We start from the raw sequence: 111,742 nt of genomic DNA, 5'->3' as shown, positions 1-111,742 counted from the left end.
CGAGTTGGGAGAAGTACGTGTCGTCGGGTTCGCGCACCGACTCGGGCGCGTTGAACACGAGCAGCGGGACGTGTAGCAGGGACTCGGTGACGTTGCCGATGTGGCCCAGCATGCCGTCGTCATCCGGGTAACAGAGGTTCTCGCCGTGGTCGGCGGTCACGACGACGGTCGTCTCGTGGTCGCTCACGCGCTGGAGTTCCTCCACGAACGGGACGAGCAGGCGGTCGACGTACTCGATTGAGGCGGCGTACACGTCGCGATAGTGCTGGACGTGGTCGTCGTAGCCGTCCGGGTCGTCGAGTAGCAAGTTGTTGAACGGGACCGTCCGGTGTTTGTCGGACCACCAGGCGTCGGAGACATCGTCGGCGCCGTAGAAGACGTTGTTCGCGTGCGGATTGTGCGTCTCCATCAGGTTCAGGAAGCCGAAGAACGGTTCCCGGCCGGCCGCCGCGAGGTCGGTCGCGTGGGACAGCTGCGTCCGCGCGCCGTAGTCCCAGAGCCGGGGGATCGGCACCCCCTCGAGGTAGTCGTTCGTCTTGAGCATCAGTCCGTTCGCGATGCTCTTGACCGTCTCGTCGTGGGCGAGCGCCTGCTTGACGAACTCCACGTACCGTCGGACTCCCTCGGCGTCGACGTCGTGGAGGAATGAGTCGATCTCCTCGCCCTCGGCGAACACGGAGTGGCGGGAGACGTTGGTGAAGTCGTCGAAGTACTCGTCGAAGCCGTACGGTCGCGCGACGAAGAGGTTGCTGCTGACGGCGAACCGGTAGTGGTCGGCGAAGGCGTCGAGGAACGTGTCTTCGAGAGGGATGTCGTCGTAGGTGGGGTCGTGGCTGTGGAGGCCGGAGACGTGCGGCAGTTCGCCCGTGACGATCGCGCCGTGACTGGAGGGGCTCCAGTTGCTCGCGGCGCGACAGTGTTCGAACGAGACGTCCGCCGCGTCGGCCAGCCGGGGAGCGAACTCGTCGAAGTAATCTTTCCGGACGGAGTCGAGGACCACGAAGACGACGTTCCGGGCCATGTCCGCCCTGAGTCTGTCGGAACAGTAATGCTTATCGGGTTCGCTCGTCGGTCGTCGCCGCTTCGACCTCGGCGTGCGTTCGCTGGGGGAACGGCAAAATACTTGAGCGGCGGCGGTCTCCGGGACGGTAGATGACGCTCGTCGTGCTGGGCGTGGACGCGCTCGACCCGGACCTCGTCGAGCCGGACGACCACCCGAACCTCGCCCTCGAGGCCCACCGCGCTATCGAGACGATCGCCAGTCACACTGGCGAGCCGAGCACGCACGAACTGTGGCCGACGATCATCACCGGTCTCACCCCCGCCGAGCACGGTCTCCAGCTCGAGGACGACGGCGTCGCCTGGGGTAACCCGGTGTTGAACGCCGGCAGCCGCGTCGCCGACTACGTGATCCCCGACGGACTCCAGTCGCGCATCGGCGCCTGGCTCCTGACGAACACGGACACCGACGCGTTCCGGACGCCGGCCACGTACTACGCGGACAACGACCTCACCACCGTCTTCGACGGACGGGCGTCCGACGCGATCGGCGTCCCGAACTACGTCCTCGACCCGGACAGCGAGGACCGCGAACACGTTCTCCGCCGGAGCCTCGGCGACCTCTTCGAACGCGACCCCGAGGCGACCGGCGGACACACCTCCTCGGACCCGGAGACGTTCTACGAGCAGTGCCTGGAGATGGCGATGATCCGTATCGCGCGGACGCGGCGGGCCTACCGCGGCGGCCGCTACGAACTCGTCTTTTCCTACACGAGCGGGCTCGACCTGATCGGACACGTGAGCTACGACCGCCCGGCCCTCCAGCGGGCCGCCTACGAGGAGATCGACGAGTTCGTCGGCGAACTCCGCGACGACCTCGGGCCGGACGACGAACTGCTCCTCGTCAGCGACCACGGGCTCCAGGACGGTGTCCACACCGACGAGGCGATGGTCGCGGCGACGGACGCCTCGCTCGTCGACTCGATCGAGGGCGTCACGGACGTCCGGGCGGCGATCGAAGCGGAACTCGACCGGCGCGACCACGCGGGAGCGCCGACCCACCGGAGCGAGACGGGCGACGGCGGCGACGGCGGCGAACGCGTGAAAGAACAGCTCGAGGATCTCGGGTACATGTAACCATGGAGGACGAATGACGAACGTCGCGGTGGTCGTGCTGGACACGCTCAGGAAGGACTCGTTCGACGAGCACTTCGACTGGCTGCCCGGGACGAGATACGAGAACGCGTGGTCGGTCGGCGGGTGGACCGTCCCGGTCCACGGCACGCTGTTCGGCGGGCGCTACCCGAGCGAACTGGGCGTCTACGCGAAGGCGACGGCGCTCGACTGCGAGAAGACGGTCCTCGCGGAGCACCTCTCCGAGGCGGGCTACACCACGCGCGGGTTCAGCGCGAACGCCAACATCGCGGACGTGTTCGACTTCACGCGCGGGTTCGACGAGTTCCGCCACAGCTGGCGGGGACGACGCCGCGACCCGGACATCGTCGACTGGGCGGAGTTCATCTCCGAGACGCGCGGCGAGGGACCGACGCGCTTCCTCAAGGCCGTCAAGCGCTGTTTCGCGTCAGACGTGAACACTGTCGAGTCGCTCGCGTTCGGGGTGAAGATGAAAGCCCGCGACCTGGGTATCACGTCCATCGCGGGGGCGGACGACGGCGCCAGCGAGGCGCTCGAGATGATCGAGTCGACCGACTTCGGCGACGACGAGTTCTTCTTCTGCAACCTGATGGAGGCCCACGGGCCCTACAACGCCCCCGAGGACTACCGGACGGTCGACGTCTCCGCGAACCCGAGTTTCGAGGAGACCGTGGGCGACGGCCCGGAAGCGGACACAGCGGACGTGCGGCAGGCGTACGACGACTGCGTGCGCTACCTCTCGGACGTCTACCGCGACATCTTCGCGGAACTCCGCGCGGAGTTCGACGTCGTCGTGACGCTGTCGGACCACGGCGAGATGTTCGGGGAGGACGACGTCTGGGGCCACAGTCACGGTCTCTACCCGGAGCTGACGCACGTCCCCCTCTCGGTCTGGGACGGCGGCGACGAGGTGACGGTCCGGGAGGAGACAGTCGGCCTGCTCGACGTCTACCGGACGGTCCTGGCCGCGGCGGGCGTCTCCGACGACGAGGCGCGCGGCCGTGACCTCCGGGCGAGTCGCGATTCGCGGTCCTACCTCAGCGAGCGCCACGGCCTCCGCAGCGAGCGTATCTCGCACCTCCAGAACCAGGGTTACTCGGACGAGGTCATCGAGCAGTACGACGCGACACTCCGCGGGGCGGTCGTCGAGGACGGCTCCTTCGGCTGCGAGACCCGGAACGGGTTCGGCACGTGGAACGGCGCGGACGAGGAGACGATCCGGGCGGCCATCGACGAGATCGTCGACACGCTCGACGTCCGGGACGTGGACCTGGGTGCGAACCAGGACGTGCCGGAGGACGTTCAGGACCGGCTCGCAGAACTCGGATACGTGTAGGAGGAGGCGGCCGACCGCGGATTGTGGCGGTCGTGAACGCCGCTCAAAGCGGCGGTCTGTTGGTGAGGCGGCGCGCGAACTGGCGAGCGTCGGTCACCTTGGCTTGCACGTCGACCGGCAGGCGTGTGAGCACTCGCTTCGCGAGCAGTTCCGCGACGCGCCCGTCGGACGGCAATCGGTCCTGCGTCTCCAGCCACTCCAGCTGACCGTAGACGATCTGACGGTACCCCCACTTGTCGAGGAAGTACTCGCGGGCGTCCATCAGCCGCTCGCGCTTGTTCCGGTTGGCCGTGTAGGAGCTGCTGCCGCCGGGGTAGTGCGGGAACTGCACCGCGGGACAGCAGCCGAAGCGCCAGTCCGTCCGGCGCTTGTGGCCGACGTAGAAGTCGAGGTGGGGTTTGCCCTGCTGGAGGTTCGGGTCCCAGGCGTACTCCTCGACGCACTCGCGGCGGAACGCGGCGACGTTCTGGAGGAAGTCGAACTCGAACAGCGGCTGGCCGGCGACGAGTTCGGCGTCCTTGCCGCGGATGTCGCGGATCAGGACGTCGTCTTTCTCGTAGAGGTCGTGGCAGGTGCCCCGGAGGCCCCCGTGCTCGAACAGGAGTCCGCAGATCCCGCCGAACGCCGGTCGAGCCTCGAGCTGGTGGACGAGGGTGTCCACGTTCTCCGGGATAGTGTGGTCGCTGTCGGCGATGACCAGGTAGTCCTCCTCCAGACTGTCGACGACGGTCCGCCGGCAGTTGCCGAGTCCGGAGTCGTACTCGACGTCGAGGACGACGAGGTCGAACTCGTAGTCGGTGTCGTACACCGCCTCGCGCTCCTCGGTGTGGCCGTTGTCGGCGACGTAGACGGTGTCGATCGGCACGTGTCCGGCCGATTCGAGGAGGTTCCGGAGCTTCTCTGTGCGCTCGTAGACGGGGACGCCGAGGGCGACTGACGAGTCGGCAATCATGGAGTGATGGTCACCAGTGATCGCCCCTCGCTTCCGGGGGTGGCGCAAAGAAGATTCGCTTTCGCTCTCGTCGGCGGGGGCGACCATCGGCCGCGCCGCCGCACCGGCTCGCTACTCCAGGATGTCGGCCGATTCGCTCTCGTACTCCCAGATCAGGTCGAAGTACCGCTTGAGGCCGGCGACGAAGGACGCGTTGTCGGTGATCGCGGCCTGACGCATGTGGTTGGGCACGTCCTCCTCCTCGACGAGCAGGATGGCCGACCCGGTGTCGTAGTCGAGGCTCGGGTCGGCGACGTTGCCGCGGAAGGGGAGCTTGCCGGTCGAGAACCGGATCTCGACCGAGGGGTACTCCGCGCGGATCCCCTCGACGATCTCGCGCTGGATCGCGGGCTCGTCGCGCGGTTCCGTCGAGAGGAACTCGGGGACGAGCATCAGGATCGAGATGTCGACGCCCCTGTCCAGCGCGTCGGCGAAGGCGGGCTCGACGGAGTCGAAGTACTCGAAGCTCTTGGTGACGACGTGGATCGAGTCGGTCGCCTCGTGGTAGAGCCGGCGGGTCTCGCGTTCGCTCGGTTCGCCGACGTCGACGACGTGGAACAGTTCCTCGGTTGGCGTGATGTCCTCGCTCGCCTGTTCGTAGCGAGGGCGGAACTCAGCGAGGAACTCCTCGCGGAACTCCCCGACGGTGCCGGCGAACTGTTCGAAGTCCTGCCGGCGGTTCTCGACGGCGCGGTCGAGGATCGCCTCGGGCGGTTTGGGCTGGTACTCCTTCGGGCGGCCCGGGATGATCTTGATGAACCCCCGGTCCGAGAGCGACTCGAGGACGCCGTAGATCCGCGCCTTGGGGATGTCGGTCGCTTCCGCGAGGTTGGGCGCCGTCGTTCGGCCGAGCGTCAGCAGTTTCCGCAGGGCCGTCGCCTCGTACTCTGTCAACCCCAGCGTGTCGAACCACCCGGTGTCCTCGCCACTCATGTCACCGTCACAATCGGCGCCCGCATTTAAAATGCCCCCGAAAGGTACTTATCCTATCACGCCTTGGTTACTCACAAGCTGAGTAACTATGGTCGAGCTCGACAACGCGGACGACGATCTCGGTGACGAGGAACGCGCGGACGACGAGCACGCAGCCGACGAGCACCTGGAGGAGGTCGCCGACGGCTGCGGCTGTACGGAGATCTGGGAGCACCTGAGCGAGCAGCGCGCCGACGACTGACGGACGCGTCCGCGGTCGAGGCTCTCGACCGATGTGGATCGAACGGTGACGAGACGGGTCACACGCGGCAGTGAGCGGGTCCAACAGGGAACCTTTTTCTCTCGGAGTGTCGAAACGGGGACGATGGGAGAGTACGACGACGTCTGCGTGCTGGTGCCCACGCTCAACGAGTCCGAGACGATCGGACCGGTCGTCGAGTCGTTCAGCGCGGAGGGGTTCGACGACATCCTCGTCATCGACGGCGGATCGACCGACGGCACCCCGTCGATCGCCGAGGAGAAGGGCGCACGGGTCGTCCAGCAGCGCGGTTCGAAAGGCAAGGGACAGGCCCTGCAGGAAGGGTTCGAACTGACAGACGCCCCGATCGTCCTCATGCTCGACGGCGACCAGACCTACCGGGCGGAGGACGCGAAGGCGATGCTCGAACCGATCTTCGACGGCCGGGCAGAGCACGTCATCGGCGACCGCTTCGCGGACATGGAGTCGGGCGCGATGACTCGCCTCAACCAGTTCGGTAACGGCGTCATCAACCGCGCCTTCGCGCTCATCCACGGGCGCGACTATCAGGACATCCTCAGCGGCTACCGTGCGCTCACTCGCGAGGCGATCGAGCGCATCTCGCTGACGGAGGACCACTTCGGCGTCGAGACCGAGATGGCCGTCGAGTGCGTGAAACACAACGTCAGGACGGAGGTCGTCCCGATCCGGTACCTGGCCCGTCCCGACGAGTCGGAGACCAACCTCCGCCCGTTCCGGGACGGCGCCGACATCATCCTCACGCTGTACAAGATGGCGAAGACGAACAACCCGCTGTTCTACTTCGGGAGCGTGGGCGCCGTCAGCACGATCGTCGGCGTCGTCCTCGGCGCGTACGTCGCCTACGAGTGGATCACGGTCCCGAAGACTTCTCACGAGGTGATAGCCGTCCTCGGCGCCTCCGCGATCCTCTTCGGCGTCCAGCTCCTGATGTTCGGCGTCCTCTCGGACATGATCGTCACGCTCAATCGCGAGCAGACACGGCAACTGGAGGACCTCGCGGAGCGACTGAGCGACGAGCCCCCGGCGGACGGCGTCGGGCCAGCAGCCGACGGCCCCGCCGCTGGCGAGGAGTCGGTCGGCGCGGCCGACGAGGCGGAGGCAGAGGCGGAGCGCGAGCCCTCGCCCACCAGCAGTCGGTCGGACTGACCGCTCGCGCGGGGAGACTCAGAAGGGGACGAGCGCCCGGAGCTGTGAGAGGAGGCTCGTCGAGGCCGCGCGCCGTTTGCGCTCGAAGACGGGGTGGAGCGCGTTGAGCAGGTCGTCCTCGGAGTCGAAGGACCGACGGTCGGTCTCGGCGAGCGCTTCGGCGAGCGGCATCTCGTTGCCGGCGGCGTCGTAGGGCACTGTCGCGTCCCCGAAGCGCTCTTCGAGTTCCTCGGTCGCGACGGGGAACTCGATTGCCGCGTCGGCCAGTCGCGCGTCGAGTGCCGCGATACCGAACTCGACGACGTCCGGTTCCTCGTCCACGTCGTTCGACGGTGGCCGAACTCCCATTGGCGGAGACAACGGCGCCGAGGTCCGAAAATCCTGTGGCTCGCGTAGTCCGCTGTCCGACAGCGGCCCGTCCGTTATCGCCGGCCCGGCGACGCGACCGTCCGGCACGACCGCCCGACACGACGGGCGTCCGGCCACCAACGCTAACTTACCGCGCTCCATTGTGGCGGTCATGTCGCAGTCGGTCCCAGAATCGCTCCTCCGGGCGGTCCTCGAACGCGCCCGAACGGTCGCCGAGGTCCTCCCCCTGCAGCAGCTCTTCCTGGTGGTCGCCGTCCTCCTGTCGCTGGCGGTCGCGCGCTCGCTGACGCCGACCGACCGACGGTGGGGTGACCGCTTGCGCCGCCGCTTCGTCCTCGGGGTCCCGTGGGGGACGCTCCTGACGATGTTCGGCGTCGTGCTCGTCTACTGGGTCGTCCAAGGCGGCTGGGAGCACCCCAACAACCCGCTGGTGATCCCGTTCCGCTCGTGGTCGTACTTCTACCCGCTGGGGACGCTCGTCGCTGGGTTCGCCCACAACGGCGTCGGCCACATCACGGGCAACCTGACGGGCACCCTCCTGTTCGCACCGGTCGTCGAGTACTACGTCGGCCACTACCCCAGAGAGCGCGGTTCCGAGTCGTTCGCGTCGCCGCTGACCAATCCGTTCGTCCGGGTCCTCGCGGTTCCGGCCGGGTCGCTCGTCGCCGGCGTGTTCACGGGGCTCTTCTCGCTGGGACCGGTCATCGGCTTCTCCGGCGTCGTCTACGCCTACATCGGCTTTGCCGTGGTCACGCGCCCGCTCCTCGCCGTACTGGTCCTCGTGAGCGAGCGCGTGGTCGACCTCCTCTACCGCGCCCTTCGGAACCCGCTCATCACGCGGGAGCCCGGACCGAGCTTCTACTCCCCGTGGTGGGCCGACATCGCTATCCAGGGCCACGCCATCGGTATCCTGTTCGGCGCCGTGCTCGGGATCGCCCTCCTCGCGCGTCGGAACGAGTATCCCGACCCGCTGTACCTGTGGTTCGCGGCCCTGATATTCGGGATCCGGCAGTCGCTGTGGGCGATCTACGCCCCCGTCGGCTCGAACACGTACGTCCTCTACCGGGCGGTCGGGGTCGGGCTGATGTTCCTGTTCGCCGCGCTCGTCGCGAACGGCGTCACCGCCAGTGACCGCCGGCTGGTTCCGTCGCTCGGCCGACCGACTCGCGGGACTGGGGTGCGCGTCCTCGTCGTGGTCCTGGTCGTGCTCAGCGCCGTCGCGGTCCCGTTCGGACTGACGACCGTGTCGGGCGACCTCCCCGACGACGCCCGGACAGTGGAGATCCGCGACTACACCGTCACGTACGTCGAGGGCGCGCCCGACCAGTACGTCTCGCTGGTCAACGACTACCTCTACGACGACGCCCGGCAGATCCGCTCCAGCGGCGTCGTCGTCTTCAGCGAGCGTCGTAGCCTCTGGATACAGGAGGTCTCGAAGGGTAACCTGGCCCACCGGGGGCGGGCCACCGTCCGCGTCGGCGGCCTCGGCTGGCGAGAATCCGTGTACGCGAACCGGGAGGGGTGGTCACTGGTCGGCAACGGGTCCGCGTACAAAGTGACCCTCCGTGCGGAAGGAGAACAGGAGCGACTCGCCTACGCGACGGAGCGGGTCCGCGCCGAACCGGTGATCGACGGCCGGAACGTGTCTATCGCGCCGGTCGAGGAGGGGTTCGAGGTGGTCGTGACGCGGAACGGGTCTGTGCTCGGCCGTGCACCGGTCCCGGTCAAGTCGAACGGGACGAGCGTCGCCGGGCTGACCCTCGAACGGTCGGGACAGGACCTGTTCGCGGTCCGGGACAGGACGCGGGTCCGCGTCGCGAACAAGGTCGTTCCGCGGGCACAGCGGGACTAGGGGCGGGGCCGTCGTCGTTCGTGCTACGTCTCCGCGCCGTCCCAGGCGATCCGGAAGACCTCGACGTCGATGGTCTGTCGTTCGGCGTCGTGGAAGTCGAACTGGTGGGGCAAGTCGAGTTCGGCGGCGAAGGCGTGGGTCACGGTCCCGCCGTTGTCGCCGGCGAACGACTCGACGAACTCCTCGCTGCCGGCGTTGTGGATGGAGTAGGAGACCTCGCTGATCGCGGCGGCGGTGGCGAGGAAGCCGCGGTCGGCGTGTTCGTTGCCGGACTGGGCGCCGAAGGGCGGGTTCATCACGACTGTCGTCGGCTCTTTGGGCGCGAGCGGAACCTGCGTGGCGTCGCCGCGGACCCACTCCACGTCGGCGGCCGCCGCGACGCGGCGCTCGTTGGCCCGCGCGGTCGCAAGCGGGTCCGGGTCGAGGTCGACACCGACGACCCGCTTCGGTCCGCGGAGCACCGCCCCCAGCGCGAGCATCCCGGTCCCGGTCCCGAGGTCGACGACCACGCGGTCCTCGATATCGCCCTGCAGGTCGGCCGTGTGGATCAGGTGCGCAGCGATATCGGGCGGCGTCCGGTACTGTTCCAGGTCCACTCGCGGGTTCTCGAACCCGGCCACGACGCCCAGTTGCTGTGCGAGACGCGTCTTCGTGCTCATGTCTTCCCCCGACGAATCGCCGCTCCGTCGGTCCGACGTGCCGTGCCACTCATCCCGTGACAATATCTACTGCGTATGCAAAAACGTTGTTGAATGATCGGTAGTAATCCCGACCGGCTCAGGCCAGCGGGAGTTCGATCCAGTCGTGGATGGTCTCGGCGTGGCCGACGTGTTCCGGGTCGTCCGGCGCTGTGCCCGTCTCCGTTCCCGGTTCCCTCGTACGCGACGTATCCGTCGGGACCCGCGTCGGAGGCCGCCGCCGAGCGCCGAGCACCGGCCGGCGGACGGTTCCCACTCTCGTTCGTGGACCGATGCATACGCGACACTCCGTGTCCAGTGGTGTACGGTTGTGCCACCTGTTATCGCGGCCGATGCCCCGTCCATCGGCGGTCGAACCGCGACGGATCCGGCTCACCAGGTGTCGTGGAAGGTGTCGAACTCGAGGGCCTCGAGCGGCTCTTCGCCGATCGCGATGTGGTACTCCTGCGGGGTGAGCATCGGCTGTTTGAACTGCGGGCCGTCGTCAGTCGTGATACGCGGACAGCCGGTGTTGACGTACGCGTCGAGCCCGAAGTTCGTCAGGCGGTCCGGGGTCACCTCGTCCATCGTGAGGAGGTAGGCGTTCTCGTTGTTCTGGACGATCTCCTGGGCTTTGTCCCAGCGACCCTGTCCGATCTTGGTGCAGAAGATGACGCCCCACTCCTCGGCGTCCATCGCGCGGTGGACCGCGCCGTAGCGCTGTTTCATGAACTTCTCAGTGTCCGCCACGGAGACGGCGTTGTTGACCGGGTCGGCGATGACGACGTTCTTGTCGGGGTGTTCCATCGCGAGCCCGAGCGGGTGGAACTTGCCGCCGCCGACGTACAGCATCTGGTCGGCGTCCACGTCCGCGCTGGCGTAGTTGCAACCCAGGACCTGCCCCTCGTGGGTCAGGCGGTCGTCGCCCTTGCGCGTGTGGACGGTGTAGCCGCGCTCTTCGAGCCACGAGCGCATCTCGTCGAACTTGTTCATGTGCTGGGCGGTCGTGACGAGGCCCACGTCGGGGTCCTCCTCGGCCGGCGCCAACTGCTCGTCGACCGCGCGCTCCATGATCGGGAAGACGTCGACGTTCGAGAAGAGAGGGACGTAGATGATCTTGTCCGACTCCTTCATCGGGCTGTGGCCGAAGTGAACGAACACGTCCGTCCGGCGCATCAGGTAGGTGTCGAGGTCACAGGCGCCGTAACACGGCTGGCCGGACAGCATGACGCTGACGTCGTCGGGGAGTTCCGATCGGAGGTCGTCGGCGACGCGCGGCCCGCGTCGCTTCAGCCCCTCGGGGAACTGCAGGCCGACGGTCTCGGCGTCCCGCTCTTCGACGGCGTCGACGATGCGGTCGAGTTCGTAGTCCCACTCGCGGTCGTGCCGGAGGGACATGCCGGTCTTCGTGAGGTCGCCTTCGGTCCTATCCTGCGATTCCTGGCTCATTAGGCTCTCGTATCGGCTCGCGGGGTAAAACCCCCGCGGTACGGACCGGTCCCGTCTCGGCGTCACACTGCAGTCGCTCGGCGACTGTCGAGACCGGCAGAACCGACGGCGCCCTCGGTCAGGGGTCTTCGACGACGACGCGCTCGTCGCCGCCCCGTGCGCGGGTCAGCGCGGAGACGATGCTGTCCTGGAATCGGAGGAAGCCGAACACCAGAAACGCGAGCAGCCCACCGACGACTAGTTCAGAGACCATATCTGGCCTTCGGGGGCACGCCGGAAAAGCCCTCGGGAGGCGTGTGCCCGGCCGCAGCGGGTGAGCGTTTACGGGATAGCCGGCGGTACGACCGAGCGATGCCCCTCCAGTTACCGATCCTCGACGCCGCAGGTGGGGATCCGGCTAGCCTCCTCGCGTTCGTCCTCGCGTTGCCGACGGCCATCGTCGCCGCCCGCCTCGCGGCCCGCACGCGGTTCTTCGAGGAGCGCGAGAGCGCGCCGGAGACGTGGCACGGCCGCCCGCCGAGCCAGGCCGACCGGGAGACGTACGGCGGGTTCAATCCCTTCTTCGTGCTCGTGGTCGCCTTCTTCGGGTCGACGCTCGTCTACCTCGCCATCATCGAAGTGTTGTTCCTCGGCTGACCGTCGCCGGGACTATCGTCCTCGCGGACGCAGACACGGACATGTCCGCTCGTTCGTGGGCCGACGCGACGGCCGCCTTCGTGCTGGCCGCGCTCGGCCTCTATCTGGCGCTCTTTCCCGCGTTCTCGGTCGCGTGGGCGCTGTTCACGGGCGCGGACCTGTTCGCGGGGCCGCCACAGACAGCCGCGCTAGTCGTCGCGGTCGGCGGGAGCTACCCGTTCGTCGCCGGCGACTGGTCGTCCCGCCGCCTCGCCGTGTTCGTCGTCGCCCTCTACGTCGTCAGCGGGGCGGCCGGGCTCGCCGGGCTCGCGCTCCTCCAGTCGGTCGAGATTCCGCTCCCGTCCACGGTCGTCGCTCGCTCGGCCGTCCTCGCGGTCGCCTATCCCGTCGCGGTCGCCGCGGCGTTCAGGGATCGAGTGCGACGGCGACTCGGCTTCCGCCCGCTCGACGCGACCGACTCGGAGTGGCGCTGAGGCCGCTGTTCCGGGCGCGAGAGCCCCCGGGTCGCATGGAGTCGGCACCTTGAAAACCGCGAGGCACCAAACGAGAGTAGAATGAGCATCGAGACCGACGCGACGCGGAGCGAGGCGAGCGAGGACGTGGACGCGCTGGCCCGCGAGCTCGGCGACACGATCGCCGAGATGCCCCTCTACGAGCGCTACCAGGCGGCCAAAGAGGAGGTCGAGGCCGACGAGGAGCTCCAGGAGGAGATCCGCGAGTTCGAGCAGATCCGCGAGGAGTTCATGCTCGCGCGCCAGACCGGCGAGGCCACTCGCGAGGATCTGCGCACCCTCCAGGACGCACAGGAGGACCTCCACGAGAAGCCGAAGATGTCCGAGTACCTCGAAGTGCAGAACGAACTCGAACTACGCCTGCAGGAACTCAACGAGATCATCTCGGAGCCGTTGACGGTGGACTTCGGCGGCAAAGCCGGCGGCTGCTGCGAGGACTGAATCTCGCCGTTTTCGGCCCGCCACTTCGTCTCGACGGCGTGAAAACGCAACTACTTAGCCGCTGGTACGAGCAGACAGTCGTATGACAGCAGCAGGCAGCGACTGGGGCGACTGGCTCCCGCGCGCGGTGGAGGACGCATCGCCGGACACGCTGGCCGTCTGGTACCTCGGCTGTAACGGGTTCATCCTGAAAGCGAGCGACGGGACGACCGTCTACATCGACCCGTACCTGGGCATCGGCGACCCGCCGCGGACGGTTCGGATGATCCCGGTGCCGTTCGACCCCGAGGACGTCGAGGAGGCCGACGCGGTGTTCGGCACGCACGAGCACATCGACCACGTCCACGGGCCGAGTCAGGCGCCGATCCTCGAAAACACCGGGGCCGACTACTACACGTCCGATTCGGGCCACGACGTGATCGCGGAGCAGGACTGGACGGGCGAGTGGGACGTGAGTGAGGACCAACTCGAAGAGATCGAGGAGGGCGACACGATCGAACTCGGCGAACTGACCGTCCACGTCGAACCCGCCAACGACCCTGACGCGATCCATCCGGTGTCGCTCGTGTTCGAGCACGAGGCGGGGACGTTCTTCCACGGCGGCGACGCGCGCCCGGGGGAGTTCGAGCAGGTCGGCGAGACGTACGACATCGACGTCGGTGTCCTCGCGTTCGGGGCCGTCGGGAACATCCCGGACAAGGAGACCGGCGAAGACGTCCGCACGCGGTGGTACAGCGACGAGAACATGATCGTCGAGGCGGCCAACGAGCTCCAGCTGGACACGCTCGTGCCGAGCCACTGGGACATGTGGAAGGGCATGACGACCGAGCCGACCGTCCTCCACAACCACGCGGCGAGCTTCGACTACCCGGAGACGCTGGAGGTCGTCGAGATCGGCGACCGGTTCGACCTCTAGCCCGGTCGACGGGCGCACACGGAGTCCCGAACTGGCGTTCCGGATCCGCCGAAAACCGCGTTCGTTCACTCCTCTCGCTTGAAATGACGAACTGCGGACAATAAGTATCATTAAGTTGGTCGCTAAACGAGAGAGAACACATGAGCGATTCACAGCAATACGAAAAGGTGTCCGTTTCTTCGGACGGGGTGACGGTGGACAAGCGGTTCGAGGAGGACGAGTTCCCGGTACCCGCGATCGCCTTCGAGATCCAGTCGGCGCGGTCCGAGACGGTGACCGTGACGATCGTCGACCGGGTGCCCGAGGACGTGGAGGTCGAGGACCTGGGGTTCCACCCCGAGTACGGGAGCGAGTACTGGACCATCGACGAGGACCAGATCACCTTCGAGCGCGAACTGGAGGCCGGTGCGGACTACACGACGGTGTACGGGATCCGGGCGACCGGGACCGACAACGTCGAACAGTTCCTCACCACGCCGACCATCGAGAACGTCGACCCGCCGCTCGACGACGACGGTCCGGTCGTCGACGAGCAGGGCAGCGACGTGGTCCGCGACGTGATCTCGGGCGACAGCGACGCCGTCCCGGGACTCGACGACGACGACAACGGCGAGGCGACCGACGAGGACGTGGAGACGCTCAACCTGAAAGACCCGAACGAACCCGCGGACGCGAGCAGTAGCTCCGGCGGTGGCGGGTCGTCCGGCGGCGGATCCGGCGGGAGCGTCGCGGTCGAGGACGCGGACGTGGACTCGCTGGTCGGCGCGCTCGCCTCGGAGATCCGCAACCAGAACGTCGACGCCGAGGACGTCAAGCTCCTCCGCAAGGCGTTCGACCTCGCCGACGACAACGGCGGCAGCGTCGACGCGCGCATCCAGCACCTCCAGACGGAGGTCTCGGACCTCCTCGCCTACACGGGCGCGCTGGAGGAGTTCCTCGACGAGAACGGCACCGGCGACGAGATGCTCGAGGAGTTCCGCGGGCAGGTGGAGTCCTTCGAGTCCGACCTCCAGGAGGTCCAGGAGATGGCCTCCGGCCACGAGGAGTCGCTGTCGAGCGTCGAGGAGACTGTCGACTCGGTCGAGTCCTCGATGGACGACCTCCAGTCGGACATGAGCGAGGTACTCGACGACGTCGAATCGGTCCAGAGCGACGTGGACAGCGTCGAGGGGACCGTCGAGGAGGTCGAGGGCGACCTCGACGACCTCGAAGAACAGGTCGGCGACATCGACGTGGAGGACGTGAAGTCGGACATCGAAGACATCTACGACGAGATCGAGGAGCTCAAGGAGTGGCGCGAGCAGCTCTCCTCGGTCATCGGCGGCAGCTAACGGGCGACGACCGCGAACCAGCGGCTCCGACAGCCGGAGATCGGACTCGTTTTACCGTCCGCTTTCGTGCCGAATACCAATGACGACCGTCAGCGTCGCGGTGCCGCGAAAGGGGCGGCCCCTGGAAGCGGTCCTCGACCGACTGGCCGACGAGACGGGGACGGCCGGGCTGTCCGACGACATCGCCTCGACGCTCAGATACGAGAAGGCAGTCACGAAGGGCGAGCAGTCGGCGACCGGCGACGTCTACGAGCGCCTCGCGACGTACAGCGACGAGACCGACCCGACCGCGCCGGAGTACACGCTCGTCAGGGACGACCGCGCCGAGATGCCTCGCCGGATCGTCTTCGACAGCGTGACCGTTCCGGTCGACGAGGACCTCGAACTGCGTCTGGTCGGCCGCGAGGAGCCGTTCCGGGCCCTGCGAAAACACGAGATGCCGCTCGGGTTCGACAGCGCCGACCTCTTCCTCGAAGAGGTCGTCGAGCTCAGGCCCGAACCGCTGGCCGAACTCGCCGAGGTCAACGACCGCGTCGACCCGCACGACACGGACGTTCGACTGGTCGCCGGCCTCGGCGATACGGTGTGGCACTCCCTGCTCGCGACCCGCGAGGTCGCCGGCGAGCAGGACGTCGACCTGACCAGGGAGTTCGTCGACGGCTACGAGGGTCAGTTCTGCATCTCGCCGCGCTACGAGCGGCTGGTCGAAGGCGTGCTCGGGACGGAGGCCATCGAGGGGATCGACTTCTGTTACCCGGCCGACGGGCAGGAGGAGGAGGCGGCCATCGCTGAGGCCGGGATCGGCGTCTACCTCACCGTCTCGGGCGGGACGGCGAGAGACCACGGGCTGACCGTCGGCGAACACCTGTTCCCGAGCGAAACCGTCCTCCTGAGAAGCGAACCGGAAGTCACGGAGGCCGTCGAGCGAGTGGCCGAACTACTCGTCAGTGCGGACACGGGGACGCGCCTCGCGGCGCAGTGAGCGGGGGCTCGCGGCGCTACTCGTCGTCGTCTTCTTCTCCGGTGGGTTCCGTCGCGATGACGTCGAGCGGGACGTCGCGCAGGGCGCCGCCCACGTCGCTCTTGGCGATGCGCTGGGCGTGTTCTTCGCTCTCCGCGTTGAACACGTCCATCTCGAGGACGAGGCCGACCAGCGCCGTGTCGGCGGCGATGTACGCGGAGTCGAACGGCTCGCCGCAGGCGGGACAGTTCGTCGCGCCGACGCCGACCTCGACGTAGTCCATGTCCTTCTGGTTGAGGCGCTTGCCGGCCTCGCTGATGGCCACCCCGATGGCGTCGTCGATGTTCTCCACGTCGTGAACCAACCAGGCGGCTTCCATCACTACGATGTAGTTCATACACGCTACTCCGCCTTTCTCCGTAATCCGGTTTTTGGTCCGCAGTTCCTCCCGTCGCTCGCTCGCACGGTCGCTCCGAACGCGGCTGGTCGACCCGTGCGACCGGTTCCGTCAGACCGGTTCCGTCAGACCGGTTCCGTTCGACGGATTCCGCGACCGGTGTTCGAGCCGCCCGCTCGGCGGCCTCTCGACAGGCGCGCACGTAACCCGAAAGGTGCTCATAAGTTATGGCGACTCCGTTGCTCACCAAGCGGCCCCTTACCGACTCGGACCCGAAGAACGGGGTCACGCTCGCGCCGAACCCGCGATGAGCGTAATCGCATGACCGCGGCGGTGTACTACGTCACGATCGTTCACTACACACCCCGGAGCCGTGGGGAAGGCTTATATACTGCGACTGCTGGAGAACAGAGCACACCACGATGCGTTCGACTCTCAACCGTGCAACCGTGTTCGCGCTGTATCAGCTGACCCTCTTCGCCGGCATCCTGCTGTTCCCGCTGGCGGTCGCGATGCGGAAAGTCGGGGTCACGATTCCGGTCCACCGCGCCGTCAGTCGCGTCAACGAGACGTACGAGGAGATGGACACGCGAACCGCCTGAACGGTCGCTTTTCGCCGCCTATCCGTCGTTCGCCTCGCTCCTCGAGCGGCGTCGTTCGCGGGACGCAATCGGTACGAGCAGCGATCGAAAAGGTGGTTTTATCAGCACAGGACTGATAGCCGTCTACCATGCGCGACCCATTCGCCGACTCGGAGTTTTCGCAAAATCTGCAGCGCCACGACGCCGGGATCCCGGACCCGACGGAGCCGGAGATCGGCTCGTTCCCGGACGAGTCCCCGCAGGGCGACCAGAACAAGGTCGTCGAGACCGGGACGACGACGATCGGGATCACCGCCGAGGACGGCGTCATCATCGCCACGGACATGCGCGCCTCGCTGGGCGGCCGTTTCGTCTCCAACAAGCACGTCCAGAAGGTCGAGCAGATCCACCCGACGGCAGCCCTGACCCTCGTCGGTTCCGTCGGCGGCGCCCAGTCGTTCATCCGCTCGCTCCGCGCCGAGGTCGACCTCCACGAGGCTCGCCGCGGCGAGGACATGAGCATGACCGCCCTCTCGACGCTGGCGGGCAACTTCGCCCGCGGCGGTCCGTTCTTCGCCATCAACCCGATCCTCGGCGGCATCGACGACGAAGGGTCGCACGTCTACTCCATCGACCCCGCTGGGGGCGTCATGGAAGACGACTACACCGTCACCGGCTCCGGGCTCACCGTCGCCTACGGGACCCTCGAGGACCGCTACGAGGACGGCATGGACCTCGACGAGGCCCGCAGCGCCGCCATCGCTGGCGTCCGCGCGGCCGCCGAGCGCGACACCGGCTCCGGCAACGGCGTCTGGGTCGCCGAGGTCACCGAGGAGGGCGTCGAGATCGAGGACTTCCCGAACTTCGACGGCGCCGAGTAACGCGCACCGCGACTCCGTTCTCTCGTCTTCTCTCACGGAGAGCGACGGCGACGGGCGAGCATCGCCTGTTCTCGCGGACGCGTGCCACTACGATTATTGGTGGTCACGCCGTGAAACGGGTATGGACCTCTTCGGAACCGCGGGTATCCGCGGCGACGCGCAGTCGAAGGTGACGCCGGAACTCGCACTGGCGGTCGGCCGCGCGGCGGGCGCGGACGGTGACTCGTTCGTCGTCGGCCGCGACGGGCGGACCACGGGCGAGGGCCTCGCCGCCGCGGTCGAGGCGGGGCTGTTGAGCGCCGGCGCGGACGTCACCAGGATCGGGCAGGTGCCGACACCGGCGCTGGCCTACGCCGCCCAGCAGCGCCGCGGTGTGATGCTGACGGCGAGTCACAACCCGCCGACGGACAACGGGATCAAACTCTTCGCGGACGGCCGGGAGTACGACGACGCGAGCGAAGCGCGGATCGAAGCACGCGTCGCGGACGACCCGGATCCGGTCGCCTGGGACGAGTGGGGGACGAGCGAGCGCGCCGACGTGCTCGGCGCGTATCGGGACGCGGTCGCGGGATTCGCCCGCGGTCACGGCGCGCCACTCGACGGACTCCCGGTCGCCGTCGACTGCGGAAACGGGGTGGCCGGCGTCGCGACGCCGCAGGTGCTCCGTGAACTGGGCGCGGACGTGACGGCGATCCACGCGAACGTCGACGGGCACTTCCCCGGCCGCGAGAGCAAGCCGACCGCCGAGAGCCTCCGGGACCTGCGATCGTACGTCGCGGACAGCGACGCCGTCCTCGGGCTCGGTCACGACGGCGACGGCGACCGGATCGTCGTCGTCGACGCCGACGGCGAGGTGGTCCACGAAGACACCGTCGTCGCCATCCTCGCGGAGCACTACACGGCGGAGAGTGAGGCCGGGGATCCGGTCGTCGTGACGACGCCCAACGCCTCGGCCCGCATCGACGAACGAGTCCGTGCGGCGGGCGGGCGCGTCGAGCGCGTCCGACTCGGAGCGCTTCACGAGGGTATCGCCGCGGCCCGCGAGGGCGGGAGCGAGGAGACCGAGGTCGTCTTCGCCGCGGAGCCGTGGAAGCATATCCACACCGCCTTCGGGGGCTGGATCGACGCGGTGGCGAGCGCGGCCGTCCTCGCCCGCCTCGTCGCCGGACCCGGGCTCGCCGTCCTGCGGGACCCGATCACGGAACGACCGTACCGGAAGGTGAGCGTCGACTGCCCCGACGACCGGAAAGCGGACGCGATGCAACTGGTCGAAGCACGCCTGCCGGGGGAGTTCCCCGACGCGACCGTCGACACGGAGTACGGCGTCAGGATCGAACGGCCGGACGGCTCGTGGACGCTCGTCAGGCCCAGCGGCACGGAGCCGTACGTCCGGGTCTACGCCGAGAGCGACGACGTGGACGACCTGGTGGACACGGTCACCGCCGTCGTTCGCGGGGCGGTCGAGGACGCCTGACCGACTGCGTCCGCTCGTTCTTCCCTCCTCCCGCTTCCGTCTCCGCCCTCGCGCTCACGTCTCCGCCCTCGCGCTCACGTCCCCCGGCTATTAGTCGCGTCCGGCCGTGCCACAGAGCATGAGTGAACTACTCGATCAGGCGCGCGAGGCCGTCGACGCCGCGTACGCCCCCTACTCGGACTACCAGGTGGGCGCGGCACTGCGGACCGCCGACGGGAGCGTCTACACGGGCTGTAACATCGAGAACGCCAACTACAGCAACAGTCTCCACGCGGAGGAGGTGGCTCTGGGGGCGGCGGTCAGGGACGGCCACCGCGAGTTCGACCGCATCGCCGTCTCCTCGGCCGCGGCGGACGGCGTGACGCCCTGCGGGATGTGTCGCCAGTCGCTCGCGGAGTTCTGCGAGGAGTCGTTCGTCGTCGTCCGCGAGGGCGCGGACGGGCCGGTCGAGTCCACGCTCGGCGAACTCCTGCCGGACACGATCACGCGGGAGATGGTCCAGGATGAGTGAGGACGGGCCCGCCGCGGACGACGCGGACGCCACCGGCGAAACGCCCGCGAGCGAAGACCCGAACGAGGACGCTGAGCAGTACCACCTCGAAGTCGGCCGGGGGGACGTCGCCGAGAGCGTCCTCCTCCCCGGAAACCCCGAACGCGTCGAGAAGGTCACCGACGGCTGGGACGCGTCGGAGGTGGTCGCCGAGCACCGCGAGTACCGCACGGCGACGGGCACCTACGACGAGACGCCCATCTCGGTCACTTCCACGGGGATCGGGTCGCCGTCGGCTGCTATCGCGGTCGAGGAACTCGCCCGCGTCGGCGCCGACACGCTCCTCCGGGTCGGCTCCTGCGGCGCCATCCGCGAGGAGGCCTCGGTCGGCGACCTGGTCATCACGACCGGCGCCGTCCGGCAGGAGGGGACGAGCAAGGAGTACGTCCGCGAGGACTACCCCGCGAGCGCGGACGACCGCGTGGTCGCCGCGCTGGTCACCGCCGCCGAGCGCCTCGGCTACGACTACCACGTCGGCGTCACCGCCAGCACCGACAGCTTCTACGCCGGACAGGGCCGTCCCGGGTTCGACGGGTTCGAGGCCGCCGGGAGCGACGAACTGGTCGAGGACCTCCGGGCGGCGAACGTCCTCAATTTCGAGATGGAAGCCGCGTCGATCCTGACGCTCGCGAACCTCTACGGCCTCCGCGCGGGGGCAGTCTGTACAGTGTACGCGAACCGCGTCACCGGCGAGTTCCGCACGGAAGGCGAGCGGAAGGCGGCGAAGGTCGCCAGCGAGGCCGTCTCCGTGCTCGCGGACATGGACGCCGCCGCCGACGAGGCCGGCGTCGACCGCTGGCATCCGGGGATCGGGCTCGGCGCGGAGTGAGACGCGATCGCGAACGAGTCACCGAAGCGTTCACTCGGCGTCGTCCTCTGCCGGTGGCGAATCGTGTCCGTCGGTTTCAGCCGTCTCGTCGGGCCCCGTCTCTCGCACTTCGACGTCGTCGATCCGGGCGCCGTCGACCGTCTCGACGGTGAACTGGTAGCCGTCGACGGCCACCTGGTCGCCCACCTCCGGGGCGCGTCCCAGTCTGTCGAGGATGTACCCGCCCACCGTGCCGACGTCGACGGAGTCGAACTCGACGTCGAGTTCGTCCTCGACCTCGGAGAGCACGACGGCCCCGTCGATACGGTACGTGCCGTCGGCTTCGCGGTCGATCGACGGCTCGCGCTCGTCGACGTCGAACTCGTCGCGGATGTCGCCGACGACCTGTTCGACGACGTCCTCGACGGTCGCGACGCCCTCGAAGGAGCCCCACTCGTCGATCACGCCGGCCATCTGGCTCTGTTCGGTCTGGAACTCCGTCAGGAGGTCGTCGACTCGGCCGGTCTCGGGGACCAGCGGCATCTCGCGCGCGAGGTCCCCCGCGGTGATCGAGGCGTCGTCGTCGGCCGTCTCGCTCGCTCGCAGGACGTCCTTCACGTCCAGGAACCCGACGACCTGGTCCTCGTCGTCCGCCTCGAGGACGGGATAGCGCGTGTGTCCCTCTTCGATGATCTGGGTCCGGAGCGCGGAGAGCGGCGTGTCGGCCGAGACGCTCACCACGTCCGGTCGCGGCACCATCACCTCCCGGACGGAGATGTCGTCCAGTTCGAAGACGCTCTCGATCATCTCGACCTCGCCGGCGTCGACGTGGCCCTCGGTGCCCGAGCGGGTGAGGACGGTCAGGATCTCCTCCTCGGAGAGCGTCTCCTCGGTCTCGGAGGCCGGTGGGATGCCGATCATCCGCGTGAAGTAGTTCGCCGTCCCGTTGAGGACGATCAGCCCCGGGACGAAGATGTAGTAGAAGAACTTCATCGGCGGCGAGACGAACAGCGCGATCTGTTCGGCCCGAGCGATGGCGATGGTCTTCGGTGCGAGTTCCCCGAAGACGACGTGCAGGAACGTGATGATCGAGAACCCGATCCCGATGGCGATGAGATGGATCGGGGCGTTGGGGAACACAGCGCCCAGCACCGGGTCAATCAGCGCCGCGATAGCCGGTTCGCCGATCCACCCGAGGCTCAGCGACGCGAGGGTGATCCCGAGTTGGGTCACCGCGAGGTAGTCGTCGAGGTTGTCGAGGGCGTTCCGGAGCAACTTCGCGCCGCTCCGCCCCTCCGCGACCATCTGGTCGACGGCGCTCGACCGGACCCGGACGTAGGCGAACTCCGAGGCGACGAAGAAGCCGTTCAGCGCGACCAGAAATAGCGCGGCGAACAACCGCCCGACCGAGAACAGGAGGTCTACCATCGTCTTCTCCGCGTCCGCGTTCTCTGGCGGCGTGTCTGATGCATGCCACTCCGTAGGAAGGGGGTGCCGTTAACGGTGGTGGCTTCGACGGCTAAATGCTGGTCGGCGTCCGATTACTTCGCGTGCTCGTTGATCAGTCGTTTCTGGTTCCAGTGTTGTGAAAGGGCGCTGAACGAACGCGATCAGAGTCGACAGCATGCGCTGAAAGCCCTCGGTCCGCTCGCGGCCGCTGGCCCGGATATATTCGTTCGCTCCGCTCACTCAGATAGTGCCGGACCAGCGACTGCCCTACGGTGCGAGCGCGCCTCGCCCTTTCAGTTCACCAGGAACTGCACAGCACCGCGCCTCATACCTCCCCAGCCGATTCACTCAGTCACTTCGTTCCTTCGCTCATCCCTCGCACGATGCTGTCGCGCCATAAACGGCGCGACAGCGCGCGCCACCGCAATTTGCTGAGTAGGTTACCTGTACAGAGCATCCGCGCGAGCGAAGCGAGCGCGGTTGACCGCATCGAGGCCGAAGGCCGAGATGCGGCCTGTGTCGTGAGCGGAGCGAACGACACATCGTCAGAGCTTGCTCTGACGGTGTTTTCACCCATGTTTTTGGTCGGTGGGTGCCCGTAGCGCGCTCGTAGAGCGCGTGAGGACATCCACCGGCGAAAAAGACGGCTCCTACATGTCGGGCCAGGCGTCGAGCGCGTTGCCGACGCCGGAGACGTCGGCGATCCAGCGGGCGGCGATGCCCTTCTTGAGCAGCTCGGCGGGCTTGCCGCCGAAAGTCGAGAGCGGGAAGAACTTCACGTCGTGGGCGACGGCCTTCTCGCCGACGGAGACGACGGTGCCCTTGTCGTCGTAGGTCCAGGTGGTGAGCGGCTGGCCCTTGACGCGGCGCGCGAGGTTCTTGCCGGCGACCTCGGCGGCCTGCCAGGCGGCCTGTGCGGTCGGCGGGGCGGGGTCGTCGCCGGGCTGGTCGACGATGGCGGCGTCGCCGATGGAGAAGACGCGGTCGTCGTCGGTCTCGAAGGTCTGGTCGGCGAAGATGCGGTTGCTGCGGTCGTCCTTGTCGACGTTGGCGTTCTCGATGGCCTCGCGGCCCGTGATGCCGCCGGTCCAGACGAGCACGTCGTAGTCCATCTCGATCTCGTCGCCGATGTAGACGGTCTCCTCGTCGACCTCGCCGATGAACTCGCTGGTGTGGATGTTCACGTCGGCCTGTTCGAGCCGCTTGCGGAGCGCGCCCTGGAGCTGCGGGTCGCTGTTCGGCAGGATACGGTCGAGCCCCTCGACGAGTTCGATGTCGAGGTTCGCGCCGTAGTCGTCGCGGTACTCGGCGATCTCGCCGGCGGTCTGGATGCCCGAGAGACCGGCGCCGCCGACGACGACCGTCGCTGGCTCGTCGCGTGTCGCGGCCGCCGCCGCCTCGGAGACGGCGTCGTGGATCGCGAGCGCGTCGTCGAGGCTCTTGAGCGTGTGCGCGTACTCCCGGAGGCCTTCGATGCCGAAGAAGGCGGTTCGCGAGCCGATCCCGACGAGGAGGTAGTCGTACTCGACGTCGGCACCGTCGGCGAGTTCGACGACGCGCTCGTCCGTGTCGACGTTCTCGACCGTCCCCTGGCGGAACGTCGTCGAGGGCTCTTTGATCTCGTCGACGGGGATCGTGACCTTCTCTCGGACGCTGGGGTCACGGATGCACCGGTGGGACTCGTGGAGCACGAGGTGGTAGTCGACGTCGGAGACCCAGGTGACGTTCGCCCGACCGTCGAGGTGGGATTCGAGGCTCTTGACCGCGCCCGCGCCCGCGTATCCGGACCCGAGCACGACGACGTTCTCGTTCATGCCGGGGACTCTGTAGGCGGGTGATACAAACCCTTTGAATCCGTGCCGAGTATCGGCCGCATCCGCCGCTGTCTATCACGAACGTACAGGATCGACGGGCGCTATCGAGTCACCGAGAGAGAACGTTCGACAGTGTAGAAGGGAGTCGAACGGGGTGTTCGGTCAGTGTTCGGGTTCGCCGGCGGGCGCGCGCATGTCGTCGATGGTGAGGATGAGCTTGTTGTTGGTGTCGTCTTTCCCCTCGAGCGTGCCGATGATCTGGAGCTTCGAGAGCGGCGTCGGACCCACCGTGATGGTGTCGCCCTCGTGGAAGTCGGCGATAGACCCCTGCAGCTGGATCTCGGCGCGACACTGCTCGGGGTGGTGGACGCTGGTGAGGTCGATCTCCTCGACGTTCGCATCGGGGATGTCGTCACCGTTGTGGGCCAGCGGTACGTCCGCGGCCTGGTCCATGTCCTGGATCTGGAGGGCGTCGTAAGCCGTCGCCGTCGGCTTGTACCCCCCTTTCGGGCCGGGGACGCCTTCGACGAGCTGGAGGGCTTTGAGACTCTGCATCTGGTTTCGGATCGTACCAGGGTTCCGGTCGACCTTGTCGGCGATGTCCTCCCCTTTCACGGCGCTCTCGGACTCCCGATAGAGATTGACGAGTTCCTGCAGGATGTTTTTCTGGCTGGGCGTCAACTCGATTGATGACATACCGAGGTATTCGTCGTTGAATTTATTAAAGCCGGCGGTGGACGGCCGTCGCCGGGGAAAATCCGCCGTCTCCGAGCTACGCGCGAGTAGTCTGTTATCACGTGACGGGACGACAAGTTCGACAGTCGACATTAAAAGGCGCCTATTTATGTATCCGCCGGACGGCATCGTCGCGTATGCAAGGACAACGAGTGCTGGTCACTGGCGGCGCGGGCTTCATCGGGTCGAACCTCGCGAACCACCTGGCGACAGACAACGACGTGGTCGCCCTGGACGATTGCTATCTCGGGACGCCCGACAACCTCGACGAGACGGTCGAGTTCGTGCAGGGAAGCGTCCTCGACGACGACCTCCCGACGGACGTGGACGTCGTCTTCCACATCGCCGCGCTCTCCTCGTACGCGATGCACGAGGAGGACCCGACTCGCGGCGCGCGCGTGAACGTCGAGGGGTTCGTCAACACGGTCGACCAGGCCCGACAGGACGGCTGTGACACCGTCGTCTACGCCTCCACGTCTTCGATCTACGGCGACCGCACGGAACCGTCGCCGGAGGACATGCCCGTGACGGTAAACACCGGCTACGAGGCGTCGAAACTCGCGCGCGAGAAGTACGCGGAGTACTTCGGCAACCACTACGACATGTCGATGGCCGGGATGCGCTTCTTCTCGGTGTACCAGGGGATGGAGGACGGCGCGGAGGAGCACAAGGGGGAGTACGCAAATCTCATCGCGCAGTTCGCCGACGATATCGCGAACGGCCGCAACCCGGAGATCTGGGGCGACGGCTCGCAGACTCGAGACTTCACGCACGTCGACGACATCGTGCGCGGCCTCGAACTCGCCGCCGACCACGAACTCACCGGCGTCTACAACCTCGGCACCGGCGAGCAGTACAGCTTCGACCACCTCGTCGAAGTGCTGAATGACCACCTCGGCACCGACGTCGAACCCGTCTACGCGGAGAACCCGATCCCCGAGGACGTGTACGTCCACGATACCATGGCCGACGCCACCAAGATGCGCGAGGCGACCGGCTGGGAACCCGAGATATCCTTCGACGAAGGGGTCGAACGCGTCTGCAGCCAGTACGAGTAGCCCAGACTGACAGTACATTTATCAGACATACATGTGAACGCCCGGCATGAAGGTCAGAGACAGGTTCGGTCGCGGTCAGCAGTCGTTACTCGGGGACTATCCGCGACAGGTCGTGTTCGGTGCGACCGCGACTGTCGCCCTGTTTTTCGCCGGGGTGTTCTTCGACGGACTGTCAGCGACTATCGGGCCGACGGGGCTCGCGGTCGTCGCGCTCGCCGGCGTTCTCACCGGGCTCTCGCTGGGCCGCGAGTGGTTCGAAGGCGCCGTGGCCGCCTTCCGCGCGGTCGTACTCGGTCTGGCGGTATCGGCGGTCGTGGTCACGGCTGGACTGTTGCTCCTGTGGTTCGTTCAAACGGGGGAGTACTCCCTGTTCAGGGCGCTGTTCTCCGGCGTGGCTCTGGTGGTCCTCGGTCCGCTGTTCGGCTTCGTCGGTGCGGTGGGGGGTGGGGTCGGGACCGTCGTCCGGCGGTTCGCCGTCCCCCCGGGGCAGAACCCGCCTACCTTCAAATTCTGACGAGTCGGCGGAGACCGACGCCGCCGGGCCGGTAGCCCCGACCGTTTTCCCGTTCGGTCTCCAACGCCGTCGCATGAACCGACCAGTGCGCGTGTTCGGCGTCCCGATGGACCTCGGCGCGGACAGACGCGGCGTCGACATGGGTCCCTCAGCGCTCCGGTACGCGGGCCTCACGGCCGAACTCGACTCGCTCGGACTCACCTGCGACGACGGCGGCGACGTCTCCGTGCCGAGTCCGGTGACGACCGACCCGACGGAGGGGCAGCCGTCCGAGGGGCGCGCGAAGTACCTCGGCGCGACCGAACGGGTGTGCCGCGAACTCGCCGACGACGTGGCCGCGGCCGTCGAGGACGGTCACTTCCCGCTCGTGCTCGGCGGCGACCACTCTATCGCCATCGGTACCGTCGGCGGCGTCGCGCGCGACCGCGACCTCGGCGTCGTCTGGTTCGACGCCCACGCCGACTTCAACACCCCCGCCACGACGCCCAGCGGCAACGTCCACGGGATGTCCGTCGCCGCCATACTCGGCAGCGGGTCGTTCGCCGGCGGCTGGGCCGAAGCACCCGCCGTCGACCCCGAAAACGTCGCTATCGTCGGCCTCAGAGACGTCGACGACGAAGAGGGTCGGGCACTCCGGGAGAGCGGCGTGACGACGTACACGATGACCGACGTCGACCAGCGCGGGCTCCCCGACGTGACGCGCGACGCGCTCGCGGTCGCGGCGGACGGGACGGACGGGATCCACGTCAGCCTCGACATGGACTTCCTCGACCCGGCCGAGGCGCCCGGCGTGGGGACGCCCGTCCGCGGCGGGGCCTCCTATCGCGAAGGCCACACCGCCATGGAGATCGTCTCACGCACCGCAGGCGAGGACCTCGCGTCGCTGGAGATCGTCGAAGTCAACCCGATCCTCGACGACCACAACCGGACCGCCGAACTGGGAGTCGAACTCGTCGCCAGCGCGCTCGGAAAACGGATTCTCTGACGCTGTCTCCCCGCTACGACCGGCCGACGCCCGTCAGGACCGTCGGACGAGCGCGGCGCCGACCAGCACCGCGACGGCGACGAGCACCGCACCGGGGCCGAATCCGGGTCCGAACCCTTCTGTCGGTCCGTCGCCGTCAGTGACGTTGGCAGCCGCCGTCCCGTTCGGACCGACGGTGCCGTTCACGGTCGGTGAGACGGCCGTCCCGTTCGGTGCGTCCGTCCCCGACTGGTCGGGCGTGGGCGTCTCCTCGCCGCGGAGCGTCGGCGGCGGGAGTTCGGTCGTCCCGACCGGTTCGGCCGTCGGCGAGGGGGTCGGCGTCGCGGTCGGTTCGTCGGTCGGCGTCGCCGTCGGGACCGGCGTCCCCTCTATCTCGTCGGCCGGCAGCAGGCTGACGCGCAGATACTCCGGGTCCATCGGCGGCGACGACCCGTCGCCGCTCAGGAGGACTCTCCCCGCCGTGTACACCGCCTCGTCGTCGACGCGGACCGGGCTGTCGTCGGCCGGGTAGTCGAACTGCCCGTCGCCGTCGTCGTCACGGTGCACCGCGAGGACGACCGTTCTGCTGTCGGTCAGCGGTCGGTCGAGGTCGACCGCAGTGGTGTGGACCCCCGACTGGAGGTACGCCGAGCGTCCGATCACATCCGCGTGGGTGACCTGCTCGTCCGGCGGGACCGCGTACGCCGCGACGAATCCGGGGTCGTCCAGCGCGACGCGCACGCCGTCTATCGTGGTCGCCTCCTCCGTGCTGGGGCTCTCGTACTCCTGGAACCAGACGGCCGTCTCGGGGGCGTTACCGGTCGTCAGGAGCGTGATCGACCCGTCGACCTCCGCGACGGAGAGCGTCAGTCGCGCGTCGTCCGGCGCTTCGGAGAGGTTCACCGTCGTGTCGAAGGTCCCGTCGTCGTCGACCTCTGTCACCGCCTGCGTCTCGTAGTCGCCGTCGTAGGCAGTGACGTCGAGCGTGAGCCGACTGCCGGGCGCGAGCGTCGTCTCGCCGCCGATCCGCTGGCCGGACGCCGCCTGGCGCCGGATGGCCTCTCCGGCGGGGTCGTAGTCGATCTCGCGGTCGAGGATCTCGTATTCGAGCGATCTGGTCACGTTGGAATCGGAGAGGTGCGTGCGGTCGAAGACGGACACGCTGGCCCGTGCAGTGGCGCTGTCCCACCCGCTACTCCCCGTCAGTGCCGCCCGTCGGAGGTCGGTCGCGAGATACAGGGTCTCGTTCGTCGAATCCGGGATGACGTGCATCGTCCCGTCACCGACGCTGGCGGGCACGTCGACGGACGGCGGACAGCCGTCGCCGCGGGTGATACCCAGGTCCAGCGCCCGCGTCGCATCGTCTCCCTCGATGGCGAGGAAGTTCTCACCGACGGATCCGCCGCCCTGTGCGGCCAGCAGGCCGTAGAGGCCGCTGGCGTTCAGCCTGTACACCATCGTGTCGCCGAGCGCGGCGGCCCGGTCGCCGCCCGAGATCCGCGGCGGGTCCGACACGACGCCCGACCGGAGACCCTCGTTGACGGCGCGCTCGGTACTGAGATTCTCGAAGCGGTCGCCGGGTGCACGGAGGAGCGTGAAGTCGTCGACCGACGGGTCGTCGATGGTCAACCGCTCTCGCTCCGTCCCGGACTTCTTCTCGACGGTCACGTCGTAGGCGCCGGTCGGCATCGGCGCCCCCGAGACCGAGGAACGGCCGTCGACGGAGACGCGGTCGCCGTCGCCCGCGGTGTACGCCAGGTCGTCGACCGCCGACTCGTTCCCGGCGAGGTAGGTGTTCACGTAGAGCGTCGCCGGCTTCCGACCGTCGTTGTTCGCGAACGTCAGGCTCACGTTGAACTCGCCGCCGACCGACTCGATCCGGACCGTCCCGGTCCGTCCCCGCAGGATGCCGGTCTCGATAGCCGCGATGTCGCCGCGCGCGACGTCCATGTGGGGCGCGTCGGGGTAACTCTCCCGCGAGTGTCCGCTCGCTGTCGCCGCCGCGCCGACCGACCCACTCCCCGCCGGTCCGGCGATCGAACACGCCGTCGCATCGCCGCTGGCGGCCGATCCCGCCGTCGGCGAGTCCGTTCCCCCGAGCGCGACCGCCGGCGCCCCCGTCGCACCGACGACCGCGACCGCGAGAACGACCAGTACACCGTACGTCGAAACTGCGCGTCTGTCTAACATCGTAATCGAGTGACGGTTCCCCGTCGTTGGGTGGTACTGTTCGGACCAGTGGCAAAGTTCTTGTGACGATTCGCCGTGGAGCGCACGGCTCGACGGTGAGAATCGAAAAAGGAGAAACTACGGGGAAACGGCCGTCAGTCGTCGTCTTCGGCGGCTTCGGCGGCCGCTTCCGCCTCGTCCGCGTCGATGTCGCCGACAGAGGCGGGGATCGCGTCGACGCTTGCGACCTGGTCGCCCGACTCCAGTTTCATCACGACCACCCCGCTACCACCTTTTTTCGCCTCCGGTGTCCTCGTTCGCTCCGCTCACGGGTCGCTCCGCTCCCCGTTCGTATCGAGGTCTCCCTTCGGTCGACCTCGCGCTCACTGCGGGCACCATCGGCCAAAAAATCTGGACCAAAAAAGCGTCAGAGCAAAGCTCTGACGTGGCCCCGTTCGCTCGACTCACGGGCCAACCGAGACGCGCTTGCGGCGCGCTCGCGGTGTTACTCTTCGTCCGCGTCGATATCGCCGACGGAGGCGGGGATCGCGTCGACGCTTGCGACCTGGTCGCCCGACTCCAGTTTCATCACGACGACGCCTTTCGTGTTCCGACCGACCTCGCTCACGTCGCCGGCGCGGATCCGCATGATCTGGCCGCGCTCGCTCATGATGAGGAGGTGGTCGTCCTCGGCGACGGCCTTGACGGTGCTGACGAGGCCGTTCCGCTCGTCGGTCTTGATGTCGATGAGCCCCTTCCCGTAGCGGGACTGGGCGCGGTACTCCGAGAGGGGCGTCCGCTTGCCGTACCCGTTGCGGGTGACGGTCAGCAGACACCGGTCGTCTTCCTCCTCGGCGGCGACCATCCCGGCGACGCGGTCGTCGCCCTGCAGGTCGATCCCGCGGACGCCGCGGGCGTTACGGCCCATCTCGCGGGCCTCGCTCTCGTCGAAGCGGATGGTCATCCCCTGTTCGGTGGCGATCACCAGGTCCTTCGTCCGGTCGGTGACTTCCACGTCGACGAGTTCGTCGCCGTCTTCGAGGTCGGCGGCGATGATGCCCGTCGAGAGGATGTTCTCGAAGTCCTCCGCGTTCGTGCGCTTGATGTACCCCTGTCGGGTGACCATCGCGATGGACTCCTCGGGCTCGAACTCGTCCGTGTTGACGACGGCGGTGATCTCCTCGTCGTCGTCGAAGTCGATGAGATTGACGGCGGATTTGCCCCGTGCCGTCCGGCTCATCTCCGGGATCTCGTAGGTTTTGAGCTTGTACACCTGCCCCTGGTTGGTGAAACAGAGCAGGTAGTCGTGGGTGTTGGCCCGGAACACCTTCGACACCTGGTCGCCCTCCTTCGGGTCGGCGCCGATGATGCCCTTGCCGCCCCGACCCTGCGGGTCGAAGCGGTCGACGGGCATCCGCTTGATGTAGTCGTCCTCGGTGATGACGACGGCGACGTCCTCCTCCGGGATGAGGTCCTCGTTGGTGATCTCGTCGCTCTGGACGAAGTCCGTCCGGCGCTCGTCGGCGTACTCGTCCCTGATCTCCTGGAGCTCCTCCTTGATGACCGCGAGGAGTTCGGACTCGTCGTCGAGGATGGTGTTCAGGCGCTCGATCTCGTCCTGGAGGTCCTCGTACTCGCTCTCGATCTCGGCGGCCTCCATCGAGGTGAGCGACCCGAGCTGCATCCGAACGATGTGGTCGGCCTGGTCGGCCGAGAAGTCGAAGGCCGACTGGTCGTCGAGGTGCTCGAACTCGGCGTCGAGTTCGTCGAGGTCGAGCTCGCCGCGCAGCGCGGCCTTGGCGGCGTCGCGGTCCTCGCTGTTACGGATGAGGTCGACGACCGCGTCGACGTGCTCGAGCGCCTTCAGGCGCCCTTCGAGGATGTGTGCGCGGTCCTCGGCCTCGGCGAGTTCGTACTCGGAGCGGCGACGGACGACCTCCTTGCGGTGGTCGAGGTACTCCGTGAGCGTCTCCTTGAGGGTGAGCACTCGCGGCTGACCGTCGACGAGCGCGAGGTTGATGACGCCGAAGGTGGACTCGAGGTGGTGTTTGGTGAGCTGATTCTCCACCAGGTCGATGTTGGCGCCGCGCTGAAGTTCGATGACGATGCGGACGCCGTTGCGGTCGGACTCGTCGCGCAGGTCCGAGACGCCCTCTATCGTCCCCTCGTTGACGTCCTCGGCGATGCGCTTGACCATCCGCGCCTTGTTCTCTTGGAAGGGGATCTCTGTGACGACGATCCGGCCCTCGTCGCGCTGGAGTTCGTACTTCGCGCGGACGGTGACGCGACCGCGACCGGTCGCGTACGCCGAGTAGACGGCCTCGCGGCCGACGATCGTCCCGCCGGTGGGGAAGTCGGGGCCCTTGATCGGGCCGGGAGTGCCGTTGCCGCGCTCGTCGCGGGTGTCGACGAGGTCGTCGACGTCGCAGTCGGGGTTGTCGATGACGTGGACGACGCCGTCGATCACCTCGCCGAGGTTGTGCGGCGGGATGTTCGTCGACATCCCGACGGCGATGCCCGAGGACCCGTTCACGAGGAGGTTCGGCACCTTCGCGGGCAGGACCTCCGGTTCAGTGAGCCGGTCGTCGTAGTTCGACTGGAAGTCGACGGTGTCCTTCTCGATGTCCGCCAGCATCTCCTCGGAGATCGAGGTCATGCGGGCCTCCGTGTACCGCATGGCCGCGGCCGGGTCGCCGTCCATCGACCCGAAGTTGCCCTGGCCGTCGACCAGGGGGTAGCGCATCGAGAAGTCCTGTGCCATCCGTACGAGCGTGTCGTAGATAGCGGAGTCGCCGTGCGGGTGGTAGTCACCCATCGTCTCGCCGACGACCGACGAGGACTTCCGGTGGGCCGTGTTGCTCGACAGGCCCATGTCGTGCATCGCGTAGAGGATGCGCCGGTGGACCGGCTTGAGGCCGTCGCGCACGTCGGGCAGGGCGCGACCCGCGATGACGCTCATCGCGTAGTCGATGTAGCTCTGCTCCATCTCGCTCTCGACGCGGACGCGGTCGACCTCAGCGGCCGGCGTCACGTCGTCGGGGTCGGGAACGTCTGAACTCATAGTGTCACCTCTCCGTCTCGAATCGAAGTCGCGTCGCGTTTCATATGTCCACCCAGTCGGCCTCGGGAGCGTGCTCCTTGATGAACTGCTTGCGCGGTTCGACGGCGTCGCCCATCAGGACCGAGAACATCTTGTCCGCCGCGGCGGCGTCCTCGATGGTCATCTGCTTCAGGCGACGCGACTCCGGGTTCATCGTCGTCTCCCAGAGCTGCTGGGGGTTCATCTCGCCGAGGCCCTTGAACCGCTGGACCTGGTCGGGGTTGCCGTCGCACTTCTCCTCGACGATCCGGTCGCGCTCGGCCTCGGTCATCGCGTCGTAGGTGTCGCCCTTGTACCGGACGCGGTACAGCGGCGGCTGGGCCGCGTAGACGTGACCGTGTTCGAGTAACGGCCGCATGTGTCGGTAGAAGAACGTCAGCTGGAGCGTCCGAATGTGAGCACCGTCGACGTCTGCGTCCGTCATCAGGATGATGCGGTGGTAGCGCAGGTCGTCGATGTCGAACTCGTCGCCGACGCCCGTCCCGATGGCGCGGATCATCGTCCGGATCTTGTTGTTCTCGAGGACCCGGTCGAGCCGGTGTTTCTCGACGTTGAGGAACTTCCCGTCGATGGGGAGGATCGCCTGGAACTCGGGGTTGCGGCCCTGCTTCGCGCTCCCGCCCGCGGAGTCGCCCTCGACGATGAACAGCTCCGCGTCTTCGGGGTCGCGCGTCTGGCAGTCCGTGAGCTTGCCGGGCAGCGCCGTCGATTCGAGCGCCGACTTCCGCCGGGTCAGCTCTTTCGCTTTCTTCGCCGCCTTCCGCGCCTTCGCGGCTTCGAGGGCCTTCTGGACGATGACCTCGGCGGTGTCGGGGTTCTCCTCGAAGTACGTCCCGAGCCCTTCGTGGACCGTCGACTCGACGATGCCGCGGACCTCGCTGTTGCCGAGTTTCGTCTTGGTCTGGCCCTCGAACTGTGGGTCGGGGTGCTTGACCGAGATGACGGCGGTGAGCCCCTCGCGGATGTCGTCGCCCTTGAGGGTGCCGTCGATCTCGCCGAGCAGACCGTGCTCCTCGGCGTAATCGTTGACGATGCGGGTCAGCGCCGTCTTGAACCCGGTCAGGTGGGTCCCGCCCTCCCGCGTGTTGATGTTGTTCGCGAAGGCGTGGATCGACCCCTGGAGTTCGTTCGTGGCCTGCAGCGCCACCTCGACGTGGATGTCCTGCTCCTCGGCCTCGAAGTAGACGACCTCCGAGTGGAGCGGTTCCTTCGTCTCGTTGAGGTACTCGACGAACTCGCGGATCCCGCCGTCGTAGCGGAACGTGTCGCCGGTCTCGTCGCGTTCGTCGGCGAGCGTGATCTCGACGCCGGAGTTGAGGAAGGCGAGCTCGCGGAGCCGGGATTCGAGCGTCGAGTAGTTGTACTCGTCGACCTCGAAGATCCCGGTGTCGGGCCAGAAGCGGATCGTGGTCCCGGTCTCCTCGTCCTCGTCCATGTCGCGGACGCGTTCGAGGCCCCCGTCCTGTGGCTGTCCCTTCTCGAAGGACTCGCGCCAGACGGCGCCGTCCCGCTTGACCTCGACCTCGAGCGACTCCGAGAGGGCGTTGACGACGGAGACGCCGACGCCGTGGAGGCCCCCGGAGACCTGGTAGGACTTGTTGTCGAACTTCCCTCCCGCGTGGAGGATGGTCATCACGACCTCGACGGCCGGCCGGTCGTACTTCTCGTGATTGTCGACCGGGATCCCGCGCCCGTCGTCGGAGACGGAGACGGACCCGTCGTCGTGGATGGTGACCGAGATGGTGTCGCAGTACCCGGCCAGTGCCTCGTCGATAGAGTTGTCAACGACTTCGTAGACGAGGTGGTGCAGTCCTCTGTCGTCCGTAGAACCGATATACATCGCCGGCCGTTTGCGCACGGCCTCGAGGCCCTCAAGGGCCTGTATCTGCTGTGCGCCGTACTCGTCAGGCTCCCGTGACATATAATCTGTCTACCGGTAGTACAGCGGCCCCCTTAAAGCTCTCGCACGCGCGCGAGCGCGAAACCGCCCACGGAGAGTGGCGCTCACCCGTCATATCGGGCGGCTCGGAGCCCGTCCCAGCTACGCGCCGCGGTCGTCACAGTCGACCGACACGCCGCGCGTCGGAGCCGGTGTCAAACCGCCGCCGGCGCGTTCGAGGCGGGGGTTTCACTTTCACTCCGCCGGCGAACGCCTTTTAACCTGCCCGCCAGTAGGGGGTTTCACGGATGACATCGCATCAGTCGCAACTCGGCGGGAGTGAGGGGATCGCCGAGGAGCTGGCGGAGAGCCAGCGGTCGATCTCCATCGCCGAGTTCTTCGAGAAGAACAAGCACATGCTCGGGTTCGACAGCGGAGCCCGGGGACTCGTGACCGCCGTCAAGGAGGCGGTCGACAACGCGCTGGACGCCTGCGAAGAGGCGGGCATCGCACCCGACGTCTACGTCGAGATACAGGAAGCGGGCGACTACTACCGGCTCATCGTCGAGGACAACGGGCCGGGGATCACCAAGGAGCAACTCCCCAAGGTGTTCGGGAAACTGCTCTACGGGTCACGCTTCCACAAGCGCGAGCAGAACCGCGGTCAGCAGGGGATCGGGATCTCCGCGGCGGTGCTGTACTCGCAGCTCACCTCCGGCAAGCCCGCGAAGGTCACCTCCCGGACGCAGGGGAGCGCCGACGCGGAGTACTTCGAGCTCATCATCGACACGGACACCAACGAGCCAGAGATCGACGTCGAGGAGACCACCTCGTGGGAGCGGCCCCACGGCACGCGCATCGAACTGGAGATGGAGGCGAACATGCGCGCTCGCAACCAGCTCCACGACTACATCAAACACACCGCCGTCGTCAACCCGCACGCTCGCATCGAACTGCGCGAGCCCAGCGAGCACATGAAGTACGAGCGGGTGACCGACCAGCTCCCCGAGGAGACCGAGGAGATCCGACCCCACCCTCACGGGGTCGAACTCGGGACGCTCATCAAGATGCTCGACGCCACGGACTCCTACTCGGTGTCGGGCTTCCTCCAGGGCGAGTTCACCCGCGTCGGCGGCAAAACCGCCGACTCCGTCATCGACAACTTCAGAGACCGCCACTACGGCCGCGAGATGGCCTGGACGCCGCCGAAGGCCCACGAGGACGCGGACGTGGCACGCGCGCTCGACGCCGCCGTCGCCAACAAGGGCGCCGACGCCACCGCCGAGTTCGCCGACCGCGTCTCCGACGCCCTCGACGGCTACGAGCGCGTCGCTCACCACGAACTCGCCGCGCTCGTCGACGACGTCGCCGACGACGTCGAGGAGAAACACGACACGACGTTCGGCTCGACGGTCCGCGAGAACGCCGTCGAGGCCGGCTGGAACGCCGTCGTCGGTGCCGGTAACGGTGTCGACGCGGCCGACGATCAGGAGTACGAGCGCCTCCGTGCGGACCTCTACGGGATGATCGACGAGGTGACGACGACGCAGAAAGACGACGCGACGATCCAGGGGCTCGCCGACAGGCTCGCGCCGAAGTTCGGCGACGCCGAGGACCACCGACACCGCTTCACTCGCGACGAGATCCGCGAGTTCGTCCGCCGAGCGGCGGACGCGACCGAGGAGTACGACGACGCGACCTTCGGCGAGACGGCTCGCGAGAACGTCGTCGAGATAATCTGGGAGGCGGCCGAACGCGTGCCGGACGAGCCGCCGAACGTGAACGAGATCGGTGACGACCGCGACGTCTCCAGTCAGCTGATGGAAGCGATGCGGGAGACGGACATCATCTCGCCGCCGACGGACTGTCTGGCGCCGATCAACGCCGAACTCATCGAGGAGGGGCTGCGAAAGGAGTACGACGCGGACTTCTTCGCCGCCTCGACCCGCGACGCGTCCGTCCACGGCGGCGACCCGTTCATCGTCGAGGCGGGCCTCGCCTACGGCGGCGACGTCGAGGCCGAGGGCAAAGCCGAGGTGATGCGCTTCGCCAACCGCGTCCCGCTCGTCTATCAGCGCGGCGCCTGTGCGACCACCGACGTGGTCAAGAACATCAACTGGCGCAACTACAACCTCGACCAGCCGGGCGGTTCGGGCATCCCCAACGGCCCGGTCGTCATCATGGTCCACATCGCCTCGACGAACGTGCCGTTCACGAGCGAGTCCAAGGACGCCGTCGCGAACGTCCCCGAACTCGAATCGGAGATCGAACTCGCGATGCGCGAGGCGGCCCGCGAGCTGAAGTCCTTCCTCAAGAAGCGACGCTCGATGCAACAGCGCCGGGAGAAACAGGACAAGCTGGCGACGATCCTGCCGGAGATGGCCGAGAAGCTCACGCAGGTCACCGGCAGCGACGAGCTGGACATCGACGACACGCTCGCGCGGATCATGAACAACGTCCTCGTCGAGCGCGAGCGCGACGGCGACACGGTCCGACTCACCATCGAGAACAACTCCGACCGCGCGGCGGACGTCGAGATCACGGACATCGTCGCCGGGAGCGAGCCGGTCCTGGCCAACGGCGACGCGAGCGTCGTCGAGATGGACGGCGAGTGGTTCGTCAAGTGGTCGACGTCGGTGTCGAGCGGCGACGAGACCACGCTGGAGTACGACGTCGGCGACGACGCGGAGTTCGAGATCTCAGTCGAGGGTCTCGAATCCGAGCGGCTCACTATCGACGCCTAACAATGAGCACTGACACAGACGCGGACGCGAGAGAACAGCTGATCGACCTGGCCGAGGAGTTCTACGAGCAGTTCGAGGACGGCGACGTGCCGACGATGCAGATCCCCACCCGGACGAAGTCCAACATCGAGTACGACGAGGACAAGAACGTCTGGGTGTACGGCGACCGCGAGAGCACGCGGACGGCCAAGACCATCTCGGGCGCGGAGAAGCTGCTGAAGGCGACCTACACCATCGACTTCCTCGCCGGTCAGCTCGACGACGACCGCTCGTCCACCCTGCGTGAGCTGTACTACCTGAGCGAGTCCTGGGACCTCGACGAGGCGCAGTTCAACAGCCAGGACGAGTCGAACAACCTCATCGAGGACCTCGAGATCGTCTCCGAGGTCAAGCGCGAGGACTTCCACATGCGCCCGGAGGAGTCCGGGGCGAAGATAATGGGCCCGCTGCTCCTCCGCGAGCAGACCAACCGCGGCGATCGGGAGATCCACTGTCAGGACGACGTCGGGCAGGGCGGCTACCAGATCCCGAACAACCCGGACACCATCGAGTTCCTCGACAACGACGCGGAGTTCGTCCTGTGCGTGGAGACCGGTGGTATGCGCGACCGACTGGTCGAGAACGGCTTCGACGACGAGTACGACGCGCTCGTCGTCCACCTCGGCGGCCAGCCCGCGCGGGCGACCCGCCGGATCACGAAGCGACTCCACGACGAACTCGACCTGCCGGTCGTGGTCTTCGCTGACGGTGACCCGTGGTCGTACCGCATCTACGGCTCCGTCGCCTACGGTTCCATCAAGAGCGCGCACCTCTCGGAGTACCTCGCGACGCCCGAGGCCCAGTACATCGGCATCCAGCCCGAGGACATCGTCGAGTACGACCTGCCGACCGACCCGCTCAGCGACTCCGACGTGAACGCGCTGGAGAGCGAACTGGAGGACCCGCGCTTCCAGACCGACTACTGGGAGGAACAGATCGAACTCCAGCTCGACATCGGGAAGAAGTCCGAACAGCAGAGCCTGGCGTCCTACGGGCTCGACTTCGTGACCGACACCTATCTCCCCGAACGGCTCGAAGAGATGGGCATCCTGTAATCGGTACTCGCCTTTTTGCTGCTGTTGCGGCCAGACGGCTCAGTTCTCAGTGCTCGTCCAGCACGACCGGGACGCTGCGCTTCGCTACGTCTTCGGCGAACGCACCGCTGTCTGCTTCGAGCGCTTCGAACGTGTTGTAGTGGATCGGGAGGACGAGGTCCGGGTCCATCGCCTCGGCGAGGTCGGCGGCCGAGTGGCGGTCCATCGTGTACGACTGCGAGATGGAGGGGACGAACAGCGACGCGTCGAGTTCCTCGTGCCCGTCGAGGGCGTCGGAGTCGCCCGTCCAGAAGACGCTCGTGTCGTCGACCGAGGCGACGAAGCCACAGCCGATCCCCCGCGGGTGGATCGGCGTGCCGTCCTCGTTCACGTTCTTCCCGTCGGGGTCGTTGTACGCCGGGACGGTCATGATCGGCACGTCGTCCACGACGAGTTCGTCCTCCATCCCGACCTCGACCACTTCGTAGGGGAGTTCGTCGACCGGCGTCAGGTCGCGGTCGGTGTCGGTCACGTCGATGCCTTCGAAGGCGACGACCGTGGCGTCGTCCTTGGCGACGCGCTCGACGCCGTCGCTGTCGTAGTGGTGGATGTGGGTCACGCAGACCACGTCGCCGTCTTGCGCGTCGTAGTCCTGCGCGGGCGGGTGGCCGACGCCGGGGGTATCGGGCTCCCACTCGCCGGTGAGCGTGCCGTAGCGACCGGGGTCGAAGTACACCACGGTGTCGTCGCCCTCGATGCGCAGGGTGGCGTAGCCGAGCCAGTCGACCGTCAGGCCGTCGTGTCGAACTGTCATACCCTGAACTCCCGCCCTCGCGGTGAAAGGGATTGGGTTTGCGGCGGATCCGTCCGTGACGGAGCGTCGGTCAGTTGTCGCAGTCGGGCCGAGTCACTGCCGCTCGGCCAGCCGCTCGACGCGCTCCAGCGAGTCGGCGTCGTCGGGGTCCTTGTCCTCGCGGACGCCGAGAAAGCGCGGGAACCGGAGGGCGTAGCCCGACGAGTAGGTAGGCGAGGGCTGGATCTCCTCGTAGCCCACCTCGAAGACGACGGCGGGTTCGACGTCCACGTCCGCGCCGTCCTCCGACAGGACGTGCGGTTCGAGCAGGTCCGAGAGGGCTTCGAGTTCCTCGTCCGTGATGCCGGTCGCGACCTTCCCGAGCGTCTCGAAGCCGTCGTCGGTACGGGCCGACAGCAGGAAGGTGCCGAGGAGCTCAGCCCGCCGCCCCTCGCCCCACTCGGCACCGGTCACCACGAGGTCGAGCGTCTCGACGTCGGGCTTTCGCTTCAACCAGTTCTTCCCGCGCCGGCCGGGGGTGTACGCCGACTCGGGGTTCTTCAGCATGATCCCCTCGTGGCCGGCGTCGAGCGCTTCGGCGTCGATATCGGCGATCTCGTCGGGGTCGTCGGACAGGTGGAGCGGCGAGAGCGCCGGGGCGCCCGCCTCGCCCAGCACCGCTTCGAGCCGGTCGTGGCGGTCGACCAGCGGGTCGTCGAGCAGGTCGTCGCCCGCGGCGTGCAGGCAGTCGAACGCGCGGAACTCGACGGTCACGTCCTCGCGGGCCTTCGCCACGTCGTGTTTCCGGCGGAACCGGCGCAACACCTCCTGGAAGGGGAGCGGCGACCCGTCGTCGGCGACGGCGACGACCTCGCCGTCGAGGATGGCGGGCGCGTCCAGCGCGTCCTCGACGAACTCGACGATCTCCGGGAGCGGGTCGGTCACGTCCTCCATGTTCCGGGAGAAGAGGCGGGTTCGGTCGTTCGGGCCGTCGCTCTCTCCCGCTCCGTCCCCCACGCCCCCGGCCGGGTCGTGGTGCACCTGGACCCGCGCGCCGTCGTACTTCCACTCGACGGCGGCCGTCTCCCAGTCGTCGAGCGCGTCGGTGACGGTCCCGGCCTGTGCGAGCATCGCGCCGACCGGTCGGCCGATCTCGAGTCCGAGGGACTCCAGGCCGGAACCGCCCTCTTCGCGGGCGACGACGGCGACTTCGCCGTAGTCGTTGGTCACCTGCAGGGCGCGTTCGACCGCCTCGACCGGCACGTCGAAGGCGTCGGCGATCGCGTCTCGGACGGCGCCCTCGCCCACGCCGATGCGCATCTCCGAGAGGACGAGTCTGGCGAGATACCGCGCTTCGTCGCCCTCCGAGCGGTTGAAGAGGGAAAACAGGATGTCCCGTTTCGTGTCAGTGCTTCCCGATCCCTCCACCGCGGCGAGGTCCCGGAGGTCGGCGTCAACCTCGGCGACGGTGAGGCCGTCGTCGTCGGACTGTCCGCCGCCCGCCCCGAACGCGGCGAGACCCTGCTGGCCGCCGAAGTCGTAGTTCGCGGCGACTTCGCCCACGTCGCCTACGTCGGCCACCCGCGCTTCCACGTCGTCGGCAGCGACGTTCCGGCCGGCCGCCTTCGCGATGGCCTCGTAACACAGCGACGGGCCGATGTCGAGTTTCGTCGAGTCGTGTGCGGGGAACACGCGGCCCTGGACGTACCGGGCGACGACGGGCAGGTCGTCGTTCGCCGCCGTCAGCAGGTCGGTCACGCGCTCGCGTATCTCGCCGTCGGCGCTCTCTGCTTCGATCGCCCGTGCGCGCTCGGCGAAGGCGGCCAACTCCATCGCCTCGTCGGTAGGTCGGCCACTGGTCTAAAAGGTGACGACCCCCGGGCGGGCCCGGGGACTGCCGTTCGCGACCGCACCGTCAGTCGCCGCGCTGGATCTGCGCGACGTCGTAGATCTGCGAGCGGTCGTCGGGGTACGTGCGGTCGACGGACCCGCCGGTGTAGCCGAACCGCTCGTCGCCGTCGGTGTCGAGGTGCGGCACCGCGTACAGATCCATCTCCTCGCCGTAGGTCGATTCGAGTCGTATCCTGACGTTCTCGTGCTCGCCGGCGACGAGGTACTCGCTGTGGCCGACGATCTCGCCGTCCGGACTCCGCGCGCGGATCGCGACGTACCCGCCCTCGGAGAGCGACGCGGAGTCGACGGTGACGGTGTCGGCGGTCATCGTCTGGTCGTCGAGGGTGACCTGGGCGACCGGCGACGACAGCAGGACGAACGCGCCGTAGGCGACCGCCAGCATGATCGCGGCGTGTTTGGCGCCGTCCTTGAGCGACCCCTCGCCGAGCTGGCCGCCGATGAACCCCGAGAGGACGGCCTGTAGTATCGCAGTGTGGAAGAAGACGAGCGTGTAGGCGGCTTTGTCCACCTGGCCGAAGCGGGCGAACTGGTCGACGTTGACGGCGAGGCTGTTCGTCCCGTCCGGCGTCGGGACGTTGTTCGGGAGGCTCGGCACCAGCACCTCCTGGACCGCGATGATGATCACGAGGAAGACGACGAAGGAGATGTAGATGACGACGAGGTAGGTGAACATCTGCTGGCGGCGTTTCCGACGGAGCTTGATCTCCGCCGAGGCCTGTTCCCCGGCGATCCGCAGTACCGGCGCGAGGTTTCCGCTGGCCCGGAGCGCGTTCGTCAGCAGCGTCACGACGCGGGTCGTCGCGGTCGTGCGGACGCGGAGACCGAACCGGCGGAGCGCGTCGTCGACGTTGGCCCCGTAGGTGAGGTCCCGGCAGATCCGGTCGACCTCGACCGAGAGGATCCCGAGGTCGCTCTCGCGGACCCGCTCGAACCCCTCGACGACGGACATCCCGGCGTCGTTCAGGCTCGCGAGGCGTTCCAGCAACTCGGGGAGCGCGGCCTCCATGCGGGCGATCCGCCGGCTGTACAGCTCCCAGACGATCGCGAACGTGCCGACGACGAACAGGAACGCCTGGATGAGCACGTCGTCCAGGATGCGGGGCTGCACGCCGCCGGTCGCGAACGCCGCGGGGGCCCGGAGCGCGATCCACAGCACCGCGACCGGGACCGTCACGTAGAGGATCGCGGTCGGTCGTTCGAGCAGCGTCCGCGTCGGCTGGCTGAGCACCGCGCGGACCCGTTCGAGCGAGTCGTACGCGGCCAGCTGGCGGCTGTCGGCCGCGGCGTAGCCGCCGTCGGTCACCGGACCGTCCGGGTCGGGCTCCGGGACGCCGCCGGCCCCCCGCATCGACTCGGCGAGCGCGCCGGTCTCGCTCCCGCTCGCGACCCCGAGCATGTCGAGTTTCCCGTCGAGATACAGCATGAACAGGACGTTGCCGAGCGGGATCATCAGATAGGCGAGCAGACGGAGGAAGCCGATCGTCTGCGTGGTCGTCAGCCCGAACACGAGGAGGATCGTCATCAGGAAGAGGGTGCCGGCGACGAGGATGGTGACGTACGCCTCCGCGATGGTCGCCAGCAGTTCGAGGATGTCCTCCTGTCGGTCGACGGCCTCGTCCTGGTAGCGGTCGTACTGCTCGCGCAGGAATCCCGGGAGGTTCTGCCCGCTCTGGAGGACGCTCGCGAAGTTCTCGCTGAAGGTCTTGAACTGCTCGCTCGGCGTCCGCTTCGAGGTGTTGCGGACGGCCGTGATGATGTCACGGCCGAACAGGTCCATCTCGCGGACGGCGACGGAGATCTCGTCGGCGCCGTGCCCGTACACGTCGCGGTTATGCGCCAGCGTCCGCAACACCTCCGGCGTCGCCATCCCGCCACGGGAGAGCGCGTAGACGAACGCGACCGTCCGTGGGAGGCCCTCGTTGATACCGCGCCGGCGCACCTCCGCGTGACTGCGCGGGCGCTCCCAGCGATACCAGTAGGTGAACCCCGCAGTGACGAGGCCCGTGACCGCGCCGCCGGCGGTCAGGACGGCGAACACCTGGTTCGGCGCGAGTTCGGGTTCGAGTTCCGGTCGGCCCAGCGCGCCCGCCATCGCATTCGGCAACTGGTTGATGAAGTCGCCGACCGCGGGGAGGATCAGGAGGATCCCGCCGAAGACGTAGACGCCGACGATAGCGCCCGCCGCCGCGGTCAGGGCCGTCACGAGGTAGGTCTCGGCGGCGTAGGCGCGGTAGGTCTGGTCCACGTACGCCTCCTGCAGTCGCCGCCGTCGGTCGGGCGCCCCGTCGGGGACATATCGGCCGAAGTACCGGCGAGCCGCGCGAGTCAACTGCGTGCGCAGGCCGTCGTGGAGCGGCGCGAGCGGGAGGAGCGCGACCAGTCCGAGGGCCACGAGGAGCGGCGCGAGACCGAGCACCGAACTCATTGGTCGGTGTCGACGGTCACCGCGGCGTCGTCGATCGTGTCGACGACCTCGGCGGGGTCGGCGTAGTACTTGTTGACCATCGCGGTGAACCGCCGGAAGTCGGTGATCCCCTCCTCCTGGAGGTAGGTGAGAAAGCGCCGTCGGTTGCGGAACTCGCGGACCAGTTCGGCGCGCGTCCAGCCCTGTTCCTCGCGGATCTCCTCCAGTAGCTCGCTGTTGTTCCGGGAGAACGTGTCCGCGGTGCCGTCCCAGGAGTAGGTGTTCGAGTAGTCGAGGTCGCCGGTCCGCTGGTCGATACCCTCGATCTCCGAGATCGCCTTCGCCCGTCGGACGCGCTCGCCGCCCGAGCGGGTCAACACCTGGACGCTGAGCACGTCGAGCGACTGCACCATCGGCCGCGGCACGTTGATCGGTTCGTTCTCCAGCCGGTTGATGACCGTCTGGACGGAGTCGGCGTGGAGCGTCGAGAAGGTGGTGTGGCCGGTGTTCATCGCCTGGAAGAGCGTGATCGCCTCCTCGCCGCGGACTTCGCCGACGACGATGTACTCCGGCCGGTGGCGGAGCGACGAGCGCAACAGGTCGTACATCGTGATGTCGCCGTCGTCCATGCGCTCGCGGGTGACCGAGGAGAGCCAGTTCTCGTGGTAGAGCGACAGCTCGCGTGTGTCCTCGATGGTGATCACCTTCGAGCGGGGCGGGATGAACATCGAGACGGCGTTCATGGAGGTGGTCTTCCCGGCCGCCGTCCCGCCGGCGAAAATGAGGCTCTTGTTGTGCTCGATGCAGAGCCAGAGGAAGGCGAGCATCCGGTCGTCGTACGTGCCGTAGTTCAGCAGGTCGACCGGCGTCAGCGGTTCGTCGGCGTACTTCCGGATCGTGAAGGCCGACCCTCGCGGGGTCACCTCGTCGCCCAGCGCCAGTTCGATGCGCGAGCCGTCGGGCAGCGTCGTCGAGACGACGGGGTCGCTGACGCTGACGTGTCGCCCGGACCGCTGGGCCAGCTGGATCACGAAGTCGTCGAGTTCGTCGCGGGCGAAGGCGACGTTCGTCTCCACGTCGGTGTAGTCCTCGTGGTAGACGAAGATCGGGAGGTCTGTCCCGTCACAGGAGATGTCCTCGACGCCGGGGTCGTGCATTATCGGGTCGAGTTTCCCGTAGCCCAGGAACGACCGGTGGAGGTAGTAGAAGAGGCGGTAGAACGTCTCCATCGCCACGTCGACGCCGTACTCCTCGAGACGCTGGCGCAGTTCCTCGCGCAGCGCGTCGGTCGGGTCGTCGCTCACGTCGTCGCGATACAGGAGCGGGTCGCGGATGTCGTCGAACACCCGGTGGAGCAGGTCGCGTTCGCCCTCGTCGAGGGACGGTTCGACGACGTGGTAGCGGTGTTCGTTCTCCTCGTCGTCGTAGCTGATCGAGACGTACGCGAAGGGGGCGTTGAGCCAGTAGCGCTCGACTTCGCGGCCGACCGGCGGCGGGTCGTCGGCGACGAGGCGGCCGTGACGCGCCGGGTCGTAGTTGGGGACGTTGATCCGGGTGCCGGTCAGCGCCGTCGCCGCACGCGAGAGCCACTGCTGGAACGCCGCGAGGCTCCACCCGTTCCCCGTCCCGTCGCTGACTTCGCGTGACATAGTGGGTCCGTGACCGCGTGTTACGCGAGGTATCCCGGCGAGTCACTTAAAGTCGAACCCCCAGTAATCACGGATGAAATTCGCGAGGCGTCGGGTCGCTGTGTCGGGTGCCCTGATGGCTCCGAACGCGTGCGATCAAACGGTGAACAGGTGTCCCTCCTCGGGCACGTCGAACAGGCCGATGCGGGCGCCGGCGTCGAGCCACGCGTGGCCGTAGGAGAAGGAGGCGAGCGCGTTCACAGGGTCGTCGTCGTCTCGGAAGTGGCGGCCGTCTTCGAGGTACGAGCGGGCCATCTCCTCGCACTCGCCGGCGGCCTCGGCCATGGGCGTCCCCTCGGGCGGCGCGACTTCGGCGGCGTCGAGCGCTTCGGCGAGCAGTCCCTCGTAGCGGTCGGTCTTCTCCTCGAGGTCGGCGGGCATGGTCGAACCGAACGCCGGTGTGGCCCTAAGCGTTCGGTCCGCGGTCGCGCCGGACGGGGCCGGCCCACCCCTAGTACGTTCCGTCTGTGTTCGGGATACTGGCGGGTTAGACACGGTGTCTGAGACGTATTGGGTCTGGCCGCCCAACTGCGGGCATGGACGACGAGGCCCGAAACGAGAGTCCGCTGGATCGGGACGACCAAGCGATCGGCGCCGAGATCGCGAGGGACACGGACGGGTTCAGTTCCGTGCTCCCGCAGTTCTACCGGAGCGAGGTCACCCAGGCCGCCGGCGCGCAGGACCGGATGGACCGCACGACGAACTGGGCGATAACGGTGCTTGCGGCGCTGGTGTCGGTGGTGTTCTCGACCCCGCGGATGCCCGCCTACCTGCTCCTGATCGGCGTCGTCGCGCTCTCGATATTTCTCACCTACGAGGTCCGGCGCTACCGGTTCTACGACGTGTATCGGTCCCGCGTCCGGATCGTACAGGAGAACTTCTTCGCGAACGCGCTGTCGCCGACCGGCCTCGAAGACACCGCCTGGCGCGAGAAACTGAGTAAGGACCTCCGGTCACCGACGTTCAAGGTCACGACGCTGGAGGCGCTCGCCCGGCGACTCCGTCGGACGTACGGCCTCCTGTTCCTCGTCGTCGGCATCGCGTGGGTCGCGAAGGTGACGCTGTTCACGCCCGAGTCGCAGTGGACGGAGACGGCCGCACTGCCCGGCGTCCCGGGACCGGTCGTGGCGGGTGCGCTCGCCGTCTTCTACCTCTGCATCCTCCTCGTGGCGAAGTGGCCGACCGACCGCCAGGCGAAAGGAGAGATCCACGGCGAGAAAATCGGCGAGTGGAAAAACGAGTGATCGGCAGTCGGTTCGTACTCCCGGACACGTCGCGGCAGTCGGCCCGAGCGGGCGTGTAACGGGCCGACGAGACAGCGCAATCTACATACGGGATACTCCATTACCGTGTAGCAATGAGTTCTGAGCCGGTCGACCATCGACGGCTGATCATCGCGGGTTCGGGTATCGCGGGGCTGACCGCCGCCATCTACGCGGCGCGGTCGAACCTCGACCCGCTCGTCCTCGAAGGGGACGAGCCGGGCGGACAGCTCACGCTGACCACCGACGTGGAGAACTATCCGGGCTTCCCGGACGGCGTCGGCGGGACCGAACTCGTGAACAACATGAAAGAGCAGGCAAAGCAGTTCGGCGCCGAGATCGAGCACGGTATCGTCGTCGACGTGGACGACGAGGCCACGCCCTTCGAGGTCGAACTCAACACCGGCGACACGTACACGACCGACGCGTTCATCGCCGCCAGCGGCGCGAGCGCGCGGACGCTCGGCGTCCCCGGCGAGGACGACCTGATGGGCTTCGGCGTCTCGACGTGTGCCACCTGTGACGGCGCGTTCTTCCGCGGCGAGGACATGCTCGTCGTCGGCGGCGGCGACGCCGCCTTCGAGGAGGCCGACTTCCTCACCCGCTTCGCCGACACGGTCTACCTCGCCCACCGCCGCGAGGAGTTCCGCGCGGAAGACTACTGGATTGACCGACTCCAGGAGAAAGTCGACGACGGCGACGTCGAGATCATGCGAAACACCGAGCTGCTGGAGGTCCACGGCTCGCAGGAGGGCGGCGTCGACCACGTCACGCTCGCGCAGAACGAGTCTGGCTACCCGTCGGACAACCTCGACGACGCCGAGACCGAGCAGTTCGACTTCGACGTGGGCGCCGTGTTCGTCGCCATCGGCCACACCCCGAACACGCAGTATCTCGAAGACACCGCCGTCGAACTCGACGGCGAGGGGTACGTGATGACGCAGGGCAGTCGGGGCGGCGGCGAGGGCGCCGACCAGACCGCGACCGGCGTCGAGGGGCTGTTCGCCGCCGGCGACGTCGTCGACCACCACTACCAGCAGGCGATCACCGCCGGCGGCATGGGCTGCAAGGCCGCGATGGACGCCGACGACTACCTCGAACGCGAGCTCTCCGCGGAAGGCGAGGCGGAGGCGGCCGCGGAAGCGGACGACTGACGGGGCGGCTGCCGGCGTCGACGGACAGCGGCCGACCCGGACGTCTAGCGGTTTTTCGCGCTCGCACACGCATCCACCAGACCCATATGATGGCTCTCCCTACGGAGGCCATGGCAGAAGCCGAGACGGTCACGCTGACGCTCGAATCGGAGGACGGGGCGACGGACGAACTCGAAGTCCCGACCGAACTGCTCGACATGCTCGCGGAGGGCGAGGAGACGGCCCCGGAGGTCGTCGGCGACATCGCCATGTTCGGGTTCGCCCAGCGCATCCACAGCGCGACCCACCACGGGGAGGGAGAACCCGACGAGCGACTCGCCGAGACCGAGGAGCGAACCCTCGACCTCTTCGAGGAGCGATTCGGCCGCACGTTCGCCGAACTCACCGGTCACAGTCACTAAACGGAACGACGCCGCGGGACTTTCTCCGCGAACCACACGAAAACAGCGACCCGGACACTCACTCCGAGGAGACGAACGTCCGGTCGTCGACGAGTTCGACCGCCGAGTCCGAACTGAGGTCGCGCAGGCAGTCGGTACAGAGCAACATGTCGAGTTCTCGGTCCGGTGCCCCATCCGGCGTGAACCGGAGCGTGTACTCTCTCGCGAGCGCGCCCTCGCCGCAGTTACTGCACGTCACGGTGTCACCCCGCGGAGACCGCTCCCACCCGGAACCGGTGGCTGGCCCGGGACGTGTCGGCAGACCCCGCTGTCAGCTTCGTCGCCGCGCGGCCCTCTGAACCCCATCCACAGGTACGATACGTCGCACGGAGTATTACGTTACCCCGTGAAATCTGTGCAGCCCGTGCACGGACGCTCGAAACCGGTCAGAAGTCGTCGGCAGGTTTGACCCGTGACCGCTCGCGGTGGGACTCGTAGACGTCGGTCGCCCACTCGCGGATCGATTCGGCCGTCGTCTCGAGCAGTGCCCGGGGGAACCCCTCGTCGTCTTCGACGCCGATCTGTACGGTGTCACCGGCCAGACCGAGGTAGAACGGCACGTCGTCGTCGAGGACGAACACGGTCAGCCGTCCGGTCGCGAGCTGTTCGCCGAACAGCTCGGCGTACTCCCCGGAGGCGATAGTCCGCTCCACGCTCTCGGGGACGACGACCTCCGCCTCGAACCCGCCGTTCACGATCTGCTCGTGGACGACTCTCGTCCCCTCGATGTCCAGCGACGGGAGGAATCCGCGAAAGCTGTCCTCGGTCTCGATCAGCTCCGTCTGTTTCCTGGCGGGGGCGTACGGGTCGGGCGACGCCGCGGACGTGATGTCCGCCTCCCGGAGCGCCGAGAGGTCGAGCGGGAACTCCGCGTAGGGGAACCACTGCAGGAACGGAGACAGCTCGTCGACCGCCCGGACCGAGTCGCGTAGCGACAGGAACTCGTCGGTCACGACCTCACCTTTCGGAGACAGGCGATAGGAGCGGTCGTCTCGCTCGATCCAGCCGCGGTCCTCGAGCGCCGTGAGCGACCGGGTCACCGTCGACCGGGACGCGTCCAGTCGGTCGCGGAGGTCGCGCTGTGTCGCCGGGCCGTGGTCTCGCAACTGCTCCAGCACGTGAACCCGAGCCTTCGACCGGGCGAGAAAGGCGATCTGATCGACGGCCTCCATCGGATCGACCATCGAGTGAACGTATGACCGGAGTACCCGTAATAAATGCTCGCATCGCGGCAGTGCCCATCGGAGCCGTCCGCTACGGCACGTCCCAGCGGAGCCGTCCGCTACGGCACGTCCCAGCGGATCAGGACCCCGTCGTCGACCTGATCCACGTCGCGAAGCGATAGCTCCGGGAAGTCCTCGACGAAACCGTCGCCGTCGGCCAGCGTCGGCGCCTTCCAGCCGCCGATGACGGACGGTCCGACGAACGTCGAGAGCTCGTCCACCAGGTCAGTGGCGAACAGCGAGAAGATGAGTTCGCCGCCGCCTTCGACCATCAGGCGGTCGATGCCTCGCGACTCGAGCTCCGTCAGCGTCCGTTCGAGGTCGACCCGCTGTTCGCCGGCGGAGATGACCTCGGCGCCCGCGTCGGTGATCTCGTCGACGAAGTCCTGCGGTGCGGCCTCGCTGGTCAGGAGGATGGTCTCGGCCCGGTCGTCGAGCACGCGTGCGTCCGTCGGCGTCCGGATCCTGGAGTCGGCGACGATCCGGGCCGGGTTCTCGGGCTTCCCGCCGTCACGGCGACGTTCGCGGCGAGCGTCGTCGTCGACCGTCAGCGACGGGTCGTCGGCGAGGACGGTCCCGACGCCGACCATGACGGCGTCGCTCTCGGCGCGGAGCGCGTCGACGCGGTCGAAGTCGTCCGGGCCGCTGATGGCGACCTGTTCGCGCTCCCGCGTCGACAGCTTCCCGTCCGCGCTCATCGCGGCGTTGACGACGACGTGCATACCGGATCAAGCGGGCTTTCCCGAAAACCGCTTTCGATGTCGCTCTCACCGGTGATTCCGCCGGGCCCCGATTTTGGGAGTCACTCCGGTCGAGTCTTCAGCTTCCGCGCGTCGAGACGCTTCGCGCCGTCGAACTCGGCGGCCCGGAAGACGAAGGCGTCGCCGTCGAGCCACAGTTCCTCGACGTCGAGGACGAACTCGTCGTCCCAGCTCTTGAATCGAACCTCGCCGGCGTCGTCGATCTCGACGAAGGTCTCGGGCGTCTCCTGGGTCGCGATCTCCCACTCGTCGTCGCCCATGTCGAACGACTCGCTCTCCGCGTCGGACCAGGCGAACACGCAGCGGTACTGTTCGCGCGGCTGGTCCGAGCGATCGTGGTCGACTCGTTTGTCCGTCTCGAAGTCGACGCCGCGCGCCGAACACCACCGGCGGAGGTGCTTCTCGTCGAAGCGCTTCGATGCGTCTGCCCCAGCCCCCGACCGCCGCCAGATCACGTGTGAATCCGACGGCTTCCCCCGGAACGTCGGAGGTTCCATGCACCCGACTCTACCGTCGACGGATAAATATCTGATCCGTCCCGATGGCGAGGCGACAGGTCCGCCCGCCGACCTGCCGGTCGGCCGCCGACCCGCTCGACGGGAACGATTTTTACCGGGGCCAGCCGAACGTCCGGTGATGAGCTTAGACGACCATGCCGAGGAACTCGCCTCCAGCCTCGGCGTCGACAAAACGGAGGTCAAACGCGACCTGGAGAACCTCGTCGAGTACAGCGTGCCCGTCGAGGAAGCGAAGGACAGTCTCCGCCGGAAGTACGGCGACGGGTCCAGCGACGACGGCACCCCGACGAGCAAGTCGATCGCCGAGATATCGACCGGCGACTCGAACGTCACCGTCACCGGGACGGTCCTGCGAGCGGGCAAGCGGTCGATCCGCTACCAGGGCTCGGACCACGTCATCTTCGAGGGCGAGATCGCCGACGAGACCGGGAAGATATCCTACACCGCGTGGGACGACTTCGGTCTCGAAGCCGGCCAGACGATCACCGCCGGCAACGCCGGGATCCGCGAGTGGGAGGGCGACCCCGAACTCAACCTCGGCGAGAGCACGACCATCCAGCTGGCCGACGAGGAACTGGACGTCGACTACGAGGTGGGCGGCGACGCCGACCTCGTCGAACTCGAACCCGGGGACCGCGGGATCGACGTCGAGGTCACAGTGTTAGAGGTCGAGACCAAGACGATCGACGGCCGCGACGGCGAGACGGACATCCTCAGCGGTATCCTCGCCGACGAGACGACGCGACTCCCCTTCACCGACTGGGAGCCCCACGACGCGATAACCGAGGGCGCGTCGCTCCGACTCGAAGACGTCTTCGTCCGCGAGTTCCGCGGCGCCCCCTCCGTGAACGTCTCGGAGTTCACCGTGGTGACGGAACTCGACCGACCGGTCGAACCGACCGAGGAAGCGCCGGGACTCGCAGTGCGCGACGCCATCGAGTCGGGCGGGCTGTTCGACGTGGAACTAGTCGGGAACGTCATCGCGGTCCGCGACGGCTCGGGACTCATCGAGCGCTGTCCCGAGTGCGGTCGCGTCGTCCAGAACGGCCAGTGCCGCACCCACGGCGCCGTCGACGGCGTCGACGACCTGCGGATCAAGGCGATTCTCGACGACGGCACCGGCACGGTGACAGCCATCCTCGACGACGAACTCACCGAGGAGATATACGGCGGCGGTATCGAGGCCGCGAAGGAGCACGCCCGCGAGGAGATGGACCAGGAGGCCGTCGCCGACGCCATCCGCGAGGACCTCGTCGGCCGCGAGTACCGCGTCCGCGGGTCGCTCTCGGTCGACGAGTACGGCGCCAACCTCAACGCCCGGTCGTTCGACGAGACCGACGACGACCCGGCAGACCGTGCCAGCGACCTGCTGACGGAGGTGCGCGCATGAGCGGATCCGAGGACCAGGGCGGCGCGGGCCGCCGCGAGGTCGCCTATCGGCTCTTCGCCGCGGAGTTCGAGGACTCGGACTTCTCCTACTCCGAGAGCGACGAGGAGCGCGCCCCGAACTACGTGGTGTCGCCGACCGGCGGCCGGGTGAACCGGTTGTTCGTCGTCGGCGTCCTCACCGAGGTCGAGAACGCCAGCGAGGACGTGCTCCGTGCGCGGGTCGTCGACCCGACGGGCGCGTTCGTGATCTACGCCGGGCAGTACCAGCCCGACGCGCAGGCGTTCTTCGAGCGCGCCCAGCCGCCGATGTTCGTCGCGGTCACGGGGAAGGCCCGGACCTTCCAGCCCGACGACTCGAACGTGACCTACACGTCGATCCGCCCGGAGAACGTCAACGAGGTCGACGCGGAGACGCGCGACCGCTGGACGGTCGGGACGGCCCGACAGACGCTCGACCGCGTGCGGACGATGGCGAGCGCGCTCCGGATGGACGAACGCGGCGACGAGTTGCGCGACGCGCTCGAAGCCGCTGGCGTCGACACCGGGCTCGCCGCGGGGATCCCGCTGGGCATCGACCACTACGGGACGACGCCCGTCTACCTCGACGCGATACGAAACACGTCCGTTCAGGCTCTCGAAGTCGTCGCCGACGAACGCGACGAGGTCGACCCGCACTCGGCCTCCCCGGACGCCCCGGGCGAGGCCGATCTGGCCGCGCTCGCCTCGCTGAACGTGGCTCCGAACGTCGGGGGCGAGAGCGCCGATCTGGGCGTTGCGTTCGGCGACGACTCCCCTGCCGCGGCGGCCGACGAGTCCGGGGCCAGCGGCTCGGCGGCGACCGCGACCGACAGCGAGGACGAGACCGCGACCGCGGATGCGGGAACCACGACCGCAGAGACGACGGCCGACCCCTCGGGCGAGTCGGCCGAGCAGAGCGCCCAACCGGCCGAGACGGAGACAGTCGAGACCGGATCGGAGTCCGCCGAATCCGCGGCGACGGACGCCGACTCGGGACCGGTCGAAGCGGACGCGACGGCTGACGAGCCAGAGACGGCGGCGGACGAGGCAGAGACGGCCGCGGACGCGGCCGAAACAGAATCGGTCGAAGCGGAGCCGACGGCCGACGCCACGGGCGGCGCCGCCACCGCCGACACGGGCGGTGCCGCGGCCAGCACGGACGAGACCGGTGGGACGGGCCCGCAGGTCGAGACGAGTCCCGAGGGGACGGACGGGGCCGCCGACGAGGCCGGCGCCGACGACCTCGACGACTTCGACGCCGGCGAGTTCGAACTCGACGAGGACGAGCGCGAGGAGATCGAGGAGGAGTACGGCACGGAGTTCCAGAGCGGGAGCGAAGTCGGGGAACCCGGTGAGGCCGGCATCGAGACGCCGGACCCGGACGAACTCGCCGAGGAAGAAGCCGCCGGAACCGACTCCGAGGCCACCGCCGCGGACGAACCCGAGCCAGCGGCCGAGGAGACCGAACCGGAACCCGCCACCGAGACCGCCGAGCCAGCGGCCGAGGAGACCGAACCGGAACCCTCCGGCGAAACGGCCGAACCGGAGGCCGAGGCCGAACCGGCCGAAGACGTGGACGTCGAGGACGCGGTGATGGACGCGATGCGTGACCTTGACGACGGCGACGGCGCTCACGCTGACGACATCGTCGACGCGGTGACGGGGAGCACCGGCGCGCCGGACGACGAAGTACGCGACGCCATCCAGGACGCGCTGATGGACGGTCGGTGTTACGAGCCCGACGACGACGTGTACAAGCCGATCTAATGGGCGTCGAACCGCTCCCGGGCGACCCCGCCGCGGTCGCGACCTGCGACGGCGAGCGCGTGCTCGTCGTCGCCGACTACCACGCCGGCATCGAGGCCGGACTCCGCAGAGACGGCGTCGAACTCCCGGACCACAGCCCGGACCGCCGCGAGTCGTTGCTCGCGCTCGTCGAGCGGGAGCGGCCGGACCGACTGCTCGTCCTCGGCGACCTCGGCCACGCTATCGGCGACCCGGGGCGCGACGAACGGGAGGAGGTGCTCGCGCTGTTCGACGCGCTCCCCGCCGACCTGCCGGTCACGCTCGCGAAGGGGAATCACGACGGCGACGTGGAGGCGATTCTGGAGCGGGTCGACCAGTCCGTAGAGATAACGCCCGGCCACGGGGTCCGCATCGGTGAGGTCGGCTTCGCCCACGGCCACACCTGGCCGAGCCCGGACGTGCTCACCGCAGAGGTCGTCTGCGTCGGGCACGAGCATCCGGTGGTCCGACTCGAAGACGAGGTCGGCGGCGCCCGCGTCGAACGGGTGTGGCTCCGCGGCGACCTGAACTCGGAGCCGTTCCACGAGTTCCACGACGCCGACTTCGACGTCGACGGCGAGCTCGTGGTCTTCCCGGGGTTCAACGACCTCTCGGGCGGCACGTGGGTCAACGTCGACGGGCAGGAGTTCCTCGCTCCGTTTCTCCCCGACGGACTGGCCGACGGCGAGGCGTACCTCCTCGACGGGACGCGACTCGGTGACTACCGTCGAGTGTGACCGCGGCGGCGGGGTCGGCCTGCCGAGAACTGGTTGGCCAGAAGACCTTTTCTGCTGGGCGGTGGAGATCCGGGTATGTCACGGAGCGTCGACCTCTCGGTCCCCAGGTGGTTTCACGCCCTGGTCGCGTTCGTCCTGATCGGCGGCGCGTTCGTGACGGGGTTCGCCGCGCTGTTCGACGCCGTCCTCCAGAGCGGCTTCGTTCTCGGTGTCGGGCTCGCAGTCACCGTCTACGCGGCTCTCTGTGCGGCGTGGTTCCTGCGGGCCCGCGACGGCGACGACGGGTCTTCTGTCTGGTCTGGAATCCCGGACTCGCAGTACACCGGCCGACACGCCGAGAGCGGCGGGATCGCCCGCAAGGAGCAGGAGGACGCGATCCGGGAACTGCAGGAACGCGAATGAGGCGGTGCCGTAGTGGTCGGGAACGGGGAAGCGGTCCCGAACACGTCGAGGCGTCGCCTCGTCGGGAGTCCGTCACGCCCTCAGTTCGGGGATCGTGAGCCACCTGGCTTCCGTCGCGCCGGGATCGAACAGGACGAGGCCGCGGACCACGGTGCCGCCGTAGTTCGCCTGATGGAAGGTGGGGACGGCCGCGGCGAACCCGTGTCGGGTTGCGTACTGGTTCGCTTCGTAGTACATCTCCCGGACGTTGTCTACGTCGACGTTCCCCAGGATATAGGCAGGCACGTCTCTCTGGAACGCGCGCTGACTGATGAGGGTCACACCGTAATCCCGTCTGGAATAGAAGTCACCCTCGGTGAAACTGGGGAACGCACCCGTGAGACCGTTCTGCGCGGCGTAGTCGGACACGGCACGTGAAAGCTGGCCGCCCGCGTTGGAGACGGCGTTATCTGGCAGCGAGCCCAGCGAGACTTCCATGAGGATGATGTGACGGGCGACGGAGCCGGGCAGTAACTGGAACTCGTACTCGACGAAGGCCTGATACCGTGGCCGTTCCCGAAAGGTCGGAAACCCGCCGGCGAACCCGTTCCGTCGTGCGTAGTGACGGATCTGCTTGAACCATCTGGGCACGTAGAAGCCGCCCGACCCCCCCGACCGCTGTGGCGCGGTTTCCGGAGCGTAGCGTTCGAGGACGGTCTGGGGGACGTCGAGTGCGTCCGTCGCTCCCTGGCGCAACAGGACGACGCCGCGGACCACGCCACGGCCGTCGCCGTAGTTCGCCTGATGGAACGTCGGAAATCCGGCCGAATAGCCCTGTCTCCCCGCGTAGTCGTTGGCCGAGCGGAACGTGGCGCCCACGTCCTTCAGATCGGGGTTGCCGAGCTCCGTCGCCGGGACGTCTCTGAACTCCGCGGACGGCGAGTCGTACAGGACGAGCCCGTAGACGACTCCGTTTCCGTGGTCCGCCTCGTGAAACGTCGGGAGCGCACCCGCGTATCCGTTGGCCTGGGCGTAGCTGTTCGCCGCTCTGACCATGTCGCCGACGTTCTGTCGAGCGAGGTTCGAACCGAGCTGTGTCCGTGGAACGTCCCTGTATTCGCCCGAGTTCTCCGGGACGAGCTTGGTGCCGTACACCACGCCCTGTCCGTAGTCGGCCTGATGGAAGTTCGGGAATCCCGTGAGAAAGCCCGAGTGACGCGCGTAGTCGTGGACCTGTCGAAACCGGGTGTCCGTCGTCATGAAAACGAACCTACGCGAGCGCGGCATTTCGGTACTGTTTCGGCCTGCGAGCGAGTTCGTTGCAGGTTTCTCGGGTGTCGGCACCTGTCGGTCTGTCCACGACCCGCGGACCGTTCGCGAGCACACGCGACGCGGTGCTCGCCGGGTCGGTCGCGACAGAAGACGGTGGGAAGGGGATTCGAACCCCTGGGTCCGTGAGGACACCTGCTCTCAAGGCAGGCGCGTTAGGCCACTTCGCTATCCCACCGCGTTCGAGCGTACCGCCCGTCCGCCCTAAGACCTGTCGGTCGCTCAGTTACGAGATACGACTGCGGCTTCGCTCAGTCCAGCGGGACGCTTCGCGTCCCGCAACCCTCGCGACGACTCCGTCGTCGCTCAGTTCCGCGAGGCGCTTCGCGCCTCGCGACCATCGCGATGGCTACGCCATCGCTCAGTCCCGAGAGACTCACTCCGTTCGTCTCTCGACCCTCGCGAAGCCTGCGGCTTCGCTCAGTCCCGCCCGACGTCGAAATGGCCGTCGACCGCCGTCGCTCGCAGCCCGAGGTCCTCGACGACGGCGGTGGTGTACGGCGGTACGCGGAGGTCCGCGCGCTGTCGCGCTCGGATCTGCGAGACGAGCGTCGCGAGTCCGCCCGCGGTCTCGGCGACCGGGTGCATCTCGAGGAAATCGACGCTCAGCCCCGCGTCGACCGCGCGGTCGGTCAGCGTCTCCACCTCGGGCGACGTGAACGCGTCCTCGAAGTCGATCGGCTCCGTGAACGCCGCGTAGGAGACGAGTCCGTCGGTCGCCGGACCGAGGACGACCTCCGACTGCCGGAGCTTCATCGCCGCGCTGTCGACGTGTCGACGCTCCAGCAGTGCCGCGGTCGGGCGCACGACCGCCGCGCTCTTGACTGCCTCGCGTTCGAGGAGATGCGTGACGGTGTTGCCGACGCGAGCAGAGAGTGACGATCCGACCTGCACCTCGTAGCGGTGGCTATCGGGGTTGGCGAGCGCGCCGTCGAGGAGAGAGCGGACGGCGTCGAGCGCTTCCTCGTCCTCCGTGGCTTCGGTCTCGTCCTCGGCGTGGACGGGTCGATAGTTGACGAGTAGGTCGCCGCCGCTGGATTCGACGGCGGCGCACGTGTCCCGAACCATCGCCGCGTAGAGGTCGCGCGCCTCGTCGGCGGTCACCGCACCGGCGTCGACGAGTGTCGGCAGGACGGTCCCGGACTCCGGCGGACGGACGAGCACGGCGACTGTAGTCATACCCGAACAACCGGGCGACGATACCTTGAAAGCGCCGCTCCGCCGGCGTCGGCGGCCGCCGCGAGCGCGGTCGAACCGGCCGCCGTCACCCGAGTGATCTACGTGCCCGACTCGTTCGCCTCGGAGGTCGCTCCCGTCGCGTTCTCGGCGACCGGCGTCGAGTACGGGTCTGTCGGGTCCGTTCCGAGCCGGAGTTCTGCACCGTCCGCGACGCCGTCGGCGTCGGTGTCGGCGGCGAACGGGTGGGTGCCGTTCCTGCGTTCGGCCGCCGCGTCCAGACCGTCGGCGTCAGCGTCCACGTCGCCCGTCGGCGCGGTGTACGCGTAGGGCGACTCCGGCGGCGAGACGTCCGCGCCGTCACGGACGTGCGCTTCGAGCCAGTCGCGCTGAGACTCGCCGCTGACGTTCCCGACGGCGGACGCGAACACGTCGTAGGTCACGAGCCCGTCGTGCTCGTTCAACCGACCGAAGACGTGCTGCAGCGTTCGATTTCCGTCGGTCGCGTTCCGAATGCGGCCGTCGAGTGCGGCGAGGGCGCGGGCCCCCTTCGCGTAGGGGACGTAGGTCGTCGACCACGAGGACTGTTCGGTCAGGGTCGCGTTCGACCCCCGGTCGCTGCGGAGCGTTCCGATGAACTGTTCGAACTCGTCGGCCCGACTCGGTGCCGTCCGCAGGGAGAGCACGCCGGCGTAGTAGTGCGCACTGGCCTCGCGGAACCACGTCATCTCCGGCCCGAGGACGAACGACTGCCGGGTGTGGACGTACTCGTGGATCCACGTGTTGGGCGGGCCGCCGGCGCCGGCGCTCGCCGACACCCAGAAGTCCTGTGCCGCTCCCTGCGCGTTCGCCGTCGTCCCGCCGTACCGCAGCGGCGTCGGGCCGGCGAACGCGTTCACCACGTCGTCTCGCGCGCCGACCCTGAGCTGGCGCGACGCGGTCGAGAGCACTTCGAGCACCCGGTCGGGGTCGGTCGCCATGTCGGCGTCGGCCGGTCGGACGAGTCGGACCGTCTGATTCGTCGCGTTCGTCGTGAACGAGTCGTACTCGCCGAGGTAGACGACAGCGGGGCCGGCGAACCCCGTGTCGTCCGAGCGAACCCGACTCCGCTGGTCGACGCGGGGTGTTTCCTGCCAGGAGTACACCCACTCCTCGCGGTCGGCGTCGCGATAGGCGAAGTCGGTCCGCGGGTTCGCGAGCGACCAGTTGCCGACGTCGACCCACCGGAGGCCGCTGAACTGTCGACTCGACCGGTTGACCGCGACCCGGAGCGTCACCGACGGCTCGCTCGTCTCGCGGTCCCACCGCCAGCGACCGTTCTCCCGCTCTCCGAACCCCGTCGCGTTCACGACCCGCCCGTGGCTGTAGTTGTACACCACGAGCGACGAGACGTTCCCCCGAACGCGATACCGCTGGGTCGCCCGGATCGTGCCCGTCGCGTTCGGGGTTCGCCGGTAGGTCACGGTCTGGACCACCGCCGGCGTGGTCTCGTTCCCGGTGTTGGCCGCCACGGCCCCGACTCCCGAGAGCGCGCGGGCGTCGACTCGGTCGCCAGCGTCGGCCGTCGCGCCACCGACCAGTCCCGGGACGACGCTCGCGACGACGAGCAGGAGCGCGACGCCCGCGACCGTTCGGCGAGATGACACACTAGCAGTGTGTGTCACGAGTTCGCATAAAACTGCTGGCGGGTTCCGCAGGGGCGCCCGCCGAGGTTCGAGACCGCGATTCAGGCGCCGAACTCCGATTCCGTGACGCGTTCGACGAGCGTCTCCTCCACGTCCCGCAGGTCGTAGTCCGGGACGCCGTCGCCGGTCCGCGTCACGAACATCGGTTCGACGAGGCGCTTGCGTCCCGCGGGGTCGCCGTCCCGCGACTGGCCGTCGTCGGTCCGGTCCGTGGAGTCGCTGTTGCCGGAGGCACTGGCATCGGTCCGTCCGTGGGTGGCTTCGGTCTCGTCTTCGTCTTCGCCGTCGGAGCCCTGTGATTCGAGGCCGTAGACCTTCAGGAAGCGGGCGGCTTCGTCCGGGGCCACCTCGTCGTCGCGGACGGCGGCGGCGAGGTCTCGGGAGAGCCACTCCGTCTCGCTGACGCTCGGTTCGAGGACCATCGCCTCGTCGACGAAGCGGACCAGGTACCAGTTGAGGTCGTTGAGGAGCGCGACGGCGGCGCCGAGGCTCACGGTCTCGAGACCGATCGCGTTGTCGAAGGGTTCGCGGAGGTCGTAGGTGGCCAGCGCGTTGCGAGCGGTCTCGCGAGAGAGCAACTCGTAGCGGAGGTTCACGTCCTCGACGCCGACCAGACACACCCGCGTCATACTGGTGGGGTGAACCGGGCGGCCCTAAGCGGTTTCGCCTTCCGCGGTGTCGCCGGTCGCGGAGTCGTCGACGACTTCCAGCCGGTCGGCGACCGCTCGCGCCCGCTCGGCGAGGTCGTCCGGCTCGCGGTCTTCGATGTCGCCGAGGCGCGCGCGGGTCTCCGGGTACTCGGGAGCCAGCCGCTCACACCCCGCCGCGATCGTCGACTCGTGGAACGTCCCGATCGCCCCGGCGCGCTGGGTGATGTCCGTCTTGTCGACGGTCAGCAGGGGCCGGTGGACCGGCACGTCGACCGCGGCGCTGGTCACCGCGAGGTTCGCCGTCGTCTGGCTGGACTTCTGCCCGATCGACTCGCCGGTCACGATCCCGACGGCGCCGCGGTCTTCGGCGACGGCGGCGGCGACCTGGAACATGAACCGGCGCACGACGAGCATCCGACCGACCTCGACCGTGTCGGCGATGGACGCGATAGCGTCGCCACCGGGCGCGATCCGAAGTCGCAGGTCCCGGTCGGGCGCGTACTCGGCCAGCGTCTCGGTCGTCGAGAGCGCGCGAGCCTGGTTGTCGACGCCGCCGTAGTCGCCGAGCGCGACGTACAGCGGGATCACCGGCGACCCGCGTTTCATCAGTTCCCAGGCGGCGACCGGCGAGTCGATCCCACCGCTCATCAGCGCGACCACCGGGTCCTGTGTGCCGAGCGGGAGGCCGCCCGGCCCCGACCGCTTCTCGAGGAAGAGGAACGCCTCGTCCTCGCGGCAGTCGACGAAGAACTCGGTGTCGGGGTCGTCGAGGTCGACCTCGGGGTCGACGCCGGCCGCCTCGGCGGCTTCCCAGACCGCACTCCCGCCGTCGCGCTCGATGTCCGTGCTGGAGAAGGGGTGGGCGGACTCCGTGCCGGCGCGCCGCGCGGAGACGGCGAAGGCCCCGCCGTCGTAGTGCTCGCAAGCGGTGGTTCGCAGTCCGTCACAGATGGCTTCGATCGTCGGTTCGACGCGGGTCGCGGGACTGGCGGAGACGACGCCGAACGTGTCGGCGGCGGCCGCGGTCGCCCCCTCGGGGTCGTCGGTGTGGACGAGGAGGCGGAACCGCCGCTGTTCGATGGTCGCGTCGACGCCCCGGTCGGCCAGCATCGCGTCGAGGTTCTCGCGGAGCTGGCGCTCCATCTTCGCGCTGACGTGCTGGCTCTTGGTCCCGATCTCGCCGTGACGGACTACGACCAGATCGGCGCCCGGGGGCTGCATGGCTGTCCGTTGACGACCGGGGCTATAAACAGGCTTCGGCAGCGGATCGGCCGCGACTGCGGCTTGTCCTCCCGACGTGCGCCGTCGGCAGCCGAGCGGCAGTTAGAACGTAGAGAGTTCGCCGTCGATGACGCGACGGGTGATGTCGGTCACGTCGGCGAGTTCGGCGTCGATGGCGGCCTCGACTTCGTCCTCGATGTCCGCGACGGAGACGCCGTCCTCGGTGATCACGGTCGCGTCGGCGACGTGCGGCTGGTCGATGGGGCTCCCGATCTGGCTGAGCAGCCGGATCTGGAGCTGTCGGATGCCGTCGACGTCGGCGACGACCGACTGCGCGATATCCGTCGACAGGAGGTTGTAGATCTTCCCGATGTGGTTGACCGGGTTCTTCCCGCTCGTGGCCTCCATGCTCATCGGCCGGTTGGGGGTGATGAGGCCGTTGGCGCGGTTGCCGCGGCCGACGGAGCCATCGTCGCCCTGTTCGGCGGAGGTGCCGGTCGTGGTGAGGTAGATGGCGCCGTCGTCGTAGTCGTCGGCGGTGTTGACGTGGACGGTGACGTCACGGTCCGTGTACTCGCGAGCCACGCCCTCGACGTACTCGCGGACGCCCGCGATAGCGTCGCGATACTCGTCGAGTCCGCTGACGTACTCGTCGACCGCGGCCGCGGCGACCGTCACGTCGACCTGACCGTCCTCGCGCTTGCCCATCACCTTGATGTCCTGCCCGACGACCGGGTTCTCGTCGCTGTACTCGCCGTTCAGTCGGCGTTCGACGTTCAGGACGATCTCCTCGGTCTCCGTCAGCGGCGCGTGCCCGACGCCGTAGCTCGTGTCGTTGGCCATCGGCACGGCTTCCTCCTCGCCGAAGACGGTCTGGAGGTCGCCGCTGCCCTCGCCGAGTCGCACGTCGACGATCACGTCCGTCCCGAGGTCGAGGTGCGGGAAGTTCTCCGCGAGGTAGTCGCGCGCCGCTTCGAGCGCGATCGTCTCGGCGGGGATCTTCGTCCCCTCGTACTCCTTGGTCGCGCGGCCGACGATGAGCAGGTAGATCGGCTCCTGGACCTCGCCGCCGCCGAACGCCGGCGCGGCGTTGCCGGCGACCAACTGGGTCTCGTCGGTGTTGTAGTGGAGGACTTTCCCCACCCGGTCGAGATACGTCTGTGCGAGCGCCTGCGAGACCGCCTCGGCGATCCCGTCGCAGATCGAGTCGGGGTGGCCGAGCCCCTTGCGCTCGACGATCTCCACTGCCTGGTCCTCGACGGCCCGCCCGGCCGCCGGTTGGACGTTGACGTTCCTGTTCGTCATTGCATCCGGGTTAGATACCCCCACCCGTATAACTTGCGGAAACCAGAAGCCGATATTTAATTACTACTCTGCATCAGCGGAGAGGAGCAGGCCGAGATACGAGGTCCGTATCTGCTCGTCGGGGTCGAGGTCGAGCGTGTCGAGGACGGCGAGCGCGCCGTCGCGGGCCGCTTCGATGGTCTCGTCGTCCGTCTCCGTCTCGACCTCGACGAACTCGCCGAGGCCGTCGACGCTGTCGAGCGTGACGGTGTAGCCGTCCAGCCGGTAGTGCTCGCGGTGTTTCCTGACCGTGGCGGCCGGTTCGAACCCGAGGCCGTCGAGGATGCCCGTCGCCGCCGCGTCGTCGTCGACGGCAGTCTCGTGTTCCTGTCGGGACTTCGATTCGGCTTCGAGGAGCGGGCCCTTGTAGGTCAGCCGCGTCGCGCCGGCGCCGTCGTCGCCGGTCTCGGCGTCTTCGCTTCCATCGCCGTCGCTGTCCCCACCCCCCGTCCACTCCCGACGGATCCGCAGTGCTTCGTCCGTCTCCGCGAAGTTCCGGTGTGGGGCGTCGTAGTAGGTGTCTTCCTGGACGACCCTGTCGACGAACTCGGCGTCTGCTCGCTCCAGCGCCGACTCCACGGTCTCGTGGTCCGCGCGGACCTTGACCTCGACCTCGTACATGGACGAGCGAACTCGCTTCGTCGGCAAAAGACCGACGTTCCGACCGCACGCTCTCAATCGAGCACGTCGCGAAGTTCCGCGCCGACGCCGTCCGCGATGGCCTCCATGCCGGCGTCCCCCGGGTGCAACAGGTCCGTCGTCAGCCCGGTCGCCGGGACGAGTTCGCTCCCGTCGACGACGTGGACGTTCTCGGCAGAGCAGTCGGTGACGACCCCTTCCAGCGCCTCCCGGTAGGCCCTCGCACGCTCGCGGTCGCCCTCGTGTTGGAGGTCCGCATGGTACGGGAAGAGCGTGACACAGACGACGGGGCGGTCGGGGTCGGCCTCGGCGACGCTGGCGACGAGGTTCGCCGCCCGGTCGCGGAACTGCGCGACGGTGAACCCCCGATTCGCCATGTTCACCGACAGCGACAGCGTCGCCACGTCCCAGTCGTCGCGCTCGGCGATGTGGTCGGCGATCGCGGGCTCGCAGTACGCCGCGCCGGAGACGCCGAGGTTCACGGCGTCGAGCCCGAGATCGCGCGCGACGCGGGAGACGTAGTTGAGGTGGGTCGCCGACGCCGCCGCGCCCTCAGTGATCGAGGTCCCGTAGGCCAGATAGCGGTGGTCGGGGAGTTCCTCGGGTTCGGGCGGGCGACACGACCCCTCGATCCGGTGGAGCGCGACGGGCGCCCACGGCTCGAACCGCAGGCGACAGACCCGAGGGTCGAACGCGTCCGCGGCGCCGGTCGCGGCCGGCGCGTCGCGGTCGAGGTCCGCCAGCGCGTCGGGCGGAGAGAGTTCGACCGTCGTCGGCTCCGGTCCGATCTCCAGAATCTCCTCGCCCTGGAACGACCCCCAGAACGGACGAACGACGGTCGCTCCGGCCGCCGAGAGCGTCACGCGAACGGTCGCGTCGCCGTCGGGGACGAACCTGATCTCGCTCCCGGACGGGTGGCGAACCCGCTCGCGCGCGGAGACGTTGAGGTTCGCCGCCACGTCGGTCGGGACGCGCCGGAGCGCGTCGCCGCTCTCGGTCCAGTCGGGGTCGGCCAGTTCGGCGACGTTGTGCAGCGCCACCGACGTGTAGTCGTCCTGCATGCGTGGATCGATACGGCTACCTGCACCCATCGGGACCGAAATCGTTGCGGTCCCGGCGCGGCGTGCCGGCAGTCGCGCTCGTCGGCCCCTCGCCCGTCCGCCGTGACGGTCGCCGGCTCCTCGCGTCCGCAGTGACGGTCACCGGACCTCTCGGAAACCCAACGGAAATCGGTTTCAGATTAGCCTCAAGTCGATTCCGTCCTCGTGATCGGTTGCATGTCTGACTACGAACTCGACCCGTTGCCGTACGACTACGACGCACTGGAACCGCACGTCAGCGAGCAGGTGCTCACCTGGCACCACGACACCCACCACCAGGGGTACGTCGACGGCTGGAACACCGCCGAGGACGACCTCGCCGAGAACCGCGAGGCCGGCGAGTTCGGCGACTCCGGGTCCGCGATCCGCTCGGTGACCCACAACTCCTCCGGGCACATCCTGCACTCGCTGTTCTGGCAGAACATGAGCCCAGAGGGCGGCGACGAACCGAGCGGCGACCTCCGCGAGCGCATCGAGGAAGACTTCGGCTCCTACGAGGCCTGGAAGGGCGAGTTCGAGGCCGCCGCGTCCGACGCCTCCGGCTGGGCGCTCCTGGTGTACGACAGCTTCGCCGGCCGACTCCGCAACGTCGTCGTGGACAAGCACGACCAGGGCGCGATCTGGGGCGGCCACCCGATCCTCGCGCTGGACGTCTGGGAGCACTCCTACTACTACGACTACGGCCCCGCCCGCGGCGACTTCGTGGACGCGTTCTTCGAGGTCGTCGACTGGGAGGAGCCGGCCGACCGCTACGACACTGCGGTCGACCGCTTCGAGTGAGGTCGCGACCGTCTCGCAGCGCCTCGGGACAGCTTCGCCGAGACCGGCGACCGAACTGACGGTCCGACCCGGTCGGATCGGTGGGCATCGATCCGCCGTCTCGGCCGAGCGGTCTCCGACAGATACCGCCGACTCACCTCCTGTCCGTCGATCCGGACGGCGTTCGATGTCTGCAACTACCCGAGATACTGTCAGCAACTAGTTGGTTATTGCGAAGATTTAAGTCTCGACTCCGGCACCGGGATGATATGGTTGACCGGAAAGTCGTCGTCATCGTCGCCGTCGCAGTCGGGGTGATGCTGGTCGGGGGGATCGCGGGCGCGATGCTCCTCGGCGGCGGCGACGACGCGACGGACACGCCCGACGACTCGGACGGCGCCAGCGACGGGTCGGCTGCGACGCCGACACCGACGCCAGCGGCGACAACCGCCGCCAACGGGACCGCGGTGAACGGCACCGCGGTGAACGGCACCGCGACGCCCGGAGAGACGCCGTTCCCGACGCTCACGCCGACTCCAGAAGCCACACCGACGCCAACCGTGACGCCGACTGCCACGCCCACGGCGACCCCGATCGGGACGCGGACGCCGACGCTCCCGCGTCGGTTCGACGAGGCGGAGATCGAGACCGAACTCCGGAGGATGCTGAACGACTGGCGCGAGGAACAGCGACTCGACCCGTTCTCGAACCCGAACGGGAGCCTCAGCGTCGATCTGAACCGAATGGCGAGGAACCACAGTGTCGCGATGGCGAACAAGGGCCAGCTCGTCCACGAGTCGAACAACCTCTCGACGGCCGGGCGATACCGCGCGTTCGAACTCAGGGAGACCTGCAAATTCAAGAAGGAAGACGCTCAGTACATCGTCACACCGGAGAAGTACGAGTTCGAGGTGCTCCACAAGACCTACGCCGGCCGTAACTTCGAGGACGGCGGCGAGACGGTGTACCACGAGAACGAGACCGCGGTCGCGGAGGACATCTTCGAGGCGTGGACCGAGAACGCGGTCTACGCGGACAGGCTCAGCTACACCAACGTCAACCGGATCGGGATCGGCATCGAGATCACCGAGACGAACGAGGTGTGGGTGACCGGCAACATCTGTGGGTCCGGCCAGCAAGAGTAGAACGCGCACAGACCGAACCCGATAATCGGCCGCTTTTGCCGCCGGACTGCCGGCCTTCCCGGTCGCTTCCGCGATCGGAACGCCGATTACGGTGACGCGTACAACGGAGGAGTATGGTTCAGTTATCGCTCGTTTTGCCGCGCCAGCCCGACGAGCGCTGGCAACTCGCGAAGCAGATGGGGGTCACGAACGCCGTCGTCCACCCGCTCGAAGTCGGCGACGACAAGACCCGCTGGTCGTACGACGACCTGCTCGGCACGAAGAACTGGCTCGAAGACGCCGGACTGACGTTCTCGGTGCTGGAGGGCAGCGTCCCGCTGACCGACCGCGTCCGCCTCGGTCGCGAGGGCCGTGACGAGGACATCGCGGAGTTCAAGCAGTTCGTCCGCGACTGCGGCGATCTGGGCATTCCCGTCGTCTGCTACGACTGGATGGCGGGCGTGCGGTGGGCGCGAACCGAAGCGCACGTCGAGTCCCGCGGCGGGTCGTACGCGACGGGCTACGACGAGGCGAAGATGCGCGACGGTCCCGACGCCGCGGGCGCGGACGTGACCCGCGACCAGCTCTGGGAGGCCATCGAGTACTTCCTGAACGAGGTCGTCCCGGTCGCCGAGGAAGCGGGCGTGAAACTCGGTCTGCACCCCGACGACCCGCCGCGCGAGGAGGTCCGGGGCATCCCCCGTATCGCCAACAGCGTCGAGAACTACGACCGCATCCTCGATAGCTACGACAGCGAACACAACGGCGTCACGTTCTGCCAGGGCAACTTCGCGGCGATGGGCGTCGACGTCCCCGAGACGGTCCGGCACTTCGACGAGAAGATCAACTTCGCCCACTTCCGGGACGTAGAGGGCGACGCCGACCGGTTCGTCGAGACCTGGCACGACGACGGCCCCACCGACATGCAGGCCGCGATGGACGCGTTCGTCGACGTCGGCTTCGACGGCCCGATGCGGCCCGACCACGTGCCGACGATGGCCGGCGAGGACAATTCGAACCCCGGCTACCACACCAAGGGCCGACTGTTCGCTATCGGCTACATGCGCGGATTGCTCGAATCCGCCGAGAACGGAGGTGCCTGAGCCGTGACGGACGACGAGACCGCCGAACCGCGGCGCGTCGCCGACACCCACTGTCACACCGGCGAGGGGCCGCTCTGGCACCCCGACGAGGAGGTCGTCTACTTCCTCGACATCCCAGAGGCGGACCTGTACCGTTACGACCCCGCAGCCGAGTCCCACGAGCGCGTCCTCGATGCGGCGGGAGCCATCGGCGGGTTCACGATTCAGGAATCCGGCGACCTCCTCCTGTTCTGCGACGAGGGGCGCGTCCAGCCGTGGAGCCCGGAATCCGGCCTCGGCGACCCGCTCGTCGAGTCCATCGACGGCGAGGAGGACTCGCGGTTCAACGACGTGATCGCCGACCCCGAGGGCCGCGTGTACTGCGGGACGATGCCGTCGCCGGACGGCGAACCCGGCGCGCTCTACCGACTGGACACCGACGGGTCGCTGACGACCGTCGTGGAAGACGCGCACCTCTCCAACGGCCTCGGGTTCGCGCCCGACGGCGACCACCTGTACTTCACCGAGACGGAGGCGGGTCGAATCAGCCGGTATCGCTACGACCGAGCCACCGGCGAACTCGCCGACCGGGAGACGTTTCTCGACACCGGCGACGTGTCGGGCTACCCGGACGGGATGACCGTCGACGCCGAAGGGCACGTCTGGTCGGCGTTCTGGGACGGCGGGCGCGTCGCGCGGTACGGCCCCGACGGCACCGAACGGCGCCGCGTCGAGTTCCCGGCCAAGAAGGTGTCGGCGATAACCTTTGGCGGTCCCGACTACGACACCGCGTACGTCACGACCGCGCTCGGCCCCGGCGAGGGGGCGGCGGGCACGCGCGAGGAGGAAGGCGAGGGCGCCGGCGCCCTGTTCGAGGTCGACCTGGGCGTCGGCGGCGTCCCCGAGTTCCGGTCGCGAGTCGAGTACTGACCGACGACGGGCCGTCTCCGTCGCGCTGTTCAACTGACTTCTGGCCGACCCGTCGTCGAGTCGGTCAAACGTCGGGTGGAAGTGGTCGTCGACTCAGACGCTGTCGAAGCCCGCTCGAACGGCGGCTCGACCGCTGGGGTGACTCGGGGCCGAAACGTTGTTCTTAAGAGTGCAACGCGAGTCGCTTACGATATGAGTAACGAGTCCGAGGCCGACGAGGCCGAGCAGGACGCAGCCGACGAATCCGAGACCGAGGAGGAGACTGGGTTCCAGAACGGCGACTTCATCGAACTGGCCTACACCGCCCGCACCGTCGAGGGCGGCGACCTGGTCGACACGACCGACGCCGACGTGGCCGAAGAGGAAGGCGTCGGCGAGGACCAGGAGTTCGAACCGCGGACGATCGTCCTCGGCGAGGGCCACGTCTTCGAGGCCGTCGAACAGGACATCCTCGGGAGCGAGGTCGGCGACACCGGCACCGTGACGGTCCCGGCCGCCGAGGCGTTCGGCGAGTTCGACGACAGCCAGGTCCGCACGGTCAGCGCCGACAAGATCCCCGAGGACGACCGCTACCCCGGCGCACACGTCGACCTCGAGGGCGAGCACGGGCACGTCGAGACGATCATCGGCGGCCGCGCCCGCGTCGACTTCAACCACCCCCTCGCCGGCGAGGACATCGAGTACGACTGGGAGGTCCTCTCCGAGGTCGAGGACCGCGAGGAGCGCGCCGGCGCGCTCCTCGCGGTCTTCCTCGACATGGACCTCGACGTCTGGTTCGAGACCGACACCGTCGAAGAGGAGCAGCTGGTCGAGTCCGACGAGGACGACGAGGACGAGGACGAGGAGAGCGAGCCCGAGTACGAGACCGTCGAGGTCGAGAAAGAGACGCTCTACATCGAGGCCACGCCGCAGCTGACCATGAACCAGCAGTGGATGATGGGCAAACAGCAGATCGCTCAGCAGCTCACGAACCTGCTCGACGTCGACCGCATCATCGTCCAGGAGGAGCTCGGCGGCGGCATGATGGGCGGCATGGGCGGTATGATGGGCGGCATGGGCGGCATGGGCGGCGAAGACATCGAGGAAGCGCTCGAGGACGAGGACATCGACGCCGAAGAGATCGTCGAAGAGCTCGAAGGCGCCGAGGAGTAGTCCGTTTTCGCGGCCGTCAGTCGTTCCCGTCGTCGCTCGACGTCTGTTTCTCGAGCACGGCGTTGCAGCCGTTGACGAACTGACCGAGCCCCTGGGCCACGTCCCGGTCGAGCGAGACGATCACTCCGCTGGTCGGGGTCTCCCGGAAGTGGAGCAGGGCCGCGTGGTCGTGGAGTTCGACGGTCGCTTGCGTCTCGCCCAGTGTATCGTAGGTCGATTGCGGGACGATCGGTTCGGCCTCGCGCGCTCGCTCGACGATAGACGGCATCGAGTCACGGAGCCGTTCGGTCGCGACGTCATCACGGAGGTAGAGCACGCTCCACTCGTCGGCGTCGTACCGGACCGAACCACGGAAGGAATCGCCGGCCCGGTTGTGAACGAGTTGGAGGAGGGGCTGGTAGCGGTTCTCGGGCATATTCGGACGAAGACGGCTCGGGAACGTAAGTGTTGGCCGAGCGGTATCGAGCCGGTCCCGACCACCGAGATATTTGACGTGTCGGTGACGAACGGTCCGTATGCGAGTGACGGACGCCCGCGAGCGGACCGACGACCTCTACGTCACGGAGAGCCGAGAGAACGTGGACCCGGCGTCTTTCGCCGAAGTCGCCGATTCGGAGGCGGTGACGGCCGGCTGGGTGGCCACCGCGTTCGCGTTCGACGACGACGGGCGGGTTCTGCTCGTCGAACAGCCGTGGGCCGACGGCTGGATCTGTCCCGGTGGCGCGCTCAAATCGGACGAGTCGCTCTCGGAGGGAGTCGCCAGAGAGCTCCGAGAGGAGACCGGTATCGAGGTCGACCCCGTCGCGCCCCGAGGCGTCGACGAGTTCGCCTTCGTGAACGAGGAGACCGGCGAGACCGCCGGCTGGACGCTGGTCGTCTACGAGGCTGTGGCCGAATCCACGGAGATAGCAGTGGGCCACGACGTCGAGGACGACGAGGAGATAACCGACGCCCGGTGGTTCGACGGTCTCCCGGCCGACGTCTACAACCCGGACCTGTTCGAACCGGTGTACGAGCGGTGCGAGAACGGACAGTAATTCTGCGCGGTAGCGGTCACACGCAGGAACGTACCGCGCGAACGGAGTGAGCGCGGTTTCCCCGAATTCGCGCCTGCGGCGCGAATTCGGCTTTTTCACCCACGTTTTTGGCCGGGGGGTTCCCGCAGGGAGCGTAGTCGTTCGAAAGAGCGCTTTGCGCTCTTTCGTGATGACGAGAGAGCTTCGCTCTCTCGGACCACGATCGAGGAAACCCCCCGGCGAAAAAGATGGTGGTTCTAGGCGATATCGCGGGAGGTGTCGATGGAGACCTGTTCGACGAGGTCGAGTTTGATGATGTCGTTGGGGGCGCGGCCGCCGCGGAACTTGGGGATGGCGAGGCGGTTCTCGACTTCGTCGCTGGTGATAGTCGTGTCGAGCTGGAAGATGACGTCGGCGAAGTGCTCGGTCGTGTCCCGGAGCGCCGGCACGGACCGGCCGTCGAGACAGTGGACGATGGCGAGGCTGCCGGTGTTGACGATGTGGTTCTGGAGGTCGTTCATGAACGACCGGAACCGCGACGGCGGCTCCTGTGCCTCGAGGACGTCCAGCGGGTCGACGATGAGGTTCGACGTCTCGGGGAGCGCGCTGACGAGTTTGCCCGCGTTGTCGAGCGGGGCCTCGCCCGAGATGTGTCGGACCGTCGGATCGCCCGTCGTGGCGGGGGACTGTTCGATGCTGGAGATGACCGACTGCGCGGTGCGGTCGAGCGAGAGGTACAGCGTGCCGCGGGTCGCGGTCAGCTCGTAGAGGAACAGCTCCGCCTGGCTGGCCGGCTGGGCGCTGAGGGCGACGATACTCCCCTCCGGGATCCCACCCCCGAGCTTCCGGTCGAGGACGTCGATGCCCGTGTGTAGCCGGTTGACCATGCTGGGCGGAACGTTTTACCCCCACCAGATTAAACATTCCGCCTCGAACACGTCTTTGCGAGCCGATCGTACGACGTCCGTCCGAGCCGGCTGTCGAGCACGTCACCGTCGATCTCTGGCACCGTGGCCAGCACCGGTTCCAGTTCGGGAGCGGTCCCGCTGGGGACCGGTGTGCCGGTGTCCGAACGGGTGAACACGCTACCGAGGACGCGCGTCCCGAGCGACTCGGCCATCTGTGCCGTCTTGACGGCGTCGGAGCGACTCGCGGGGTCGGGCGTCGAGACGACGACCGCGTCCGTCGCGTGACGTAACGGGGCGGCCGCGGCGTCGGTCGCGCCGGCCGGGCAGTCGAGGATGACGGTCCGTCGAGAACGGGCGAGGCGGCGCAGCGCCGTCCGGCCGATCGGCCCGGACGCCGAGCCGGCGGGGATCACCTCCGCACCGGGGACGACGCTACTCCGGTGGCTGGCGACGGTGATCGAGTCGCCGTCGTCGACGGCGCCGACGCCGGGGCCACGGTCCGTCTCGGCCATCGTGTGGAGGTTGGGCATGTCGCAGTCCGCGTCGACGACGAGCGGTCGGTCGCCGGTCCTGCCGAGCGCCCCCGCGAGCCCGAGCGCGGTCGTCGTCTTCCCGCAGCCGCCCTTGCCGCCTGCGATCGCGAGCATGGGTCGGCGTGGTCCCAGCATCCTACTTGAACGTTCGGCCGTGAGCGGGGGCGACCGGAACGGCCGTCGAAGGGGTCCAGACGACGCGGCACAGCCCGGTAGTGGGCGTTCGCGCGATGCTGTGTCGGGAGATTCAAGAGAGTCGAGAGCGCGACTCTACTCGATGAGTCACGACCACATTATCAGTGCGAAACAACTCTCGCGGGCGGACATCGAGGAGGTGCTGGACCGGGCCGCGGAGGTGGCCGAGGACCCGGAGTCGTTCGCCGACCGCCACGAGAACACGCTGCTCGGCCTGCTCTTCTTCGAGCCGAGCACGCGGACGAAGATGAGCTTCACCGCGGCGGTCAAGCGACTGGGCGGCGACGTCGTCGACATGGGCACCGTCGAGTCCTCGAGCGTCAAGAAAGGCGAGAGTCTCGCCGACACGGTCAGAGTGGTCGAGGGATACGCCGACGCGCTCGTGTTGCGCCACCCCAGCGAGGGGTCGGCCCAGATGGCCAGCGAGTTCGTCGACGTCCCGCTGATCAACGCGGGCGACGGCGCGGGGCAACATCCCACGCAGACCCTGCTCGACCTCTACACGATCCGCGAGTCGGCGGGCTTCGACGACCTCACGATCGGGATCATGGGCGACTTGAAGTACGGGCGGACCGTCCACTCGCTCGCCCACGCGCTGACGACCGTCGACGCCGACCAGCACTTCGTCAGCCCGAAGAGCCTGCAGCTCCCGCGGAGCGTCCGCTACGACCTCCACGAGGAGGGCGCGACCATCCGCGAACACACGGAGCTCGAACCCGTCCTGCCGGAGCTGGACGTGCTGTACGTCACCCGGATCCAGGCCGAACGGTTCCCCGACGAGAGCGAGTACCGCGAAGTGGCCGGCGAGTACCAGATCGACACCGAGACGCTCGAGGCGGCTCGCGACGACCTGACGGTCATGCACCCGCTCCCGCGCGTCGACGAGATCGCCCACGACATCGACGAGACCGACCACGCACACTACTTCCAGCAGGCCCACAACGGCGTCCCCGTCAGGATGGCGCTGCTGGACCTGATGCTCGGAGGTGACGAATGAGCGACCGAGAACTCCGCGTCAGCAAGATCCGCAACGGCACCGTCGTCGACCACATCACCGCGGGACAGGCGCTGAACGTCCTCGCTATCCTCGACATCACCACCGAGAGCGGCGAGACCGTCAGCGTCGGGATCCGCGTCCCCAGCGACCGCCTCGGCTCGAAGGACATCGTCAAGGTCGAGGGCCGCGAGCTGAGTCAGGACGAGGTGGACGTCCTCTCGCTGATCGCGCCCGCCGCGACGATCAACATCGTGCGCGACTTCGACGTGGTCGAGAAACACCGCGTCGAGCGTCCCACGGAGGTCGTCGGCGTCCTCTCCTGTCCGAACCGTCACTGCATCACCACCGAAGACGAACCCGTCGAGTCTCGCTTCGACGTGCTGGACGACGGCATCCGCTGTACCTACTGCGACACCATCGTCCGCGACAACATCGCCGAGCAGATCGACGTCGCTTGAGCACGCGCCCGCCGTTTTCTGTCGTCCCGAACTCCGTCGCGAGTGACGCTTGCCAGCGAAGGCCGCTCGTCTATTGAAAACCCGCGCGTCGGACAGCCCGGAACGTCACATGTTCTACCACGACGCACAACTCCAGTATCCAGTCGAAGTCGAAGAGCCGGACCCGGTGTTCGCGAAGCTGCTCCAGCAGGCGATCGGCGGCCTCGAAGGCGAGATGCGCGTCGCGATGCAGTACTTCTTCCAGGCCGGTGCGCTGCCGGACGAACACGCCGAATACCGCGAGGCGCTGATGGACACGGCGGCCGAGGAACTCGGCCACATCGAGATGCTCGCGACGGCGGTCAACAAGAACCTCCGGGGCGCTCCGGTGTCGCTGGAGGACGTCGCGGCCGGCGACAGCGAGTTCGCGAAGCTCGCCGGCATGCAGCCGCGCCAGTTCCTCTCGTCGGGGCTCCACGCGATGCCGAACGACTCGAACGGGGTGCCGTTCGACGGGAGCTGGATCGTCGCGACGGGGAACCTCGCGTCGGACATGTACGCGAACATCCTCGCCGAGTCCGGCGGGCGCCTCCTGGCCTCGCGCCTCTACGAGATGACCGACGACCCGGGGATGAAGGACATGCTCGCGTACCTCATCGCCCGCGACACCATGCACCAGAACCAGTGGATCGCGATCCTCAAAGACCTCGGCGACCCCGAGGACCTCCTCGACGTCCATCCGATCCCGGACAGTTTCCCGGACGAGGTGGAGAACCAGGAGTTCAACTACGCGTTCATGTCGACGAACGTCGAGCCGGACGACGACCCGGGCCAGCCGTGGACCTCCGGCGAGTCGCCGGACTCTGAGGGTGAGTTCTCGTTCGTCAACCAGCAGGACCTCGACGGGGCGCCGCGCAACCAGGAGCCCGCGGACCCGCGAACGCACAACGACCCCGCACCGGCGGACGAAGACTAGGTGGCCAGCGGCGAAGGGGCAGAGCCCGGAGACGACGACTCCGATTCGGACGACGCCACCGACGCGCCGACCGAAACGCCGGACGAGGGCAGTCACGCCTCCGTCCAGCGGCTGACAGATCTCGCTGGTGACGGGTCGGCCGCGGAACTCTCCTCCTTCCCAGAGACGTGATCGAGGGATCGACCGTGAGTGGGACGGTCGGCCCGTCGTGGGCGAGTTCTCGAGCGGGCGGTCCGGTGGGCTACCAGAAACGTTTTACCTTATTGGCACGTTTCTTCGAGTGATGTCAAAGAAAGCAGTCATCCTGCTCGCCGCCCTCGTCGTCGTCGCGACGGCGCTGAAGCTCCGCAACTGAGCGGGTGCCGCCCTGTCGCATCGGCTTCCGACCAGCTTTTCGAACGACTTACCCCGCCGGCTCCGTAGGCTCGGGTATGTACGGCGTCGTCACGCGCAACGAACCTGAGCTGGAGTGGGCGGAGTTCGACCGCGGGTTCTACGAGGTCAAAGACGTCACCGGCCGCGCGGCCGAACCCGTCGAGAACGCCGTCAACATGGTGTCCTGCTTCGGCGACAACAAGGCGGCCGCCGACAACCCCGATCTGGTTCCCCTCAGCGACGAGGGCGAACCCGCGACCCGGGACCGCCCGTACTTCGACTGGGCGTACGTCTGCCCCACTCACGAGCGCTACCGCGAGGGGCTGCTGGAGATCGTCGAAGACGCCGCCGCGGTCAGCCCCGACGTGCGGCTGGACGACGTGGGGTTCCCCCGCGAGGAGTACTGTCACTGCGACCGCTGTGAGGCGGCGTTCGCGGACAGCGACTTCGACGACTGGCGCGCCTGGCGCGCGAACGTCATCACGGAGTTCGTCGCGGAGGCTCGCGAGCGCGTCCCCGGTGACCTGTATCTCACGCTGTATCCCGACCCGTATCCGGGGCACGTCTACGACCGCGCCGGCCTCGACGTCGACGCGCTGGCCGAGTACGTCGACGAGTTCGTCGTCCCGCTGTACGACATGGCCTACTCGACGACTTACTGGCTGGAGATCCTCGCCCGCGGGTTCGTCGACGAACTCGACGCCCCGTTCACCATCGAACTGTACGCGGTCGAGGTCGACATCGACGACCTCGTCCACGCGACCGAGGTCGCCGCGGAGTACGCCGAATCGGTGTGTTTCGGCTACGACGCCAGCAACGCCCGCGCGACGGTCCGACGACTGGAAGCCGACGCCCGCGACGGCGAGCAGTTCGGGCCCGAGTGACGCCGGCGTTCGTCGGCCCCGGTTCCGATGCAAAACGGCCGCTCAGTCGCCGAATCGCTTCTCTCGCCACTCGCTGAGGACATCCCTGTCCCGCGTGTTCTCCGGGAACTCCGCGAACCATCTGGCGTCCGTGATCTCGTCGTCCGGGTCCCGGACGACGAGGTCGGTCGACGTCGCTCTCCCCTCGAAAATCGGGAGGACGCCCCACGTCTCGTGCCCGTCACCGCGAAAGCGGACTTCGCCGAGGACGCCGAGACCGTCGTAGTCGACGTCGATTCCCGCCTCCTCCCCGAGTTCGCGGCGAGCGCCCTCGCGGATCGTCTCGTCGGGTTCGACCTCGCCCCCCGGGAGGACCCAGGTATCGATCGACGCCTGTTCCACGAGGAGTACCTCCCCGGAACCGTTGTAGGCGAGCGTGTGGGCGCCGTAGGGCAGGCCCTGTGCCTCGATCCGCTCCGCGACGGTGCGGAAGCGGTCGCGAGAGACCGACCGGAGCGTCTCGTACTCGACGAAGTCCTCGTGGTCGTCGGCGAGGCCGTGGTACACCTGTTCGGCCTGCTGTCGGGCCTCGCTGGCGAGGTACCAGAGGTTGTCGACGGCGGTCATCTGGACCGTGGCGGGCCGGGTCGGACTGTCAGCGTACGCCACCGCTTCGCGACGGACGGTCGCACGATCATGGCACACTGTTCGGGAGTATCCGGCATAAGCTTTCGACCTCGTCGGAGGTCGGAGGCGTCGCCGACCGGACGGCCGGGAGGCGGGGCGAACGGCCGCGAGTGGGACGGATCAGTCCCTTTTTGTTCGGGCATCGAGTACCGCCGCGCATGGCATTCGAAGAGGACGATAGCGTCATCCTGCGCGACGAGCACAGCGAGTACGACGGCGAGGTCGGGACGATCGAGCAGGTCGTCGAGACGATGTTCGGCGACGAGAACTACACCGTCTCCTTCGAGGACGGCCAGGAAGCGGGCGTCTCCGAGGACAACCTCGAAGCGGCCGAGGAGTAGGAGCGACTCGATGGCGTCCGTCCCGCTGCACTACGTCGACCTGCGCGCGTTCTGCTACGCCACCGAGGACGAGGAGCGCGTGGAACAGGCCCTCCGCACGTACCTCCCCGAGGACACCGAGATCGAACGGAACGTCTCCGAGGGTCACCACGGCGACCGCATCGTCGTCCTCTCGGCGCGCGTCGAGCGGGCCGACGAGATCCGCCACGTCCTCGACCGACTCGGCGAACTCGACGACGTCGACGCCGTGATATCCGAACTCGACGAGCGGGTGGACGACAACTGCGCCTTCTACCTGACCCTCGACAAGCAGGCCGCCTTCTCCGGCGAGGCGAAGCGCGGCGACGGCATCACCTTCCGCACGAAGGTCGAGGCGTACCCGGCCAAGAAGCCCGAGGCCGTCGAGAACGCCCGCGAGGTCTTCGAGGCGCTCTGACGGTGGCGCGTGATCCCGTGTTCGAAGCTGTACACGCCCACCCCGACGGTGCGGCCACGGTCGCTCGCCACGCGAAGACGGCCGCGGAGTACGGCTTCGACGGAATCGTCGTCCGTAACCACGGCGACGCGCTCGCCGAGTTCGACGCCGAGGAGGTCGCCGACCGGTACGACGTCGACGTCGTCGAAGGCGTCGAGGTACGGGCCGACGACCCGTCGCGAGCGAGCGGGTTCGTCGGGAACCACCGCGACTCGAGGACCGTCGTCGCGGTCCACGGCGGCACGGACGCGATAAACCGGTTCGCCGTCGAGCAACCGGCCGTGGACGTCCTCGCGCATCCGATGGCCGGCGACGGGGACGTGAACCACGTGATCGCGAACGCCGCCGCCGAGAACGGCGTCAGGTTCGAGTTCTCCTTCCGGCGCGTCCTCCGCGCGGACGGCGGGCAGCGCGTCCAGGCGATCCGCGGCCTCCGCAAACTCCGCGAACTGGTCGAAGACGCCGACGCGCCCTACGTCGTCAGCGCCGGCCCGCGGAGCCACCTCCACCTGCGCGCACCTCGCGACCTGGTCGCCGTCGGCGAGACGCTCGGCTTCACCGCCGAGCAGGTCGAGACGGGGCTCGCCGAGTGGGGCCGCATCGTCGAGCGCAATCGTCGAATACAGGGCGATTCGTTCGTCGAACCCGGCGTCTACCGGGCGTCCGTCGACGACGAGGAGTAGGGCCCCGGGCCGTCGGACAACGGTTCGTTCATTGTCCTCCGGGCCCGACCGTGCGGTATGAAACGGTCTCTCGACGAGCACGCCGCGCGCTTCGACGAGAAGGCGGCCGAGTACGACGACACGAAGAGCGACGAGTACCGCGCCTGCGCGTCGCTGGTCGTCGACCACGCCGCACCGGACCGGGACGACACGGTTCTCGACCTGGGGACCGGAACCGGCGCCATCGCACTCCCGCTCGCCGAGACGGCCGGACGCGTGATCGGCCGCGACATCAGCGAGGGGATGCTCGCGGAGGCGCGGGAGAAGGCGGCCGAACGGGGGCTCGAAACCGTCGAGTTCGGGGAGGGGCGCTTTCGCGACCCAAACGTCCCCGACGACGCCGACGTGGACGTGGTGACGACGAACTTCGCGATGCATCATCTCTCGGACGCGGAGAAACGGGAGGCGATCGACGTGATCGCCGGCCTCGAACCGCGCCGGATCGTCCTCGGCGACGTGATGTTCTTCGGGGAGCCCGACCCCAGCGAACCGTTCTACGGTCCCGAGGTGGACGACCCGGCGACGGTGGGCGTCCTCGCGGACGCGTTCACCGACGCCGGGTACGCGCTGACGGCGGTCGAGCCGGTCCACGAGCAGGTCGGCGTCCTCGTCGCCGAGCGGGTCGGTGACGGGGAGCGGGCGCCCGTGGGAGCGGAGGCTGAGGCAGGGGCAGCGGCAGAGTCGGAGCCGGAGACAGAGTCGGAGACGGAGACAGAGTCGTGAAGCACCTCCCGAAACACCTCCAGCCGCGGTGGCGGTATCTGGCGGTCGAGCTGGAGGGGTGGCCGGACGCGTCGTTCGGTCGCGGGACCTTCCAGCGGGACCTGTGGTTCGCGGCGCAGAATCTGGTCGGCGACACCGGGAGCGCGGAGGTCGACCTGTCGGTCCTGCGGTTCGCCTTCGAGGACGGAGCGGGCCACGCTATCGTGCGAGCGCGGCGGGGCGAGACGGACCGGGCGCGGGCGGTGCTGGCGTGTCTCGACGCGGTCGACGGGGACGAGGTAGGCGTCCGCGTCCGGGGGGTTAGCGGCACCGTCCGTGCCTGTGAAGAAAAGTATATACGGAGTCCGCCGGAACCAACGGACCAGAGAAACGTCGTCTTCGAGAACGCCGAGCGGCGGGCCGTCGCGCGGGACGGCCGGATCGACGTGCGGACCGACGACGCGTTCGTCGGGGCGACTGAACTCGATCTATAAGTATGCAGGGACAATCACAACAGCAGGCGTACGACCGTGGGATCACGATCTTCTCGCCGGACGGCCGGCTCTACCAGGTCGAGTACGCCCGCGAAGCCGTCAAACGCGGCACAGCGAGCATCGGCGTACGAACGAGCGACGGTGTCGTTCTCGCGGTGGACAAGCGCATCCGCTCGCCGCTGATGGAGCGTTCCAGCGTCGAGAAGATCCACAAGGCCGACGACCACATCGGCATCGCCAGTGCCGGGCACGTCGCCGACGCGCGCCAGCTCATCGACTTCGCCCGCCGCCAGGCGCAGGTCAACCAGCTGCGATACGGTGAGCCCATCGGCGTCGAGACGCTCACGAAGGCCGTCACCGACCACATCCAGCAGTACACGCAGGTCGGCGGCGCCCGCCCGTTCGGCGTCGCGCTCATCATCGGCGGCATCGCCAACGGCGAGCCCCGCCTCTACGAGACCGACCCGTCGGGCACCCCCTACGAGTGGAAGGCCCTCGCGGTCGGCGCGGACCGCGGCGACATCCGCGAGTACCTCGAAGAGAACTACTCCGAGGAGATGGACTTAGACGGCGGCGTCGGCCTCGCGCTCGAAGCCCTGGCGTCCGTCAACGACGGCCAGCTCGCCCCCGAGGGCATCGGCATCGCCACCATCAGCGTCGACGACGAGCAGTTCTCCGAGCTGAGCGACGCCGAGAAGGAGTCCCACCTCGACGAGCTCGACCTGCTCGAGACCGAGGACGCCGAGGACGACGAAGCCGACGAAGAGACCGACGAGTAATCGGTCCGGCCGTGGCCCGCCGCTGTCGGACGGCGTCGCCACACACCTTTTTATCCGCCCGGTGTAACCTCCGCGTATGATATCGCTCGACGAGGCAGTGACGGCGCGCCTCGAGTCCCACGGTGAGCGCTTCGAAGTCCTCGTGGACCCTGACGCCGCGCTCGCGATGAAACGCGGCGAGTTCGAGGGCGAACTGGAGGACGTGATCGCCGCCGAAGACGTCTTCGAGAACGCCTCGAGAGGCGACCGGCCGCCCGAGAACGCCCTCGAAGAGGTGTTCGGCACGACGGACCCGATGACGATCATCCCCGAAGTGGTCGACCGCGGGGAGATCCAGATCACCGCCGAACAGCGCCAGGAGATGCTGGACCGCAAGCACAAGGAACTGGTCAACCGGATCACGCGCAACGCGGTCAACCCGCAGATGGACGACGCGCCCCACCCGCCCGACCGTATCGAGAGCGCGCTCGAACAGGCCGACTTCAAGGTCGACCCGATGGAGCCGGTCGAGAACCAGATCGACGACGCGCTCGACGCGCTCCGCCCCGTGATCCCGATCCGCTTCGACACGGTGAAAGTCGCGGCGCAGCTCCCCGCCGACTACGCCGGGAGCGGACAGGCGCAGGTGCGCGAGTTCGGCGACCTCGAACGCGAGGAGTGGCAGCCCGACGGATCCTGGGTCGGCGTCGTCGAGTTCCCGGCCGGGATGCAGAACGACTTCTACGACCTCGTCAACGAGGTCTCCAGCGGCGAGGCCGAGACCCGGATCCTCAAAGACGAGGACGACCTCGACACCCGCTAGAACGCTTCGCTCGAACTCGACGAGACTGCGTCGGGCCACTTGCTACCGAGTGACTGGCCCCGTTTCGCCACCTGATCAGCAGGGATTACCCGGCGCTGTCCGGCGATCGGCAGATCTTCCGGAACCGAGATTCCCGGACGTGAACGTTCCGGTGTTGATATATGGGCCGATCACGAACCGTCGATTATGACCCACGTCTGCCGGAACTGTAAACGTACGTTCGGAACTGAGCTCGAACTGGAGCTCCATCGGGACACGTGCTCGCAGGGCGAACTGTTCTGCGACGAGTGCGGCGAGCGATTCGCGGAGGGAACGGCCACCGAAGACGGCTGGCACTATCGATGCCCGAACGACGACTGCGACGGCGAGGGGATGGGTGAGGACATCCACAAGGTCAGTAACGCACGTATCGAGACGTCCGTTTAGTCCGCGGCGCGAACCCGAACCGAGCGCGACCCGAACGGTCCGATTTTCCCGCGAGGCGATTTCGACTCCTCAGCGTGCCGAGAGCTCGTCGCTCTCGGCGAGCGCAGCGATCCGGTCGAGGGCCCGGTGACAGACGACCGCGTACCCGCTCGCGAGCAGCGGGATCTCGAAGGCGGCCCGCGCGCTGTCGTCGGCCAGTGGCGTGACGGCGTGACCGGTCGCGGGGACGCTCGCGACTCGCCAGGTCCAGCGGTAGTCGGTGCAGGTGTCGACCTCGAAGGGGATCCACGGCCCGCCCGCGACCTGCACCTCGCCGGTCGACCCGGCTTCGACGAACCGGTCGTCACAGCGGACCGCGCTGACGCTGGGTCCCCACTCGGGCCAGCGCTCGGTGTCGGTCAGGACCGACCAGACCGCGTCCGCGTCGGCGTCGACGACGCGGTCGACCACGAGCCGCCGACCGTCGGGCGTCCGCTCGACGTGTGGCAGGGTGACCATACCGGCACTTCGACCCGCTCGGTCTTGGGTGTCAGGGGACCTCGTCGACCGCTCGGCGGAGGTCGGCCTCGTCTTCCCACTCGACCACGCGCTCGCCGGCGGCCCGTTCGAGCGCCGCGAGGTGCGAGGCCGCCATCCCGTTGTCGTAGCGCTCGCGACGCACGGTCTCGTCGCCGTACACTCGCTTGAGGAGCCAGAGCACGTCGCGGACGGTGCTCTGCTGGTGGTACAGGTACCCCAGTTCCCAGACGTGACCGCCGTCGTAGTCCTCGAGGACGCCGACGACGTGGGTGGCCTGTCCGCAGAGGATCTCGAAGGCGGGCGCCCACAGGTCGAGTTCGTCGCCCGTGAGACCGAACTCCTCCAGCATGAACGCCGTCGCCTCGCGGCGCTCGTCGAGCAGGTCGCGGACGAGTCGCCGTCGCTGGCCCGGCCCCTCGTCACCGCCGCGTCCGACGACCAGGTATCGCCGGTCGCTGTACTCGATGTCGTCGAGTCGGTCCCCGTGGAGGGCGTCCTTGAGGCGCTCGTGCTGGGCCGGCGTCAGCGTGAGCGACTCCGGGCTCGCGTCGACGAGCGCCGATTCGTCGACGCCCTCGACGTACGCCGGTTCCCCCGCTGTCGACTCGTCCGTCTGGGCTGCGTCCCCGGTCTCGTTCGTCTCCGGTCCCCCTGTTCCGCCGTCGTCCGACGGTCCGCCGTCGTCGGACGGTCCCCCGTCGCTGTCGTCCATGCCGGTCCGACTCGCGGCCCCGTGAAGTGTCTTCTGACTGTTCCGAGATCGTTTCGGTAATCGTTGCGCGATCGTTCGAGAAGCGTTCGAAGACCACTCGCACTCAGAGTCCAAGTGTTTATTGGGGAGGGGCACGTACGGACGGGTATGCGACCCGAAACGGCCGAGAGCGGGAGCGAGGCCGATGGCGCGACGAACGGGTTCGACGCCTGGCTCGCGCTCCAGCGCGTCACCGACTCGACGCGGGCGAACATCGTCGCGGACCTCGTCGGTCACCCGAAAGGCGCGCCGAGCGTCGACGAACTCGACTACACCAACCCGAGTCTGGAGGCCGACACGATCCGCAACCACCTGAAGGTGCTCGCGGAGGCCGGCGTCGTCGAGGTGCTGACGGTTCCGGCCGGCGAGCGCACGCGAGGCTACCCCTACAAGTTCTACCGGTTGACCGACGAGGCGCGCGACCTGTTCGACCGGAACGGGCTGTTCCCGGCCGACGCGTGGCGACGACAGTACGAGCGCGTCGAGAAGACCACGGAGATCCGCGAACTCGAGGCGATGCCCCGGCCCGAGGGGTGAGCGTCTCCCCGGTCCGGGTCTCAGTTTCGACCGCGTCCAGTTCTCGTGCGAACCTACAGCGACCAAGCTCGCCTGATACGACCTTTATCGTTTGAATTTCGCCGAACACGTGGCACAGGTCCACGACAGAATGCTCTCGGGAGCGGAGTCTTCGGGGAGCAGTTGGAGAACTGAGAGGACCCGTCGAGGGCCTCTGCAGCAGACAGTTCACAGAGTGGACCTGCTCGCTAGATCTGCACACCGAACAGAGATAACACGACCGACAGAAGGAGGTACAGGACCGAAATCCCGAAGAATCCGACCACTGCCAGGATTACGACCGTCTGGAGGATCGAAGACACCGAGCGCGAGGCATCTCCGTCCTCCCTGCCGATGTCCGCGCCGCTATCCACGTATCCCATCGACTGGAGGACCGAACTCCCGGAGTCCTCGTCCGTGCCCCCCATACCGTCCCCGTTCGACCCGTCTATTCCGACGTTACTCATACTCCCCATATCGCTACCTCCCACGTCTCCGCCGTCGCCGTCCATATTTGTTCAAACCTATCGACACTAATAAGCTTTCTCCGGCGGGTCGTGCACGACCACTCGAATCACTCTAGCTAGCTCTGAACTCGGCTCGCTGCACCTCACACGGAGTTCTCGACGACAGACACAACGTCGGCCGTCGGTCCGTCTCTCCCGTACTGAGCGTTCGCGTGAACGCAGAGAGCGCTCGTCATACTCCCCACCGGGAGTGCGATGCGCTCTCGAGTCCCGTCTCGCTCCGTTCCGTCCCCAGATCCGATAACGGGGGACGAACCTATACAACCCCCGCCCCGCAAGCATCGGCCGAATGATCACGGCCCGCGACCTGCGAAAGGAGTACGGCGGCTTCGTCGCGGTGGAAGGGAGCACGTTCACCGTCGAGGAGGGCGAGGTGTTCGGCATCATCGGCCCGAACGGGGCCGGCAAGACGACGACGCTGAAGATGCTCGCGGGTCTCGTCGAGCCCACCGACGGGGACGTTTCGGTCGCCGGCTACGACGCCGGCGAGACGGAGATGCGCCAGCGGCTGGGGTTCCTCCCGGAGGAGTCGCCGCTCTACGAGGAGATGACGCCCCTCTCCTACCTGCACTTCTTCGCCGACCTGTACGACGTGCCCGACGGCGTCGCCGACCGGCGGATCCACGACACGCTGGAGCGACTCGACCTCGACCACCGCGAGCGGCCGCTGGGCGACATGTCCAAGGGGATGAAACGGAAGGTCGCCATCGCCCGCTCCCTCATAAACGACCCGGACGTGCTGATCTACGACGAACCGGGGAGCGGTCTCGACCCGCTGACGACGAACTACATCATCGACTTCACGCGCGAACTCGGCGAGCAGGGCAAAACCATCGTCTTCAGCGCCCACAACCTGTACCACGTCGAGAGCATCTGCGACCGCGTCGCCATCATGAACGAGGGGAAGATCGTCGCGAAGGGCGACCTCGACGAACTCCAGGCCGAGCACGGCCGGACGGAGTACCACGTGTACACGACGGTCGACGTCCCGGGGAGTTCCCGTGAGAACGGCAACTACCGCCGGGTCGTCGAGAGCATGGACGCGGTCGACGAGACGCGCTCGGCGGCGCAGGAGGCGGGCGGACAGGTCGTCGACATCAGGACCGAGGAGTCCAGCCTCGAAGAGGTGTTCCTCGAGGTCGCCGAGTCCGAGTCGGCGGTCGAGCGCGGGTCGGGGGCGCGACCGTGAGCGGCGGCCCGCCGAGACCGCGCGGCGGCGACACGACGACCGACGACCGTTCCTCCCGGACTGGGCGACTCGGCGACTGGTCCCGCACCCGCGCCGAGAACGTCACCCGGATCGCCCGCTGGGAGGTGACGAAGAACGCCGGCGGCGTCGACCGGCGGACGGTGATCATCGCCGTGCTCGCGGTGATCGGGCTGGGCGCGATGGCGCCGGTCGCGGTCAGTCAGGGCGTCTCGCTCGATCAGGGGATCTACCGGGTCGGCGTCGTCCCGGAGGACCCCTACTACGACCCTGTCTTCCTCGACCCGACGTTCCGCGTCCAGAACCCCAGTTCCGCGGCGGTCGAGGCGGGCAAGCAGGAGATACGGATCGTCGGTCCACAGGTCCGGGAGTACGCGGACACGACGAAAGGCCGGGCCGCGGTCGACGAGTTACGCTCCTCGACGATGCGGTACAACGACGGGATCATGGGACTGGAGGACAACCAGTCGGCGGCGTTCCCGGTCGTCGTGAACCTGAGCTACGTCCAGCGTGACGCGACGCGGGTCGTGGCGCCCGGCGAGCAAGCGATAGCCGTCGACTCCGGCGAGGACGAGGAGGCGGGCGGCGGCGACGGTGCGGGTGGCGGTGGCGACGGATCCAGCGACGACGGCAGCGGTGACGAGAACGGAGACGGAACGGCCGGCGACGGGAGCGACGCCGGCGGCGACGGCGACAGCGACGTCACCCAGCCCGAGGGCGGGAGCAACGTCGGGAGCTCGACCATCGGCGCACGGCTGACCGGCGGCGGCACGTCCGGTGCCCCTTCGGACATCACGCCGCCGTTCCCCTTCCGCTCGCTCGTGCTCGCGTTCGTGTTCGTCCTCCCGCTGAACTTCGTCATCCAGGCCTACGGGTCGACGATACTCAGCGAGCGGATCAACCGCCGCGGCGAACTCCTGCTGGTCTCGCCGGTCTCGCGAGGCGACATCATCGTCGGGAAGACCTTGCCGTACTTCGCGGCCGCGATCGGCGTGGCAACGGCGATCACGCTCGTCTTGCGAGGGTCGGCGATATCCGTGCTCGCTATCGTCCCGCTGGCGATGCTGTTCCTCGCGGCGACGTTCCTCGGCGCGATGTTCGCCCGGTCGTTCAAGGAGTTGACCTTCGTGACGGTGACGATCACCGTCTCGCTGACCTCCTACGCGTTCGTCCCGGCGATCTTCACCGACGTGACACCCATCGCGCTCATCTCGCCGCTGACGCTCGTCGTCAGGGACCTGCAGGGACAGGCCATCGGGCTCGGTCAGTTCGCCTTCTCGACGCTGCCGCCGACGCTGACGGCGCTGACCCTGTTCGGTCTCGGCGCGGGTCTCTACCGCGAGGAGGATATGTTCACCCAGCGCCCCATCCCGTACAAGGTGCTCGACGCGCTCGCCGGCCCGATAACGCGTCGACGGAGCGTCGCGCTCGTCACCGCGGTGCTCCTCCCGTTCGTGCTCGTGGCCGAACTCGTCGTCGTCGCGTTCATGTACCCGCTCACGCAGGCCAGTATCCCGTTCGGCGTGATCGTGTTCGCGGCGTTCGTCGGCATCGCTCTCGTCGAGGAACTCGCCAAGAGCCTGCACGTCTACGCGGGCTACGCCCACTCGCGGTTCGACGACACGCTGCGGACGGCGCTGGTCGTCGGTCTGTTCAGCGGGATCGGCTTCTTCCTCGCGGAGAAGCTCACGCTGATCGCGCGGCTGGCCGACCTGCAAGAGGTGGAGATCGGACAGGCCGCGCTCGGCGAGCAGGCCCTCCTGCAGACCGGTGTGCCGCTCCCGATACTGGTCGTCGCACTCCTGCTCGCGCCGCTCGCGCTCCACGTCGTCACGGCGTCTATCTCGGCGCTGGGCGCTCGTCGCGGGCGACGCTCGTACGCGGTGGCCCTGGTGATAGCCGTGGCAGTCCACGTCGCGTACAATCTAACGGTGGTGACCGCGCTTGCCCAGTGAATCGCCGCCCGCGCCCGAACCGGGGTCGAAGACGGTGACGGAGTCCGACGGGGATTCGACCGGTCGGTCGCTCCTGTCGGACCCGCGGCTCATCATCGCGAAGCGCGACCTCTCCTCGCTGAGTCGCGAGAAGACCATCGTGCTCGCGCTGCTCATCCAGCTGTTCGTCGCCGCATTCTCGTCGTTCCTCGTCGTCGGGCTCACGTCGCTGTACAACCCGGGGTCGGTGTCGGCGGGCGAGGTCGTCGTCGGCGTCGCCGGCGAGCACGACGCACCGCTCGTCCGGGCCGCGAACGAACAGGACGGGCTCCGGGCTATCACGTATCCCACTCCCGAGACCGCACGCGAGGCCTACCAGGACGGCAGAGTCCACGCCGTCATGCTCGCTGGCGACTCGGGCAACCGGATAGACGTGGAGGTGATCGCGCCACAGGAGAGCATCGAGACGACGCTGATCATCGACCAGGTGCGGACGCTGCTCGAAGCGGTCGAGCGCGACGAGCGGATCGCTCGGTCGGACCACCTCGACCGCTCCACGGTACCGGTGCCCGAGAAGGTCGACGCCAGCCCCTACTTCGGGTTCACCTACACCGTCCTCGTCCCGCTCTTGCTCTTCCTCCCGCCGTTCATCAGCGGGTCGGTCGCCGTCGACGCGCTGACCGAGGAGATCGAACGCGGGACGCTCGAACTCCTGCGAGTCGCGCCGCTGTCGCTCGTGGACATCGTCGACGGGAAGGCGCTGGCGATGATCCTGATCGCGCCGCTCCAGGCCCTGCTGTGGGTCACCCTGCTCGGCTGGAACGGCATCGACATCGCGAACCTCGGGCAGTTGCTGACAGTCGTGACCGCGCTGACGACGCTGGTCGTCACGCTCGGCCTCTCGCTGGGCGTCCTCACGGCGAAGCGGCGGGAGGCACAGCTCCTCTATTCGGTGCTCGTCATCTTCGGGTTCGGCATCCTCACCTTCCTGCCCGAACACCCGGCGACGACCGTCGCCAAACTCGCCGTCGACAGTCCGACCGGGACGACCACGGCCCACGTCGTCGGCTACGCCGTCGCGGCCGTCGCCCTGTTCGTCCTCGCACGCCGACTCGTCGCCCGGACCGACCCGGAAGGGCTCTGACGGCGAGTCGGCTCCGCCGCTTCCGGCGACTGCGACCGGGGAACGCACTTTTTTGCGCCGTCCGCACCTCCGACCGTCCATGGAGTACACCACCCTCGGTTCGACCGGCGTCGAGGTCAGCCGTATCTGTCTGGGCTGTATGAGCTTCGGCTCCTCGGACTGGCGCGAGTGGGTGCTGGACGAGGAGGCGGGCGTCGAACTCGTCGAGCGGGCCCGCGACCTCGGGATCAACTTCTTCGACATCATCAGAACGCGAAGCGTTCTGATTAGCTGTCAGACGTAGTCTGACAACACCGCGAACATGTACTCGCGAGGCGAGTCCGAGCGAGTGCTCGGCGAGGCGCTGGAGGGGCACCGCGAGGAGAGCGTCGTCGCCACGAAGGGCTTCTTCCAGATGGACGACGACGACCCGAGCTCGGGCGGCCTCTCGCGGAAGGCCATCGAGCAGGAACTCGACGCCTCGCTGGACCGGCTGGGCATGGACACGGTGGACCTCTACCAGATCCACCGCTGGGACTACGATACGCCCGTCGAGGAGACGCTCCGCGCGCTCGACGACGCCGTCCGCAGAGAGAAGGTGCGCTACATCGGCGCGTCCTCGATGTGGACCCACCAGTTCGCCGACGCCCTGCACGCCAGCGACCGTCTGGGGCTGGAGCGCTTCCAGACGATGCAGAACCACTACAACCTCCTCTATCGCGAGGAGGAGCGCGAGATGCTCCCGTACTGCCAGCAGGAGGACGTCGGGGTGATCCCGTGGTCGCCGCTGGCACGCGGCTACCTCACACGACCGCACGAGGAGTACGACGCGACCACGCGCAGCGAGACGGACGACTACGCCCGCGAGCACCCGTACTTCGAGGGCGGCGGTCGGGAGATCAACGAACGCGTCGAAGAGCTCGCCGACGAGTACGGCGTCACGATGGCACAGGTCGGGCTCGCGTGACTGTTCGACAAGGAGTGGGTCGACGCGCCCATCGTCGGGACCACGACGATAGAACACCTCGAACAGGCCGTCGAGGCGCTGGACATCTCGCTGTCGGACTCCGACGTGGAGTACCTCGAAGCGCCGTACGAACCGGTGCGCGTCTCCGGCCACGAGTGACCTGACCGGCGTCTCTCGCTCGGCTCGCCGTCGATACCACTTTACCGCACCCGTCCCACGGGTGAATCGATGACAGATCCCCGCGACGACGGCGACGGCGCCGACCCGACGGCCGACCGGGCATCGGCCGACGCGGACCCGCCCGAAGACGACGGCGAGTCGACCGGCGTCGGCTCGGACCCGTCGAACGCCCCCTCCCGGGGCACGACCGGCGCGTCGGAGGCGAGCGAGACCGGTGACGCGACGACGGCTGAAACGGCCCCCGACAGCGAGGAACGGGAGCCCATCGCCGAGTCGGTGGAGACGCCGGGAGAGCCCCGGACCCTCCACTCGCGGGTCCGGATCACCTGGATGGTGGGTCCGCTGATCGGCGCCGTCGCGGCCGCGCTCGCCGCCGGCGCCGGGACCTGGGCCTTCGCGAACGAGTTCCTGCCCGGTGCCCGGATGGCGAACGCGGTCGGCGTCGGGGCGGTCGTCTTCCTGCTGCTCGCCCTCTACGGCCTCGCCCGGACGCTGTATCTCTACCGCTCCTGGCGTTACGTCGTCCGCGAGGAGTCGCTGTACCTGACCCGCGGCGTGTTCACGAAGGTTCAGACGGTCGTCCCGTACGTCCGCGTCCAGCACATCGACACGCGCCGCTCGGCCTTCGAGCGCGCGCTCGGGCTCTCGAGGCTGGTGGTGTACACCGCCGGCTCCCGCGGCGCCGACGTGACCATCCCCGGACTGACGCCCGAGCGGGCGGAGGACCTCCAGTCTCGGCTCGAACGACTCGCGATCGCCTCCGAGGACGAAGACGCAGTATGAACGGGGACGAGCCACCGACCGACACGCCGTCGAGCGAATCGGGGACCGACGACGGACCGACGAGCGGATCGGAGGGCCCCGACACACCGGCCGGTGAATCGGACGGGCCCGACGCCGGAGAGCCGCGCATCGAAGGGCCCCGGAACCTGCACGTGCTGACGGTCCCCTACCGGATCAGCCAGCAGGGGATCAGCATCGTGATCGCGCTGTTCGTCTTCGGCGGGTCGAGCCTCTCGGCGCTGTTCGGGCCCGACAGGAGCCTGATGGCCATCGGCGTCGCGCTGGCGGTCGTCCTCGGGGCGGCGGCGCTCGTGGGGTATCTCGTCGCCCAGTACCGCCGCTTCGAGTACGAACTCACCCCGGACACCTTCGACATCAGGTCGGGCGTGTTCTCCCGCCGACAGCGCGAGATACCGCTGCGACGCATCCAGAACGTCGACATCAGCCAGAACGTCGTCCAGCGGATCCTCGGCATCGCGGAGGTCGGACTGGAGACCGCGGGCGGCGGCGGCACCGAGGCCCAGTTGCGCTACGTCGGCGACGACGAGGCCGAGCGCCTCCAGTCTGAGATCAGCCGACTGAGTCGGGCGGCGAAGGCGACCGAGGAGGGGACCGTCGAACCCGACGAGGAGCGGTTCGAGACCGTCTTCGAGATGACCGAGCGGGAACTCGGCGTGCTGGCGCTGGTCTCTGTCGACCTGCGGATCGCCTCGTTCCTCTTCTTCGGTGCGTCGGTGTTCGCGCCCTCCGCCGTCTCGATGTTCGACCCGCAGTCGTACTGGGAGTACGGGCTCGGGCTGGAGAACGTCGTCGGCGCGATACTCGGTCCCGTGGCGGCGCTCGCGGTCATCCTCGCGCTGGCGCTCGTCTCCGGCGTGCTCAACGCCGCGCGCTACTACGGGTTCCGACTGGACCGGGGCGACGAGGAACTGCGCTACGAGCGGGGACTCCTCCAGAAGTTCCGCGGGACGATCCCGCTCTCGAAGGTCCAGACGCTGACGGTCCGAGAGAACGTCCTCGCCCGCGCGATGGACTACGCGGCCCTGACCATCGAGACGGCGGGCTACACGCCGACGAGCGGCGAGTCGAACGGCTCGCAGTCGGCGATCCCAGTGGCAGAACGCGACCGGGTCGTGACGCTGGCCCGCTCGCTGGAGGCCTTCGACGCCACCGGCTTCGAGCGCCCGCCCAAGCGGGCCCGCCTCCGCTACGCGTTCCGGTACACCGCCGCGCTCGCGGTGCTCGTCGGTCTGCTCTACCTCGGGACGCGGGTCACGGACTTCACCCTGTTCTGGTACGTGCCGCTGGTCGCACTGCCGCTCGTTCCCGTCGCCGCGCACCTGAAGTGGGCGAACCGCGGATACGCGCTCGGCGAGAACCACGTCGTCACGCGCAACGGCTTCTGGGTCCGCCAGCAGAAGGTCGTCCCCTACCACCGCGTCCAGACGGTCTTCACGACCCAGACCATCTTCCAGCGCCGGCGGGACCTCTCGACGGTCACCATCGACACCGCCGGATCCCAGAGCATCACCGGCGAAGACGCCAGAGCCGTCGACATCGACGCCGAGGTCGCGGAGCGGATCCGGGAACGGGTGCCCGACGAACTGTACGGCGCGCTCGCCCGCCGCCGACGGGCCAGTCGCCAGCGAGGACCCCGTTCGACGACCGGGGCGACCGATCCCACTGGACCGGGACCGCTCGGCGACGCCGACGGTTCGGCCGGCGATTGACGGCCGGATCGGCCGGGGCCAACCAGCGTTCGACCGGCGACCGACCGGCGACTGTTCTCGACCCCGTTCGTGACAGCGATTCTGACGGTCCGAATCACTATACGGCCCGGCGGTAGATATCCGGCAGTCGAACGCCGGGGGTCCCGGCAGGAGCACACATGACTGCGATCGAAACTCACGACCTGACGAAACGGTACGGCGACGCGACGGCGCTGGACGGACTCTCGCTGTCGGTCCCCGAGGGCGAACTGTTCGGCCTCCTCGGCCCGAACGGCTCCGGGAAGACGACGACCATCGAGATCCTCACGGGACAACTCGATCCGACCGAGGGCACCGCCGAAGTGCTCGGCTCCGACCCCGTAGACGACGCGCTGTCGGTCCGCGAGGCGGTCGGCATCCTCCCGGAGCGCGAGGACCCGCCGAGTTTCCTCACGCCGCGGGAGTACCTCCAGTTCGTCGGCGACGTGCGCGGGTTCTCGGCCGCCGACGACCGGATCGCCGAGTGGGCCGACCGACTGGGGTTCGTCGACGAACTCGACACGCTGTCGACGGACCTCTCGGAGGGCGAGCGCCAGCGAGTCATGCTCGCACAGGCGTTCATCCACGAACCGGATCTGGTGTTCATCGACGAACCGCTCGTCAACCTCGACCCGATCATGCAGGCGGAAGTCAAAGACCACATGCGCGACTACTGCGAGCGCGGCAACACGCTCTTTCTCTCCACGCACTTCCTCGAAGTCGCCGAGGAGCTCTGTACCGGGGTGGGGATCATCCGCGACGGCGAACTCGTCGCCGAGCGCGACCCGCGCGACCTCGCCCCCGACGAGGAACTGCTCGACTACTTCAGACGGGAGGTCGAGCCGGCGGCGGGTGATGGGGCCGCTCCGACCCCCGACGCTGCCGGTGAACCGCAGCCATGAGCGGCGACGACGTGACTGGGACCGGCGGCGCCGCCGGCGCTGGCCCCGGACGCGGCGGACTCTCGAGGCGACTGCTCGCGCGGATGATCCGCGAGGAGTGGCGCCTCCAGGCCGAACTGTTCGGCGACCGCTTCGCCCTGTTCCCGCTGGTCGTCGCGCTCGTCGGCGGCGCCGGATTCTGGCTGCTGACGCTGACCGGCACGTCGGCGGAGGCCGTCGCGGCCGGCATCCACGGGCTCGTCTTCTTCTTCGGCCTGCAGGTCGGGACCATCGGACTGGTCGGCCGGGACGCGCTCCGGGACGTGCTCGGTGACACGACGCTGCTCGTCTTCTCCGCGCGGACGCTCCCCGTCACGTGGCGGCGCCTGCTCGCCGTCTTCGTCGTCAAGGACCTGCTCTACTACTCGTGGCTCTTCCTCGCGCCGCTCGCGCTGGGGTACGCCGCCGTGGCGCTCTCCGAGGGCGTCGCACCGGCGGCGGTCGGCCTGCTCTGGGTCACCACCACCGGCGCGTTCGCGTTCGGTGTCGGGACGAGCCTCACGCTCGCCGGGGTCGGAACCCGGAGCAGAGCCGCGGTCGCGGCGCTCGTGGCAGCAGTCGCGGTCGGCGTCGTCACCGGACGGCTCGACGCGGTGGCGCTCTCGCCGTACGGCTTCTACCTCGACCCGTCGGTCCGGGCCGCCGTCACCGGCTTCGGTCCGGCGCTCGCGCTGCTGGTCGCGGGACCGCTGACCTTCCAGCCGGTGGGTGGCGGCGCGGCCCGCTCGACGCCGAACCGATACAGTCGCCTGCGCTCGGCTATCGGCGACGACCGGGGGATCACGACGCGAACGATCCTGGAGGTCGCCCGCTCCAGCGGGTCGGTGTGGAAAGTGCTGTTCTCGATGGGCGTCCTCTTCGGCGTCACGGCGCTGCTGGTCCGCGAGGTCGCCCGCGCGACGACCCTCGACCCGTCCTACGGCGTCGCTGTCGGCACGCTCCTCGGACTGGGCGCGTTCACCACCTACAGCTGGGTCACCCAGTTCGACAGCGCCGACGAGTACCTCCGCTACCCCGTCGCGATGGACCGTGTGTTCGCCGGCAAGCGCGCCGCGTACCTCCTGCTTTCGGTGCCTGCGGGGCTCCTCTACCTCGCGCTCGCGCTCGTGTGGGTGCCCGCCGCGGAGGTGGCGGTCGGCGTCGTCGTCTTCCCGCTCGTCGCCGTCTACGTCTACGGCGTCACTGCCTACGTGACGGGCTTCTCCCCGAACGAGTTGCTGTTCGACACGCCGCTGTTCGTCGCCTTCGGCGCGGCGCTGGCGCTCGTCTCGACGCCGCTCGTCGTCGCCGCGCTCGCGCACGGTCAGGCACCGACGACGGCGAACGGCGTCGCGGTCGGCGTCTCGGTGCTCGCCGCGGCCGTCGGCGTCTTCCTCTCCAGTCGGGCCGGGCCGCGGTGGCACCGGAAGCTCCGGTGACTCGCCGCCGACCACTCCTCGCGTCCCCTGATTCCGTCGACCGCACCTCGCGTCCCCGACTCCGCCGACCGCACCTCGCGCCCCCGACTCCGCCGACCGGTGTCCTATTGACGGACCGGTGCTAACCCCGGATCGAGCGACCGAATGACGGACACTTCCGATCCGGACGATCCGACGGACGAAATCCGCGGCGTCGTCGTCGACCTCGACGGCACGGTGTACCGCGGCGACGGCGTGCTCCCGGGCGCCGCCGACGCCATCGCCGAGTTGCGAGCGCGGGGCATCCGCGTCTGCTTCTGTTCGAACAACCCGACGAAGACGCCCGGAGAGTACGTCGAGCGCCTCGCCGGGATGGGTATCGAGGCCGACGAGTCGCTGACCCTCCCCGCGTCGACGGTGACGCGCGACTACCTGCGCGACCACCACGCCACCGACCCCACCTACCTCGTCGGGTCGCCGTCGCTGGCCGCGTATCTCACCGACTCCGGGCAGCGACTCGTCGACGACCCGCGAGAAGCCACCGTGTTCGTCGCCTCGTGGGACGAGACCTTCGACTACGAGACGATGGCCGAGGCGCTCGCCGGGGTCGACGAGACCACGACGTTCCTGGGGACCGACCCCGACCGGACCATCCCGACCGCCGACGGGTTCGTACCGGGGTCGGGCGCGGTCATCGGTGCCATCGCACGGACGGTCGGACGCGAACCCGACCGCGTGCTCGGAAAACCGTCGGACGAGGCCGCCGCGGACGCGCTCGACCGACTCGGCGTCGCTCCCGAACACTGCCTCGTCGTCGGCGACCGTCTCGATACCGACCTCGCCATGGGCGCGAACCACGGGATGGCGACCGCGCTCGTCCTCACCGGCGTGGCCGACCGCGCCGACGTCGCCGAGAGCGTGATCGACCCGGACTTCGTCCTCGACTCGCTGGCCGACCTCCCTGCCGCCCTCGACTGAAGCCGCGTCCGTCGCGTCCCGGCGCGTACGGATCCGTAACCCGATAGGTCGAGATAGGCTTATGCCGCATTACAACCAACTATCATGTGGATCCAGTGGGGTTCACACAACTATGATTGGCAAGCAGATACTACTCGTCACCGGCGATTTCGGGGAGGACTACGAGGTAATGGTACCGTTCCAGGCGCTTCAGGCGGTCGGCCACGAGGTCGATGCGGTCTGTCCGGACAGGGAAGCGGGCGAGACGGTCAAGACGGCCGTCCACGACTTCCGGGGGGACCAGACGTATCTGGAGGAGCGCGGGCACGACTTCGAGTTGACCGCGACGCTCGCCGAGGTCGACCCGGCCGACTACGACGCGCTCGTCCTGCCGGGCGGTCGCGCGCCGGAGTACGTCCGCAACTACGACGACGTGATCGACGCGGTGGAGCACTTCTTCGCCGAGGACAAGCCGGTCGCGGCCATCTGCCACGCGATGCAGATCCTCGTCGCCGCCGACGTCGTCGAGGGACGGACCTGCACGGCCTATCCGGCGCTCGAACCGGACGTGCATGCGGCCGGCGGCGACTGGGCCGAAGGCGTCGCCCGCGACGGCAACCTCGTGACCGCCCAGGCCTGGCCCGATCATCCGGAATGGATCGCGGAGTTCCTCGACGTGCTCGGGACCGATATCCAGCACGGCCAGCCGGTCACCGCCGACTGAGACGGCGACCGCTCGGCGAACAGCCGACCGAACCGCGAACGTTTCGCCGTCTACGCCGACGTGAGCCGGAACACGGCCCCCGTCTCGCCCGTGACCTGTCCCTCCGCGGTCGTGCAGACGAACAGCTCTCCCTCCGGGTTTCGACCGAACGAGAGCACCATCGGCCCGAACTGCTCGTCCGACTCGACCGACACCGTGGTCGTCGGCCAGCGTTCGTCGTCGCCGTCCGGTTCGCGAGCGGCGTACAGTCGCCCCTGTGCTCGCCAGTCGGCGAAGAGGTACCGCCCGCGAAGGTCCGCAATCGCGTCGCCGTCGTACAGATACCCGCCGATGACGGCGATGCCGCTGACATCGCTCCCGCCGTGGGGGTACTCGATCACCGGATCTTCCAGCGGGCGACCGCGCGGACTCTCGTCGGGACAGTCCTCGGCCTGGAAGCAGTGTGAGCCCTCCCTGACGTTCCAGCCGTAGTTACCGCCCGACTCGACGACGCTGACCTCCTCCCACGCGCCCTGTCCCACGTCCGCGACGAACAGCCGTCCGTCCGGGCCGAAGGAGAACCGCCAGGGGTTGCGAAAGCCCCAGGCGTACTGTTCGTCGAGTCCGTCCTCTCCGACGAGCGGATTGTCGTCCGGGACTGCGTACGGTTCGTCGTCGCTTTCCTCGTCGGCGGTTTCCCCGCCTCCGTTTCGAGGCGACTGCGTCGCCTCGCTGTCCACGTCGATCCGCAGGATACTCCCGAGGAGGTTCTCCGTGACGTCCTGCCCGTTGCCGCCGCCGACGGCGTCGTACCAGTCCTCGACGTGCCCGTTGCCCTGGTCGTCGGCCCTGCCGCCGTCGCCCGTCGCGACGTAGAGGTAGCCGTCGGGGCCGAAGGCGACCGCACCGGCGTTGTGGTTGGCCTGTGGCTGGGGGATCTCCAGTATCGTTCGCTCGGAGTCCGGGTCGGCCGTCGTCCCGTCCGGCTCCGCTTCGAACGCCGAGAGGACGAACGTGTGTGAGTACCCGTCGGGCGTTCCCTCGCGGGACGGCGCGCTGTAGCGGACGAAGAAGCGCCCGTTCTCCTCGAAGGCGGGGTGGAAGGCGAGTCCGAGCAGTCCCTGTTCGGAGTACCCGCTCACGTCGACCATTCGGTCGGACACGTCGAGGAACGGCTCCTTGTGGACGCCGTCGCCGTCCTGCAGGTAGATCTGTCCGGTCTGGTCGACGACGAATCGCCGACCGACCTGCGGGATCTCGAGCCCGATGGGCGACGTGAACCCCGACGCGACCCGCTCGGCGCCGACCGACAGGTCCTCGAACGCCGACGTCCCCGTCTCGTCGCCGTCGTCCTCTGTCGGCTGTTCGCTCGGTACGTCTGTTTCCCCGCCGGTGGGGGAATCACCGCTTCCGTCGCCATCGGCGTCGGCGTCGGTGTTCGCTGGGCTCGTCGTCTCGCCCGTCGGTCCGCCGTCGGAGGTGACCTGACAGCCGGCGGTCGCGCTCGCCAGCGCGAACCCGCCGAGTGCCAGCGCGCGGCGCCTCGTCAGTCGGTCGTCGGTCATAGGCCGAGTTACGGCGCCACCGACAGGAATCTTTGGATCGGACTGACACGAGCCATAATAAACGGACAACACGTTTAGAGATGGGAATCTCGAATCTTTTTTACATTGCTGTCGACATGGTACGCGTATGGTTGACAGAGACGACCTCAGAGAACAGTTCACCGACGCGTTCGAGGGCGCCGACTACCCGATCTCCAGCCCGATGGACCTCGTTCCGGCGCTCCCGAACGGTCCGGGGACGAAGTTCGAGTCGGGCGACTTCTCGATGACGGCGATGGAGCTCAACACGAAGCTCGGCAGCGGGAACTTCCCCTACGAGAACGTCGACGCGTTCGTCGACGACGTGATGGACCAGCTCGACGACCAGGACCTTCTATAGCCGCTCCCTGCCGACGGGAGCCCCTCTAGCTGCCCGCGACCAGCAGGACTCCGGCCGTGACGGCGACGCCGGCGGTCAACAGGACGTAGTTGGCCACGACGTTGTCCGCGCGCGTCAGCGAAAGCGTGTAGTGAACGTCCGAGACCGGCCAGAAGGGCGTGATACCTTTCGGAGTGACGACGTCGGCTAACAGGTGCGTCACGACGGCGAGCGTCCCGAGGACGAACCCGAACGCGCCGAGCGCCGCGGGGTTCCCGCCCTCGGACTCCAGTCCGAGCGCCACCCCTGCGCCGCCGAGCACCGCGCCGACGAGGAGTGCGAACGCGACGCTGTGAGTGCACCCGCGGTGCTCGACGAAGGGGATCCGGTGGTCCACGTCCGGGAGTCCCGCGAGCGCGAGCATGACACCGCCGCCGACCAGCGCCGCGGCCTCGAACCCGCCCGCGAGAAGCGCCCCGCCCAGCGGAGCGTACACGAGGAGCGCGGCGCCGAGGTGGCCGTTCCTGTACATCCGTTCGGATTCGAGGGCGGCGCGACACTTACCTCTCTCGGGGTGTGTCGATGCCCTCGCGTGGACCGACGGACCAGCCAACTGAGCGACCGAGCACTGAAGGCCGTGCCGGGCGCTCGATGACGTATGAACGACCCAGCAATGACCCGGTTCCCGGTCCCGGACGTCGAAGACCTGCCCGAGGACGTCCAGGAGCGAATCGCCGAAGAGGAGGACGACGCCGGTTTCATCGCGAACGTCTTCCTCGCGATGGCCTACCGACCGTCGCACTTCCGCGCGTTCTTCCAGTACTACGACGCGCTCGTGGAGAACACCGAACTCGACCGCGCGGCGGTCGAGATGATAATCGTCGCCGTCAGCGGCGCCAACGACTGCCTCTACTGCAACGTCGCCCACGGCGCGCTCGCGCGGATCTACGCCAAGGACCCCCATATCGCCGAGCAACTGATGAGCAACCACCGCACCGCGAACGTCTCAGAGAAGCGACGCGCCATGCTCGACTTCGCCGTCAAACTCACCGAGAACCAGGCCGAAGTGGGCGAGGGCGACTTCGAGCGACTGCGCGACCACGGGTTCTCACAACGCGCCATCTGGGACATCGGGAGCGTCACCGCCTTCTTCAACCTCTCGAACCGGATGGCGCACCTGGCCGATATGCGGCCTAACGACGAGTTCTACGAACTGGGGCGGTGAGCCACTCGGGCGGTTCCGCGGATCCGAACCGTTCGGTGCAACACCCTTAAGGTTTAGATCCGTCTAATCCCGGTCGATGCTCAGCGCCAAGATGGAAGACTACCTGAAGGCGATCTACGAGCTCCAGCGCGAGAGCGAGGAGCCGGTGGCGACCTCGCACATCGCGGAGTTGCTGGACGTGACGCCGCCGACGGCGACCAGCATGATGGAGACGCTGGCCGATCGCGGGCTCGTGGAGCGCGAGAAGTACAAGGGGGTACGACTCACGCCCGAGGGGGAGACCGTGGCGCTGGAAGTGGTCCGTCACCACCGACTGCTGGAGACGTATCTCACGGAGGAACTGGGCTACGACTGGGCGGCCGTCCACGACGAGGCTGACCGGCTCGAACACCACATCAGCGAGGAGTTCGAGCGCCGCGTCGCCGAGATGCTGGACGACCCGACCGTCGACCCGCACGGCGACCCGATCCCGACCGACGCCCTCGACCCGGTCGACGAGTCCTCGGGGACGACTCTCGCCGAGTGCGCCGAGGGCGACACCGTCGTCGTCCGGCGCGTCCGCGACCGCGACCCCGACGAACTCGCGTACCTCGACGACGCCGGGCTCACGCCGGGCACGGAACTCGTCGTCGAGGAGGTCGCACCGATCGGGATGGTGACCGTCGCGCTCGCCGACGGCGACCAGTCGGTGTCGGTCCCCGACGCCGTCGCCCGGACGATATTCGTCGGCACGGGCGAGGAACCGACCGAGAGCGCGAGCGAACCGGCCTGAGCCGGGCCCGGGCGCGGCTCCGAGCGCTCGGACCCGAAACCAGTTTGCCCCCGGCCGACCTGCACTCGGCTATGCGCGACCTCGACGACACCGACCGGACGATACTGCGTCTCTTGCTCGACGACGCCCGCCGCTCCTGGAGAGACATCGCGGACGTCGTCGACCTCTCGCCGCCCGCGGTCGCCGACCGCGTCGAGCGACTCGAGGACCTGGGCGTCATCAGGGGGTTCACCGTCGACGTCGACCGGTCGAAACTCCGCGAGGGCGTCCCCGTTCTCGTGACGCTGACGGTCACTCCGCGAGCCGGGTCCGCCGTCGGCGACTCGCTCGGCGAGGCCGACGCGGTCGAACACGTGTTCACCACGGCCGAGGAGCGCGTCGTCTTCACCGCCACGGTCCCGGAGGGCGACGTGCTCTCCCTGCTCGAATCCACCGTCGAAATGGACGAGATCCGCGAGTACGAGGTGTCGCTGCTGGCGGGTCGGTCGTGGAACCCGGCCGTCGACGGCGCCGAGCTCGCGCTGACCTGCGACGAGTGTGGTAACACCGTCACCGCAGAGGGGGAGACCCGAACGATCGACGGCGAGACGTACCACTTCTGCTGTGAGTCCTGCGAGGCCTCGTTCGTCGAGATGTACGAGGAACTCCGCGAGGGCGCCGAGGGCTGAGCGGCGAATCGCGACGGAACCGGGTCGAGACCGACCTACGGCCGCGCCAGTCTGACGACGTGTTCCCGCCCCGTCGCGACCGTCTCGACGCGCTCGAACGGCCGGAAGTGAGCGTCGAGGTCCAGTGCTCGGTGGTGGACGATCCAGCAGCGACCGTTCTCGGCGAGCACGTCCGCGGCGCCGCCGAAGAGATCCGAGAGAACGCCGTCCCCGGCGTGCGTCGGCGGGTTGCAGAGCACCGTGTCGAACGTTCGGTCGGCGACGCCTGCAGCACAGTCGCCGGTCACGACGGTCCCGTCGACGCGGTTCGCGGCGAGCGTTCGCTCGGCGCAGGCCGTCGCGAGGCGGTCGTCGTCCGTGCAGTACAGTTCGCAGTCGGCGACGAGGCCGGCGTACGCGCCGAGCGGCGCGTAGCCCGAGCAGAGGTCGAGCACCGACTCGCCGTCTGCGACTGTCGCCGTCTCCGCGAGCAGGCGCGTCCCGTGGTCGATCCCCCCGGCGGCGAACAGGCCGGGCGCCGTCACCAGTTCGAGGGCGACGCCGTCGACGGCCACCCCGATCCGGTCGAACGGTGATTCGGCTGGTGTCTCGACGGTGGACGGTCGCGTCGCCGCGAGAAGGCGCCACCCGTCACGGGTCGCGACCGTCTCGACGGTCTCTGCGGCGTCGATCAGCGCGTCTTCGTACCGGGCGAGACCGGTCTCGGGTTTCGCCGCGACGAACAGTCGCCCGCCGCTCGTCAGTTCGTCGAGCGCCGTGCGAACACGTCGGACTCCTACTTCGAGCGGCGTGTACGGTTTCGGAACGAAGACAGTCGTGTCGAAGACCCCGCCAGCGGGGCCGTCGACGGAGTGGAGTCCGCTGGCGAGTTCGACGGTCGCGTCGACGCCGTTGGCCGCAGCGTTCCGCTCGCAGAGGGCCGCCGCGCGGGCGCTGGCAGTCGTCATCTGGACGGCGGTGGCCCTCTCCGCGAGGACGACGCCGACGACGCCGTAGCGCGCTCCGAGCGTTCGAAGGCGGTCGAGTTCGCGGTCCCAGAGGTGTTCGAGCGCGAGGAGTTCGCCCGGACAGAACGCGTCGGCGGCGTGGACGCCGTCGGCGGTGTGGAACCGGAACCGCTCCCGGTCGGTGTCCGTCCGCGATCCGAGGACAAGCGGGTCCCGGGCGGCGGTCATCTCGACCCCTCCCGCCGGAGCGTCGGCGCCAGGGTCGGTTGCTGCGTGGTAGATTGCTGCGTGGCCGGGTGGTCGTCGGTGCTGTGCGGTCGTGGGCGTGCGTGGCGTGGCATTCGGATGGTCGGCAGGGCTGGCGTTCAGTGACCGACTCAGAGCCGCGCCTCGGGGACTCGATAGGACCGAAGAACGCACCTTCGGCTGTCCGCGAAGCGCGGCGCCGGGTGCCGAAAGCGTGACCGCCGGCGATCCGACCTGCCGGGCGGCAGAGCGGAGCAAGGGGCCGGCGACCCACAGTCGGCGAGCCGGTCGGAGCCGTTCCCTGCCCGTGGGTCGTCGCTGCCGTCGACGACCTACGCGGCGGAGCGAACGCGGCCCGACCTCGAGCCGAAGACCACTGTGCTTGCCGCTATTCTGACGGGCTACTAATGTTTTGTGGCTGCGCCGCCCTCCGACACCGGGCATGAGAGGTCGTCACAGACGGACAGAAGGGATAACTGCGCGCCGGCTGTTCGCCAGCTATGGAACTCGTCGAGGCGACGCGGGACGACCTCGAAGTGCTCACCGAGTACTGGTACGCGCTGGCGACGGCGATGGAACCGTACGACGACCTGAACGAGGTCGCGCTCGACGGGCCCGCCGACGCCGAGGACGGGTTGGGGCGCCAGCTCGACCGCGACGACACGACCGTGTACCTGCTCGTCGCGGACGGAAAGCGAGTCGGCTATCTCCTGCTCCGAACGGGCGAACACCCGTCCCGAGTCCGCTCGGAGTACGCCGACGTCGTCGACCTGTTCGTCGCGCCCGAGCACAGGGGGAAGGGCATCGGTAGCGAGGCTATCGACGCCGTGAAGCGGACCGCCCGCGACCGCGGCGCGGAGTACGTCACCGTCTCCTGCGAGTGGCACAACGACGGCGCGCGCCGGTTCTACGTGGACAACGGTTTCGAACCGAAGCAGGTGACGTACGTCCACCGACTGGACTGACCGTGCGAACGGAGTAGCCGGCACACCGGGCTCGGCGCCGATGCACGGGACCGTGTGTGCGAGCGCCGAACCGGTTCGATATCTTTCAGAACAGGCGGTCTTGTATCGATTCGAATTTGGAACAGAAAATGAAGTCCGCTTCCACTTTCGTTTGGAAGGGACAAACCGCATGAACGGGGAGCCCCTATATAGAGACAAGATGAGTGAGCGCAGATCCAGACTGGACTTGCACGGGATGAGTTGCGCGAACTGCTCGCAGACTATCGAGGAGTCGGTGGGCTCGCTCGACGGCGTCTCCGAGGTGGACGCCAACTACGCCACCGACGAGGGGAGCGTCACCTACGACCCCGAGACGGTCTCGCTCGGCGAGATATACGACGCCATCGAGGATTCGGGCTACGAGGCGACCAGCGAGACGGTGACGGTGGCGATCACGGATATGACCTGCTCGAACTGCGCGGAGACCAACGAGGACGCGCTCCTCGACACGCCGGGCGTCGTGGACGCGGACGTGAACTACGCCACCGACGAAGGGACGGTCACGTACAACCCCGCAGATGCTTCTCTAGAGGATATCTACGCCGCTATCGAGCGTGCCGGCTACTCGCCGGTCCGCGAGGTCGACGCGTCGGAAGGCGAGACTGCACAGGAACAGCAGGACGCGGCGCGAAACGATGAGATCCGGCGCCAGCGAAACCTGACGTTGCTCGGTGCGGCGCTCTCGCTCCCGCTCCTGGCGATGCTGGCGGGCCACCTGTTCGCCTCGGCGTGGATGGACGCGACTTTCGAGGGGGTGCCCCTCGGCTGGGTCGCGTTCGCGCTCGCGACGCCCGTCCAGGTCCTGCTGGGCAAGGAGTTCTACGAGAACTCCTATAAGGCGCTCGTGAAGAACCGGCGGGCGAACATGGACGTGCTGATCGCGCTGGGGTCCTCGACGGCCTATCTCTACTCCGTGGCGCGACTGCTCGGCTTCCCCGGCGAGGGACTGTACTTCGACACGGCAGCGCTCATCCTCGTGTTCATCACGCTCGGCAACTACCTCGAGGCCCGCTCGAAGGGCCAGGCGTCCGAGGCCATCCGCTCGTTGCTGGAGATGGAGGCCGACACGGCGACGCTCGTCCGCGAGGACGGCAGTGAGGAGGAGGTCTCGCTCTCCGACGTCGAAGTGGGCGACCGCCTGAAGGTCAGGCCGGGCGAGAAGATTCCCACCGACGCCGAAGTCGTCGACGGCGACAGCGCGGTCGACGAGTCGATGGTCACCGGCGAGTCGGTGCCCGTCTCCAAGGGACCCGGCGACGAGGTGATCGGCGCGACGGTCAACCGGAACGGCGTGCTCGTCGTCGAGGCGACGAAGGTCGGCGAGGAGACGGCGATCCAGCAGATCGTCAAGCGGGTCAAGGACGCCCAGAGCCGCCAGCCCGAGATCCAGAACGTCGCCGACCGCATCTCCGCCTACTTCGTCCCGGCGGTCATCGCGAACGCACTGGTCTGGGCGGCGCTCTGGTTCGCCTTCCCCGACGCGCTGGCCGGGTTCGTCGGTTCGCTCCCGCTGTGGGGGCTCGCCGCCGGCGGCCCGACGGCTGTGGGCGTCTTCGAGTTCGCCGTCGTCGTCTTCGCCTCCGCGGTGCTGATCGCCTGCCCCTGCGCGCTCGGACTCGCGACGCCCGCCGCGACGATGGTCGGGACGACCATCGGCGCCCAGAACGGGGTGCTGTTCGAGGGCGGAGACATCCTCGAACGCGTCCGCGACGTGGACACCGTCGTCTTCGACAAGACGGGGACGCTGACCGAGGGCGAGATGGAACTGACCGACGTCGTCGCGCTCCCGGCGACCGACGGCGGAGAGGGCGACGGTGAGGCCGCGGCGGACGGAGGTGCGGTGACCGAGCGAGCGGTCTCGGAGTCGTTCGTCCTCGAAGTCGCGGCGAGCGCCGAGTCCGCGAGCGAACACCCGCTGGCCGAGGCCATCGTCGACGGCGCCCGCGAGCGCGGCATCGACGTCCAGGACCCCGACGAGTTCGAGAACGTCCCCGGCCACGGCGTGACGGCGACGACGAGTCACGGTCGCGTCCTCGTCGGCAACCGGAAACTCCTGCGCGACGAGGGCGTCGACGTGTCCCCGGCCGAAGACGCCATGGATCGGCTCGAACGCGAGGGCAAGACCGCGATGCTGGTCGCGCTCGCCGACGAGGGGAGCGACGATTACCGACTGCTCGGCGTCGTCGCCGACGCGGACACGGTGAAGGAGTCCTCGCGCGAGGCCGTGGGTCAGCTCCGCGAGCGCGACGTGGACGTGTGGATGATCACCGGCGACAACGAGCGGACGGCCCGCGCCGTCGCCGAGCAGGTCGGGATCGACCCCGAGAACGTCATGGCGAGCGTCCTGCCCGACGACAAGGCCGACGCCGTCGCCGACATCCAGAGCGACGGCCGGCGGGCGATGATGGTCGGCGACGGCGTCAACGACGCGCCGGCGCTCGCGACGGCGTTCGTCGGCTGTGCCATCGGGAGCGGGACCGACGTGGCCATCGAGGCCGGCGACGTGACGCTGATGCGCGACGACCCGCTCGACGTGATCAAGGCCATCCGCGTCTCCGCGGGCACGCTCTCGAAGATCAAACAGAACCTGTTCTGGGCGCTCGGCTACAACACGGCGATGATCCCGCTGGCCTCGCTCGGCCTCCTGCAGCCCGTACTCGCGGCCGCCGCGATGGCCATCTCCAGCGTCTCGGTGCTCGCCAACAGCCTGCTGTTCCGCAGGTACGATCCCGACGAGGACTACCGCCTGCTCGGGTTCCTCCGCTGACTCGGCCACGGACCCCCCAACCACCGGGATCACCTCTCCCCAAGCGACCGTCGAGGCGTCTCTCGGTCGGCGACGAGGGGGACCTCCTTCGGCCCGCCACCTTATAAACACCATACCGAATCTGTTCGCCGTTCAAAGCCCGATATCGAAGCACCTGGCGGCCCTACCGCTAAATGTCACGGTCTGTATTGCGAACTCTCTTCAGGATGCTCCCCCAACTCTGGGGTGCACGATGACGAACGAACTCGGACGCCGACGACTGCTCGGTGGTATCGGAGCGATGGCAACCATGGGCGTGCTGGCGGGTTGTTCGACCGAGACGAGCGGCGACGGCGGCGACGGAGACGGCGACAGCGACGGCGGCGACGGCGGCAGTGACGACTCGACACCGCCGTCCTGGCCGTCCTACCTCGACGACGCGCAGGGCGACAGCGAGGAAGACGCGCGCGGCGAGAGCGAGGTGACCGTCGCGGTCGGACCGGACGGCAGTCTGGTCTACGAGCCCGTCTACCTCCGCGTCGACTCCGGGACCACGATCAACTTCGAGTTCGAGAGCCCGAGCCACAACGTCAAGCCCGAGAGCCAGCCGGACGGCGGCGAACTCGAGGGCACCGAAGGCGGCGAGATGGAGACGGTCGACCAGGGCGAGACCTACTCGGTCACGCTGGAGACCGAAGGCGTCTACACCTACTACTGTGGCCCCCACGAGACGACCGGCATGAAAGGCGGCATCTCGGTCGAATAACGGTTCTCCTCGCAGCTCTTCGCGCCGCGACAGACGTTCTTTGAGACCGTTCTCGCCCCCGAAACCTATGTTCGAGGTGGCCGTCCACTCGAACCGTGACGACCGACCACACCGACACGGGGCGCGCGGGTCAGCTACACCACGTCGAACTGAACGCGAGCGACCTGACGACGGCGACCGAGTTTTGGGACTGGTTCCTCGGAGCACTGGGATTCGAGCGGAAAGACGAGTGGGACGACGGCAGGTCCTGGGAGAACGGTCCGACGTACGTGGTACTCGTGCAGGCCGAGAACGCGGAGCCCTCCTTCGACCGTGGAGCGGCCGGACTGAACCATCTCGCGTTCCACGCTGCCTCGCGAGAACAGGTCGACGAGATCACCGCGGGCGTCAGGGAGCGTGCGACCGCGACCCTGCTCTACGAGGACCAGCACCCGTTCGCGGGCGGCTACTACGCACTCTACTGCGAAGGCCCCGACGGGCTAAAACTCGAAGTCGTCGCACCCGAGTGACCGGGCGGTCACTCCCCGCGCAGTTTGGTCACGTGGTCGATGCGCTGCTGGACGAGGTCGGGCTTGCCGATGTCGTGACGGATGCGCAGGCCCTCCTCGCCGGCGACGGCCAGCGCGTCCTCGGCTATCTCCTCGGCCTCGGTGATCGTGTCGGCGACGCCGACGACCGCGAACGACCGCGAGGTCGTCGTGTAGATGCCGTCGTCGCGCTCGTCGACGCTCGCGTAGTACAGCAGGGCCTCGCCGTCCGAGCTCTCGGCTGACGCGGCGGCGCTCTCCTCGTCGACTTTCACCTCGGCGCCGGCCTCGGGGTCGTCCGGGTAGCCCTCGGGGACGGCGTACTTGCAGACGGTCGCCTTCGGCGCGAAGGAGAGTTTGGGCAGGGACTCGTCCTCGCGGGCGGCCGTCAGCACGTCGAGGAAGGCCGTGTTGAGCACAGGGAGCGTGTTCATCGCCTCGGGGTCGCCGAAGCGGGCGTTGAACTCGACGACCTTGATGCCCTCCGCGGTGAGCATGAACTGCCCGTAGAGGACGCCCTTGTAGCCTTCGAGGGCATCGACCGTCGCTTCCAGCACGTCGACGGCGTCCAGGTAGTCGTCCTCGTCCATGAACGGGAGTTCGAGCGTCGAGTCCGAGTACGACCCCATCCCGCCGGTGTTGGGGCCTTCGTCGCCCTCGAAGGCACGCTTGTGGTCCTGGACGGCGGGGGTGACGCGGACCTGACCGTTGGCGACGAGCGCCTGCACGGTGAACTCCTCGCCGACGAGGCGCTCCTCGAGGACGATCCGCTCGTAGTCCGACTCGCGGACGTACTCCATCGCCTCCTCCTTGCTGATCTGGTCGCCGGTGACGCGGACGCCCTTGCCGCCCGTGAGGCCGGCGGGTTTGACGGCGAGGTCGCCGTCGTACTCGTCGATGTACTCCGCCGCGGCGTCCATGTCCTCGAACGTCTCGAAGTCGGGGCAGCCGGGGATGTCGTGCTCCCGCATGAAGCGGCGCTGGAACGCCTTGTCCGTCTCGATGCGGGCCTCCTCCGCCTGCGGGCCGAAGGCGTAGACGCCCGCGTCGTCGAGGGCGTCGGCGACGCCTGCCGCGAGAGGCGCTTCCGGGCCGACGACCGCGAGCGAGGCGTCCACGTCGCGGGCGTAGGTCGTGACCGCGGTCGGGTTGGTCGTGTCCAGCGACTCGAAGCCGTCGGCGAGTCGCGCGATGCCGGGGTTGCGGTTCCCCGCACAGGCGTACAGGTCCGCGTCGGAGTCGGCGAGCGCGCGGGCGACGGCGTGCTCGCGGCCGCCGCCACCGACCAGCAGCACAGTCTCTGTCATACGTGGAGGCCCGCATGCGGCCACCGTAAGTCCTGCGTTTCGACCGATACTCCGGCTCTCGCGACTCCGCCGGGGTTTACTGTCGGGACCGCCTACGTCGGGTATGACCGACGACGCCGACCCCACGGCCCGGAACCGCCTCGACGAGGAGGCCAGCCCGTACCTCCGCCAGCACGAGGATAACCCAGTCAACTGGCAGCCCTGGGACGACGAGGCCCTCGCTGCCGCCGAGGCCCAGGACAAGCCCATCTTCCTCTCTATCGGGTACGCCGCCTGCCACTGGTGTCACGTGATGGAGGAGGAGAGCTTCGAGGACGAACAGATCGCAGCGGTGCTCAACGAGCACTTCGTCCCGATCAAGGTCGACCGGGAGGAGCGCCCCGACATCGACAGCATCTACATGAGCATCTGCCAGCAGGTCTCGGGCGGCGGCGGCTGGCCGCTCAACGCGTGGCTCACCCCCGAGGGCGAGCCGTTCTACGTGGGGACGTACTTCCCGCCGGAACCGAAACGCGGCGCGCCCGGCTTCGGCCAGCTCCTCGAAGACATCGCCGAGTCGTGGAACGACCCGGAGGAACGCGAGGAGATGGAGGACCGCGCCCGCCAGTGGACCGACGCGATCGAGAGCGACCTGGAGGCGACGCCCGACCAGGCCGGCGAGGCGCCAGACGAAGACGTGCTGGAGTCGTCGGCGAGCGCCATCCTCCGCGGCGCCGACCGCGAGTTCGGCGGCTGGGGTCGCGGCCAGAAGTTCCCCCAGCCCGGCCGGGTCCACGCGCTGATGCGCGCCCACCACGCCGGCGGACGCGACGCGTACCGCGAGGTCGTCGAGGAGACGCTCGACGCGATGGCCGACGGCGGGCTCTACGACCACGTCGGCGGCGGCTTCCACCGCTACACGACCGACCGCGAGTGGGTCGTCCCCCACTTCGAGAAGATGCTCTACGACAACGCCGAACTCGCTCGCGTCTTCCTCGCGGGCTTCCAGTTCACCGGCCGCGAACGCTACCGCGAGACCGCCCGCGAGACGCTCGCATTCGTCGAGCGCGAACTCACCCACCCCCAGGGCGGCTTCTACAGCACCCTGGACGCCGAGAGCGAAGACCAGTCGGGAGAGCGCGAGGAGGGCGCCTTCTACGTCTGGACGCCCGACGGAGTCGCGGACGCCGTCACGGAGTCCACCGAGGTCCCCGACGACGAGACCGACCTCGCCGCGGACCTCTTCTGTGACCGCTACGGCGTCACCGAGCGCGGAAACTTCGAAGGGGCGACCGTGTTGACGCTGCGCGCCTCCGTCGAGGACCTCGCCGACGACTACGGGCTCTCGACGGAGGAGACCGAGTCACTGCTCGAATCGGCCAAGACGGCGGTCTTCGAGGCCAGAGAGGAACGGCCCCGTCCGCCCCGCGACGAGAAGGTCCTCGCGGGCTGGAACGGCCTGATGATCTCGGCGTTCGCAGAGGCGGCGATCGTCGACGACGAGGCGGCCGGCGGTGCCTCGGACGAGCCCTGGGCGGAGACCGCCGTCGACGCGCTCGAGTTCGCCCGCGAACACCTCTGGGACGACGAGGCGGCTCGGCTCCAGCGGCGGTTCAAAGATAGCGACGTGCGGATCGACGGCTATCTCGAGGACTACGCCTTCCTCGCCCGCGGCGCGTTCGACACGTATCAGGCGACGGGCGACGTCGACCACCTGGCGTTCGCGCTCGACCTCGCGCGGACTATCGAGGACGAGTTCTGGGACGCCGAGGCGGAGACGCTGTACTTCACGCCCCAGAGCGGCGAGTCGCTCGTCGCGCGACCGCAGGAGCTCGCCGACCAGTCGACGCCGTCGAGCGCCGGCGTCGCCGCCGAACTCCTCGCCTCGCTGGACCACTTCGTCGCCCACGACCGGTTCGAATCGGTCGTCGGCGGCGTGCTCGCGACCCACGGCAACCGGATCGACTCCGACCCGGTCCAGCACCCCTCGCTCGCGCTCGCCGCGGACACCTACCGCAACGCGCCCCACGAACTCACGCTGGCCGCCGACTCCCTCCCGGAGTCCTGGCGTGAGACGCTCGCAGAGACCTACCTGCCGAGACGCCTGCTCGCGCCCCGACCCGCGACCGACGACGCGCTCGGCCCGTGGCTGGACGCGCTCGGCGTGGCCGACGCGCCACCGATCTGGGCGTCGAGGGAGGCCCGCGACGGCGAACCGACGGTGTACGCCTGCCGGTCGCGGGCGTGTTCGCCGCCGACGCACTCGCTGACGGACGCGCTGGAGTGGTTCGAGCAGTAGACCGGGGGAGAAAGGAGAGCGCCAGACCGGGTGGATCCGGCGGGAATCAGACCGACGCGGCGAGCTCTTCGAGTTCGCGGCCGAGGTAGACGGCGATGGGGACCGGCTCCTCTTCGACGAACCGGGCCACTTCCTCGCCGTCGCGTTCGACGACGACCGTCGGGATGAGGTCGACGTCGTACTCCTCGACCATCGGACCGACTTTCGTCCCGTCGTCCTCCTTCTCGACGGCGTACTCGTCGATCCGGTCGGCGGGGACGCCCGCGGCGTGGAGCGCCGCCCCGAAGTCGGGCAGTTGCGAACGACAGTCGATACACCAGTCGCCGCCCCACACTTTGTACGTGACCTCGTTCCTGAGCGCCGCCAGCACGTCCACCGTCTCGGCGTAGGCCTCCTCCGTCCACACCGGGTTCGGCTCCATGGTCTCCAGTGACATACACCTCCATTACGGACGGGGTGGCTTAACGTCAACGCTCCGTTTACGCCGAGTTCTCCCGCTATCGACGGCAAAAATGAACAGCGACGACCGCGCTCCTCTCTGTCGTCGTCCGGCGCTTATCGGCTGTCGCCCCCGGATCGTTCCCGGAGGACGTCGTCGAGGATCCGGCGGTGACAGCGCTTGGACTCTCCCTCGAAACAGACGAGCGCGACCGACTCCCCGCTCGCGACGCGCTCGGCGAGTTCGTCGAGGGCCTCGCTCGCCGCCTCGTCGGCCAGATGGTCGCGGTAGCGCGCCTCGAAGTCGACTTCGGCCCAGGCCGCGTTGTGGGCCTCCTCGTCGCAGAGGCCCTGCACCTGGAGGTCCTCCTGACGCTCTTTCGTCTCCGAGAGGAGCGACTCGGGCGGTCCGAGTTCCGGCCGGTTCTCGTCGACGAGCGCGGCGAACCAGCCGGTGGGTCGGCGGACGACGCCGACGCGGGTCGCGTCGTCGGGGATATCGGCGATGTCGTGCTGGAGTGCGGCCGCGTACGTGTCGGTGATCGCTCCGTCCACGCCTCACTGTCCGTGCGAGACTGCGGAAAAAGTTTCGTCGGTGCGGACGGCGCGAGATGTCGGCCGCGAGTGCGACGTGGGGAGCGTCGCTTCGGGTCTGCCGCGGAGTTACGTCCCGGTGAACTGGCCCTGGTCGTCTCGCTCCTGCTCCTGGGCGGAGTGCTCGCTGCCGCGCGAGCGGGTTTCGTGTGTCAGGCCCTGCGAGCTGCCATGACTGCCGCCCTGGCTACTGCCTCGCTGCTGGTCCTGCTGCTGGTCCTGCTGACCCTGCTGTCGGTGTCGCTGCTGCCCGCCCATCTGCTGCCCGCCCATCTGCTGGCCCTGCTGGTGGCGCTGCTGGGGCTGGGGGGAGTGCTGGCCGCCCATCGAACGGCCCTGCTGCCCGCCGAACTGCTGACCGCCCTGCTGGTGGGGCTGCTGGCTGCCCATCTGCTGTCCTCGCTGACGCTGCTGGCCCTGCTGGCCGGCGAACCGTCCCTGCTGGTCACGCTGCTGGGACTGTGCGGAGTGCTGCCCACCCATCGAACGGCCCTGCTGCCCGCCGAACTGCTGTCCACCCTGCTGGTGTCGCTGCTGTCCCTGCTGGTGGTGCTGTTGACTGCCCATCTGGCCCTGCTGCTGGTGGTGCTGCTGGCTGCCCATCTGGCCCTGCTGCTGGCGGGGCTGCTGGCCACCCATCTGACCCTGTTGCTGGTGGGGCTGCTGGCCGCCCATCTGACCCTGCTGTCCGTGTTGTTGTCCACCGAACTGCTGACCCTGCTGCTGATGTCGCTGCTGGCCGCCCATCTGACCCTGTCGCTGGTGGGGCTGCTGGCCTTGCTGATGCTGCTGTCCCTGCTGGTGGCGCTGCTGGCCCTGATGCCCCTGCTGACCCTGCTGGCCGGTGAACTGGCCCTGCTGGTTCCGCTGCTGTGACTGTGTGGAGTGCTGCCCGCCCATCGATCGGCCCTGCTGCTGGCTGTGCTGGCTCCGCTGTCGGCGATTGTTCTGGTTGTGGGACATAGTAGATCTGGCTCCTGGAGTCACCGTCCGGCCGCGTCTCCCGGCCGGCGGTTCACTCGCTGGTTGGACCGTACCCCGGAACCCCGTTCGGCTTGCACTCGCATGGATTCCGAAACGGGCGGTAAGACCCTTCTGAGGCGCGGTTCTGACAGTTCGGGCGTCCGGCGTCACCGGTAACCGCACTCCCTGCCGCTGACGGGCCTCCTTTACGTTAGTGGGTCGTACGTAATCGCAGTGAAATCGAGTATTCTGGACACCATCGGGTCGCCGCTGGTCGAGGTCGACGCCCCAGCGGGCGCGACGATCGCAGCGAAGGTAGAGTCGTTCAACCCCGGCGGGTCGGCCAAGGACCGGCCCGCCAAGGCGATGGTCGAAGCGGCCGAGCGCGACGGCGTGCTCACCGCGGGCGACACCATCGTCGAACCGACGAGCGGGAACACCGGTATCGGCCTCGCACTGGTCGGCGCCGCGAAGGGCTACGACGTG

113 protein-coding genes, 1 tRNA gene and 1 pseudogene (2 of these 115 cut by a window edge) are annotated in these 111,742 nt (G+C 68.2%); 70 read left to right on the top strand and 45 right to left on the bottom strand.

Going from position 1 to position 111,742, the window contains the following annotated elements; genetic code table 11:
• Positions 1-1,021, bottom strand: the 5' portion of a protein-coding gene (locus tag D1409_RS05130) for a sulfatase-like hydrolase/transferase (RefSeq protein ID WP_123534674.1). The gene continues 377 nt to the left of window position 1, outside the view; only the first 1,021 of its 1,398 coding nucleotides appear in the window; it begins with the start codon at positions 1,019-1,021; the stop codon falls past the left edge of the window.
• Positions 1,022-1,152: 131 nt separating this feature from the next.
• On the opposite strand from D1409_RS05130, the gene D1409_RS05125 reads away from it, so the two are divergent.
• Both D1409_RS05125 and D1409_RS05120 read left to right on the top strand, forming a co-directional pair.
• On the top strand, positions 1,153-2,136 hold the full coding sequence (locus D1409_RS05125; protein WP_123534672.1) for an alkaline phosphatase family protein: 984 nt from the start codon (positions 1,153-1,155) through the stop codon (positions 2,134-2,136).
• Positions 2,137-2,149: 13 nt separating this feature from the next.
• Positions 2,150-3,490, top strand: coding sequence for a sulfatase-like hydrolase/transferase (locus D1409_RS05120; RefSeq protein ID WP_123534671.1), 1,341 nt, complete (start codon positions 2,150-2,152; stop codon positions 3,488-3,490).
• Between the two features lie 43 nt (positions 3,491-3,533).
• On the opposite strand, the gene D1409_RS05115 is transcribed toward D1409_RS05120, so the two are convergent.
• Together D1409_RS05115 and D1409_RS05110 are read right to left on the bottom strand one after the other, a co-directional pair.
• Entirely contained in the window at positions 3,534-4,442 is a 909-nt protein-coding gene (locus D1409_RS05115; RefSeq protein ID WP_164471567.1) for a glycosyltransferase family 2 protein, read from the bottom strand.
• 111 nt (positions 4,443-4,553) lie between these two features.
• The gene (locus tag D1409_RS05110) at positions 4,554-5,414 is read right to left on the bottom strand and encodes a TrmB family transcriptional regulator (protein ID WP_123534667.1); all 861 of its coding nucleotides are present in this window, start codon (positions 5,412-5,414) and stop codon (positions 4,554-4,556) included.
• 88 nt (positions 5,415-5,502) lie between these two features.
• Here D1409_RS05110 and D1409_RS24325 point away from each other — a divergent pair, with 88 nt between their 5' ends.
• Both D1409_RS24325 and aglJ read left to right on the top strand, forming a co-directional pair.
• The gene (locus tag D1409_RS24325; protein WP_164471566.1) at positions 5,503-5,655 is read left to right on the top strand and encodes a hypothetical protein; all 153 of its coding nucleotides are present in this window, start codon (positions 5,503-5,505) and stop codon (positions 5,653-5,655) included.
• Between the two features lie 123 nt (positions 5,656-5,778).
• On the top strand, positions 5,779-6,840 hold the full coding sequence (gene aglJ, locus D1409_RS05105; RefSeq protein ID WP_123534666.1) for an S-layer glycoprotein N-glycosyltransferase AglJ: 1,062 nt from the start codon (positions 5,779-5,781) through the stop codon (positions 6,838-6,840).
• Positions 6,841-6,858: 18 nt separating this feature from the next.
• Here aglJ and D1409_RS05100 read toward each other — a convergent pair whose 3' ends face one another.
• Complete coding sequence (locus tag D1409_RS05100; protein WP_123534663.1) at positions 6,859-7,188, bottom strand: DUF5789 family protein; 330 nt, start codon at positions 7,186-7,188, stop codon at positions 6,859-6,861.
• A 172-nt stretch (positions 7,189-7,360) separates the two neighbouring features.
• Between D1409_RS05100 and D1409_RS05095 the strand changes: the two genes are divergently transcribed.
• Positions 7,361-9,061 (top strand): rhomboid family intramembrane serine protease, encoded by a 1,701-nt coding sequence (locus D1409_RS05095; RefSeq protein ID WP_123534662.1) that lies wholly within the window; start codon positions 7,361-7,363, stop codon positions 9,059-9,061.
• Positions 9,062-9,084: 23 nt separating this feature from the next.
• On the opposite strand, the gene D1409_RS05090 is transcribed toward D1409_RS05095, so the two are convergent.
• The 3 genes from D1409_RS05090 to D1409_RS25540 all read right to left on the bottom strand — a co-directional run bounded on the left by D1409_RS05090 (position 9,085) and on the right by D1409_RS25540 (position 11,440).
• Positions 9,085-9,720 (bottom strand): METTL5 family protein, encoded by a 636-nt coding sequence (locus tag D1409_RS05090; RefSeq protein ID WP_123534660.1) that lies wholly within the window; start codon positions 9,718-9,720, stop codon positions 9,085-9,087.
• Positions 9,721-10,131: 411 nt separating this feature from the next.
• Entirely contained in the window at positions 10,132-11,187 is a 1,056-nt protein-coding gene (dph2, locus tag D1409_RS05085; RefSeq protein WP_123534658.1) for a diphthamide biosynthesis enzyme Dph2, read from the bottom strand.
• A 118-nt stretch (positions 11,188-11,305) separates the two neighbouring features.
• Positions 11,306-11,440, bottom strand: a complete 135-nt coding sequence (locus tag D1409_RS25540) for a hypothetical protein (RefSeq protein WP_268895808.1) — start codon at positions 11,438-11,440, stop codon at positions 11,306-11,308.
• A gap of 98 nt (positions 11,441-11,538) precedes the next feature.
• On the opposite strand from D1409_RS25540, the gene D1409_RS05080 reads away from it, so the two are divergent.
• From D1409_RS05080 to D1409_RS05055, 6 genes are all read left to right on the top strand, one after another.
• A complete protein-coding gene (locus D1409_RS05080; RefSeq protein WP_123534656.1) occupies positions 11,539-11,823 on the top strand; it encodes a hypothetical protein in 285 nt (94 codons plus the stop codon).
• A gap of 41 nt (positions 11,824-11,864) precedes the next feature.
• A complete protein-coding gene (locus tag D1409_RS05075; RefSeq protein WP_123534654.1) occupies positions 11,865-12,296 on the top strand; it encodes a hypothetical protein in 432 nt (143 codons plus the stop codon).
• 81 nt (positions 12,297-12,377) lie between these two features.
• Positions 12,378-12,776, top strand: a complete 399-nt coding sequence (locus D1409_RS05070) for a YlbF family regulator (protein WP_123534652.1) — start codon at positions 12,378-12,380, stop codon at positions 12,774-12,776.
• 82 nt (positions 12,777-12,858) lie between these two features.
• Positions 12,859-13,692, top strand: coding sequence for an MBL fold metallo-hydrolase (locus D1409_RS05065; RefSeq protein WP_123534650.1), 834 nt, complete (start codon positions 12,859-12,861; stop codon positions 13,690-13,692).
• Between the two features lie 140 nt (positions 13,693-13,832).
• Positions 13,833-15,023 carry a hypothetical protein gene (locus D1409_RS05060; RefSeq protein WP_123534648.1) on the top strand — a complete coding sequence of 397 codons (1,191 nt, stop codon included), beginning with the start codon at positions 13,833-13,835 and terminating at the stop codon, positions 15,021-15,023.
• A gap of 79 nt (positions 15,024-15,102) precedes the next feature.
• Positions 15,103-16,005: a cupin domain-containing protein gene (locus D1409_RS05055; RefSeq protein WP_123534644.1), complete on the top strand. Its 903-nt coding sequence runs from the start codon at positions 15,103-15,105 to the stop codon at positions 16,003-16,005.
• Between the two features lie 16 nt (positions 16,006-16,021).
• Here the strand turns inward: D1409_RS05055 and D1409_RS05050 are convergent, their stop codons facing one another.
• Positions 16,022-16,381, bottom strand: coding sequence for a DUF555 domain-containing protein (locus D1409_RS05050; RefSeq protein ID WP_123534641.1), 360 nt, complete (start codon positions 16,379-16,381; stop codon positions 16,022-16,024).
• 422 nt (positions 16,382-16,803) lie between these two features.
• Here D1409_RS05050 and D1409_RS05045 point away from each other — a divergent pair, with 422 nt between their 5' ends.
• From D1409_RS05045 to D1409_RS05025, 5 genes are all read left to right on the top strand, one after another.
• A complete protein-coding gene (locus tag D1409_RS05045; RefSeq protein WP_123534639.1) occupies positions 16,804-16,983 on the top strand; it encodes a hypothetical protein in 180 nt (59 codons plus the stop codon).
• A 128-nt stretch (positions 16,984-17,111) separates the two neighbouring features.
• Positions 17,112-17,843, top strand: coding sequence for an archaeal proteasome endopeptidase complex subunit beta (gene psmB / locus D1409_RS05040; RefSeq protein ID WP_123534637.1), 732 nt, complete (start codon positions 17,112-17,114; stop codon positions 17,841-17,843).
• Between the two features lie 121 nt (positions 17,844-17,964).
• Entirely contained in the window at positions 17,965-19,317 is a 1,353-nt protein-coding gene (locus D1409_RS05035) for a phosphohexomutase domain-containing protein (protein ID WP_123534635.1), read from the top strand.
• 118 nt (positions 19,318-19,435) lie between these two features.
• Entirely contained in the window at positions 19,436-19,828 is a 393-nt protein-coding gene (cdd, locus tag D1409_RS05030; protein ID WP_123534633.1) for a cytidine deaminase, read from the top strand.
• Positions 19,821-20,696, top strand: coding sequence for a nucleoside phosphorylase (locus D1409_RS05025; RefSeq protein WP_123534631.1), 876 nt, complete (start codon positions 19,821-19,823; stop codon positions 20,694-20,696). Before cdd ends, D1409_RS05025 begins: the two co-directional genes overlap by 8 nt.
• 30 nt (positions 20,697-20,726) lie before the next feature.
• On the opposite strand, the gene D1409_RS05020 is transcribed toward D1409_RS05025, so the two are convergent.
• The 3 genes from D1409_RS05020 to D1409_RS05010 form a co-directional block, all read right to left on the bottom strand.
• The gene (locus D1409_RS05020; protein WP_123534629.1) at positions 20,727-22,103 is read right to left on the bottom strand and encodes a hemolysin family protein; all 1,377 of its coding nucleotides are present in this window, start codon (positions 22,101-22,103) and stop codon (positions 20,727-20,729) included.
• A 671-nt stretch (positions 22,104-22,774) separates the two neighbouring features.
• Positions 22,775-23,938, bottom strand: coding sequence for an NAD(P)/FAD-dependent oxidoreductase (locus tag D1409_RS05015; protein WP_123534627.1), 1,164 nt, complete (start codon positions 23,936-23,938; stop codon positions 22,775-22,777).
• A 162-nt stretch (positions 23,939-24,100) separates the two neighbouring features.
• Positions 24,101-24,634: an HTH domain-containing protein gene (locus D1409_RS05010; RefSeq protein WP_123534625.1), complete on the bottom strand. Its 534-nt coding sequence runs from the start codon at positions 24,632-24,634 to the stop codon at positions 24,101-24,103.
• A gap of 176 nt (positions 24,635-24,810) precedes the next feature.
• Here D1409_RS05010 and D1409_RS05005 point away from each other — a divergent pair, with 176 nt between their 5' ends.
• The 3 genes from D1409_RS05005 (at position 24,811) to rocF (ending at position 27,230) form a co-directional block, all read left to right on the top strand.
• Positions 24,811-25,731 carry an NAD-dependent epimerase/dehydratase family protein gene (locus D1409_RS05005; RefSeq protein ID WP_123534623.1) on the top strand — a complete coding sequence of 307 codons (921 nt, stop codon included), beginning with the start codon at positions 24,811-24,813 and terminating at the stop codon, positions 25,729-25,731.
• Positions 25,732-25,777: 46 nt separating this feature from the next.
• Positions 25,778-26,245 carry a hypothetical protein gene (locus D1409_RS05000; RefSeq protein ID WP_123534621.1) on the top strand — a complete coding sequence of 156 codons (468 nt, stop codon included), beginning with the start codon at positions 25,778-25,780 and terminating at the stop codon, positions 26,243-26,245.
• Positions 26,246-26,318: 73 nt separating this feature from the next.
• Entirely contained in the window at positions 26,319-27,230 is a 912-nt protein-coding gene (rocF, locus tag D1409_RS04995; protein WP_123534619.1) for an arginase, read from the top strand.
• Between the two features lie 33 nt (positions 27,231-27,263).
• On the opposite strand, the gene D1409_RS04990 is transcribed toward rocF, so the two are convergent.
• From D1409_RS04990 to gyrB, 3 genes are all read right to left on the bottom strand, one after another.
• A complete protein-coding gene (locus D1409_RS04990; protein ID WP_123534617.1) occupies positions 27,264-29,399 on the bottom strand; it encodes a DUF7282 domain-containing protein in 2,136 nt (711 codons plus the stop codon).
• 484 nt (positions 29,400-29,883) lie between these two features.
• A complete protein-coding gene (gene gyrA, locus D1409_RS04985; RefSeq protein WP_123534615.1) occupies positions 29,884-32,439 on the bottom strand; it encodes a DNA gyrase subunit A in 2,556 nt (851 codons plus the stop codon).
• Positions 32,440-32,479: 40 nt separating this feature from the next.
• The gene (gene gyrB / locus D1409_RS04980; RefSeq protein WP_123534613.1) at positions 32,480-34,399 is read right to left on the bottom strand and encodes a DNA topoisomerase (ATP-hydrolyzing) subunit B; all 1,920 of its coding nucleotides are present in this window, start codon (positions 34,397-34,399) and stop codon (positions 32,480-32,482) included.
• A 266-nt stretch (positions 34,400-34,665) separates the two neighbouring features.
• Here gyrB and D1409_RS04975 point away from each other — a divergent pair, with 266 nt between their 5' ends.
• Both D1409_RS04975 and D1409_RS04970 read left to right on the top strand, forming a co-directional pair.
• Positions 34,666-37,101, top strand: a complete 2,436-nt coding sequence (locus D1409_RS04975) for a DNA topoisomerase VI subunit B (RefSeq protein ID WP_123534611.1) — start codon at positions 34,666-34,668, stop codon at positions 37,099-37,101.
• A gap of 2 nt (positions 37,102-37,103) precedes the next feature.
• Positions 37,104-38,195, top strand: a complete 1,092-nt coding sequence (locus tag D1409_RS04970; RefSeq protein ID WP_123534609.1) for a DNA topoisomerase IV subunit A — start codon at positions 37,104-37,106, stop codon at positions 38,193-38,195.
• Positions 38,196-38,241: 46 nt separating this feature from the next.
• Here the strand turns inward: D1409_RS04970 and D1409_RS04965 are convergent, their stop codons facing one another.
• From D1409_RS04965 to D1409_RS04945, 5 genes are all read right to left on the bottom strand, one after another.
• A complete protein-coding gene (locus tag D1409_RS04965) occupies positions 38,242-38,988 on the bottom strand; it encodes an MBL fold metallo-hydrolase (protein ID WP_123534607.1) in 747 nt (248 codons plus the stop codon).
• A gap of 93 nt (positions 38,989-39,081) precedes the next feature.
• Positions 39,082-40,800, bottom strand: a complete 1,719-nt coding sequence (gene ligA / locus D1409_RS04960; protein WP_123534604.1) for an ATP-dependent DNA ligase LigA — start codon at positions 40,798-40,800, stop codon at positions 39,082-39,084.
• 82 nt (positions 40,801-40,882) lie between these two features.
• A complete protein-coding gene (locus D1409_RS04955) occupies positions 40,883-43,306 on the bottom strand; it encodes a type II secretion system F family protein (protein ID WP_123534602.1) in 2,424 nt (807 codons plus the stop codon).
• A complete protein-coding gene (locus D1409_RS04950; protein WP_123534600.1) occupies positions 43,303-44,934 on the bottom strand; it encodes a type II/IV secretion system ATPase subunit in 1,632 nt (543 codons plus the stop codon). The genes D1409_RS04955 and D1409_RS04950 overlap by 4 nt, the downstream gene beginning before the upstream one ends.
• Positions 44,935-45,069: 135 nt before the next feature.
• On the bottom strand, positions 45,070-45,354 hold the full coding sequence (locus D1409_RS04945; RefSeq protein ID WP_123534598.1) for a DUF357 domain-containing protein: 285 nt from the start codon (positions 45,352-45,354) through the stop codon (positions 45,070-45,072).
• Positions 45,355-45,509: 155 nt separating this feature from the next.
• On the opposite strand from D1409_RS04945, the gene D1409_RS04940 reads away from it, so the two are divergent.
• From D1409_RS04940 to D1409_RS04930, 3 genes are all read left to right on the top strand, one after another.
• Positions 45,510-46,217: a DUF2270 domain-containing protein gene (locus D1409_RS04940; RefSeq protein WP_123534596.1), complete on the top strand. Its 708-nt coding sequence runs from the start codon at positions 45,510-45,512 to the stop codon at positions 46,215-46,217.
• A 113-nt stretch (positions 46,218-46,330) separates the two neighbouring features.
• Positions 46,331-47,389, top strand: coding sequence for an NAD(P)/FAD-dependent oxidoreductase (locus D1409_RS04935; protein ID WP_123534594.1), 1,059 nt, complete (start codon positions 46,331-46,333; stop codon positions 47,387-47,389).
• Positions 47,390-47,499: 110 nt separating this feature from the next.
• Positions 47,500-47,790 (top strand): DUF7545 family protein, encoded by a 291-nt coding sequence (locus D1409_RS04930; RefSeq protein ID WP_123534846.1) that lies wholly within the window; start codon positions 47,500-47,502, stop codon positions 47,788-47,790.
• Positions 47,791-47,848: 58 nt separating this feature from the next.
• Here D1409_RS04930 and D1409_RS04925 read toward each other — a convergent pair whose 3' ends face one another.
• The 4 genes from D1409_RS04925 to D1409_RS04910 form a co-directional block, all read right to left on the bottom strand.
• Positions 47,849-48,028 (bottom strand): hypothetical protein, encoded by a 180-nt coding sequence (locus D1409_RS04925; RefSeq protein WP_123534592.1) that lies wholly within the window; start codon positions 48,026-48,028, stop codon positions 47,849-47,851.
• 187 nt (positions 48,029-48,215) lie between these two features.
• Positions 48,216-49,013, bottom strand: coding sequence for a helix-turn-helix transcriptional regulator (locus D1409_RS04920; RefSeq protein WP_123534590.1), 798 nt, complete (start codon positions 49,011-49,013; stop codon positions 48,216-48,218).
• Positions 49,014-49,111: 98 nt separating this feature from the next.
• Positions 49,112-49,774 (bottom strand): 2,5-diamino-6-(ribosylamino)-4(3H)-pyrimidinone 5'-phosphate reductase, encoded by a 663-nt coding sequence (locus D1409_RS04915; protein WP_123534588.1) that lies wholly within the window; start codon positions 49,772-49,774, stop codon positions 49,112-49,114.
• A gap of 80 nt (positions 49,775-49,854) precedes the next feature.
• Positions 49,855-50,310, bottom strand: coding sequence for a hypothetical protein (locus D1409_RS04910; protein WP_123534586.1), 456 nt, complete (start codon positions 50,308-50,310; stop codon positions 49,855-49,857).
• Positions 50,311-50,449: 139 nt separating this feature from the next.
• Here D1409_RS04910 and D1409_RS04905 point away from each other — a divergent pair, with 139 nt between their 5' ends.
• The 4 genes from D1409_RS04905 (at position 50,450) to D1409_RS04890 (ending at position 54,662) form a co-directional block, all read left to right on the top strand.
• Complete coding sequence (locus D1409_RS04905) at positions 50,450-51,721, top strand: Single-stranded DNA binding protein (protein ID WP_123534584.1); 1,272 nt, start codon at positions 50,450-50,452, stop codon at positions 51,719-51,721.
• Complete coding sequence (locus D1409_RS04900; protein WP_123534582.1) at positions 51,718-53,505, top strand: RPA family protein; 1,788 nt, start codon at positions 51,718-51,720, stop codon at positions 53,503-53,505. The genes D1409_RS04905 and D1409_RS04900 overlap by 4 nt, the downstream gene beginning before the upstream one ends.
• Positions 53,505-54,260, top strand: coding sequence for a metallophosphoesterase (locus D1409_RS04895; RefSeq protein ID WP_123534580.1), 756 nt, complete (start codon positions 53,505-53,507; stop codon positions 54,258-54,260). Before D1409_RS04900 ends, D1409_RS04895 begins: the two co-directional genes overlap by 1 nt.
• 75 nt (positions 54,261-54,335) lie before the next feature.
• On the top strand, positions 54,336-54,662 hold the full coding sequence (locus D1409_RS04890) for a hypothetical protein (protein WP_123534578.1): 327 nt from the start codon (positions 54,336-54,338) through the stop codon (positions 54,660-54,662).
• Between the two features lie 72 nt (positions 54,663-54,734).
• On the opposite strand, the gene D1409_RS04885 is transcribed toward D1409_RS04890, so the two are convergent.
• From D1409_RS04885 to D1409_RS04845, 9 genes are all read right to left on the bottom strand, one after another.
• Complete coding sequence (locus D1409_RS04885; protein WP_123534576.1) at positions 54,735-55,901, bottom strand: hypothetical protein; 1,167 nt, start codon at positions 55,899-55,901, stop codon at positions 54,735-54,737.
• A 163-nt stretch (positions 55,902-56,064) separates the two neighbouring features.
• A tRNA-Ser gene (locus D1409_RS04880) sits at positions 56,065-56,148 on the bottom strand.
• A 242-nt stretch (positions 56,149-56,390) separates the two neighbouring features.
• Positions 56,391-57,149: a DUF2064 domain-containing protein gene (locus tag D1409_RS04875; RefSeq protein ID WP_123534574.1), complete on the bottom strand. Its 759-nt coding sequence runs from the start codon at positions 57,147-57,149 to the stop codon at positions 56,391-56,393.
• 98 nt (positions 57,150-57,247) lie between these two features.
• Positions 57,248-58,792 carry a thrombospondin type 3 repeat-containing protein gene (locus tag D1409_RS04870; RefSeq protein ID WP_123534571.1) on the bottom strand — a complete coding sequence of 515 codons (1,545 nt, stop codon included), beginning with the start codon at positions 58,790-58,792 and terminating at the stop codon, positions 57,248-57,250.
• A gap of 80 nt (positions 58,793-58,872) precedes the next feature.
• On the bottom strand, positions 58,873-59,460 hold the full coding sequence (locus D1409_RS04865) for a DUF5804 family protein (protein WP_123534569.1): 588 nt from the start codon (positions 59,458-59,460) through the stop codon (positions 58,873-58,875).
• Positions 59,461-59,484: 24 nt separating this feature from the next.
• Positions 59,485-60,702, bottom strand: coding sequence for a tRNA sulfurtransferase (locus tag D1409_RS04860; protein ID WP_123534567.1), 1,218 nt, complete (start codon positions 60,700-60,702; stop codon positions 59,485-59,487).
• Between the two features lie 102 nt (positions 60,703-60,804).
• Entirely contained in the window at positions 60,805-62,007 is a 1,203-nt protein-coding gene (locus D1409_RS04855; RefSeq protein ID WP_123534565.1) for a methionine adenosyltransferase, read from the bottom strand.
• Between the two features lie 63 nt (positions 62,008-62,070).
• Positions 62,071-62,667: a class IV adenylate cyclase gene (gene cyaB / locus D1409_RS04850; protein WP_123534563.1), complete on the bottom strand. Its 597-nt coding sequence runs from the start codon at positions 62,665-62,667 to the stop codon at positions 62,071-62,073.
• A gap of 53 nt (positions 62,668-62,720) precedes the next feature.
• Positions 62,721-63,776: a GDSL-type esterase/lipase family protein gene (locus D1409_RS04845; RefSeq protein ID WP_235853498.1), complete on the bottom strand. Its 1,056-nt coding sequence runs from the start codon at positions 63,774-63,776 to the stop codon at positions 62,721-62,723.
• A 186-nt stretch (positions 63,777-63,962) separates the two neighbouring features.
• On the opposite strand from D1409_RS04845, the gene sod reads away from it, so the two are divergent.
• The 5 genes from sod to D1409_RS04815 all read left to right on the top strand — a co-directional run bounded on the left by sod (position 63,963) and on the right by D1409_RS04815 (position 68,832).
• Positions 63,963-64,565 (top strand): superoxide dismutase, encoded by a 603-nt coding sequence (gene sod, locus D1409_RS04840; RefSeq protein WP_123534559.1) that lies wholly within the window; start codon positions 63,963-63,965, stop codon positions 64,563-64,565.
• A 248-nt stretch (positions 64,566-64,813) separates the two neighbouring features.
• The gene (locus D1409_RS24320; protein WP_164471565.1) at positions 64,814-65,689 is read left to right on the top strand and encodes a CAP domain-containing protein; all 876 of its coding nucleotides are present in this window, start codon (positions 64,814-64,816) and stop codon (positions 65,687-65,689) included.
• A 113-nt stretch (positions 65,690-65,802) separates the two neighbouring features.
• Entirely contained in the window at positions 65,803-66,771 is a 969-nt protein-coding gene (locus D1409_RS04825) for a mannonate dehydratase (protein ID WP_123534553.1), read from the top strand.
• A 3-nt stretch (positions 66,772-66,774) separates the two neighbouring features.
• A complete protein-coding gene (locus D1409_RS04820; protein ID WP_123534551.1) occupies positions 66,775-67,680 on the top strand; it encodes an SMP-30/gluconolactonase/LRE family protein in 906 nt (301 codons plus the stop codon).
• 192 nt (positions 67,681-67,872) lie between these two features.
• Complete coding sequence (locus D1409_RS04815; RefSeq protein ID WP_123534549.1) at positions 67,873-68,832, top strand: FKBP-type peptidyl-prolyl cis-trans isomerase; 960 nt, start codon at positions 67,873-67,875, stop codon at positions 68,830-68,832.
• A gap of 16 nt (positions 68,833-68,848) precedes the next feature.
• Here D1409_RS04815 and D1409_RS04810 read toward each other — a convergent pair whose 3' ends face one another.
• A complete protein-coding gene (locus tag D1409_RS04810; RefSeq protein ID WP_123534547.1) occupies positions 68,849-69,247 on the bottom strand; it encodes a hypothetical protein in 399 nt (132 codons plus the stop codon).
• 100 nt (positions 69,248-69,347) lie between these two features.
• Here D1409_RS04810 and D1409_RS04805 point away from each other — a divergent pair, with 100 nt between their 5' ends.
• Positions 69,348-69,869 carry an NUDIX hydrolase gene (locus D1409_RS04805; RefSeq protein ID WP_123534545.1) on the top strand — a complete coding sequence of 174 codons (522 nt, stop codon included), beginning with the start codon at positions 69,348-69,350 and terminating at the stop codon, positions 69,867-69,869.
• A gap of 236 nt (positions 69,870-70,105) precedes the next feature.
• On the opposite strand, the gene D1409_RS04800 is transcribed toward D1409_RS04805, so the two are convergent.
• A complete protein-coding gene (locus tag D1409_RS04800; RefSeq protein WP_123534543.1) occupies positions 70,106-70,735 on the bottom strand; it encodes an RAD55 family ATPase in 630 nt (209 codons plus the stop codon).
• A gap of 29 nt (positions 70,736-70,764) precedes the next feature.
• The gene (locus tag D1409_RS04795) at positions 70,765-71,403 is read right to left on the bottom strand and encodes a MinD/ParA family ATP-binding protein (RefSeq protein ID WP_123534541.1); all 639 of its coding nucleotides are present in this window, start codon (positions 71,401-71,403) and stop codon (positions 70,765-70,767) included.
• A 163-nt stretch (positions 71,404-71,566) separates the two neighbouring features.
• Here D1409_RS04795 and pyrB point away from each other — a divergent pair, with 163 nt between their 5' ends.
• The 6 genes from pyrB to D1409_RS04775 all read left to right on the top strand — a co-directional run bounded on the left by pyrB (position 71,567) and on the right by D1409_RS04775 (position 75,153).
• Entirely contained in the window at positions 71,567-72,481 is a 915-nt protein-coding gene (pyrB, locus tag D1409_RS04790) for an aspartate carbamoyltransferase (RefSeq protein ID WP_123534539.1), read from the top strand.
• A complete protein-coding gene (gene pyrI / locus D1409_RS04785) occupies positions 72,478-72,939 on the top strand; it encodes an aspartate carbamoyltransferase regulatory subunit (protein WP_123534537.1) in 462 nt (153 codons plus the stop codon). The genes pyrB and pyrI overlap by 4 nt, the downstream gene beginning before the upstream one ends.
• A gap of 109 nt (positions 72,940-73,048) precedes the next feature.
• Positions 73,049-73,894 carry a manganese catalase family protein gene (locus D1409_RS04780; protein WP_123534536.1) on the top strand — a complete coding sequence of 282 codons (846 nt, stop codon included), beginning with the start codon at positions 73,049-73,051 and terminating at the stop codon, positions 73,892-73,894.
• A complete protein-coding gene (locus D1409_RS24315) occupies positions 73,895-74,065 on the top strand; it encodes a hypothetical protein (RefSeq protein WP_164471564.1) in 171 nt (56 codons plus the stop codon). It abuts the gene before it with no gap.
• Between the two features lie 37 nt (positions 74,066-74,102).
• Positions 74,103-74,249, top strand: coding sequence for a hypothetical protein (locus tag D1409_RS24310; protein WP_164471563.1), 147 nt, complete (start codon positions 74,103-74,105; stop codon positions 74,247-74,249).
• Positions 74,250-74,325: 76 nt separating this feature from the next.
• The gene (locus tag D1409_RS04775; RefSeq protein WP_123534534.1) at positions 74,326-75,153 is read left to right on the top strand and encodes an alpha-amylase family protein; all 828 of its coding nucleotides are present in this window, start codon (positions 74,326-74,328) and stop codon (positions 75,151-75,153) included.
• A gap of 42 nt (positions 75,154-75,195) precedes the next feature.
• Here D1409_RS04775 and D1409_RS04770 read toward each other — a convergent pair whose 3' ends face one another.
• A complete protein-coding gene (locus tag D1409_RS04770; protein WP_394339012.1) occupies positions 75,196-75,801 on the bottom strand; it encodes an NUDIX hydrolase in 606 nt (201 codons plus the stop codon).
• A gap of 176 nt (positions 75,802-75,977) precedes the next feature.
• Between D1409_RS04770 and D1409_RS04765 the strand changes: the two genes are divergently transcribed.
• The 8 genes from D1409_RS04765 (at position 75,978) to D1409_RS04730 (ending at position 80,560) form a co-directional block, all read left to right on the top strand.
• Positions 75,978-76,160 (top strand): DUF1918 domain-containing protein, encoded by a 183-nt coding sequence (locus D1409_RS04765; protein ID WP_123534529.1) that lies wholly within the window; start codon positions 75,978-75,980, stop codon positions 76,158-76,160.
• Between the two features lie 10 nt (positions 76,161-76,170).
• The gene (locus D1409_RS04760) at positions 76,171-76,596 is read left to right on the top strand and encodes an RNA-binding protein (RefSeq protein ID WP_123534527.1); all 426 of its coding nucleotides are present in this window, start codon (positions 76,171-76,173) and stop codon (positions 76,594-76,596) included.
• 17 nt (positions 76,597-76,613) lie between these two features.
• Positions 76,614-77,318 carry an RNase P subunit p30 family protein gene (locus D1409_RS04755; RefSeq protein ID WP_123534524.1) on the top strand — a complete coding sequence of 235 codons (705 nt, stop codon included), beginning with the start codon at positions 76,614-76,616 and terminating at the stop codon, positions 77,316-77,318.
• 57 nt (positions 77,319-77,375) lie between these two features.
• Complete coding sequence (locus D1409_RS04750) at positions 77,376-78,080, top strand: class I SAM-dependent methyltransferase (RefSeq protein WP_123534522.1); 705 nt, start codon at positions 77,376-77,378, stop codon at positions 78,078-78,080.
• On the top strand, positions 78,077-78,553 hold the full coding sequence (locus D1409_RS04745) for an Rpp14/Pop5 family protein (RefSeq protein WP_123534520.1): 477 nt from the start codon (positions 78,077-78,079) through the stop codon (positions 78,551-78,553). Before D1409_RS04750 ends, D1409_RS04745 begins: the two co-directional genes overlap by 4 nt.
• 2 nt (positions 78,554-78,555) lie before the next feature.
• A complete protein-coding gene (gene psmA, locus D1409_RS04740; protein ID WP_123534518.1) occupies positions 78,556-79,332 on the top strand; it encodes an archaeal proteasome endopeptidase complex subunit alpha in 777 nt (258 codons plus the stop codon).
• A gap of 76 nt (positions 79,333-79,408) precedes the next feature.
• Positions 79,409-80,134, top strand: a complete 726-nt coding sequence (locus D1409_RS04735) for a ribosome assembly factor SBDS (protein WP_123534516.1) — start codon at positions 79,409-79,411, stop codon at positions 80,132-80,134.
• A 186-nt stretch (positions 80,135-80,320) separates the two neighbouring features.
• The gene (locus D1409_RS04730; RefSeq protein ID WP_123534514.1) at positions 80,321-80,560 is read left to right on the top strand and encodes an HVO_2901 family zinc finger protein; all 240 of its coding nucleotides are present in this window, start codon (positions 80,321-80,323) and stop codon (positions 80,558-80,560) included.
• A 69-nt stretch (positions 80,561-80,629) separates the two neighbouring features.
• Here the strand turns inward: D1409_RS04730 and D1409_RS04725 are convergent, their stop codons facing one another.
• On the bottom strand, positions 80,630-81,058 hold the full coding sequence (locus D1409_RS04725) for an SRPBCC family protein (protein WP_123534512.1): 429 nt from the start codon (positions 81,056-81,058) through the stop codon (positions 80,630-80,632).
• 31 nt (positions 81,059-81,089) lie between these two features.
• Positions 81,090-81,791, bottom strand: coding sequence for an aminopeptidase (locus D1409_RS04720; RefSeq protein WP_123534510.1), 702 nt, complete (start codon positions 81,789-81,791; stop codon positions 81,090-81,092).
• Between the two features lie 147 nt (positions 81,792-81,938).
• Between D1409_RS04720 and D1409_RS04715 the strand changes: the two genes are divergently transcribed.
• Positions 81,939-82,367 (top strand): helix-turn-helix domain-containing protein, encoded by a 429-nt coding sequence (locus D1409_RS04715; protein WP_123534508.1) that lies wholly within the window; start codon positions 81,939-81,941, stop codon positions 82,365-82,367.
• Positions 82,368-82,594: 227 nt separating this feature from the next.
• Here the strand turns inward: D1409_RS04715 and D1409_RS04710 are convergent, their stop codons facing one another.
• On the bottom strand, positions 82,595-82,897 hold the full coding sequence (locus D1409_RS04710) for a hypothetical protein (RefSeq protein ID WP_123534505.1): 303 nt from the start codon (positions 82,895-82,897) through the stop codon (positions 82,595-82,597).
• Positions 82,898-83,201: 304 nt separating this feature from the next.
• Between D1409_RS04710 and D1409_RS04705 the strand changes: the two genes are divergently transcribed.
• From D1409_RS04705 to D1409_RS04660, 10 genes and pseudogenes are all read left to right on the top strand, one after another.
• The gene (locus D1409_RS04705; RefSeq protein ID WP_123534502.1) at positions 83,202-84,101 is read left to right on the top strand and encodes an ABC transporter ATP-binding protein; all 900 of its coding nucleotides are present in this window, start codon (positions 83,202-83,204) and stop codon (positions 84,099-84,101) included.
• The gene (locus D1409_RS04700) at positions 84,098-86,074 is read left to right on the top strand and encodes an ABC transporter permease family protein (protein ID WP_123534500.1); all 1,977 of its coding nucleotides are present in this window, start codon (positions 84,098-84,100) and stop codon (positions 86,072-86,074) included. Before D1409_RS04705 ends, D1409_RS04700 begins: the two co-directional genes overlap by 4 nt.
• A gap of 34 nt (positions 86,075-86,108) precedes the next feature.
• Positions 86,109-87,197, top strand: a complete 1,089-nt coding sequence (locus tag D1409_RS04695; RefSeq protein WP_123534498.1) for an ABC transporter permease — start codon at positions 86,109-86,111, stop codon at positions 87,195-87,197.
• A 79-nt stretch (positions 87,198-87,276) separates the two neighbouring features.
• Positions 87,277-88,302, top strand: a pseudogene (locus tag D1409_RS04690) (aldo/keto reductase).
• A 351-nt stretch (positions 88,303-88,653) separates the two neighbouring features.
• Positions 88,654-89,106, top strand: coding sequence for a PH domain-containing protein (locus D1409_RS25700; protein WP_123534844.1), 453 nt, complete (start codon positions 88,654-88,656; stop codon positions 89,104-89,106).
• Positions 89,103-90,836: a PH domain-containing protein gene (locus D1409_RS04680; protein WP_123534496.1), complete on the top strand. Its 1,734-nt coding sequence runs from the start codon at positions 89,103-89,105 to the stop codon at positions 90,834-90,836. Before D1409_RS25700 ends, D1409_RS04680 begins: the two co-directional genes overlap by 4 nt.
• Positions 90,837-90,994: 158 nt before the next feature.
• Complete coding sequence (locus D1409_RS04675) at positions 90,995-91,756, top strand: ABC transporter ATP-binding protein (RefSeq protein WP_123534494.1); 762 nt, start codon at positions 90,995-90,997, stop codon at positions 91,754-91,756.
• A complete protein-coding gene (locus D1409_RS04670) occupies positions 91,753-93,213 on the top strand; it encodes a hypothetical protein (protein WP_235853497.1) in 1,461 nt (486 codons plus the stop codon). The genes D1409_RS04675 and D1409_RS04670 overlap by 4 nt, the downstream gene beginning before the upstream one ends.
• Positions 93,214-93,357: 144 nt before the next feature.
• Positions 93,358-94,170, top strand: coding sequence for an HAD-IIA family hydrolase (locus D1409_RS04665; protein WP_123534492.1), 813 nt, complete (start codon positions 93,358-93,360; stop codon positions 94,168-94,170).
• A gap of 112 nt (positions 94,171-94,282) precedes the next feature.
• Entirely contained in the window at positions 94,283-94,873 is a 591-nt protein-coding gene (locus D1409_RS04660; protein WP_123534490.1) for a DJ-1/PfpI family protein, read from the top strand.
• Positions 94,874-94,923: 50 nt separating this feature from the next.
• Here the strand turns inward: D1409_RS04660 and D1409_RS04655 are convergent, their stop codons facing one another.
• Positions 94,924-96,417 (bottom strand): PQQ-dependent sugar dehydrogenase, encoded by a 1,494-nt coding sequence (locus D1409_RS04655; RefSeq protein ID WP_123534488.1) that lies wholly within the window; start codon positions 96,415-96,417, stop codon positions 94,924-94,926.
• A 127-nt stretch (positions 96,418-96,544) separates the two neighbouring features.
• Between D1409_RS04655 and D1409_RS04650 the strand changes: the two genes are divergently transcribed.
• Complete coding sequence (locus D1409_RS04650; protein WP_123534487.1) at positions 96,545-96,796, top strand: MTH865 family protein; 252 nt, start codon at positions 96,545-96,547, stop codon at positions 96,794-96,796.
• Positions 96,797-96,821: 25 nt separating this feature from the next.
• Here the strand turns inward: D1409_RS04650 and D1409_RS04645 are convergent, their stop codons facing one another.
• The gene (locus D1409_RS04645; RefSeq protein WP_123534485.1) at positions 96,822-97,307 is read right to left on the bottom strand and encodes a metal-dependent hydrolase; all 486 of its coding nucleotides are present in this window, start codon (positions 97,305-97,307) and stop codon (positions 96,822-96,824) included.
• Positions 97,308-97,433: 126 nt separating this feature from the next.
• On the opposite strand from D1409_RS04645, the gene D1409_RS04640 reads away from it, so the two are divergent.
• The 3 genes from D1409_RS04640 (at position 97,434) to D1409_RS04630 (ending at position 99,440) form a co-directional block, all read left to right on the top strand.
• On the top strand, positions 97,434-98,000 hold the full coding sequence (locus D1409_RS04640; RefSeq protein ID WP_123534483.1) for a peroxidase-related enzyme: 567 nt from the start codon (positions 97,434-97,436) through the stop codon (positions 97,998-98,000).
• Positions 98,001-98,076: 76 nt separating this feature from the next.
• On the top strand, positions 98,077-98,772 hold the full coding sequence (locus D1409_RS04635; RefSeq protein ID WP_123534481.1) for a metal-dependent transcriptional regulator: 696 nt from the start codon (positions 98,077-98,079) through the stop codon (positions 98,770-98,772).
• Between the two features lie 71 nt (positions 98,773-98,843).
• Entirely contained in the window at positions 98,844-99,440 is a 597-nt protein-coding gene (locus D1409_RS04630) for a winged helix-turn-helix transcriptional regulator (RefSeq protein WP_123534479.1), read from the top strand.
• Positions 99,441-99,475: 35 nt separating this feature from the next.
• On the opposite strand, the gene D1409_RS04625 is transcribed toward D1409_RS04630, so the two are convergent.
• A complete protein-coding gene (locus D1409_RS04625; protein ID WP_123534477.1) occupies positions 99,476-100,615 on the bottom strand; it encodes a methyltransferase in 1,140 nt (379 codons plus the stop codon).
• Positions 100,616-101,133: 518 nt separating this feature from the next.
• On the opposite strand from D1409_RS04625, the gene D1409_RS04620 reads away from it, so the two are divergent.
• From D1409_RS04620 to D1409_RS04605, 4 genes are all read left to right on the top strand, one after another.
• Complete coding sequence (locus tag D1409_RS04620; RefSeq protein WP_123534474.1) at positions 101,134-101,598, top strand: GNAT family N-acetyltransferase; 465 nt, start codon at positions 101,134-101,136, stop codon at positions 101,596-101,598.
• Positions 101,599-101,797: 199 nt separating this feature from the next.
• Positions 101,798-104,404: a heavy metal translocating P-type ATPase gene (locus D1409_RS04615; protein WP_123534472.1), complete on the top strand. Its 2,607-nt coding sequence runs from the start codon at positions 101,798-101,800 to the stop codon at positions 104,402-104,404.
• A 232-nt stretch (positions 104,405-104,636) separates the two neighbouring features.
• Complete coding sequence (locus tag D1409_RS04610) at positions 104,637-105,149, top strand: plastocyanin/azurin family copper-binding protein (RefSeq protein ID WP_235853496.1); 513 nt, start codon at positions 104,637-104,639, stop codon at positions 105,147-105,149.
• 95 nt (positions 105,150-105,244) lie between these two features.
• Positions 105,245-105,658, top strand: coding sequence for a VOC family protein (locus tag D1409_RS04605; RefSeq protein WP_123534470.1), 414 nt, complete (start codon positions 105,245-105,247; stop codon positions 105,656-105,658).
• 8 nt (positions 105,659-105,666) lie between these two features.
• Here D1409_RS04605 and purD read toward each other — a convergent pair whose 3' ends face one another.
• Positions 105,667-106,983, bottom strand: a complete 1,317-nt coding sequence (gene purD / locus D1409_RS04600) for a phosphoribosylamine--glycine ligase (protein ID WP_123534468.1) — start codon at positions 106,981-106,983, stop codon at positions 105,667-105,669.
• A 103-nt stretch (positions 106,984-107,086) separates the two neighbouring features.
• Between purD and D1409_RS04595 the strand changes: the two genes are divergently transcribed.
• Positions 107,087-109,261 (top strand): thioredoxin domain-containing protein, encoded by a 2,175-nt coding sequence (locus D1409_RS04595; RefSeq protein WP_123534466.1) that lies wholly within the window; start codon positions 107,087-107,089, stop codon positions 109,259-109,261.
• Between the two features lie 46 nt (positions 109,262-109,307).
• Here the strand turns inward: D1409_RS04595 and D1409_RS04590 are convergent, their stop codons facing one another.
• Together D1409_RS04590 and D1409_RS04585 are read right to left on the bottom strand one after the other, a co-directional pair.
• Positions 109,308-109,697 carry a TlpA family protein disulfide reductase gene (locus D1409_RS04590; protein WP_123534464.1) on the bottom strand — a complete coding sequence of 130 codons (390 nt, stop codon included), beginning with the start codon at positions 109,695-109,697 and terminating at the stop codon, positions 109,308-109,310.
• A 119-nt stretch (positions 109,698-109,816) separates the two neighbouring features.
• Positions 109,817-110,254, bottom strand: a complete 438-nt coding sequence (locus D1409_RS04585; protein WP_123534461.1) for a DUF488 domain-containing protein — start codon at positions 110,252-110,254, stop codon at positions 109,817-109,819.
• 210 nt (positions 110,255-110,464) lie between these two features.
• On the opposite strand from D1409_RS04585, the gene D1409_RS04580 reads away from it, so the two are divergent.
• Positions 110,465-111,169 carry a hypothetical protein gene (locus D1409_RS04580; protein ID WP_123534459.1) on the top strand — a complete coding sequence of 235 codons (705 nt, stop codon included), beginning with the start codon at positions 110,465-110,467 and terminating at the stop codon, positions 111,167-111,169.
• A gap of 321 nt (positions 111,170-111,490) precedes the next feature.
• Positions 111,491-111,742 carry the beginning of a PLP-dependent cysteine synthase family protein gene (locus D1409_RS04575; protein ID WP_123534457.1) on the top strand. The gene runs 654 nt beyond the window's last position, so only the first 252 of its 906 coding nucleotides appear in the window; it begins with the start codon at positions 111,491-111,493; the stop codon falls past the right edge of the window.

Origin of the sequence: Halosimplex salinum (assembly GCF_003730195.1) — an archaeon.
In the GTDB taxonomy this organism is placed as follows: domain Archaea; phylum Halobacteriota; class Halobacteria; order Halobacteriales; family Haloarculaceae; genus Halosimplex; species Halosimplex salinum.
This window is presented reverse-complemented; position numbering and strand designations above follow the sequence as displayed.

Excerpts from the sequence above, each read along its gene's own strand:
- D1409_RS05125 (WP_123534672.1), top strand. The coding sequence starts at position 1,153 with ATGACGCTCGTCGTGCTGGGCGTGGACGCGCTCGACCCGGACCTCGTC.
- D1409_RS05120 (WP_123534671.1), top strand. The coding sequence starts at position 2,150 with ATGACGAACGTCGCGGTGGTCGTGCTGGACACGCTCAGGAAGGACTCG.
- D1409_RS05115 (WP_164471567.1), bottom strand. The coding sequence starts at position 4,442 with ATGATTGCCGACTCGTCAGTCGCCCTCGGCGTCCCCGTCTACGAGCGC.
- D1409_RS05110 (WP_123534667.1), bottom strand. The coding sequence starts at position 5,414 with ATGAGTGGCGAGGACACCGGGTGGTTCGACACGCTGGGGTTGACAGAG.
- D1409_RS24325 (WP_164471566.1), top strand. The coding sequence starts at position 5,503 with ATGGTCGAGCTCGACAACGCGGACGACGATCTCGGTGACGAGGAACGC.
- aglJ (WP_123534666.1), top strand. The coding sequence starts at position 5,779 with ATGGGAGAGTACGACGACGTCTGCGTGCTGGTGCCCACGCTCAACGAG.
- D1409_RS05100 (WP_123534663.1), bottom strand. The coding sequence starts at position 7,188 with ATGGGAGTTCGGCCACCGTCGAACGACGTGGACGAGGAACCGGACGTC.
- D1409_RS05095 (WP_123534662.1), top strand. The coding sequence starts at position 7,361 with ATGTCGCAGTCGGTCCCAGAATCGCTCCTCCGGGCGGTCCTCGAACGC.
- D1409_RS05090 (WP_123534660.1), bottom strand. The coding sequence starts at position 9,720 with ATGAGCACGAAGACGCGTCTCGCACAGCAACTGGGCGTCGTGGCCGGG.
- dph2 (WP_123534658.1), bottom strand. The coding sequence starts at position 11,187 with ATGAGCCAGGAATCGCAGGATAGGACCGAAGGCGACCTCACGAAGACC.
- D1409_RS25540 (WP_268895808.1), bottom strand. The coding sequence starts at position 11,440 with ATGGTCTCTGAACTAGTCGTCGGTGGGCTGCTCGCGTTTCTGGTGTTC.
- D1409_RS05080 (WP_123534656.1), top strand. The coding sequence starts at position 11,539 with ATGCCCCTCCAGTTACCGATCCTCGACGCCGCAGGTGGGGATCCGGCT.
- D1409_RS05075 (WP_123534654.1), top strand. The coding sequence starts at position 11,865 with ATGTCCGCTCGTTCGTGGGCCGACGCGACGGCCGCCTTCGTGCTGGCC.
- D1409_RS05070 (WP_123534652.1), top strand. The coding sequence starts at position 12,378 with ATGAGCATCGAGACCGACGCGACGCGGAGCGAGGCGAGCGAGGACGTG.
- D1409_RS05065 (WP_123534650.1), top strand. The coding sequence starts at position 12,859 with ATGACAGCAGCAGGCAGCGACTGGGGCGACTGGCTCCCGCGCGCGGTG.
- D1409_RS05060 (WP_123534648.1), top strand. The coding sequence starts at position 13,833 with ATGAGCGATTCACAGCAATACGAAAAGGTGTCCGTTTCTTCGGACGGG.
- D1409_RS05055 (WP_123534644.1), top strand. The coding sequence starts at position 15,103 with ATGACGACCGTCAGCGTCGCGGTGCCGCGAAAGGGGCGGCCCCTGGAA.
- D1409_RS05050 (WP_123534641.1), bottom strand. The coding sequence starts at position 16,381 with ATGAACTACATCGTAGTGATGGAAGCCGCCTGGTTGGTTCACGACGTG.
- D1409_RS05045 (WP_123534639.1), top strand. The coding sequence starts at position 16,804 with ATGCGTTCGACTCTCAACCGTGCAACCGTGTTCGCGCTGTATCAGCTG.
- psmB (WP_123534637.1), top strand. The coding sequence starts at position 17,112 with ATGCGCGACCCATTCGCCGACTCGGAGTTTTCGCAAAATCTGCAGCGC.
- D1409_RS05035 (WP_123534635.1), top strand. The coding sequence starts at position 17,965 with ATGGACCTCTTCGGAACCGCGGGTATCCGCGGCGACGCGCAGTCGAAG.
- cdd (WP_123534633.1), top strand. The coding sequence starts at position 19,436 with ATGAGTGAACTACTCGATCAGGCGCGCGAGGCCGTCGACGCCGCGTAC.
- D1409_RS05025 (WP_123534631.1), top strand. The coding sequence starts at position 19,821 with ATGAGTGAGGACGGGCCCGCCGCGGACGACGCGGACGCCACCGGCGAA.
- D1409_RS05020 (WP_123534629.1), bottom strand. The coding sequence starts at position 22,103 with ATGGTAGACCTCCTGTTCTCGGTCGGGCGGTTGTTCGCCGCGCTATTT.
- D1409_RS05015 (WP_123534627.1), bottom strand. The coding sequence starts at position 23,938 with ATGAACGAGAACGTCGTCGTGCTCGGGTCCGGATACGCGGGCGCGGGC.
- D1409_RS05010 (WP_123534625.1), bottom strand. The coding sequence starts at position 24,634 with ATGTCATCAATCGAGTTGACGCCCAGCCAGAAAAACATCCTGCAGGAA.
- D1409_RS05005 (WP_123534623.1), top strand. The coding sequence starts at position 24,811 with ATGCAAGGACAACGAGTGCTGGTCACTGGCGGCGCGGGCTTCATCGGG.
- D1409_RS05000 (WP_123534621.1), top strand. The coding sequence starts at position 25,778 with ATGAAGGTCAGAGACAGGTTCGGTCGCGGTCAGCAGTCGTTACTCGGG.
- rocF (WP_123534619.1), top strand. The coding sequence starts at position 26,319 with ATGAACCGACCAGTGCGCGTGTTCGGCGTCCCGATGGACCTCGGCGCG.
- D1409_RS04990 (WP_123534617.1), bottom strand. The coding sequence starts at position 29,399 with ATGTTAGACAGACGCGCAGTTTCGACGTACGGTGTACTGGTCGTTCTC.
- gyrA (WP_123534615.1), bottom strand. The coding sequence starts at position 32,439 with ATGAGTTCAGACGTTCCCGACCCCGACGACGTGACGCCGGCCGCTGAG.
- gyrB (WP_123534613.1), bottom strand. The coding sequence starts at position 34,399 with ATGTCACGGGAGCCTGACGAGTACGGCGCACAGCAGATACAGGCCCTT.
- D1409_RS04975 (WP_123534611.1), top strand. The coding sequence starts at position 34,666 with ATGACATCGCATCAGTCGCAACTCGGCGGGAGTGAGGGGATCGCCGAG.
- D1409_RS04970 (WP_123534609.1), top strand. The coding sequence starts at position 37,104 with ATGAGCACTGACACAGACGCGGACGCGAGAGAACAGCTGATCGACCTG.
- D1409_RS04965 (WP_123534607.1), bottom strand. The coding sequence starts at position 38,988 with ATGACAGTTCGACACGACGGCCTGACGGTCGACTGGCTCGGCTACGCC.
- ligA (WP_123534604.1), bottom strand. The coding sequence starts at position 40,800 with ATGGAGTTGGCCGCCTTCGCCGAGCGCGCACGGGCGATCGAAGCAGAG.
- D1409_RS04955 (WP_123534602.1), bottom strand. The coding sequence starts at position 43,306 with ATGAGTTCGGTGCTCGGTCTCGCGCCGCTCCTCGTGGCCCTCGGACTG.
- D1409_RS04950 (WP_123534600.1), bottom strand. The coding sequence starts at position 44,934 with ATGTCACGCGAAGTCAGCGACGGGACGGGGAACGGGTGGAGCCTCGCG.
- D1409_RS04945 (WP_123534598.1), bottom strand. The coding sequence starts at position 45,354 with ATGCCCGCCGACCTCGAGGAGAAGACCGACCGCTACGAGGGACTGCTC.
- D1409_RS04940 (WP_123534596.1), top strand. The coding sequence starts at position 45,510 with ATGGACGACGAGGCCCGAAACGAGAGTCCGCTGGATCGGGACGACCAA.
- D1409_RS04935 (WP_123534594.1), top strand. The coding sequence starts at position 46,331 with ATGAGTTCTGAGCCGGTCGACCATCGACGGCTGATCATCGCGGGTTCG.
- D1409_RS04930 (WP_123534846.1), top strand. The coding sequence starts at position 47,500 with ATGGCAGAAGCCGAGACGGTCACGCTGACGCTCGAATCGGAGGACGGG.
- D1409_RS04920 (WP_123534590.1), bottom strand. The coding sequence starts at position 49,013 with ATGGTCGATCCGATGGAGGCCGTCGATCAGATCGCCTTTCTCGCCCGG.
- D1409_RS04915 (WP_123534588.1), bottom strand. The coding sequence starts at position 49,774 with ATGCACGTCGTCGTCAACGCCGCGATGAGCGCGGACGGGAAGCTGTCG.
- D1409_RS04910 (WP_123534586.1), bottom strand. The coding sequence starts at position 50,310 with ATGGAACCTCCGACGTTCCGGGGGAAGCCGTCGGATTCACACGTGATC.
- D1409_RS04905 (WP_123534584.1), top strand. The coding sequence starts at position 50,450 with ATGAGCTTAGACGACCATGCCGAGGAACTCGCCTCCAGCCTCGGCGTC.
- D1409_RS04900 (WP_123534582.1), top strand. The coding sequence starts at position 51,718 with ATGAGCGGATCCGAGGACCAGGGCGGCGCGGGCCGCCGCGAGGTCGCC.
- D1409_RS04895 (WP_123534580.1), top strand. The coding sequence starts at position 53,505 with ATGGGCGTCGAACCGCTCCCGGGCGACCCCGCCGCGGTCGCGACCTGC.
- D1409_RS04890 (WP_123534578.1), top strand. The coding sequence starts at position 54,336 with ATGTCACGGAGCGTCGACCTCTCGGTCCCCAGGTGGTTTCACGCCCTG.
- D1409_RS04885 (WP_123534576.1), bottom strand. The coding sequence starts at position 55,901 with ATGACGACGGACACCCGGTTTCGACAGGTCCACGACTACGCGCGTCAC.
- D1409_RS04875 (WP_123534574.1), bottom strand. The coding sequence starts at position 57,149 with ATGACTACAGTCGCCGTGCTCGTCCGTCCGCCGGAGTCCGGGACCGTC.
- D1409_RS04865 (WP_123534569.1), bottom strand. The coding sequence starts at position 59,460 with ATGACGCGGGTGTGTCTGGTCGGCGTCGAGGACGTGAACCTCCGCTAC.
- D1409_RS04860 (WP_123534567.1), bottom strand. The coding sequence starts at position 60,702 with ATGCAGCCCCCGGGCGCCGATCTGGTCGTAGTCCGTCACGGCGAGATC.
- D1409_RS04855 (WP_123534565.1), bottom strand. The coding sequence starts at position 62,007 with ATGACGAACAGGAACGTCAACGTCCAACCGGCGGCCGGGCGGGCCGTC.
- cyaB (WP_123534563.1), bottom strand. The coding sequence starts at position 62,667 with ATGTACGAGGTCGAGGTCAAGGTCCGCGCGGACCACGAGACCGTGGAG.
- D1409_RS04845 (WP_235853498.1), bottom strand. The coding sequence starts at position 63,776 with ATGGGTGCAGGTAGCCGTATCGATCCACGCATGCAGGACGACTACACG.
- sod (WP_123534559.1), top strand. The coding sequence starts at position 63,963 with ATGTCTGACTACGAACTCGACCCGTTGCCGTACGACTACGACGCACTG.
- D1409_RS24320 (WP_164471565.1), top strand. The coding sequence starts at position 64,814 with ATGGTTGACCGGAAAGTCGTCGTCATCGTCGCCGTCGCAGTCGGGGTG.
- D1409_RS04825 (WP_123534553.1), top strand. The coding sequence starts at position 65,803 with ATGGTTCAGTTATCGCTCGTTTTGCCGCGCCAGCCCGACGAGCGCTGG.
- D1409_RS04815 (WP_123534549.1), top strand. The coding sequence starts at position 67,873 with ATGAGTAACGAGTCCGAGGCCGACGAGGCCGAGCAGGACGCAGCCGAC.
- D1409_RS04810 (WP_123534547.1), bottom strand. The coding sequence starts at position 69,247 with ATGCCCGAGAACCGCTACCAGCCCCTCCTCCAACTCGTTCACAACCGG.
- D1409_RS04805 (WP_123534545.1), top strand. The coding sequence starts at position 69,348 with ATGCGAGTGACGGACGCCCGCGAGCGGACCGACGACCTCTACGTCACG.
- D1409_RS04800 (WP_123534543.1), bottom strand. The coding sequence starts at position 70,735 with ATGGTCAACCGGCTACACACGGGCATCGACGTCCTCGACCGGAAGCTC.
- D1409_RS04795 (WP_123534541.1), bottom strand. The coding sequence starts at position 71,403 with ATGCTCGCGATCGCAGGCGGCAAGGGCGGCTGCGGGAAGACGACGACC.
- pyrB (WP_123534539.1), top strand. The coding sequence starts at position 71,567 with ATGAGTCACGACCACATTATCAGTGCGAAACAACTCTCGCGGGCGGAC.
- pyrI (WP_123534537.1), top strand. The coding sequence starts at position 72,478 with ATGAGCGACCGAGAACTCCGCGTCAGCAAGATCCGCAACGGCACCGTC.
- D1409_RS04780 (WP_123534536.1), top strand. The coding sequence starts at position 73,049 with ATGTTCTACCACGACGCACAACTCCAGTATCCAGTCGAAGTCGAAGAG.
- D1409_RS04775 (WP_123534534.1), top strand. The coding sequence starts at position 74,326 with ATGTACGGCGTCGTCACGCGCAACGAACCTGAGCTGGAGTGGGCGGAG.
- D1409_RS04765 (WP_123534529.1), top strand. The coding sequence starts at position 75,978 with ATGGCATTCGAAGAGGACGATAGCGTCATCCTGCGCGACGAGCACAGC.
- D1409_RS04760 (WP_123534527.1), top strand. The coding sequence starts at position 76,171 with ATGGCGTCCGTCCCGCTGCACTACGTCGACCTGCGCGCGTTCTGCTAC.
- D1409_RS04750 (WP_123534522.1), top strand. The coding sequence starts at position 77,376 with ATGAAACGGTCTCTCGACGAGCACGCCGCGCGCTTCGACGAGAAGGCG.
- psmA (WP_123534518.1), top strand. The coding sequence starts at position 78,556 with ATGCAGGGACAATCACAACAGCAGGCGTACGACCGTGGGATCACGATC.
- D1409_RS04735 (WP_123534516.1), top strand. The coding sequence starts at position 79,409 with ATGATATCGCTCGACGAGGCAGTGACGGCGCGCCTCGAGTCCCACGGT.
- D1409_RS04730 (WP_123534514.1), top strand. The coding sequence starts at position 80,321 with ATGACCCACGTCTGCCGGAACTGTAAACGTACGTTCGGAACTGAGCTC.
- D1409_RS04725 (WP_123534512.1), bottom strand. The coding sequence starts at position 81,058 with ATGGTCACCCTGCCACACGTCGAGCGGACGCCCGACGGTCGGCGGCTC.
- D1409_RS04720 (WP_123534510.1), bottom strand. The coding sequence starts at position 81,791 with ATGGACGACAGCGACGGGGGACCGTCCGACGACGGCGGACCGTCGGAC.
- D1409_RS04715 (WP_123534508.1), top strand. The coding sequence starts at position 81,939 with ATGCGACCCGAAACGGCCGAGAGCGGGAGCGAGGCCGATGGCGCGACG.
- D1409_RS04710 (WP_123534505.1), bottom strand. The coding sequence starts at position 82,897 with ATGGACGGCGACGGCGGAGACGTGGGAGGTAGCGATATGGGGAGTATG.
- D1409_RS04705 (WP_123534502.1), top strand. The coding sequence starts at position 83,202 with ATGATCACGGCCCGCGACCTGCGAAAGGAGTACGGCGGCTTCGTCGCG.
- D1409_RS25700 (WP_123534844.1), top strand. The coding sequence starts at position 88,654 with ATGGTGGGTCCGCTGATCGGCGCCGTCGCGGCCGCGCTCGCCGCCGGC.
- D1409_RS04680 (WP_123534496.1), top strand. The coding sequence starts at position 89,103 with ATGAACGGGGACGAGCCACCGACCGACACGCCGTCGAGCGAATCGGGG.
- D1409_RS04675 (WP_123534494.1), top strand. The coding sequence starts at position 90,995 with ATGACTGCGATCGAAACTCACGACCTGACGAAACGGTACGGCGACGCG.
- D1409_RS04670 (WP_235853497.1), top strand. The coding sequence starts at position 91,753 with ATGAGCGGCGACGACGTGACTGGGACCGGCGGCGCCGCCGGCGCTGGC.
- D1409_RS04665 (WP_123534492.1), top strand. The coding sequence starts at position 93,358 with ATGACGGACACTTCCGATCCGGACGATCCGACGGACGAAATCCGCGGC.
- D1409_RS04660 (WP_123534490.1), top strand. The coding sequence starts at position 94,283 with ATGATTGGCAAGCAGATACTACTCGTCACCGGCGATTTCGGGGAGGAC.
- D1409_RS04655 (WP_123534488.1), bottom strand. The coding sequence starts at position 96,417 with ATGACCGACGACCGACTGACGAGGCGCCGCGCGCTGGCACTCGGCGGG.
- D1409_RS04650 (WP_123534487.1), top strand. The coding sequence starts at position 96,545 with ATGGTTGACAGAGACGACCTCAGAGAACAGTTCACCGACGCGTTCGAG.
- D1409_RS04645 (WP_123534485.1), bottom strand. The coding sequence starts at position 97,307 with ATGTACAGGAACGGCCACCTCGGCGCCGCGCTCCTCGTGTACGCTCCG.
- D1409_RS04640 (WP_123534483.1), top strand. The coding sequence starts at position 97,434 with ATGAACGACCCAGCAATGACCCGGTTCCCGGTCCCGGACGTCGAAGAC.
- D1409_RS04635 (WP_123534481.1), top strand. The coding sequence starts at position 98,077 with ATGCTCAGCGCCAAGATGGAAGACTACCTGAAGGCGATCTACGAGCTC.
- D1409_RS04630 (WP_123534479.1), top strand. The coding sequence starts at position 98,844 with ATGCGCGACCTCGACGACACCGACCGGACGATACTGCGTCTCTTGCTC.
- D1409_RS04625 (WP_123534477.1), bottom strand. The coding sequence starts at position 100,615 with ATGACCGCCGCCCGGGACCCGCTTGTCCTCGGATCGCGGACGGACACC.
- D1409_RS04620 (WP_123534474.1), top strand. The coding sequence starts at position 101,134 with ATGGAACTCGTCGAGGCGACGCGGGACGACCTCGAAGTGCTCACCGAG.
- D1409_RS04615 (WP_123534472.1), top strand. The coding sequence starts at position 101,798 with ATGAGTGAGCGCAGATCCAGACTGGACTTGCACGGGATGAGTTGCGCG.
- D1409_RS04610 (WP_235853496.1), top strand. The coding sequence starts at position 104,637 with ATGACGAACGAACTCGGACGCCGACGACTGCTCGGTGGTATCGGAGCG.
- purD (WP_123534468.1), bottom strand. The coding sequence starts at position 106,983 with ATGACAGAGACTGTGCTGCTGGTCGGTGGCGGCGGCCGCGAGCACGCC.
- D1409_RS04595 (WP_123534466.1), top strand. The coding sequence starts at position 107,087 with ATGACCGACGACGCCGACCCCACGGCCCGGAACCGCCTCGACGAGGAG.
- D1409_RS04590 (WP_123534464.1), bottom strand. The coding sequence starts at position 109,697 with ATGTCACTGGAGACCATGGAGCCGAACCCGGTGTGGACGGAGGAGGCC.
- D1409_RS04580 (WP_123534459.1), top strand. The coding sequence starts at position 110,465 with ATGACTGCCGCCCTGGCTACTGCCTCGCTGCTGGTCCTGCTGCTGGTC.